The organism is Desertibaculum subflavum (assembly GCA_003576705.1).
GTDB classification, from domain to species: domain Bacteria; phylum Pseudomonadota; class Alphaproteobacteria; order Ferrovibrionales; family Ferrovibrionaceae; genus Desertibaculum; species Desertibaculum subflavum.
The window spans coordinates 1-113530 of the sequence record QOZS01000011.1; the positions used below are offsets into that span (position 1 = coordinate 1).

Below are 113530 nucleotides of genomic sequence, written 5' to 3' on the forward strand. Positions count from 1 at the left end.
CCCGCCCGCGCGGCGCCGTCAGCACCCGGGCACCGCGCGCCCGGGCAACCGCCGCCGTCGCGTCGCGCGAGCCGCCGTCGACCACCACGACGTCGCCGGCCCCGCCCTGGCGCAGCGCGTCCAGGGTCGCACCCAGCGTCCCGGCGGCATCGAGGGTCGGCACCACGGCCCCGATCGCGATCACCAGAGCTCCCGCCTTGCTTCCAACAGGGCGTGTAAGCTACGAACAAGGCGAGGAAACCCCAAGTAACATGCCCAGGAGGGAAGACGGCCGTGGCGCTGATCGATGTGAAGTCGGAAATCACCGGCAAGGTGTGGAAGCTGGACACCAGTCCGGGCGACAAGCTCGGCGAGGACGACACCATCCTCACCCTGGAATCGATGAAGATGGAGATCCCGGTGATGGCGCCGGCCGGCGGCACGTTGAAGGAGATCCTGGTCGCCGAAGGCGACAGCGTGAAGGAAGGCCAGGTCGTCGCCCGGCTGGAGAAATAGCCGCCTATCCTTTTGCCTGCTTGGCAACGCTCGGATGGGCCACCACGCGGCCCTCGCTATAGGCCTCGTGGTTGGCCTCCACCTCGTCCAGCTTGTAGCGGTAGTTCACCATCAGGCCGATCGCCTGGCGCATGCCCTTGCGTGACGTGTCGCCGAGGAAATTGATGCGCTCGATGCGGGCGCCGTTGGCGAGATGGAAGCGCGCCACCGGGTCGATCGCCCGCCCGCGCTCCTTCTCCTTCACCAGATAGCGGGCGCAGAGCCGGGTCAGCACCGTCTTCAGCGCCTCGCGCAGCGCCGGCACATCGCGCCAGTCCTTGCGCTCCAGCAGCCTGGCAAAGGCCTTCGGCGTCACCTCGCCTTCGATCAGCGACGACAGCGTCTCGCGGTCGGATGCCGTCAACAGGTCCGGCCTGTCGGCGGCGATCTCGCGGTCCAGCCAGGCGCGGAAGCCGGGGACCGGCGACAAGGTCGCGAAGGTCTTCAGGTTCGGCAGCTCGCGCGCCAGCTCGTCGGCGACGCGCTTGATCAGGAAGTTGCCGAAGCTGACGCCGGCCAGGCCCTTCTGGCAGTTGGAGATCGAGTAGAAGATCGCGGCATCCGCCGTGCGCGGATCGTGCGTCGGCTGCTTGTCGTCCAGCAGCGCCTGGATCGAGGCCGCCGTGCCGTCGACCAGCGCCACCTCGACGAAGATCAGCGGCTCGTCCGGCATGCGCGGATGGAAGAAGGCGAAGCAGCGCCGGTCGGAATCGAGCCGATTCTTGAGATCGCGCCAGGAGCGGATCTCGTGCACCGCCTCGTAGTCGACCAGCTTCTCCAGCAGCACCGCCGGCGAGCGCCAGGTGATGCGCTCCAGATTGAGGAAGCCGACATCGAACCAGCCGGCGAGCAGCCGGCGCAGATCCTCGGCCAACTCGCCGAAGCGCGCATCCTCCGCCACCAGGTCCAGCAGGTTGGCGCGCAGGTCGACCAGGAACTTGACGCCCTGCGGCAGCGCGGTGAACTGCGCGAGCAGGCGCATCGCCGGGCTTTCCAGCGCGTTGCGCATGGCGGCGAGCGCCCGTCCCTCGTCCTTCGCCTCGGCGGCGCCGCGCCAGGTCTCGATGGCGTTGGCAAGCCGCGCGCGGTCGATCCCGTAGCGCTCGATCAGAAGCCGCAGGAAGCGCTTGCGGCCCTGCGCGTTCAGCGCGAGGTAGACTTGGCCGAGCTCGGCGGCACGGGCGCGCGAGGTGACCTCGCCGCCACGAGCCTCGACGCAGCCGTCGATCTGCTGCTGCAGCCGCTCGATATCACCGTCCGGCAGGTCCTCGCGATAGGAAACGCCGCGCAAGGTGCGCGCGGTCTCCGCCACGTCGCGGAAGGCGCGGTTGATGCGGTCCAGCAGCGAGGCGGCGAGCGTCTGGTTCATGGGGCAAGTGTCGCGGATGGTTGTGACGCAAGCAAGGCGCGGAGCGCCGCGGGCACGAGGTCCGGCAGATCCTCGGCGATCAAGCCGTGACCAAAAGCAGCAGCAGCCGCGCCATGCAGCCATACGCCGGCCGACGCGGCCTCGAACGCGGCCATACCCTGCGCCAGGAGCCCGGCGATCAATCCGGCCAGCACATCGCCCGATCCGGCGGTGGCGAGGCTCGGCGGCGCATTGGCATTGATCGCATAGCGGCCGTCGGGCGCGGCGATCACCGTGTCGGGACCCTTCAGCACCACGACGGCGCCGCTCTTCGCCGCAGCCGCCAAGGTGCGCGTGAGGCGATCACCGGATGCGTCGAACAGGCGCGCAAACTCGCCATCGTGCGGCGTCAGCACGCAGGGGCCCTTGATCGCCGCGAACAATTCCGCCGTGTCGCCTGCGAAAGCGCTGATGGCGTCGGCATCCAGAACCACCCCGCGGCCCGTCGCCAGAGCCGCCAGCACGCGCTGGCGCGTCAGCGGAGACACACCGTTGCCGGGGCCGAGCAGGATCGCATTCAGTCGCCGGTCGGCCAGCATGGTGGCGAGACCCGGCGCGCCCTGCACCGGCCGCGTCATCACCGACTGCAGCGTGCCCGCGAGCGCCGGGATCGAATCCGGCGGCGCGGCGACGGTCACGAGGCCGGCGCCGATGCGCAGCGCCGCCCTGGCGGCGAGCTTGGCGGCACCGGTCGCTGCCGGCCCGCCGCTCACCACCACCGCGTGGCCGCGCGCGTATTTGTGCCCCTCCGTTGCCGGCCAGGGAAAGTCGCGCGCGAAGGCGGCCGGCTCGTTGGCGCGGCCCTGCGGCTTGATCTCCCGCAGCACATCTCCGGAGATGCCGATATCGACGATCTGCGTCTCGCCGCACAGCCGCCGTCCCGGCATCAGCAGATGCCCCGGCTTGCGGCGGAAGAAGGTGACCGTCAGCGTGGCCTGCACGGCCGGGCCTTCGGCGCGGCCGGTATCGCCGTTGACGCCGCTCGGCACGTCGACCGCCACGATCGGAAGACCGGTCAGATTGGCCGTCTCCGCCACGGCCGCCGCCTCCCCTTCGAGCGGCCGCGCCAATCCGGCGCCGAACAGCGCATCGACGATCAGGCCGGCGCCGTCGAGAGCCGCCGGCGTCAGCGCCTCGGCGGTGCCGGTCCATCGCTTCGCCGCCAGCGCCGCATCGCCCTTCAAGGCCTCGCGCGCGCCGAGCAGCGCGAGCCGCACCGGCCAGCCGCGTTCGGCCAGCAGGCGGGCGACGACGAAACCATCGCCACCATTGTTGCCGGGGCCGCACAGCACCGCGACCGGCCGCCGCGTCCAGCGCGCCAGGATCGCCTGCGCGATGCCGGCGCCGGCACGCTCCATCAGGTCGATGCCGGGGACGCCGGATGCGATCGCCGCCGCGTCGGCGCGGTACATCTCGGCGACGCGGAGCAGCTCGATCATGTGAGCGGCGGCTTTTCCTTGGCGATCGAGTAGACCGTCTCATAGGCGCGGCTCGCGCGCAGCACCAGATCCTCCCGGAAGGCCGGGCCGACGATATGGAGGCCGATCGGCAGGCCTTCCCGGGTGAAGCCGCAGGGGATCGAGGCGGCCGGCTGCTGCGTCAGGTTGAAGGGGTAGGAGAACGGCGTCCAGCTGGGCCAGGTGTCGCCGTGCTTCCACCCCGCCGGCACCATCTCGCCATGCTTCAACGCCGGCACCGACAGCGACGGCGTCAGCAGCAGGTCGTAGCGCTGATTGAACTCGCGCATCTTGACGCCGAGATCCTGACGCTCGCCGACCGCGTTCAGATAGGTCTTCAGCCCGACCTTGGATCCCGCCTCGACACTGTCGTTCAGGCCGGGGTCCAGCAGGTCGCGCTTCGCCTTCGGCAGGCCGCCCAGCGCATTGAAGGCGCCGGCGATCCAGAGCGTCCAGAAATACGCGTATGGATCGTCGAAGCCGGGATCGGCTTGCTCCACATGCGCGCCCAGCTCCTCGAAGGCCTTGGCCGCCTTGGCGACGCTCGCCGCGATCTCGGGATCGACCGGCGCGTAGCCGAGATTGGGACTGAAAGCGATCTTCAGGCCCTTCACCCCGGCCTCGAGATCGGCCGTGTAGTCGCGCCCGTCATAGGGCAGCGAATACCAGTCGCGCGGATCCGGCTTCGCCATGATGTTCAGCATCAGGGCGCTGTCGCGCACCGTGCGGGTCATCGGGCCGTTATGCGATACCGTGCCGAACGGGCTCGCCGGCCAGGCCGGCACGCGGCCGAAATGCGGCTTGATGCCGTAGCAGCCGGTGAAGCCGGCCGGGATGCGGATCGAGCCGCCGCCATCGCTGCCGCTGGCGAGCGGGCTCATGCCGGTCACCGCCGCCGCCGCCGCGCCGGCGCTGGAGCCGCCGGTGGTGCGGTCGAGCTTCCACGGATTGCGGGTGATGCCGGTCAGCGGGCTGTCGCCGAGGCCTTTCCAGCCGTAATCCGGCGTGGTGGTCTTGCCGAGCAGCACCGCGCCGGCCTCGCGGAGCCGCGCGGTCAGCGGCGCGTCGACATCCCAGGGCTGCGCCCTGTCAGTGATGCGCGAGCCGCGCATGGTCGGCCAGCCCTTGGTCAGCACCAGATCCTTGATCGAGGTCGGCACGCCGTCGATCGGGCTCAGGGGCGTGCCGGCCTTCCAGCGCGCCTCGGCGGCGCGGGCATCCCGCATGCCGCTCTCGCGGTCGATCACGATGAAGGCGTTGACGACCGGATTGACCTTGTCGATGCGGGCGTAGACGGCTTCCGTCGCCTCCACCGGCGAAAGCTGCTTTGCCCGGTAGAGATCGACCAGTTCGACGGCGGAAAGATCGGCCGGATCGGATGCCACTGCGCTACCCCCGTTGACCACAAGTTCAACCTGTCGGCATTGTCGCCCCGCGCGCCGCGGCGGGCAATGCCAAGCGGCCATGTTCGGAGTGCGAAATGAGCGGGACGGGGGCGGAGTTTATCGTGATCGGCGCCGGCATGGCCGGCGCCTCGGCGGCCTATGAGTTGGCCGCCAAAGGGCGCGTGATCGTGCTGGAGCGCGAGAGCCAGCCCGGCTACCACACGACCGGCCGCTCGGCCGCGCTCTATGCCGAGACCTACGGCAACCAGGTGATCCGCGCCATCACCACGGCGTCGCGGGCGATGTACATGCAACCGCCGCCGGGTTTCACCGACCATCCGATGCTGTCGCCGCGCGGCACCGTCATCATCGGCCGTGCCGACCAGCAGGCAGCGCTCGACCGCGCCTATGAGGAGGGCCGCCAGCTGGTCGGCAGCATCCGGCGCCTGACCGGCGAGGAGGTGCGGCGCATGGTGCCGATCCTCCGGCCCGAACATGCCGTCGCCGCAATCATGGTGCCGGACGACATGGATATCGACGTGCACGCGCTGCACCAGGGCTATCTGAAGGGCCTGCGCGCGCGCGGCGGCAGCGTGATCACCGACGCGGAGCTGCGCGGACTCTCGCGCATCAATGGCGAATGGAAGCTGGAGACTGCGGCGGGCGGTTTCACCGCCCCCGTGGTTGTCAACGCCGCCGGCGCCTGGGCCGACGTGGTGGGCGGGATGGTTGGCGCCGCGCCGATCGGCCTGGTGCCGAAGCGGCGCACGGCGCTCACCTTCGACCCGCCTTCCGGCGCCGATATTACGCATTGGCCGGCGGTGATCGACGCCGACGAGCAGTGGTACATCAAGCCGGAAGCCGGCCGCATCCTCGCCTCCCCCGCCGACGAGACGCCGTCCGACCCCTGCGACGCGCAGCCGGACGAGATGGATGTGGCGATCTGCGTCGACCGCGTGATGACCGCGACCACGCTGGACATCCGCCGCATCACCCATCGCTGGGCAGGCCTGCGCAGCTTCGTGAAGGACAAGACGCCGGTGGTCGGCTTCGACGACAAGGTCGAGGGCTTCTTTTGGCTCGCCGGCCAGGGCGGCTACGGCATCCAGACCGCCCCCGCCATGGGCCGCATCGCCGCCGCCCTGGCGCGCCGCGAGGCCCTGCCCGCGGATGTCGCCGCGCTCGGCATCACCCCCGCCGACCTCGCTCCGCAAAGATTGCGGTAATGCAGGGGGCGACAGCCCGTTCTGCCGTCACTATATTGCCAGCACCAGCAGGGGGAGCCGCCCACGCGGCTGAGAGGTTCCATCCCGGAACGACCCCTAGAACCTGATCCGGTTAGGACCGGCGTAGGGATGCGTGATTCATGCAGGATCGTGTCGCCGTTGCGACGCCACTAGGCGTCCGCCTTCGCGCGCTTACCTTGAGCTATGGCGGCGCGGCGCTGATCCGCGAGGTCGATCTCGACCTCGCGCCCGGCCGCATCACCTGCCTGCTCGGTCCGAGCGGCATCGGCAAGAGCACGCTGCTCAAGGCCATCGCCGGCCTGCTCACGCCCGATGCCGGCCGCATCGAAGGCGACGACGGCCGCCCCCTCGCGGGCCGGGTCGCCTGGATGGGGCAGGATGCCGGCCTGCTGCCGTGGAGCGATGCGCTTGGCAACGTGACCCTCGGCTCGAGGCTGCGCGGCGAGCCACCCGACCGCGAACGTGCCCAGGCGCTGCTCCGGCTGGTCGGCCTCGCCGAGGCCGCCGCCATGCTCCCGGCCAAGCTCTCCGGCGGCATGCGCCAACGCGTCGCGCTGGCGCGCACGCTCTATGAGGACAAGCCGGTCGTGCTGATGGACGAGCCCTTCGCCGCGCTCGACGCGCTAACCCGGCATCGCCTGCAGGCGGAGGCGGCGCGACTGCTCGCCGGCCGCGCCGTCCTGCTCGTCACCCACGATCCCGCGGAGGCGCTCCGGCTCGGCCACGCGGTCGTGGTGATGCGCGGCGCACCGGCTGAATTCAGTCAGCAATTGACGCCGCCCGGCGATCCGCCGCGCGATCCGACCGAGCCGGCGATGGCCGCGCTGCAACGGCGCCTGTTGGCCGAGCTCGGCGCCGAGGTGACGGCATGATCCGCCTCGCCCGCCCGCTCGCCATCGCGCTCGGCCTGCTGGCGATCTGGGAGCTGGTGGTGCGGGCGACCGGCGTGCCGCATTTCATCCTGCCCGCCCCGACACGCATCGCCGCCGCCTTCGCCGCGCGCGGCGATCTGCTGTTCGAGCATGCGGTGACGACCTTGGTCGAGATCCTGCTCGGCTTCGTGGTCGGCGGAGGCCTCGGCACCCTGCTGGCGCTGACGCTGGCCGCCAGCGCGACGGCGCGCCGCTGGTTGCTGCCGCTGGTGATCGCGAGCCAGGCGGTGCCGGTCTTCGCCATCGCCCCGCTGCTGGTGCTGTGGCTCGGCTATGGCCTGACGTCGAAGATCGCCATGGCGGCGCTAGTGATCTTCTTCCCGGTCGCCATCGCGCTGCATGACGGGCTGAAGCGGACCGAGCCCGGCTGGATCGATCTTGCGCAGACCATGACCGCCGGCCGGCGCGGCGGCGCGGCGCGCATCCTGTTCCGCATCCGCCTGCCGGCCGCGCTGCCGGCGCTGGGCAGCGGCCTTCGCGTCGCCGCCGGCGTGGCCCCGATCGGCGCCGTGATCGGCGAATGGGTCGGCTCCTCCGCCGGCCTCGGCTACCTGATGCTGCACGCCAATGCGCGGCTGCAGGTGGACCTGATGTTCGCCGCGCTGCTGGTTCTCGCGGTCATGGCGACCCTGCTCTACCTCGCGGTCGACCGCCTGGTCCGCCGGCTGGTGCCCTGGGCGCCGGATGCTTCCACCGATCTACTGTCAACGGAGACTGGATGATGCGTGCCTTGATCGTTGCTCTTGCGCTGCTGATGAGCGGCACCGCCGCGGCGCAGGAGAAGCTGACGGTGATGCTGGACTGGTTCGTCAACCCGGATCACGGACCGCTCTACGTCGCGCTGGAGCGCGGCGGCTTTTCCAGCCGCGGCCTGAATGTCGAGCTGATCGCGCCGGCCGATCCGAACGACCCGCCGAAGCTGGTCGCCGCAGGCAAGGCGGATATCGCGGTCAGCTATCAGCCGCAGCTGCATCTGCAGGTCGCCGAAAATCTGCCCTTGAAGCGCATCGGCACGCTGGTGGCGACGCCGCTCAACTCGCTGGTCGTGCTGGCCGACGGCCCGATCAAGCAGATCGCCGACCTGAAGGGCCGCAAGATCGGCTTCTCGGTCGGCGGCTTCGAGGAAGCGGTGCTCGGCACCATGCTGGCGAGGCATGGCCTCGCGCTGAAGGACGTGACCCTGATCAACGTCAATTTCAGCCTGTCGCCCTCGATCCTGTCCGGCAAGGTCGACGCGGTGATCGGCGCCTTCCGCAATTTCGAGCTGAACCAGATGGCGATCGAGAAGCGTCCCGGCCGCGCCTTCTATGTCGAGGAGGAAGGCGTGCCGCCCTATGACGAGCTGATCTTCGTCGCCAAGACCGACCGGATCACCGATCCGAAGCTGCGCCGCTTCGTCGACGCCATCGAGGACGCGGTGCAGTACATGTTGAACCATCCCAAGGAGGCCTGGGCGTTGTTCATCAAGGGTCGCGGCCAGCTCGACGACGAGCTGAACCGCCGCGCCTGGGCCGACACCTTGCCGCGCTTCGCGCTTCGCCCCGGCGCCGTCGACATGGCGCGCTACGAACGCTTCGCCCGCTTCCTGGAGGCGCAGAAGATCATACCGAAGGCACTGCCGGCCTCGGCCTATGCCGTGGAACTGCCGGCCGCGCCCTGAACCACGGGCGGCACGGCCGTCGGTTCGCCCCCTAGCTCGGGACCAGCTGGACCTCGGCGGCCTGCGGCCCTTTCGGGCCCTGGCCGACGCGGACCTGCACCGTCTGTCCGGGCAGAAGGTCGCTGAGCCCCTGGCGGCGCAGCACGGCGACATGGATGAAGATGTCCTGTTCGCCTTCGCCGCTGGTGAGGAAGCCGTAGCCCTTGGCCGGGCTGAACCACTTCACCGTCGCCGTCTGGAACTCGCCTTCGCCGACCACCGGCGGGAACCGTGGCTTGGGTCGGGGCCGCGGATAGCCGAAGCCCATCGGGGCCGCGTGGTCGTCCATGGGCAACCCGAATTCGGGCGGCCGCATCGGCGACGGTGCTGCACCAAGCTCGACAATCCGGACCACTTGCACGCCCTTGGCCCGCCGGGCCGCCTCACAGACGATACTGGCGCCATCGGGCGCGGCCTCGTAGCCCGATTGGCGCAGGCTGGAGAGGTGCATGAACACATCTCCCGACCCGTCCTCAGGCGTCACGAACCCGAACCCTTTTGCCGGGTTGAACCACTTTACGGTGCCTCGAATGGTGAAAAGCTCCTCCACCAGCGAGGCGTCACCCCCCAGTTCCTGTACCATAGCCTCCCTGCGTGTTCTTGTCGCACGCAGGGCGATAATGCCACATCAATGGGCAAGCTCAAAGCCGGCCGCGCAAGTAGTGGAGGCTGAAGCGCAATCGATCGTCGGTCCAGGCGCGCAGATGCTCGAAGCCCGCGCGCGTGACCAAGTCCCGGAATCCGTCGAGCGTGTATTTCCAGGAATCCTCGGTGTGTATCCGCTCTCCGGCATCGAGACGGAACGGTCGGCCGGCAATCGCGACCTGCTGGTCGCGCAGGCTTTCCAGATAGAGCGACATTCGGCCGAGCGCCGGCTCGTAGTGGACGACATGGCGAAAGCCGGCGAGATCGAAATCGGCGCCAGCCTCGCGGTTGGCGCGCGCCAGCAGGTTCAGGTTGAAGGCGGCGGTGACGCCGGCCGCGTCGTCGTAGGCCGGCAGCAGGACGGACGGATCCTTCTGCAGATCGACCCCGATGACCATGTCGCTGCCGGCCAGAAGCCGCCGCCAGCGGTCGAGCAGGCCCGCCGCCTGCTCCGGCGGGAAATTGCCGATAGTGGAGCCGGGAAAGAAAGCCAGCCGCCAGCCGTTCGGCGGCGGCAGGCGGTCGACATCGGTGAAATCGGCGACCAGCGCCCGCACCTTCATCGACTTGTAGTCACGCGCCAGCGCCGTGCAGGCCTCCGTCAGCGCGGTGCGGGCGACATCGATGCCGAGATAGCCGGCCGGCGCCTCGAGCGCGTCGAGCAGAAGCCGGACCTTGCGGCTCGCCCCGGCGCCGAGCTCCACCACCTCGACCTTCGGTCCGGCGAGCTTGGCGATCTCGCGCGCATGGGCCGAGAGAAGACCCATCTCCGTCCGCGTCGGGTAATATTCCGGCAGCTCGGTGATGCGCTCGAACAGGCGCGAGCCTTCGTCGTCGTAGAGGAAACGGCAGGGGATACGCCGTTGCGGGCCGGCGAAGCCTTCGAGCAGCGCCTGGGCGTAATCGTCCGGCGGCGGCGCCAGATCGATGACGGCGAGATCGCCTGCCATGCGCTCAGACATCCGCGGCCAGCCGGATGCCGCTGAACTGCCAGCGCGCATCGGGCGGGAAGAAGTTGCGATAGGTCGCACGGACATGGCCGTCCGGCGTCGCGCAGGAGCCGCCGCGCAGCACCATCTGGCCCGACATGAACTTGCCGTTGTATTCGCCGAGCGCGCCTTCCGCCGCGCGGTAGCCCGGATAAGGCTGATAGGCGCTGCGGGTCCAGACCCAGGCATCGCCGTAGAGATGCCCGCCCTCGCCGGTCGGATGGTAGTGGCCGGCATCGAGGAAGTTGCCGGCGACCTGGCGGCCGGCGGCAACGACTTCCCACTCCGCCTCCATCGGCAGCCGGAATCCGGTCCAGTTCGCGAAGGCTTCCGCCTCGTAAAAGCTGACATGCACGACCGGCTCGGAGGGATCGAGTGGGCGCCGGCCGTTCAAGGTCAGCAGGTCGTAGGCGCCGCCCTCGGTCTCGATCCAGTAGAGCGGCGCCGCCCAACCACGCTCCTTGATCGCCGCCCATCCGTCGGAAAGCCAGAGTTCCGGCCGGCGATAGCCGCCATCGCGGATGAAGTCGAGATACTGGCCCGCGGTGACGAGCCGGCGCGCGAGGCGGAAGGGCGGCAGATACTGGCGGTGGCGCGGGCTCTCGTTGTCGAAGGCGAAACCCGCGCCGGCATGGCCGATCTCGACCAGCCCGCCCTCGTGGTCCCACCAGCCGTCGAGGCCGAGTTGCGGCCGCTTCGCCGGCGCCGCGGCCCGGTAGGCCGGCATCACCGGGTTCTGCGCCAGCACGTGCTTGATATCGGTGAGCAGAAGCTCCTGATGCTGCTGCTCGTGATGGAGGCCGATTTCGAGAATCGGCGCCGCCGCCGCGAAGCGCGGCGCATCGACGCCCCCGAGCCAGGCCTGCATCGCCTCGTCGACCGCGGCGCGATAGCGACCGACCTCGCCCACGGTCGGCCGCGACAGGAGCCCGCGCGCCGGGCGCGGATGCCGCTCGCCGATCGCTTCGTAATACGAGTTGAAGAGATAACCGAAGCTCGGATCGAATACCTCGTAGCCGGGCGCGAACGGCGTCAGCAGGAAGGTCTCGAGGAACCAGGTGGTATGCGCGAGATGCCACTTGGTCGGACTGACATCCGGCATGGTCTGGATGACCTGGTCCTCCGGCGCGAGGCCGACGGTCAAGGCCATGGAGGTGTTGCGCACCGCTGCATAGCGCTCGGCCAGCAGCGCACGGTCGGACCGGGCGGACCCCTCGGCGGAATCCTGTGATGGACGGGGAACCGTCGATTGGAGCATGCGCACGCCTCCATAACGCCGATTTGCCGCGCGGGTTCCGCGCGGCGCCGAGGTCAGCGCCGGAAGCGGAAGCCCGCCGCGCCCGCCCCCGAAGGGGCCTCGATCGGCTGCGCCTCGACCGCACGCGACGTGGCGGACACGCGCGGGCGGCGGTTCGGGTTGCCGACGAAATCCTGCAACCGAACCTCGTCGTCAACGAACCAGGGTTTGCCGTCTTTGTCCAGGTAAAGCGCCTGCTGATCCTGCAAATTGAAGGGACGCGAGCCGACCCGTCCGAAAACCGCGATCTGATGGCCGGTTTCGTCGACGCCGCGGTCGCGGTCGATGCCTTTCGAAAGCGAAAGCGCCGGCCATTTGGTCGGCCACCACGCGATCAGTTCGGGCTTCGGATCCGGATTGAAGCCGTAGAAATTCGGCTGATTCTGCGGCGCGGTGAGCGAGATGACCTTGAGGCCGTTGCGGCCGTCGGCGATATAGGCATAGGCGGTCGCATTGGTGGAGCCGACGACGACGTCCTGCGCATCGGTGATCTGGCCGCCGGCGGTATACATTTCGTAGACTTTCGGCTGCTCCGCCCGCTCGATATCGATGATGGCGAGGCCCTCGCTGCCGGCCGCGACATAGGCATAGGCCCGCGCGACATAGATGCGGTGCGCCTGCTTCAGGGGCACGGTCGCGCCGGCGACCTTCTGCGGCTTGTCGACATTGGTGACGTCGACGACGTGGAAGCCGTCGGCATCGGTCACGAAAAGATAACGGAACTGCAACGCCGTCGAATGCGCGCGGTTGAACGGCAGCACGGCGCGCAGCCGCGGCTGCATCGGCTTGTCCAGGTCGAGCACCACGACGCCGGCATCGGCGGTGACATACATGTTGCTGCCGGCGATGGTGATGTGGCGCGCGCCGTTCAGCACGCCGCCCTCGTTCCAGGTCAGCGCCCGCTTCAGGAAGTTGTTGAGCGGATCGCCGTCCCGCATCGTGTTGATGTCGACCAGGATCAGGCCTTCCTCGGCGTCGGTGACGAAGGCGTAGTCGTAGATCGGGTGGAACGGCTGCTCCTGGTTCGCCTCGTACATCAGCTTTTTCGTCGCTTCGTCCTTCTTCTGGCGCATCGGCGCGACCGCCTGCGCGGCCGAAGGAAGCGCGACGCAGGTCGCATTCTTCGTGCCGATATGCGTGTCGTGGCCGAGCGGCCCGAACGGCGCGGTGATGATGCGCTGGCTGATGCCCTTGTTGGCGATCGAGGCAACGTCATAGGCCTGGAATCCGGACGCGCCCTCGGCGACGTAGAGGTATTCGCCCTGCAGCTGCACGCAGCCCGCGCGCCCGCCCGAATGGGTGAAGGCGCCAAAGGCGGCATCTTCGAAGTGCAGCTTGCGGCCACGGTCGAGATGCTGCTGGTAGAAATCCGGATAGGCGTGCTTGTGCAGCCAGCTGCCGATCACCGCCTGCGGTTCGTCCCACTCGGTGACCTGCACCGCTTCGACGCCGCCCTCGGCGCCGACCCAGGCGTTGAAGCCGACGAAATTGATGAAGTTGGTCCCGAGCGCGAGCGTCTGCGCCATGATGGCGTTGTTGTCGTTGTCCTTGGAGATATGGCAGTCGGAACAGGTCTTGGTCTCGGTCTTGCGCTCGGTATGCGGATAGTGCGGCGCGAAGGCCTGGCTCGAATAGCCCGACGCCGCCATCGGCTGCTGCTGGATGTAGATGCGCTCGCGATTGATGTTGGTCGACGATAGCACCAGCGCCGAGGTGGAGCGGACCGGCGTGATCGTGTTGTTCTTCACGTTCTGGTGCCGGCCCAGCATGAAGATCTCATCGCGCGCCACCTGCGGGTTGTAGGTGGCGAAGTTGCGCGTCTCGCCGCCCTCATATTTGTGGCGCACGGTCTTCCAGTTGGCCTGGATCGGCAGATGGCAGCCGCCGCAGCTGGTCGTCCACGAGAGATGGCAGGTGAAGCATTCCATCTGCTCATCCTTGTGGGCGCGGTCCTCCGCCTTGACGCCGTCGCCCCATTTCATCGCGCCGCCCTTCGACATCAGCTTGGCGCGGGCGGCCTTGGCGTTGTAGCGCGGGTCCAGCGGGTTGACGGTGTCGCGGACGAGGCTGACCTCCCATTCGAGTTCCGGCCACAGCGCGGAGCGCTGATAGAGCCGGCAGTCGCGGTCCTGGTCGCGCGGCAGATTGCAGCCGGTGCCGCGCCATTCGAAGCGGCGGCGGCCGTCCTGCACGCGCAGGATGCCGAGGTCGTGCCCCTGCGGCGGCGCGGCCGGTCCGGAGGTGCGCAAGGCCGGGTGCGCATCCGCCGTGCCGTGGCAATCCTTGCAGCGGATCTCGATCGCCGGCGCCACTTCGCCGTACATGTAGCCGTTGCCGTGACTGTCCTGCGCGAAGTGGCAGTCGACGCAGTGCATGCCGACATCGACATGCACCGACGACATATGCACCGCCTTCTTGAACTTCTCGGGGTCTTCGTTTGAGATCTTGTTGCCCTTGGCGTCCAGCAGGTTGCCCTTGCGGTCGCGCTTGAAGATGGCGCGGAAGTTCCAGCCATGGCCGTGATAATCGGCGAACTGGGTGTCCTTCAGGTCCGGATTGAGCGTCGCCACGTCCTTCAGGAAATTGACGTCCGACCACTTGCCGCGCAGCACCGCCTCCTCCGGATTGCGGTCGAGCCAGCGGAACGCCTCCTCGTGGGTCGGGTATTTCTGCTTCTCCGGAAACATCGGCGGCGCGTCGGATTCATAATCCCACATCGTGTAGCCGAGCATCGAGTTCAGGAAGATGTTCGGCTGGTGCATGTGGCAGTTCATGCACTGCGCGGTCGGGATCGAACGGGTGAATTCGTGCTTGAGCGGGTGCCCCGGCCGGTTCTTCGGGATGGTCGGGTCGAGCGTGCGCGAGGTGCCGGTCGAGCCGAACTTGAAATACGGCCCGGAATGCCGCGGATCGCGGTCATTGGCATAGACGACATGGCAGCCGGCGCAGCCGGAATTGCGGAAGTCGCCGGGCTGGTCGTTGGTGCCCTGGAACCACATGAACGGATCGTTCAGGCGGGTCTTGTGGATGTTGATCACCGGCACGGCGATGCGCAGCCCGGTGCCGGCGCCGCGCATCGACTGGCGGATATCGGGCCGGCCGGGTTCCTCCAGGCGCTGGATCAGGCCGGTCGGGCTCGGCAGGCCGATCTCGGGGAACTGGGTGACGATGTTGCGCCCGCCCCGCTCGAACACACGGAAGATGTCGCCCGGCGGAATCACCTCCCAGGCCGGCAGCGGGAAGAATTGGGGCAGGATGCCCTTCTTCGCCGTCATCCAGGGCTCGATATTGCCCGGGCTCTTCACCGAGGCGGGCTGGCCGTCGCGGGTATAGGCCTCGCCCAGGATGTAGTTCTTGTAGGGCAGGATGCCGTTGTTGTAGGCGGCGCCGCCCCACAGCATGGCACCGGTCGCCATGATGTGGCGCTCCGACGCCTGGATGATCGGCAGGTGGCAGGCGCCGCAGGCCTCGCGCGCCACGCGATAGTCCGACGGGTTGACGAAGCGGATGTATTCCGGCGCTTCCTTGTTGAACAGCGTGTAGGAGCGCTTGGGATTGGCGCTGGAGGGATAGCCCCAGGTCTCCGGATAGCGCGGCAGGACATGCGCCTTCTCCTGCGCCGCCGTGTAGCGCGCATCGCCCTGATGCGTGCCGGAGGGCGCGAAGACCGAGGCATCGCCGCCATGGCAATCGGTGCAGCCGATGATGATGGCCGGATTGGCGTGCATGGTCGGCTGATCGGTCGCTGTATGGCACGACATGCAGCCATGACTGTTGCGGGCCGCCGCTTCCGGGCTCTGCGGGAACTGTGCATCCGGCGCGGTGACATGCGGGATATCGCGCGGCTTCTCGCCGCTCGCCGCCAGTGCCGCGCCGGCCCCGGCCAGCAGGGCCAGGGCGGCGGCGATCGCGGTCAGGCGGGGGAGCAACGAAACCATCCGCTCAATACGTCAGGGTCAGGTTGGCGAGCACGGAATAGAGCGTGTTGTCCTTGGTCTGGAACAGCTCCTCGAAGGCCCGGCCGCCGAACAGGACGGCGCCGGAGAGGCGGAACACGACGTTCTGGATGAAGCCGGGCCGGTAGGTCAGCGCGACCGAGACGTCCCAGCCGATATCGTTGGACGACAGCGCCTGCACGCGGAGCGTCTCGATCGACGCGGTGTTGACGAAGGAGAGATGGTTGATGTTGGTGGTGAGGCGCAACTCCGGCGTCACGTCGACATCGACGCCGCCGCCGACCAGGATCAGGCCGGGATTGTTAAAGTTCGCCTGGCCCTGCTCCTTGGAGGTGCGCATCGAGTTGAGCAGGCCGTTGCGGCCGGAAAGCTGCAGACCGCCGCCGCCGATCAGCGGCACCGCCTGGCGGATCCAGTAGCTGGTATCGGCGCCGGCGAATTGCGGGTTCTCGAAGATCGCGTCGAAGCCGGTCTGCTTGCCGTCGAACGGGTCGTCGTCGCCGCTCGCAAACATGAACGAGCCGCGCACGCGGATCCACGAGAAGTCGATCGACGGCTCGGCCGCGAACATGAAGGCGCGGATATCGGCGCTCACCTTTTCGGTCTGCGACAGGAACTGGTCGGCATAGTCCTTGCCCCAGGCGAAATAGGCCGAGGTCGTCAGGTTGAGCCGGCCGTAATGCCCGTCGCCGTTCAGGCCGAAATAGACGACGTCGTAGCTGTGCGGGCGCTGCACGCCGATCGGGGCAGGCCGTTCCTGGAAGCCGTTGTTGTTGAAATACGGCCTCTCGTTGCCTTCGCGGTTCCGGTTGTACATCACCGTCGCCTGGCTGGTGAAGCCGATGAAGGGGAAGTCCTGGCGGAACACATTGGCCTGCAGCACCCAGTCGTTGCGCAGCTCCTGGGTCACGTCGTTGAGGCCGGAATTGGTATCCTTCTCGACCCGCCAGATGGCGGCGAGGTTGTACTGCCAGATGTTGTTGGCGCGGTTGCCGAACAGGCGGACGCCGAGCTGTTGGTCCTGGAACAGGAAGCCGCGGAAATCCGACTGGAACGGCTGGATGCCGACGCGCACGGAATCGAAGTCGTAGCGGTCGGAGACGTTGCGGATGTGGTAGTCGACGAAGCCTTCCTGGATGCCGATGAAGGTGTCCTCGCGCTCCTTGCTCTTGAAGGCGCGGATCTTCAGCAGCCGCTCCTCGTCGGCGGCGGCGCGGTTGTAGTTCAGCACCGGCGTGAAGCGGATCTCGTAATCCGGCGGCTTGTAGGCGGTGTTGCCCTTGATGAAGGAGATCGACGGGATCAGCGTCGTCGCGAAGAGCTGCGTGCCGACCTGCGCGAACTGTCCGGTCCGGGGGCTCGTTGCGGGCGAGGTCGGCGTCGGGAAGCTGCGCGGCTCGTAGATCGTGTCGGAGATAACCGCCAGGTTGACGAACCAGTCGTCGAAGATCGGCCGGTCGCCCTTCAGCGTGTTCTGGCTATAGGGGTCCCACCAGCGCTCGTTGACGCCGATATTCTCGATCAGGCGCCAGCGATCGGGGATCGGGATGGTTTCGCGCGGCAGGTTGGGCGCCGGCGCCGGCACCGCGCTCGGGTCGACCGGCGGCAGGTCCTGCAGGTCGTCGCGCTCGGGGACGCCGGGGCGGCGGCGCTCGCCTTGCGCCATGACGAAGCCGCCCTTGCCCGGGGCCGGGGTCAGAACCGGCTTCGATTTCGGTGCCGTCACGGGCTGGACCTGCGGCGGCGGCACCGGGCTCGGCATGCGCTCCTTGCCGGCGAAGGCCGGCGCCGCGGCAAGCAAGGCGGCGACGGCCGCGGCAAAGGCCCCCTGCCGCACCCTCACTTGTCCCCGCACGGGTCTTGATCGCGCGAACCGTTGAACGGCGCGAAGGGGCAGCTGACATAGCGGAGGTTGACGCCTTTCGGCGACAGGTTGTTGGCGCGCCGGTCACCCGGCGCGTTGCCGACGCCACTGCCGAGGATGACACCCGCATTGTGCACGCCGAGGAACGAGATCATGTCGTCCTGGTCGATGCCGTCGCCGGAGACGCCGATGGCGCCGACCAGGTCGCCGTTCTTGAAGATCGGCACGCCGCCGGCGAAGATCTGCAGGCCGTTGGCGAGCGCGGTCCCGCCCCAAACCTGCGCGTCGAGCGGCGTGCAGAACGGCGCCGCCGCCGCCGGATGCGCGGCATTGACGGCGTTCAGCACGATGTCCTCGATCACGAGGTCGAGCTGGAAGCCGACATTGAACGGGCTCCAGATCGAATAGGGCTTGCTGAGCGGCCCGTTGTCACCGTCCACGAAACCGTCCGGGAAGAACGGCCGGTGCAGGTTGCCGATCGAGCGCGCGCCGAAGGCGATGCCGTCCGCCAGCATGCCGGCATTGTTGAAGAAGTTCTGGGTCGCCGTGACATAGGAGTTGAGCGGCACGACGGGGATCAGGCCGCCGACCGTGCGGCTCGCCAGGCAGGCATTGTTCTCGCAGGTCGCGGAATTGAGCCGCGTCGCCGTGCGCGGATCGGAAATGAACGCGGCGCTGCGCGCCTTCTGCACCGAGACGTCGGCGCCGAAAATCGGCGCGTCCGGCGTGCGCGCGAAGGCCAGGATGTCGCCGGTCGTGTCGGTCACCGCGATCGACACCTGGATGAAGCTGCGTAGCGGACGGCGGATCTGGGCGCGGCCGGCATAGGCGATCTGCAGAGCGCTCGCCATGATCTGGGTTACTTCGGGCGCGGTCAGCGCCTGGGTCGAGGCGGCGCCGCCCGAGGTCACGCCGACGGCGCCGGCCTTCGGCGCATAGCGGTTGGCATCGCCGTTATCCACCACGATGAACGGCGTCGGCGACACGTTGTACAGGTTGGCGGCGTCGGCGCGGAAGCCGGAGGCGGCGTCGCCATAGGCGGTGCCGGCGACCGCCGCCGCTGCGGTCGTGTAGTTGGTGACTGTGATATAGGCGCCGCCCGTCGGCCCGGTCGCCGTCGCCGGGTTGGTCGCCAGATGACCGAAGCCGACATCGGAATAGCGCAATGTCTTGCCTTCCACCGTCAGGCGGAACGCCAGCACATCGGAAGGCGGCTCGAAGCCGAACTGACCGGCCAGCGCGATCAGCTCGTCGTTGGGGCGATCGAAATCGCGGATGCGCAGATCGAGGCCGTACTGGCCGTCGGAAATCACGCCGATACCGCCGACGACCAGCCCGTTCTTGTACAGCGGAAAGCCGCCGGGATCGGCGGAAAGACCGAGCGGCGTGCGTTTCGGCCCGATGGTCTGGGCCGCGGTCGAGATCACAAAATCCGAACACGGCAGCGAGGAGAACTGCACGCCGAAGAGCGGCCCGCCCGGCTGGCCGCGTTCCTCCACGTTGAAGAACTGCTGCACGATCTGGCTCGCCGTGCGGGTCGTGAAGGCATGGCCCGCCGAGGAGAGATAGGCGCCGGTCACCGCCTTGGCGATAGCGCCGAGCTCGGTATCGATCACGCCGGTCGGCACGTTCTCGAGGCCTTGCAGACCGGCGCCGGGGATGCGCTGCGAGCCGATGGCGATCGTCGAGGGCGCCCCGGTCATCTCGTAGACGCCGAGCACGTTGCCGACCCGGTCGGTCACCGCGATGATCGCCGGCGCGGCGCGCGCCGCCGCTTCCTGGGTCGCCTGGCCGATGATGCGATCCACCTCGCCCGCGGTCAGCGAGGCCTGCGCCCGCGCAACCGCGGCCGGCAGCAGCAGAGCCAGGCAGGCGAGGGCGAGGCGAACCAAACTCATGGCGTCACCTGGATCGGAAACACACCGTACTTCACGACACTGCCCACTTTGTAGGCGAGGGTGACGGAAAGCGGGAACTTCGCCGCGCTGATATCCTCGGCGAACACCTTGTAGGTCAACTTGCCGTTCTGCGGCTGGATCTGGTTGTCGATCAGCGAGGTGAGCTTGCTGTCCCAGGCGACCCAGTAGCCGTCATTCGTCCGTTGCAGCATGCGGTTGGTCATGTCGCGGGCAATCAGGTAGGTGGCGCTCGGCGCATCGCCCTGCAGATCGACGACACGCGTGACCGCCGCTTTGCGCGGATCAGCGACCACTTCCGGCGCCAGCCGCGCGCCGGTCTCGGTCAGGCGGTCCGCCGCATGCGCGGCCACAGCGACCGCCAGTCCGGCGGTCGCCAGAATGCCGATCGCGATGCTCTGCGCAATCCCCCGCCGACCCTTCACCCCCGAATCCCCTTTGCGACCATCAATGTGAATGTATGCGTTGATCCCTCATCGGCCAAGCACTGCCGCCTGCCGCGCCGGGCGCATTGGTGGCAGGCCCGGGCGGTGGAAATCATGACAATCGATGCAGGCCGACGGAATCCGGTCCGCCGCCTTCTCGCTGCCATGGCATGACTGGCAGTTCTCGACGCCCGGCAGCAACAGGTCGCTCGCCTGCTCCGACTGCGCCGCGCCGTGGCAATCGCCACACGGCATCGACGCGTGACGCCCATGCGGGAACTTGCCCTTGGGCATGAAGCGGTCGGTCAGGTGCACCTTGGCCACCTGCCATTCCTCGCCCTTCTTCTCCACCGTGTGGCAGGAGCCGCAGAGCGAACGGCCGAAGCTGCGCTCGGCCACTTCGCTCGCCTTGGCGCGCGCCCAGGCCAGCGCCTCGAGCTTCTCCGCCTCGGTCTTGAGCGGCGTGCCGGGCCGGCGGCGCACGATGGCCGGCGCATCCGCATCCTCGACGCCGCCGGCCAAGGCCATGGCGGCGTAGAAGTCGCCCAGGACCGCCAGCGCTTCGGCCGGCTTGCCGTGCGGCAGCTGGCGGTTCAGCGCCTTCGGCTCGAACCTGAGCTGGTGGCATTCGATGCACTGCGCTTCCATGCGGATCGGCAGGAACCCGATCTGGCCCGGATCGGCGGCGTGGCAGCCGCCGCAATCGAGCTTCACCATGCCCTTGTCGGGATGGCGCACGCCCTTCTCGCCGAGATGCTTGTTGTGCGGGAATTTCAGGTTCGACTGCTCGGCCGCCTTGCCGATCTGGTCAGCGGGCCCGCGGCGCCCGGTCAGCGCCACGCGCTCGAGCTTGCCAGCCGCATCCACCGGCACGGTGGCGCGGAGCGGCGGATGGTTGCGGGCGAAATCGGTGGCGTCGTCGAGGCCCGCCGCCGGTGCCGCCTGCTTGATGCCGGCATGGCAGTCGGTGCAGAACCGGTCGCTGCGCAGCACGATGGCCGCGTTGCCGGTATGCTCCTTGTGGCAACTCTGGCAGGCCCGATCCTCGAAGCTCGCGAACTGGAATTTCTTGGCGTCGGCGTGGTGCTGGATCGTCGCGTGGCAGGCGAGACACGCTTGGTCCTCGGTCTGCACGAAGGCCTTCTGGTGGCAGCTTTCGCAGGCGACGCCGAAGAACTTGTGGCTGCCCGACATCGGGCCGGAGAGCCAGAGCTCGTCGGCCTTGGCAAGCAGGCCGTGCGGTGCCGCGGCGGGATCGAAGCCGCGCGGGCTCGGCGTTTTCATGGTGAAGGCGAAGATCGGCGCGCCCAGGAATACCGCCGCGATCAGCAGGAACAGCAGCCATGACCATCCGCGCTTGCCGAGGCCGCCGCCGCCGAGGCTGATCCGGCTGCGCGTGCGCAGCATGGCGAGGTCGTCGCCGAGCGGGCGCACCAGCTCGATCGTCAGCGCAATATCGTGCTCGCCGGTCGACCCGACGACGCCGATCTCATAGGGGCCGAGCTGGATCTTCTCGCCCGCATTGAGCCGATGCGCCTGGGTGCGCTGGCCCCCCGCCTCGAAATCCGCCTGGCCGAAGGCCTCCAGGAAATAGCCGCCGGGACGGAACACGATCTGCGCATGGTGCAGCTGGACCCGAGGGTCGCTCAGGTGCACCTCGCAATCCGCACCGCGCCCGAAGCGCAGCATGTCGGTCTCGACGCTGTCGTCGCGCCGTGCGACGCCGCCCTTCGCCTTCTTGGTCAGTGTGGTGACGAGCGCGCGCATGGTCACCTACCAGTAAAAGAAGACAGCGATCACATGCGCGACCAGCGCCGCGATCAGCGCGAAGGTCAGCGGCACGTGCACGTAGAGCCAGATCTGCATCAGCGCCGAAAGCTGGATGTCGCGCCGCGCCTGGCGCAGCAGGTCGACCTTCTTGGTCATCAAGGTGACCAGGCGGCGCAGGGCGGATGCCTCGGCGCCGCTCGTCTTCTCGGCCAGCCGCTCGATCGAGCGCAGCGCGGCCAAAGTCGCGCAATTCGGGTCGCGGCCCGCGAGCTGGCGCCACATGCTGCCGCCGAGCCGCGTGTCCTGGCTCGCCTGCAGCACCGCGCGGTTGATCTCCTCGCCGAGCTGCATGCTGCTTTCGCGGCAATCGCGGTCGGCGTCGGCGATCTGCTGCATCATCATGGTGAGCGTCAGGCCGCGCCGGTTCTCGGTCATCAGCCGGGGATAGCGGAGATAGGCGTAGAGCCCGAAGGCGCCGCTGGCGATCACCAGCATCATCAGCACATAGGCGAGCGTGTGCACGTTCCAGCCGAACTGGAAGCCGGTGTGCAAGGTCGCCACCACGATCAGCGAAAGGCCGAGATAGATATGGGCCGAGAGCCAGGCCTCGAGCTTGACATGGCCTTCGCCGTAGGAGCGCTTGCGCACCCCGAACCACATCAGCCACAGGATCAGCAGCGCACCGATGGTCCCGAGGCCGTAGCCGAGCCAGGTGCCGCCGTTCGGCAGGCCGCCGGCCGGATCGTGCCAAGCATAGAGCACGATGGCGACGAGGCCGAGCAGCGTCGCCGCCTTCAGGAAGCGGAACCGGTTGTAGACGACCACCGATTCGTGCATGCCCTGCCCCCCGGCCCCCGCCCTATCGCAACGCTGCGAGCGTGAGGAACTGCTTCGGATCGACGCGAATGGCGGCGCCGGTCGGGCAGGCACGCACGCAGGCGGCGCCGCCTTCCACGTCCTTGCACATATCGCATTTCACCGCGTGCTTGGTGACGCCCTCCTTCTTCACGTGGCGCAGCGACTTGTCCTCGCCGGGCCCGTGGCCGAGGCCGAACAGCAGCCAGGAGAGAAGGCCCGGCTTGTGCGGCGGCGGCGCCGCCATCTGGATCACGCCATAGGGGCAGTTGCGCTGGCAATTGCCGCAGCCGATGCAGGAATCGTTGATGAACACCTCGCCGTTCGGTGCACGGTGGATCGCGTCCGGCGGGCAATCGGCCATGCAATGCGGATGCTCACAATGCCGGCACGAGGTCGGCACGTGGATCGCGGCGAAGGTCGGTCCCGCCTCGCGGTCGAGCCTCGACATGCCGTGATGCGAGGGGATCTCGGCACAGGCCTTCTCGCAATTGTCGCAGCGCACGCAGAGGCTCTCGTCGATCAGCAGCACGTCGGTCGCCTCGCCGACGCCCTGGTTGACCAGGAACTCGATGATCGAGCCCGCTTCCGGCAGCGCCTCCATGCGGGCGTTATTCTCCAGCCGCTCGCGGAAGCGCGTCTCGACTTCGCGGCTGAGGCGCTGGTCGTGCGCCAGCAGGCGCTTGAAGGCCTCGCCGTCGAGCTTGACCGTCTCGGTCGCGACCGCGGCGCGCACCGTGGCCGAGCGCGGCGCGTCGGTGAGCAGCGCCATCTCGCCGACATAGTTTCCCGAGGCGACGTAGTTCAGCACCATGTCGCGGCCGCCGATGCGGCGCGACACCGTGACGGAGCCGGAGCGGATCAGGTGCACGCCGTCGCCCGGATCGCCCTGGTTGAACAGCACCTCGCCCTTGCCGAACCGCTGCAAGGTCGCCGTCTCGGCGAGCTCCATCAGGCTCTCGACCGGGGTGTTCGGGGCCATATAGGTCTGGATCTGCCGGATGATGGCGACGCGGTCCATCTCGCGCTTCACCGGCGCGTTGGACGCGATCAGCTTCAGCATCGTGCGCCGCGCCGTCTCGATCAGCACGGCATTGGTGCGCGCGGCCACCGTCGCGGTGCGCCGGCGGCCGGCGATCAGGCCCATCTCGCCGAAGAAGGCGCCGCGGCCCAGCACCACGACCTGCTTCGGATCGTCCGGGCTGACCTGGATCTCCACCTCGCCGTCGACGATGGTGTAGAAGGTATTCGAATAATCGTTGTGCTTGAAGATCACATCGCCCGGCTTCGGCGTATGTACCGTCGAATCCAGCATCAGCTCGCGCAGCACCAGCGGGTTCAGCTCGGCGAAGATCGGCACATTGGCGCGGATGCGGGCCAGCACGTCGTTGACCGCGACGGGGCCCAGGCCCTTGAACTTCTCCTTGAGCAGCGGCTCGTCGGCCGGCTCGATCTGGCGGCCGAGGATGAACTCGATCACCTCGAAGCCCTGGTTCATCGCCTGCTTGATCAGCGGATAGCCGCCGAGCGCGCCGATGACGTAGAGGCCGGGGACGTTGCTCTCGTAGGTCGCGCTGACTTCGGGGAGCGCCGACGGCGCCGCCGAGGGGAACTGGATGCCGCAGCCCTCGACGAACTTGCGCGGCGCCGTGGCGCCGAGCCGGGCGATGATGCGGTTGCACGGCGCCTCGACCTCGCCATCGGCGGTCTTCAGCACGATCGAGTTGGCGGTGACGCGGACCGGCGTGGCGTTGTGATAGGCCTCGACCAGGCCCTTATCGACGGCGGCGCGGATCAGGTCCAGGTTGCCCTGCTTGGCGCGGGCGAATTCGGCCGAGCGGTTGACGATGGCGACCTTGTTCTGCTTGGCCAGCGCCACGGCATTCTCGATGGCGGCGTCGCCGGCGCCGATCACGAAGATGCTTTCGCCGTCATACTCGTCGGGGTCGTCGAGCTGATACTGCACATGCGGCAGCTCGGCGCCCGGCGCTGTCATCTTGTTGAGATTGCCCTGCAACCCGATGCCGAGGACGACGTGGTCGGCCTCGATTACCGACTTGTCGGCCAGGGTGAGCTGGAAATTGCCCTTGGCGCCTTTGATCCCCGTCACTTCGGCGTTGTAGCGGATATTGACGCCCTGTTCCTTCAGCTGGCGGTCCCAGGTGCCGAGGATGTCCTCGCGGATGCCGAGCTTGAAATCGAAATCGGAGCGAAGCGGCAGGATGTCAGGCGTCGCCATGACAAGCTTGCCCTTCTGGTACTTGTAGATGGTGTCGGACGCATGAGAGGTGCGTTCCAGCAGGATATGGGAAACGTTCAGCTTCGCCGCGTGACCCGCAGCGCTGAGGCCCCCCGGCCCTGATCCGACAATGGCGACCGTGAACCGTTCGGCCATTCGACCCCCGCCCCCCAAGCGCGAGCCGCCTTCGATCCCGGTGCCGTGCATAGCGTCCGTGATCAGGCCCTCACGCCGCACCGCAGCTCACACGGGCGTCCCCGAACACCAGCGCAACACGCGGCAACCGCCTCGATTCGCGAGGCTAGTTTGAGCCGTCGGCGACTGTCAACCTAAGTCCACTAAACGACACGGAAATTACCAATTCGTTGTGCGGATGCTGCGGAGCAGCAAGAAAACCGCGGAGGACACAGAGAAGTGCGGAGGGAATGCGGCATCTGGCGCCGATCTCTTCCGCGCCTTCGGCGCCTCCGCGGTGATCCTTGATCCGGCTCAGACGACGCGGAAGTTGCGGAACTGCCAGGGATCGGAATCGACATCCTCCGGGAACGGGAAGTGGCGGCCCTGGAGCGGCGTCCAGTCGCCATAGGCGCCGACCACCTCGCCGAGATAAGGCGCGCAGATCTCCAGGATGCGTGCGTGGTCGAGCTCGTCCGCCTCCACCACGCCGGCCTTGGGGTTCTCGATCGCCCAGACCATCGCGGCGAGCACGCCGACCGTCACCTGCAGGCTGGTCGCGTTGTTGTGCGGCACGAGCCGCCGCGCCTCCTCGATCGATAGACGCGAGCCGTACCAGTAAGCATTCTTGGCGTGGCCCATCAGCAGCACGCCGAGCTCGTCGATGCCGCTGACGATCTCGTCCATCATCAGCCGCTTGCTGTCCTGCAACTGCCAGCGCTTGCCGGCCAGCTCGTGCAGCGAGATCACGGCATCGTCGCAGGGGTGATAGGCGTAGTGCACGGTCGGCCGGTAGGCCACCTTGCCGCCCTCGCGGTGCGTGAAGTAATCGGCGATCGAGATCGCCTCGTTGTGGGTGATCAGGAAGCCGACGAACGGGCCCTCCAGCGGCGTCCAGGTACGCACGCGCGTGGAGGCGCCATGGCGCTTGAGGTAGATCGCGGCGTCGCAGCCGAATTCGTGGCGCAGGCCATCGGGCGGCAGCGCCTTCTCGTGGCTGCCCCAGCCGAGCTCGGCCGGCTGCATGCCCTCGCTGTAGAAGCCGTCGATCGACCAGGTGTTGACGAACTCGCCGCGCTGCTTCGGATGCTCGGCCAGCTGGGTGTCTCGTTCGGCGATGTGGATCACCTTGACGCCGAGATCGGCGGCCAGCCTGGCCCAGCCGGCCCGGTCGGCCGGCACGGCGGCGCGGCTGCCGGTATCGCGCGCGATGTCCAGCAGCGCCTGCTTCACGAAGTGCGAGACCAGGCCGGGATTGGCGCCATGCGCGATCACCTGGGTCGCACCGCCGGCGAGCTTCGGCTTCAGCGCCAGGGCGGATTCGCGGAGCGCGTAGTTGGAGCGCTGCGACGGCGTCAACGACGGATCGGTATAGCCGCCGGGCCAGGGCTCGACGCAGGTATCGAGGTAGAAGGCGCCCTTCTCGTGGGCGAGCTGCATCAGCGCGGTGCTCGACACCTCCACCGACAGGTTGAGCAGGAAGTCGCCCTGGCCCAGCAGCGGCGACAGCACCGCGCGGTAGTTTTCCCGCGTCAGCGGCAGCACGCGGAACTCGACGCCGTATTCCTTGGCGATCTCCGCCCCCGCGTCTTCGGCGGTGATGATCACCGCGCGCGCGAGATCCACGTCGAGATGACGCTCGATCAGCGGCAGCACGCCCTTGCCGATGCTGCCGAAGCCGATCATGACGAGGCGGCCCTTCAGGCCGGCGAGCTTGGTGGTCTGGCTCATATCAATCTCCTGACGCCGGGCACTTGCCCGGCGTCCTAACACAGTTCAGCGAATGGTGAAGCGGTCGACCTAGATGCAGATGGTCTTCAGCGGCTCGAAGCCGTTGAAGCCGACCGAGGAATAGGTGCAGGTATAGGCACCGGTGGTCAGAATCTCGACCTTGTCGCCGATGGCGAGGTCGAGCGGCAGCTCGTAGCGCGTCTTCTCGTACAGGATATCGGCGCTGTCGCAGGTCGGGCCGGCCAGCACGACCGGACCGGTGCGGCCGCCGTCATGCGGCGTGCGCAAGCGGTACTTGATGCTCTCGTCCATGGTCTCGGCGAGGCCGGAAAACTTGCCGATGTCGAGATAGACCCAGCGGCGGCCGTCGCCGTCGCCCTTGTCGGAGATCAGCACGACCTCGGTCTGGATCACGCCGGCATCGCCGACGAGAGAGCGGCCGGGCTCGACGATCAGCTCGGGGATGCGGTTGCCGAAATGTCGTCGCACCGCCGCCATCACCGTGCGGGCATAAGCCTCGAGCGGCGGCACGTCGCTGCGATACTGGGCCGGAAAGCCGCCGCCCAGATTGACCATGCGCAGGTCGACGTCGCGCTCGCGCAGGATCGAGAACAACGACGACACGCGGCCGAGCGCGGTGTCCCACTGCGACAGGTCGGTCTGCTGCGAGCCGACATGGAAGGAAAGGCCATAGGCGTCGAGGCCGAGCTCGCGCGCCTGCACCATCAGGTCGGCCGCCATCTTGGGCGAGCAGCCGAACTTCCGGGAAAGCGGCCATTCGGCGCCCTCGCACTCCATCAGCACGCGGCAGAACACTTTCGCGCCCGGCGCCGCCTGGGCGAGCTTGCGCAACTCCGCCTCGCTGTCGAAGGCGAAGAGCCGCACGCCCTTCTCATAGGCATAGGCGATGTCGGCCGCCTTCTTGATCGTGTTGCCGAAGGAGATGCGGTCGGCCTTGGCGCCCTGCTTCAGGCAGAGGTCGATCTCCTGCCGGCTCGCGGTATCGAAGCTGGAGCCGAGCTTGTTCAGCCGCTTGACGACCGGCGCCAGCGGGTTCGCCTTCACGGCGTAGAAGATCCGCGCCTCCGGCAGCAGATCGCGGAGCTGGATGTAGCCCTCCTCCACCGCGTCGACATCGACGATCAGGCAGGGGGTCGGGGGGCGGGCGTCCTGGAGGTAGCGGGAGATCTTGGCGTTCATCGGTCTGAACCCTCGGCCGCCCCGGCGCGCGGGACGGCTGCATGGAGTGATGTGCAGGGAGAGCGACGCGCGAGCGACCCGGCTCACGACGCCACGCGGCAGCGACGGGTCACTGCCGCGAGCACATACTTGAAAGTGGGTTCTTCCGACCGATGAGATGCAGATAAGCCAGTCGCGCGGCGCGGCGCGAGGCGGCGCAGGTCACATCGAGCGACGGGATGACGGCAAGCGCGGCCTTGCGGCCCAGCTGGTCCAACATCGTAAGTTCCCTCTCAGAACCGGCGCCGAGGTCATCGTGCCGGACGTTCCAAAAAGGACGCCTAACGTCGTTGCATAACCACTGTGGGCCATAGGCACGTGCGGGTGCGTCTGAAATCGGCTTATAAGGCAGAGAGCGCGGGGTGCAATAAGAAATTTGCCCCGGCGTGATTTTTTTCTTCACCATTCGCTTACCACGACGCCGCCACCTGGCCCGCATGCTTCCATCCAACCGCGAAGCGCAGAACGAAAGCACGGCGCGGCTGCGCGCCATCGGGCTCGCGCTGGCCGGCATCGCCCTGTTCGGCCTGCTCGACATGCAGGCGAAGGTGCTGGGCGCGCTCTATCCGGTGCCGGAAGTGGTGTGGGCGCGCTATGCCGGCCACTGCCTGCTGATGCTGATCGTGCTGGGGCCGCGGCATGGGCGCGGCCTCGTGCGCACCAGGCGCCTCGGCGTGCAGCTGGTGCGCGGCGTGCTGCTGCTGCTCTCGACCGGGTTCTTCTTCACCGCCCTTTCCTACCTGCCGCTGGCCGAAGCGGCGGCGATCGGCTTCGTCGCGCCGCTGCTTGTGACCTTGCTGTCGATCCCGATGCTGGGCGAGCGGGTCGGCTGGCGCCGGCTTACCGCCGTCGCGGTCGGCTTCGGCGGCGTGCTGGTGATCCTCAGGCCCGGCGGGTCGCTGTTCACCCCGGCGGCGCTGCTGCCGCTCTGCACCGCCGTCACCTACGGCCTGTACCAGATCCTGACCCGCCGGATCGGCACCAGCGAGAACCCGGTGGCGAGCCTGTTCTACACCTCGCTGGTCGGCGCACTGGCGGTAACCATGGTGGTGCCCTTCGTCTGGGTCACCCCGGACTGGCGCCACGCCCCGATGTTTCTGGCACTCGGGGTGTGCGGCGGGCTCGGGCATTTCCTGATGATCCGGGCGCTGCAGCTGGCTCCGGTCTCGCTGATCGCCCCGTTCGGCTATTCGGCCATCATCTGGTCGCTGCTGTTCGGCTGGCTGATCTTCGGCCAATTTCCCGACCGGTATTCCCTGGTCGGCATCGCCATCGTGATCGGCAGCGGGCTTTATGTCGCCTACCGGGAAAGCGTCCGGCTGAGGGCGCTCAGGGCCGAGTCGCGGGCGGATTGACGGGCTTCTCCGGGCGCCCCGGGGGAGGCTATAGTGCGCTGCATCAAAGCGAAGGTCCGGCCCCCTGCAGGCGCCGGAAAGCCGGAAGGAAACCGCATGAGCAACACCGCAAATGTCGTCGTGGGCAACAAGAAGACCGATCTCCCGGTGCTGAGCGGGACGGCGGGCCCGCAGGTCGTCGACATCCGAAAGCTCTACAACGATACCGGCTACTTCACGTTCGATCCCGGCTTCATCGCCACCGCTTCCTGCGAGAGCAAGATCACCTATATCGACGGCGACGAGGGCGTGCTGCTCTATCGCGGCTACCCGATCGAGCAGCTGGCCGAGCACTCCGATTTCACCGAGGTCCAGTACCTCCTCCTGCATGGCGAGTTGCCGACCGCCAAGCAGAAGCAGGAATTCGAGCGCACCATCACGCTCCACACCATGGTGCATGACCAGCTGACCCGCTTCTTCAACGGGTTTCGGCGCGACGCCCATCCGATGGGGGTGATGGTGGGCACGGTCGGCGCGCTGTCGGCCTTTTATCACGACAGCCTCGACATCAACGACCCGCAGCATCGGCTGATCTCGTCGCACCGCCTGATCGCCAAGATCCCGACGATCGCGGCCATGGCCTACAAATACTCTGTCGGCCAGCCCTTCGTTTATCCGAAGAACAACCTGAAGTACGCCGAGAACTTCCTGAACATGATGTTCTCGGTGCCGTGCGAGGAATACAAGATCAGCCCGACGCTGGCCAAGGCGATGGACCTGATCTTCATCCTGCACGCCGATCACGAGCAGAACGCCTCGACATCGACGGTTCGCCTCGCCGGCTCCTCCGGCGCCAATCCGTTCGCCTGCATCGCCGCCGGCATCGCCTGCCTGTGGGGCCCCAGCCATGGCGGCGCCAACGAGGCGGTGCTGAAGATGCTTCACGAGATCGGCTCGGCCGACAAGGTGAAGGACTTCCTCGGCAAGGTGAAGGACAAGGGCGACAACACCAAGCTGATGGGCTTCGGCCACCGGGTCTACAAGAACTTCGACCCGCGCGCGACGGTGATGCGCGAGACCTGCCACAAGGTGCTGGCCGAGCTCGGCGTGAAGAACGACCCGCTGCTCAAGCTCGCCATGGAGCTGGAGAAGATCGCGCTCGAGGACAAGTACTTCGTCGACCGCAAGCTCTATCCGAACGTCGACTTCTATTCCGGCATCATCTTGCGCGCGATGGGCTTCCCGACGGCGATGTTCACCGTGCTGTTCGCGGTGGCGCGCACCACCGGCTGGATCGCGCAGTGGAACGAGATGATCGAGGACCCGGCGCAGAAGATCGGCCGGCCGCGCCAGCTCTACACCGGCGCGGCGCAGCGCGACTACGTGCCGATCGCCAAGCGTGGCTGAGGCAATGATGATGGCGCCGACCCGCGCCCGCAGCACCCCGCCCCCGCCGCTGCCGCCGGCACCGGCGGGCGAGGTGCGCCGGCCAGCGCTGCAGTTTCCGGCGAACGACAATCGCCCGAAGCTGCGCGGCATCCTGCTCGCGATCGCCGCCGGCCTTGCCTTCGCCATAGCGTATATGGTTTTCGCGGCGCTTTGATCGCGCGGCCGAGTGGCGTGCCAAGGTGCGGAACGGGTGGCAGGCATCGGAGGTTTGGTGATGGTGACCCGGCGTAGTTTTCTCGGTGTCGCGGCAGGCGGCGCAGCGCTGACCGGCCTCGCTGGCCCGGCCGCCGCCTTCCGCATCCAGGAGGCGAGCGAAGAGATCAAGGCGGTTCGCTTCGGCGCCTGCGGCGCCGCGCCCGAAGGCGCCGAGCATGACAGGATCCGCGCCGAGATCGCCCGCCTGCTCGGCGAGCCCGCCACACCAGCGACGGAGCGCGAGCGGCTCAGCCGCGGCATGGTCTGCCCGCTCTGCGGCGGGCTGGTCGGCCCCGGCTGCTAGCGCCCGCTTGCGCCGCCTCACCGCTGCGGCGCTGATCCTGGCCCTTGCCGGGCCGGCCTGGGCACATCCGCATTCCTATCTCGACGCAAGCCTCGGCCTCGTTCTCGCCGACGGGCGCGTTGCCGCGGTTGAGGTGACTTGGCTGTTCGACGAGCTCGACACCGAGATCGCCCTCGACGGCAACGACAAGAACGGCGACGGCAAGCTGGACGCGGCCGAGCTCGACGACCTCGCCACGCGCATGCAGAAGCACATCGCCACCCAACAGTTCCATACCCATCTCCGGGTCGACGGCAAGGTGGTGCCGATCACCGGGATCGACCGCCTGCGCCTCACGATGCAGGACAAGCGCATGCGGGCGCGCTTCCGCGCCACCCTGGCGGAGCCGGTCGATCCGCGCGCGCGCAAGGTGACGATCGGCCTCTACGACGACAGCTACTACATCCAGTTCGGTTTCGACCCGGCGCGCGACCTCAAGCTCGACGGCGCCCTGCCGCAGGGCTGCCGCGTCGTCACCTATGCCGACCGGACGGTGACCATTTTCGAGGTCGTCGGCAGCAAGGTGCATCCGACGGTGACCGGGATCGAATGTGACAAGTAGGCAGGTTGTCGCCGGGCTGGGCCTCGCCGCCGTGCTGCTGCTCGGCGCGGCCGTCCTGATGCCCGACCTTGTCCCGCTGCGCTGGCTCGACGATCTCGGTGCCCGTGCGCTTGCCGCCCAGCGTGAGCATCTGGTCGAAATGCGCCGTGCCGTGCGCGCGCTCCGTAGCGCCGACAGCTGGGCACCGCTGACCGCCCTGCTCGGCGGCGCCTTCCTCTACGGCGTGCTGCATGCGATCGGTCCCGGCCATGGCAAGGCGGTGATCGCCGCCTACGCGGTGGCCGACCGCGCGACCTTGCGCCGCGGCCTGCTGGCGACCGCGATCGCCTCGCTGGCGCAGGGCATGAGCGCCATCCTGCTGGTCGGTCTGCTCGCGCTGATCCTCGGCCTCGGCCGCGGCGAGGTCGAGCGCTGGGCGCTGCAGGTCGAGCTTGGCGCCACCGCGCTGATCGCGCTGTTCGGCCTCGCCAAGGCAGGCCTCGCCGCCGCCGGTCACCAGCACGAACACTGCCATGGGCACGGTCACGGCTGCAGTCACGGGCACCACCGCGACGACGGCCACGATCGTGCGCAAAGCCGCGCGCCCGGCTCGCTCTGGGCGGTCGCGCTGGCGGTCGGCATCCGGCCCTGTACCGGCGCCATCGTGCTGCTGCTGTTCTGTCTGACCCAGGGCCTGTTCGTCGCCGGCATGCTCGGCACGCTCGCCATGTCGGCCGGCACCGCCATCACCGTCGGGCTGCTCGCCGTCGCGGCGGTCTATGCGCGCGGCGCGGCCAGCGCGATAGCGGGCGACGGCAAGGCAGCGGCGCTGCTGCATCGCGGCCTCGCCGTCGGCGGCTGGCTCACGGTCGCGCTGTTCGGCGCGGCGCTGTTCCTCGCCGCCTGGCGGGCGCCCGCCACCAGCATGTTCTAGAGCGAGCGCCGGCCTTAGAAGTGCAGCTCGTAGGTGAGGCGCGCGCCGAGTGCGTGGATCACCGGCTCGCCCTGCGCCTTCTCGCGCTTCCAGGCGACCTGCGCCTTCAGGCCGAAATCGAAGGTGTAGCCGAGCAGCAGCGAGTAGAGCGTGTCGGTGTAATCGCGGCCGAAGGTGCCGGAACCGTCGTTCGGCTCGTCGACATGGCGGCCGGTGCGCGCGGCGACCAGGCTCCATTCGCGCCAATCCAGCTGCAGCGCCGTGGTGAGATGGGTCGCATGATCGGTGCCGCCGCCGAAATGGCGGAAATAGGCGAGTTCCGCCAGCGGCGTCAGCGTCATCTCGTGGCCGAGATCGAAGGCCCATTGCAGGCCGCCGACATAGCCCTTCTCGGCGCGGGCCTCGGTGACACCCTTGGCGAGCCGGCTGTAGCCGAGGTGGTAGCTCAAGCCCTCCAGCATCGGGAACTGGTCGCCGTCGAGGGTGAAGGTGTAGCTGGAGAAATCGTGCGTGTTTCCCGGCCCGCCCTGGGAGCGGCGCGTGCGCTTTACACGGTCGGTATCCTCGTTGCCGAAGCGTGGTCTGGCGAAGGCCGAGTTGGAGAGGAAACTGTTGTCGGCATGGAACAGCGTCGCACCGAAGGTATGCGTGCCGAGGGAGAGCGTCTCCAATGTCGCCGCGCCGCCGATGCCGAGCGCCTCGGTGCGCTCGTAATCCTCGGCGAAGCCGCGCTGGAACAGCTCCGACAGACGGTCCCAGGCGGTGCCGAAGGGCGGGTTGAACTTGCCGCCATAGAGCCGGAACCAGTCGTGCTCGATATTGATGTAGAGCTCCTCGATGAAGGCGCCCTCGTCCTCGAAGGCGCGGCTCTCCGTCGCCACACGGACCGGCTCGAGCTTCAGCACCGATTGCAGCGACAGCCATTCGGTGACGAACAGGCCGGCGCCCACCTCCACCTCGGCGAAGGTGTCGTGAATCTTCTTCGCGGCGCGGCTGCCGACCGTCTTCTCGCTCTGCAGGCTGAGCTCGGCTTCCACTGTCAGGCGCGGATAGCTCAGTGCCCCGTCGTCATCCGCCGTCGCATCGCCCGCCGCCGCGCCCGCGGCCACCAGTGCGGCCGCGCCCACCACTCCTCTGCGAAACATGCTTTCCCCGCGATCAGTTCGCCGCCATGCCGGCGACCAGGACCTTCACGTTGTGCTCGAACATGCCGAGATAGGTCGGCGCCGGGCCATCCTTCGGCGACAGCGCATCGGCATAGAGCGTGCCGCCGGCGGCGCCGCCGGCCTCCTTGGCGATCTGCTCGATCAGGCGCGCATCGGTCATGTTCTCGACGAACACAGCCCGTACCCCCTCGCGGCGCATCTGCCGCACGATGCGCGCCACATCCGCCGCCGAGGCCTCGGCCTCGGTTGAAATGCCGACCGCGGCGACGAAGGTGATGCCATACGCCGCGCCGAAATAGCCGAAGGCATCATGCGAGGTAATAACCTTGCGTTTGTCGGGCGCAATGGTGCCGATCCGGACGCGCACATCGCGGTCCATGGCGTCGATCCTTGCCAGATAGGCGGCGAGATTCCGCTCGTAGGTCGCCGCGCCGGCCGGATCGGCCGCGGCAAGCCCCTTGGCGATGTTGACCGCATAGAGCCTGCCGTTGGCCAGATCCTGCCAAGCATGCGGGTCCGCCACGGTGGGCGGCCGGGTGATGCCCTTCTGCATGCGGCCACCCCGGGACTGTCCCTGGCCGTGCTCATGCTCCTCGGCCATCTCGCGCCGCTTCACGCCCTCGCTCGCGGTGATGGTGACGCCCTGGAAGCCCGAAGCGCGGACCAGCCGCCCCATCCAGCCTTCAAAGCCGAGGCCGTTCACCACCAGCATCTTTGCGGCGGTGAGGGTGCGCGCATCTGCGGGCGAAGGCTGGAACACATGCGCGTCGCCGTCCGGCCCGACCAGCGCGGTCACCGCGACGCGGTCGCCACCGATCTGCCGCACCATATCGGCCAGGATGCTGAAGCTCGCCACCACGGGCAGCTTCTCCTGTGCGGCGGCGGCGGGCGCCAGCGCAAGGCCGAACATTGCCGCGAGCAGGCTGCGCCTGTTCATCGTCCCATCCCCTTACCCTCTTCCCAAGCCGTCAGGCCACCCGGTGGCGCAAGGCCGGACGGCGCGACAGCACGCCGCCATTCGGCCCGAACACGAGCGAGATCACGTAGAAAGCGCCGGCCGTCAGGATGATCGAGGGTCCGGAGGGCAGATCGGCGTGGTACGAGACGAGCAGGCCCGCCGCGCCGCTGACGCAGCCGATCGCGCTGGCGATCGCGGCCATGCTCCAGACCTGCCGGCCCCAGAGCCGCGCGGCCGCCGCCGGCAGCATCATCAGCCCGACCGCCATCAAGGTGCCGAGCGCGAGGAATCCGGCGACCAGGTTCAGCACCACGAGGCCGACCAGGGCGAGGTGATAGACCGCGCCGCGCTCCCCCATCGCCGCCAGGAAATCCGGATCGAAGCTCTCGACCACCAGCGGCCGGTAGATCGCGGCCACGGCAAGCAGGGTCACGGTGGCGATCGCCGCCACCAGCAGCAGCGCAGCGTCGTCCACCGCCAGCACGCTGCCGAACAGCACATGCATCAGGTCGACATTGCTGCCGCGGGTCGAGACCAGCAGCACGCCGAGCGCCAGCGAGATCAGGTAGAAGGCGGCGAAGCTCGCATCCTCCCGCAGCACCGAATGCCGGGTGACGATGCCGGCCAGCGCCGCGGTGAGCAGACCGGCGACCAGGCCGCCAGCGCTCATCGCCGGCAGCGACAGGCCGGCGATCAGGAAGCCGATCGCGGCGCCCGGCAGCACGGCATGGCTCAACGCATCGCCGATCAGGCTCATCCGCCGCAGCAGCAGGAACACGCCGACCGGGCCGCCGCCCAGCGCCAGCGCCATGCAACCGATCAGCGCACGGCGCATGAAGCCGAACTCGATGAACGGCGCCACCACGAAGGTGGCAGGCCAGGCCAGTACCTCGCTCATGCCGCGTCGCGTTCGCAGAACGGCGCATGGTCGTCCCAGCCGGCGGCCATGCTGCGCGCCTTCAGCTGGTTCGCCGCGGTCAGCACGCCGTCGGTCGCACCCCAACCGACCAGCTCGCGCGCCATCAGCAAAGTCTCCGGGAAGTGCTGCCGCACCTGCTCCAGATCGTGCAGCACGGCGATCACCGTCCGCTGCTCGGCATGCCAGCGCCGCACGAGGTCCAGGAGATCGGCCGTGGTCTTCGCGTCGATCGCGTTGAACGGCTCGTCCAGCAGGACGACGCGGCAATCCTGCAGCAGCACGCGGGCGAACAGCACGCGCTGGAACTGGCCGGCGGAGAGCGAGCCGATCTGCCGCTCCTCGTACCCGGCCATGCCGACGGCGGCCAACGCCTCGCCGGCCTTCGCCCGCATCGCACGGGTCACCCCGAAGAAACCGCGCACCTTGCCCCAATGGCCGAGCAGCACGGTGTCCAGCACCGAGATGGGAAAGCCGCGGTCGAGGGCGGCCTGCTGCGGCAGGTAGCCGATTTCCCGCCGCTTCAGGCCACCGAGATCGATCTCGCCACCGCTGACCGGCAGGGTGCCTGCGATGGCGCGCAGCAGCGTCGTCTTGCCGGCGCCGTTCGGCCCGACCACGGCGGTCAGCGAGCCCGGCCTGAACTCGCCGGAAAGGTGATGCACGGCCGGATGGCGGTCATAGGTGACCGTCAGGTCGCGCACCCGCACCGCCCGGACATCCGCCGCGATCATGGGCTGAGCGCCCACCAGACCGCGAGCCAGAGCAGCGCGATCAGGCCGGCGACAACGGCGAGCCGAGCGCCCGCGCCTGCCGAGAGTACGCTCGCCACGACCGGCGGCGCCGCAACCGCGCGGTGGCGATGCCCGGCCTCAGTTCCGTCCATGCTGTCCGGTTCCGCTAACATAACGTGATACTATAGCGTTGAGCCGAGGCCAAGCAACGGCGAAATGTTACTTTATTGCATTTTGTCGGCCGGTGCCTGGCCGGGTCAGGCCCGTTGGATCAGCTCGATCTTGTAGCCGTCCGGATCTTCGACAAACGCGATGTGGGTGGTGCCGTGCTTCATCGGCCCGGGCGGCCGCGGCACGCTCACGCCGGCCTTCTGCAGCGCTTCGCAGGCGGCATAGATATCTGGCATGCCGAGCGCGATATGGCCGTAGCCGCTGCCGATCGTATAGGGCTCGGCCTGGTCCCAGTTGTGCGTCAGCTCGATCACGGCGGTGTCCTTCTCGTCGCCGTAGCCGACGAAGGCGAGAGTGAAGCGCCCGCCTGGATAGTCGTTCTTGCGCAGCAGCTTCATGCCGAGCAGATCGGTGTAGAAATGCAGCGACTTATCAAGGTCGCGTACCCTCAGCATGGTGTGCAGCAGGCGACCGGAAATGGCGTTGCTCATTCTCGACCCCGTCATTCGTTGCGTTATTCGTCGATGATCATGGCGGTGATGCCGGCTTCCGCCGCCAGCTGCTCGTCGACCAGCACCCGGGCGCTGAAGCGCCAGACATTGCGCCGCGCCTGCTCCTTGGCGACATGCACATGCATGGTGTCGCCGGGCACCACCGGGCGGCGGAACTTGGCCTGCTCGATGCTCATGAAATAGACCAGCTTGCCTTCCGCCGAAGGCCCGAGCGTATGAACCACCAGAACGCCCGCCGTCTGCGCCATGCTCTCGACGATCAGCACGCCCGGCATCACCGGTCGGGTCGGGAAATGGCCCTGGAAGTGCGGCTCGTTGATGGTGACGTTCTTGATGCCGACCGCGCTCTCGCCGGGCACGATCTTGGTCACACGGTCCACCATCAGCATGGGATAGCGGTGGGGGATCATGCGCATGATGCTGAGGATGTCGGCGACGCCCAGGTCCGTCTTCTGCGCCGCTTCGTTCATCGGTCCCGTCCCTTAGCTCACGTCACACCCCGACCGCCGGGCCCTTTCCGCCCGACGGCAGCCACGTCACGGCGCTGCCCGCGCGGGCTGCCGCTGCAGCGCAGCATTGGCCGCTCCGCATCGGCGGCATGCCGCAAGGCATGCCCGCACCGCCGAAACCGCCGTCAAAGATAACGGATTGGACGCCCCGCTTCACCCTCGACGAAGGGAGAAATATCCCGTGCGACGCCGGAGCAGCCTATCGCTTCGGCTGGGCCGGCGCCGGATTGGCCGCGGCCGCCTCGACCTTGATCGAGGGCAACCGCTTGTTCACCCGGGCCAGCACCTCGTCGGTGACTTCCAGCGCGGGATCGGTCGCCACGATCTGCTTGCGGTCCAGCACGACGTTGAAGCCGCGTTCCTTGATCAGCTCCTGCAGCGCCGCCAGCGCCGCCTTGCCGATCTGCTCCCGGGCATTGCGCATCATGCCGTCGATCGTACTGGAGCGCTGCTGCACCATGCGCTGGGTGTCCTGAACCTTGCGCTCGAAGGCACGCCGCTTCTCGTCGAACGCCTCGGCCGCAAGCGTGGCGCGGCTCTGCACCAGGTCACGCTCCTCGGTGCGCAGCTGGTCCTCGGCCTTGCTGATCTCGTCCTGGTAGCGCTTGCGCTGGTCGGTGATCTGCTTCAGCGCGTTCTTGCCGGCTTCCGACTGCGTCAGCACGCGCTCCACGTCCAGGATCGCGATCTTCGCCAGCAAGCGCTGGTTGTCCTGCGCGGCGGCCGGAAGGGACAGCGCGCCAGACAGGGCGAGCGACGCACCGACGGCGAGAGCGGCCAGAATCCGCCGTCCAGGAATGAGCAACGAAACCATTTAGAACCTTGTGCCGAAGTTGAAGCGGAACAGCTCCGTCTCGTCCTCTTTCTCTTTCATGAGAGGGAAGCCGAGATCCACGCGGATCGGGCCGAACGGAGACGTCCAGGATATACCGAACCCGGCGGTGAGCCGCAACGCGCTGGAATCCACGATCGGATTGGAGGCGATCTCCTTCTCGTGAATGTCAAAAAGGCTGCCGGCCTGGGTGAAGAGCCGGCCCTTGATGCCGAATTCATTCGGCAACCCTAGCGGGAAGATCACCTCGGCCGTGCCCACGTAATACATTTCGCCGCCGAGGGCGTCGTCCGACGTCTGGTCACGGGGGCCAATGCCGCCCACTTCGAAGCCGCGGAAGGAATCGCCGCCGATGAAGAAGCGGGAGTTGATGTCGAGCCGCTTGCCGAGATCCTTGACGATGCCGGCGTCCAGCCCGGCGGAGAACACGACCTCGTCCGCCACCGGGAAGTAATGGACGATGGAGCCGGTCGTGCGGATGTAGCGGTTGTCGCCCCCAAGCCCGGCAAAGTCTTGCCCGGCGCGGATCACGTAGCCCGAGGTCGGCTCGATCTTGTCGTCGCGCTTGTCGTAGGTGATGCCGTAGCCGACCGAGGAGGTGAGCACCGAGCCGCGCCGCAGATAGGGGGTCGCATCGGATTGCACGTCGGTGATGTTGTCGTTGCGGATCCGGTAGTTCAGGTTGACGAACATCGCCTCGCTGACCGGATAGCCCATACGCAAGGCGCCGCCGGTGCTGTTGACGTTGTAGGACGAGCGGTCCTCGAGATCCTGCCGCCGATGGAAGATGTCGAAGCCCGCGGCCAGCTCGCGGTCGAGGAAATAGGGCTCGGTGAAGCTGAGATCGATCTGCTGGCGGCGCGGCGAGACGCTGAAGCCGAGTCGGATGTCTTGGCCGCGGCCGAGCAGGTTGCGCTCGCGGATCTGGATGTCCGCCAGCACCGAGTCCGAGGTCGAGTAGCCGGCGCCGAGCGACAGCTCGCCGGTCGACTTTTCGGTCACGTCGACCGTGATGACGGTCTTGTCCGGGGCGCTGCCCTGGCGCTGGTTGATGTCGACCTTCTCGAAGAAGCCGAGACCGCGGATGCGGGTGCGCGACCGGCGCAGCTTGGCGGCGTTGAACGCGTCGCCTTCCGCGATGCGGAACTCGCGCCGGATCACCTTGTCGAGGGTGCGGACGTTGCCGCTGATGTCGATCCGCTCGACATAGACCCGCGGGCCTTCCTTGATCTCGTACACGATGCCGACGGTCCGCTTGTCGGGGTCGCGGTCGACCCTGGGCCGCACCTCGACGAAGGCATAGCCGAGCCGGCCGAGCTCGAAAGTGATGTCCTCGATCGTCTTGTCGACCAGCTCGGCGTTGTAGACGTCGCCCTGCTTGGTGCGCAGCACGGCCCGGAGCTGATCGGCATTCAGGTCCTTGAGCTGGGCGTCGACTTCGACCTTGCCGAATTTGTACTCCTGCCCCTCTTCCACCGTGAATGTGATGTAGAAGCTGTCATGCTCCGGCGTCAGTTCGGCGACGGCGGAAACGACGCGGAAGTCGGCGAAGCCACGCGACAGGTAGAAGCGGCGCAGCTGCTCGCGGTCGAACGTGATGCGGTCAGGGTCATAGGAGTCGTTGCTGGAGAAGATGCGGTACCAGCGGCTCTCCTTGGTCGCGATCGCCTCGCGCAGCTTGCCGTCGCTGAACTCGCGGTTGCCGACGATGTTGATCCGGCTGACCGTGGTGGCATCGCCCTCGTAGATCTCGAACACGAGGTCGACGCGGTTCTGCGGCAGCTGGATCACCTTCGGCTCCACCGTCGCGGCGAAGCGGCCGCTGCGGCGGTAGAGCTGGACGATACGCTGCACGTCCGACTGCACCTTGGTGCGGGTATAGACGATGCGCGGCTTGAGCTGCACCTCGGCGGTGAGCGCCTCGTCGGAGAGCTTCTTGTTACCCTCGAAGGCGATGCGGTTGATGATCGGGTTCTCGACCACGCGCACCAGCAGCACGTTGCCGGTCCGCTGCATGGTCACGTCGGCGAACAGGCCGGTCGCGAACAGCGTCTTCAGCGAACGATTGACCCGGTCGGCGTCGTAGCGGTCACCCGGCGCGATCTGCATGTAGGAGCGAACGGTGTCCGCCTCGATGCGCTGGTTGCCTTCGACGCGGATCTCGCCAATCGCGTCCGGGCCCACAGGGCCCGTGGCGCGCGGCGCCACCGGCGCCGGGATCGGAATCTGCACCGCTGGCGCTTGCCTGCCCTGCGGCGCCGACGGCTGGTCGGAATCCGGAGCGCCGAGTCCACCGGGCCGAGGCACCGTCTGCGCGATCGCGCTAAGCGTCACCGCGCTGCACAGGCAGCCTGCGGCCAGCAGTGCGATCAGGCGCACGGTGAGACGGGCTCCCCCGATCCGTCCTCTTTTCATCTCCCCGGACCGCCCGCTCTCTAACTGAACAGCTTCGACAAGAAAGGCACCACGCGGAGATAGACCAGATCGTTCCAGGTGGCGAACAGAAACAGCGCCAGCACCACCGCGAGCCCGAACCGGAAGCCGTATTCCTGCGCCCGCTCGCCGAGCGGACGCCCGCGCACGGCTTCGACACCGTAATAGAGCAGGTGTCCGCCGTCGAGCAGCGGGATCGGGAACAGGTTGATCAGGCCGATGCTGACCGAAAGCTGCGCCGCGAGCAGGATCAGCGCGAACCAGGAGACCTTCGCGACTTCGCCCGACATGAAGAAGATCCGCGCCGGCCCGCCCAGTTCCTCGCCCGATTCGCGCCCCGTCGCAAAGCGGCCGAGATAGGTCATCGTCGTGCTGATGACGTTCCAGGTGTCGCGCACGCCGACGCCGATCGCCTCGATCGGCCCGTATTGCCGCAACTCGCGCTCCGCGGTGGAACGGATGCCGAGCTGGCCGCGCCGCTGCTTGCCGCCGAAACCGTCATCGGCAACCACGCGGCGCGGCGTGACGGCAAGAATCCGGGTCGCCCCGTCGCGCTCGATGCCGACCTCCAGCTCGGTCTCGGCGCTCAGCGCCACTGCCTGGAAGATCTGGTCGAAGCGCTCGACCGAGCTGCCGTTGATGCTGACGATGCGATCGCCGGCGCGGATACCGGCCTCCTCGGCGACCGAGCCGGGCAGCACCTCGCCCACCACCGGCGGGGTGTACTGGTGGCCGAAGGTCGCCGCCGTCACCGCCAGGATCAGGATGGCGAAGATGAAATTGGCGACCGGGCCGGCCGCCACCACGGCGGCGCGCTGGCCGACCCGCTTGTGATGGAAGCTGACGGCGCGCTCGGCCGCAGTCATATGGTCGACCGCGTCGCTGTCCGGCGTCGAGGCGGCGGAGGCGTCGCCATAGAACTTGACGTAGCCGCCGAGCGGAATGGCGGAGAGCCGCCAGCGCGTGCCGTGCCGGTCGTAGAAGCCGGTCAGCTCCGGCCCGAAGCCGATCGAGAACACCTCGACGCGGACGCCGTTCAGGCGGGCGACGATGAAGTGCCCCCATTCGTGGACGAAGACCACGAGCGTCAGCACGAGCAGGAAGGCGACGATGTAGGTCGGGGCGCCGGACAGGAAATCCATGGGCGTCGCAGAAGTCCTTTCAGAGCCGAGCGGTGGTCACGCGCTGCCGAGCCGGTCGATCAGCCGGCCCGCGACCTCGCGTGCCTGGCGGTCCGCCGCAAGCACGCCGTCGAGATCGCGCGGCGCCTCCGGAGCGATCGCATCCAGGGCGCCTTCGACCACGGCGGCGATGTCAAGGAAGCCGATGCGACGGTTAAGAAACCCCTGCACGGCCACCTCGTTCGCGGCGTTCAGGATGGTAGGCGCCGCCCCGCCGCTTTGCAATGCACGCCGGGCCAGTCTAAGTGCCGGGAATCGTTCATCATCCGGTGATTCGAACGTGAGCTGGCCGAGTGCCGCCAGATCGAGCCTGCGGGCCGGACTCGCCATCCGCTCGGGCCAGGCCAGCGCGTAGGCAATCGGGGTGCGCATGTCCGGCGTGCCGAGCTGGGCGAGCAGCGACCCGTCCACGTACTCGACCAGCGAATGCACCACCGATTGCGGGTGGATCACCACCTCGATCTTCTCCTTGGCCACCGGGAACAGGTGCCAGGCCTCGATCAGCTCCAGTCCCTTGTTCATCATGGTGGCGGAATCGATCGAGATCTTGGCCCCCATCTCCCAGGTCGGGTGGCGAAGCGCCTGCTCCGGCGTCACGCCGCGCATATCGTCCCGGCTGGCGCGCCGGAACGGCCCGCCGGAGGCGGTCAGCACGATGCGCGCCACCGTCTCCGGCCGGGCGAAGTCGAATACCTGGAAGATCGCGTTGTGTTCGGAATCGACCGGCAGCAGGGTCGCGCCGGCCTGGCGGCTCTCGCGCAGCACGATCTCGCCGGCACAGACCAGGCATTCCTTGTTGGCGATGGCGACCGTCGCGCCGCGGCGCACCGCGCGCAGGGTCGGCTCGAGCCCGGCCGCGCCGACGATGGCGGCGACGACGAGGTCGGCGCCGTCCGCCGCGGCATCGATCACCGCCTGACGCCCGCCCGCCGCCTCGATGCCGGTGCCGGCGAGCCGCTCCTTCAGCTCCGGCAGCCGGGTCTCATCGGCGATCACGGCGAAGCGGGCCCGCAGAGCCTGTGCCTGCTCGGCCAGCGCCGCGACGTTGCTCTGCGCCACCAGCGCCACGGTCTCGAACCGGTCGGGCGAGCGCAGCAGCAGGTCGACGGTCGAGCAACCGACCGAGCCGGTGGAGCCGAGCACCGTGACCCGCCGGCGCGAGCGCGCGGCGGGGCGGAGCGGCGTGACGGTCGAGGTCTGCGGCGACATCAGGCGACCTGCCAGAGCACGAAAGCGGCCGCGGGCGCGACGAAGAGCAGGCTGTCGAGCCGGTCCAGCGCGCCGCCATGGCCCGGAATCAGCGTGCCGGAATCCTTGGCCCCGGCGCGCCGCTTCACATGGCTTTCGAACAGGTCGCCGGCCTGGCCGAGCAGGCCGATGCCGACGCCGGCGGCGATCAGCCGCAGATCCGCCCCCGGCACGACGAAGCTGCCGATCAGCCCGACCAGCGCCGCGCCGAAGGCGGCGCCGCCGAGGCCCGCCCAGGTCTTGTTCGGGCTGACCGCGGGCCAGAGCTTCGGCCCGCCGATCATCCGACCGAACAGATAGGCGCCGGTATCCGAGGCCCAGACGGCGACGAACAGCCAGAGCGCGGCGATCCAGCCCGTCGCCTCGCGGAACCAGGCCAGCGCGAAGCAAGGCACCAGCACGTAGACGAGGCCGGCGACAATCCACACGGCGCCCTGGTCGCGGGTCAGCCGCCACCATTCGTGCAACATCAGGCAGGCGAAGGCCGCGACAAGGAGCTGGAAGACGAGCCCGCCCCACCACACCGCCGCGACGGCGAGCGGGATCAGGACGGCCGCGCTCGCGACCCTGAGGCCGATCCCGGCGAACACGGCGCTACTCGCCGGCCGCGCCGAAACGGCGTTCGCGCCGATGGAACTCATCGATCGCCTCTTCCAGCGCCTCGCGGCCGAAATCCGGCCACAAGGTGGGCGTGAACAGAAACTCGGTATAGGCGGATTGCCAGAGCAGGAAGTTGGATAGCCGCTGCTCGCCCGAGGTGCGGATCAGCAGGTCCGGATTCGGAATCTCGTGCGTGTCGAGGAACCGCTCGAACATCGCCTCGTCGATCGCCGCCGGATCGAGCCGGCCGGACTTCGCCTCCTCGGCGAGGCGGCGCGCCGCGGCGACAATCTCCGCCTGACCGCCATAGTTGATCGCGATGATGAGCGTGAAGCGGGTATTGCCCGCCGTCATCTTCTCCGCATCGGTGATCAGCGCCACCACGTCGGGCGCGAGCCTGGAGCGCTCGCCGATCACGCGCAGCCGGACGCCATTCGCATGCAGCTCGGCCAGCTCGCGGCGGAGATAGAGGCGGAGCAGGCCGAACAGGTCCTCGACCTCGGTCGGCGGCCGCTTCCAGTTCTCCGACGAGAAGGCATAGAGCGTGAGGTAGCGCACGCCGAGATCGCGGCAGGCATAGAGCGTGCGGCGCACCGCATCCGCCCCGGCGCGGTGGCCGGCCACGCGCGGCAGCCCGCGCGCCTTCGCCCACCTGCCGTTGCCGTCCATGATGATGGCGACATGCACCGGCGGCGGCGGCTTCGCGGCGGCAAGCGGCTGCTGCAGCATGGCGCGCGCCTTAAGCCCCCTCACACATGCATGATCTCCTTCTGCTTCTGGGCGAGCAGTTCGTCGATCTTCTTGATGGCGTCGTCGGTCTGGGTCTGGGTCTCTTCCGACCACAGCTTGTGATCGTCCTCGGAGAGCTCGTGGTCGCGCTCCATCTTCTTCAGCCTGTCCATTCCGTCGCGCCGCACGTTGCGCACCGCGACACGGGCATGCTCGGCATATTGCGCGGCGACCTTGGTGAGCTCCTGCCGGCGCTGCTGGTTCAGCTCCGGGATCGGGATGCGGAGCAGCGCGCCCTCGGTGATCGGGTTGAGGCCGAGATTGGAGCCGCGGATCGCCTTCTCCACCGCCTGCACGTTGCCGCGGTCCCAGACCTGGACCGACAGCATGCGCGGCTCCGGCACGTTGATCGAGGCGAGCTGGTTGAGCGGCATGTCGGAATCGTAGACATGCACGGTGACGTGTTCGAGCAGGCTCGGGCTGGCACGGCCGGTGCGAAGCCCGCCCAGCTCGTGGCGGAACGCCTCCACCGCCTTCTGCATGCGCCGTTCGATGTCGTCGATATCGAAGTCGGACACGGGTCCTGGGCCTCCCTGCCCCGATACTGCCTGGCTGCCTAGTCGCCTTCGATGATGGTCGCCTTCCCGGTCCCCGCCAGCACGGCGGCGAAGGCGCCGGGCTCGTGCAGCGAGAATACCAGGATCGGGATCTTGTTCTCCCGCGCGAGCGAGATCGCGGAAGCGTCCATCACCTTCAGGTCGTTGGAGAGTACGTCCATGTAGGTGAGTTTCTCGTAGCGTTTCGCCTTGGGGTCCTTCTTCGGGTCGGCGGTATAGACGCCGTCGACCTGGGTGCCCTTCAGCATGGCGTCGCAACCCATCTCCGCCGCGCGCAGCGCCGCCGCCGTGTCTGTGGTGAAGAACGGGTTGCCGGTGCCGGCGGCGAAGATCACCACCCGGCCCTTCTCCAGGTGCCGCTGGGCCCGCCGGCGGATGTAAGGCTCGCAGACCGTCGACATCGGGATCGCCGACTGGACGCGGGTATGCACGCTCCGGGTCTCCAGGGCGTGCTGCATGGCGAGCGCGTTGATGACGGTGGCCAGCATGCCCATGTAATCGGCCGAGGCGCGGGCCATCCCCTCGGTCGCGCCGGCGACGCCGCGGAAGATGTTGCCGCCGCCCAGCACCAAGCAGACCTCGACGCCCATCTTCTGGACCTGCGCCACCTCGGCGGCGATGCGGTCCACGGTCTGGAAGTCGATGCCGTACTCGCCCTCGCCCATCAGCGCTTCGCCGGAGCATTTGAGCAGGACGCGGCGGTAGCGGGAGGCGGGCATGGCGCGACGATGGTTATGGGCCGGATGTGGCGATTCGATGGCTTATAGCACTTAAGCCCCGGCGGGGGCAGCGCGGGCGGCCTTTAGCCTCCTCCCCCGGCGGCCGAGGGGGAGGACTGAGGAGGGGGTTTCGGGGCAGCACGGTGGCTGCCGAAAAACACAAAGACCCCCACCCGACCTCCCCCGCCCTGCGGTCGGGGGAGGAGAGACAGAGCTCACCCCGTGATCTTGGCGACCTCGGCGGCGAAATCCTCGGCCTGCTTCTCGATGCCCTCGCCGAGCTGGAAGCGGACGAAGCCGGCGATCTCCACCGGCGCGCCGACATCCGAGGCGGCGTTCTGCACCACCTTCGCCACCTTGGTCTCGTTGTCGATGATGAAGGTCTGCTCCAGCAGCACCACGTCCTCGTAGTACTTGCGGAGGCGGCCCTCGACCATCTTCTTCGCGATGTCCTCCGGCTTGCCGGTGGCCTTGGCCTGGTCGAGCAGCACAGCGCGCTCGCGCTCCACCGCCGCCGGATCGAGATCCGCGGTCGAGAGCGAGAGCGGCGCCGCGGCCGCGATATGCATGGCGATCTGCTTGCCCAGCGCCTCGAGCTTGCCCTTGTCGCCGGCCGATTTCAGCGCCACCAGCACGCCGATCTTGCCGAGGCCCGGCGCCTGCGCCGAGTGGACATAGGCGGCGACCACGCCGGGATCGGCGCTCAGGGTCGCGACGCGGCGCAGGTTCATGTTCTCGCCGATCGTGGCGATGGCGTTGGTGATCTCCTCGCTCACGCTGCGGCCGGTGCCGGGATAGGCGGCCTTGCCGAGGGTGTCGACATCCTTGCCCGCCTGCACGGCGAGCTGGGCGGTGTTCTTCACCAGCTCCTGGAAGCCCGAATTGCGGGCGACGAAATCGGTCTCGGAATTGATCTCGACCACGGCGCCCTTGGCCCCAGAAACGGCGACGCCGACCAGGCCCTCGGAGGCGACGCGGCCCGCCTTCTTCGCCGCGCTGGCGAGGCCCTTCTTGCGCAGCCAGTCGACCGCCGCCTCCAGGTCGCCCGCCGTCTCGGCGAGCGCCTTCTTGCAATCCATCATGCCGGCGCCGGTCTTGGCGCGCAGGTCCTTCACCAGGGTGGCGGAAATCTCGCTCATCTCAGTCGCTCCAATGAGGGGGCTCCACAAAGAAGCCCCCTCCCCCGTGCCGCGCAGCGGTGCGGGGGAGGGTTGGGGTGGGGGCGCCGCATCCGTTCAGGATGCGGCGAAGCGCGTCGCCGCGATTACTCTGCCGGCGCCGCAGCCGGCTGTTCCTCGGCGGCCGGCGCCGCTTGCGGCACCTCGTCCTCGGTCACTTCCTCGATGGCGCCGATATCAGCGCCGGAGGCATGCATCTCCGCCTTGATGCCGTCCAGCACGGCGCGGGCGAACAGGTCGCAATACATGTGGATGGCGCGCAGCGCGTCGTCGTTGCCCGGCACCGGGAAGGTGATGCCTTCCGGGTTCGAGTTCGAATCCAGGATCGCCACCACCGGGATGCCGAGCTTGCGCGCCTCGGCGACGGCGATGTCCTCCTTGTTGGTGTCGATCACCACCAGGATGTCGGGCAGGCCGCCCATGTCCTTGATGCCGCCGAGCGCCCGGTCGAGCTTGTCGCGCTCGCGGGTCAGCGACAGCTGCTCGCGCTTGGTCAGGCCGCGGATCTCGCCCTTCAGCATCTCGTCCAGCTCGCGCAGGCGCTTGATCGAATGCGAGACGGTCTTCCAGTTGGTCAGCATGCCGCCGAGCCAGCGGTGATTGACGAAATACTGGCCGCAGCGCGACGCCGCATCCGCCACCGCGTCCGAAGCCTGGCGCTTGGTGCCGACGAACAGCACGCGACCGCCGCCGGCCACCGTGTCGCGCACGGCTTCCAGCGCGCGGTGCAGCATCGGCACGGTCTGCTGCAGGTCGATGATGTGGATGCGGTTCCGCTCGCCGTAGAGATACGGCGACATGCGCGGGTTCCAGCGGTGGGTCTGGTGGCCGAAATGCACGCCAGCCTCGATCAGCTGACGCATGGTGAACGACGGCATCGCCATCGGTGTGCTCCTTCTCCGGTTGGTCCGCCGCGGGCGCCGCCTTCCTGAGAAGGCACCGGAGCGACCGGAGGGGCTTTCAATCCACCGGCCGCAAGCCCGCGTGTGGGGTTTGGGTGGCGGGGGTTTAGCGGAGGGCGGCGCGGAAGGCAAGGCGCGATCCCGGCGGGGATCGGCACCTACAAATTTTCGTTGCACAAATTCTGTTGAGCAACCACTATGCAGTTGATGTGAAATCTCACATATGGCGGCATGGTGTCTGAACACGAGCCCAGGCCACTCTACTGGCGTGGAAATGCGCAGGCCGCGTTCAAGGCGTTCCCTCCGGCCGTCCAGCGCGAGATGGGCTATGGCCTGTTCCTCGCACAGATGGGCGAACGGCATCCTGGTCTGGCCAAGACGCTTGCAGGCTTCGGCGGTGGGGCGGTGATCGAGCTGCGGCAGAGCCGCGACGGAAATGCCTTTCGAGCTGTCTATTCGGTCCGATTTGCCGACGCTGTCTACGTCCTGCATGCCTTCCAGAAGAAGTCGAAATCGGGGATCGCAACGCCCCGTACCGAGATCGAAACCGTCCGCCGCCGATTGGCTGAGCTGATTTCAGAAAGGGAGCGCCACCGATGACCCGGCGAACTAGTGCAAGGGATCACGCCAAAGACCCTGATCGCAACGTGTGGCTGGCTCTCGGCATGCCCGACGCGGAGGAGCATTACCTCAAGGCCGAGCTGGTTCTCCGGCTCGCTCGTGCGATCCGAGCCGCTGGTCTGACGCAACGCACGGCGGCGAAGCGCGTGGGTACGACGCAGCCGGAGCTGTCGAAGATTTTGAACGGCCGTTTCTCAGAAGTGTCGCTCGAACGGCTGATGCGTTTCCTCACTGCGCTCGGCCATCGCATCGAAATTCGTATCGCCGCAGCGAAGGAGAACGAAGCAGGCGACGTTGTCGTCAGCGACGTGCCGCGACGCGCAGCGTAGTGCCTGAATACCGGGCAAACACAGGGCGCATGATTCGATTTGCATTCATAGGGCCGAGGCCGGAGCCGTACCCCGACGCGCTCGCCCGTATCGACAAATGGCCTGCGCCAGGGCCAATGGCACGGCCGCGAGTGCTGGTGCTTGAACCCGAGGAATCCAGTGGCGGCGTATTGGTCTATCGCTATGCGGCGGACGGCGAGTTCGCTGGCGACGACTGGTATTTGTCAATCGAGGACGCCCAGGCAGCAACCAGACAGGAGTTCGGTGGCAATCTGGGAGAGTGGCAGGATTACGCTGGAAGCGATTTAAACGGAGCTATCGCCCACGCGCTCGCCGCGGCACGCACCGCCTGATGCCGACGACATCGAAACGTTAAGAAGAAGCCAGCGCACGGAAATTTGGTCGCTGAAGCGCGCCGCTATCGCGCCGGCACCCTATACGGCCGGAACGCCCAGCTGGTCGGCTCGGTGATCGCGAGGTGCACGTGTTCCAGCGCGCGGTACCGGCCCGCCATCTGGGTCACCGCGTCGAGATCGGACCAGAGCTTCTGCGCCTCGTCGTAGAAGGGCTGCGCCTCCGCGGTCTTCTTGTGCGAGAGCAGGACCGACCATTTCATGTAGAGCGCCAGCGCCAAGGTGCGCCGGGTCGGCGCCGCGTCGTCGATGGTCAGCGCCTCGCGCGCCACCTCGATGGCGCGGTCGTAGTCGGCGAAGGTGAGCAGCAGCTCGCTCGCCCACTTGGCGCGCGCCGTGGCGTTGCTCGGGTCCAGCGCGATCTGGCGATCGAAGTGGTTCTCGGCAGGGCCGCGCTCGAACCGGCTCACGTGATAGAGGCGGAGCGCGTCGCTCGCGCGTGCGGCGGCGCCGGCATCGTTGGGAAATTCGTCGAGGATGCGGCGATGGATCGCCGCGGCGGCATCCGGGTCGCCGGCCTTGAGCTCGGCCTGGGCCTGTTCGGCGAGCTGCTTCGCCGTCTCCGGGCCCGGTCGGGTCAACGCGGCCATGTCGGCCGCCGAAAGAACCTGTGGCGCAAACACCAGCCCCGCCGCACCAGCCGTCAGACACAGGGCCGATACCATCACCGCGACGCGCATTCTGCGAACCCCTACCGCTCGGCGCCGGTCCTTTTCTCCGGCCGCCCGTGCCCAGATTGCGGCAAAAAGTCTCAACCTTTCGTGTATTTGCGGGCGTTTTGCCCACCAGCCCCGCGCAATTTTTTGTAATGCGCGGGGCTTACGAATCTTGCCGCTAGCGGCCGATCGGAATCACCACGCTGATCACCGGCGGGCCGACATAGACCGGCCGCGGCGGAGGCGGCGGCGGATAATAGGCGACGACCGGCGCCGGGTAGTAATAGGCATGCGCCAGCGGGCGGCACTTCACCTCTTCCTTGTAGCCGCCATGGCCATTCCACTTGCGCTCCACCTTGCAGGCGCCGTCGTAGAACACCTGCTTGCCGCCGTGATCGTGGTGATGCCGGTGATGACGTCCGCGATCACCGTCGGCCAGTGCCGGTGCGGCGGCGAGCATCAGGCCGCCGGCGAGGGCGGCCAGAAGAGCGGTGCTGCGGGTCGGCTTCGACAGACGGAACATGGATCGCACTCCCCGGCGGGAATCGCCGTTGAGCTGAATCCCACCCGCCGAGCAGGGCGGCATTGTGGCGCGATTGCGCCCGGATTTCGGGCTGAAAGCCTACGTCGCCCCTGCGGGGGAGCCTTTACCGCCTGCCGCCGGCGCGGACCCAGAGGGAATCGCCCTGCGGCGCCGTCTGGTTCTGCGGCCGCGCGCCGGAAGCGAGTGCCACGGCGATCGGGGCCAGCATGCGGTTCTCGCGGCCGATCTGCGCCGCCACGCGCGTATCGGGCATCAGCCGGCGCGCCTCTTCCAGGTTGAATTGCGGCTCGGCCTGGCGCCGCTCCTCCGGCGGCAGCTCGGCCCATTTCAGATACAGCGCCAGCGCGAGCGTGCGGCGCGCCTGCGGATAGTCCATGCGCACCAGCGCCTGGCGGGCGCGGCCGATCGCGGCTTCCGCGTCGCCGAACTGGTACAACAGCTCGTGCGCCCAATTGCCGTGCGGCCAGGGATTGCCGGGCTCGAGCTCGGCCTGCTGGCGGTAATAGCCTTCGGCCTTGTCCTTCTCGCCGCGGCGCGCGTGATAGGCACGCAGGTTCGAGGAGGCGGCGGCGACGGCGGAGGGATCGTCGCCGAACTGATCGATCACCCGGCGATAGAGCGCCGCCGCCTGATCGTGCTGGCCTTCCCGCTCGTGGATGGCGGCGCGGTTGGTCAAGAGCCAGGGACGGTCGTAGCCCAGCGCCTCGGCGCTGGCGAGATCCGCCTTGGCCAGCGCGATGCGGTCGGTCGCCGTGTAGAGATGGGCGCGCAGCACATAGGCGCGGGCCAGCTTGGGATCGAGGGCGAGCGCGCGGGTGATGGTGTGCTCGGCCCGGATCGCCGCATCGCGGCTGTAGCCGCCCGCCCCCTGCCCCATCATCAGCTGCCAGCGGGCCTGCACGACCAGGGTCAGCGGCTCGTCCGGATCGGCGGTGCTGGCGGCGCGCAGCTTGATGCGGGCCTGGTCCAGCAAGGGCTTGCGGCCATGCGCGTCGTCCAGGATGTCATTGGCCTCCATGGCGAGCGCGGCGGCGCGCTCGGCCGGCGTGCGCGGCCCGGCCGGGACGTGCGACCCGGCCGGCGTCTCCGGCGCCTGCGCCTCGAACCCCGGATAGACCGGATTGCCGGGGAAGCCGACGGGGGCGACGGCTTCGGTCGGCTTCGCGGTCAGCATGGCGGCCGCGAGCCCGAAGGCCGCGCCACCCAGGCAGGCCACCAACGCGATCAGCCCCTGCATCCACACCCTCCTCGGCCGGAAACGCCGCCGATACGAGCTAAGCTTGCGAGGGGCTCGGTTCAGCCTTCGTTTACATTCGATAAAGCTTTAGCCAATTCGGATGTATCGGCCGTTCGAACAGAATTGCTCCGTATGGAAAATTTGACGCCCTACCCTTCGTCGAAACTGGCTTCGGCGATGTAGATTCGGGGGCCAATCAGGAATCGCCGACGAAACGGGTCAGAGATTGGCCGTTTTCAATGGGTTATATTTTGTACATAAAGTGCGTAATCAGTACCAAATCGAACCTCAATTCGCTGTTTTTGATCCGATTGATTCCCATTGGTCCGATTTGGTTCCTTTCGGCACCTCGGCGGATAATCCCGGCCGGGGGCAGCGGCCATCTTGTATGTGGATTGAATGACAGCCGGTGTGACGGGCCGCCGGCCCATCCCCGATCCGTAACAAATTTAGGCCACGGGTTGCAGCCGCGATCAATCCCGGAAGGGATCGCGCATCAGGATGGTGTCCTCGCGCTCCGGGCTGGTGGAGAGGAGCGCCACCGGCGCGCCGATCAGCTCCTCGACCCGGCGGACATATTTGATCGCCTCCGCCGGCAGCTCGGCGAAGGAGCGGGCGCCGCGGGTGGACTGGGTCCAGCCGGGCAGGGTCTCGTAGACCGGCTCCACCCGGCCCTGCTCCGCCATGCCGGCCGGGAAGCGGTCGAGCGAGGTGGTGCCGAGGCGATAGCCGGTGCAGATCCTGACCTCCTTCATGCCGTCCAGCACGTCGAGCTTGGTCAGCGCGATGCCGTCGATGCCGCCGATGGTGATCGCCTGGCGCACCAGCACCGCGTCGAACCAGCCGCAGCGCCGTGGCCGGCCCGTATTGGTGCCGTATTCGTTGCCGCGGGCGAGCAGGCCGCGGCCGACCTCGTCCTCCAGCTCGGTCGGGAACGGGCCACCGCCGACCCGCGTCGTATAGGCCTTGGCGATGCCGAGCACATAGCCGACCCCGCGCATGCCGGTGCCGGAGCCGGTCGCCGCCTGCGCCGCCACCGTGTTGGACGAGGTGACGTAAGGGTAGGTGCCGTGGTCGATGTCGAGCAGGAAGGCCTGGGCGCCCTCGAACAGGATGCGCTGGCCCGACTTCCGCGCCTCGTCGATCAGTTTCCAGGACTGGTCCATGAAGGGCAGGATCCTGGGTGCGATTGCCTTCAGCTCGGCGAGCAGCTGGCCGCCGTCGATCTCGTCGCGGCCTAGTCCGCGGCGGAGCGCGTTGTGATGCGCGAGCAGCCCTTCGACCTTCTGTTCCAGCACCCCGGCATCGGCCAGGTCGCAGACCCGGATGGCGCGGCGGCCGACCTTGTCCTCATAGGCCGGGCCGATGCCGCGCCGCGTCGTGCCGATCTTGATGCCTTTGTTGGTGTCCTCGCGATAGGCGTCGAGATCACGGTGCAGCGGCAGGATCAGGCTGGCATTGTCGGCGACGCGCAGGTTTTCGGGCGTGATCTTCAGGCCCTGCTGCGCCACGCGCTCGATCTCGCCGACCAGCGCCCAGGGATCGACCACCACGCCGTTGCCGATGATCGCCATTTTGCCCGGCCGCACCACGCCCGAGGGCAACAAGGCGAGCTTGTAGATCTTGCCGTCGATTACGAGGGTATGGCCGGCATTGTGGCCGCCCTGGAAGCGCACCACCATGTCGGCGCGCTCGCACAGCCAGTCGACGATCTTGCCCTTGCCCTCGTCGCCCCACTGGGCGCCGACCACTGCCACATTGGCCATCGGACTTCCTCAGACTTCTTCGATACGGCCGTCGATCAGGACATGCGAACAGCCGAGCCGTTTCGCCTCGGCACGGCCGTCGGCCACCGGCTCCAGCCCCTGCACGGTGCGCCAGCCTTCGCCGCGCTGGGCCTTGGCCGCTGCACGCGGCGTGCCATGCGAGATGTAGAGATGTCGTGCCGCCGCCGGCGCCGGCAGGGCGCGGATGACGCTGTCGAGATAGAGCGTGAATCCCGAGGAGGGCTCGACACCGCCCGAATCGTAGCGCCCGCCGCGGCCGAGTTCGCCGCGCACGCCACGGGCGAACAAGGTGAAGCTGACGCCGGTCTGGTACTCGAAACCGCGCGCCTCGGCCGCGTCGATGGTGACCAGGATGCCGGGCACGGCCTTGCGCACTGCGTCGGCCACCGCGACCAGGTCGGCCAGCATGGTGCGGCCCTCGGCCGGCAGGTCGAGCTGCAGCAGTTTCGGCCCCACTTCAGCGGCCGGGCCGGCGAGGCGCAGCAGCGGCTCGAGCAGCTTGGCATCCTTGCCCGCGGCCGCCTTCAGCGCGGCGGCGTCCTTCTGGTCGAGCGCGGCACGCACCGCCTCCGCCGTCGCGTCGTCGAGCTTGAGGCCACGACAGACCGCCGGCACCAGGGTCGGCTCGCAGAGGTCAATCGAGGCGTTCGGCACGCCGATCTCCGCCAGGGCCTCGGCGGCCAGGGTCGCGACCTCGATATCGGCGGCGCGGGTGGCGGCCCCGATCAGCTCGAGGCCGACCTGGGCGAACTGGCGCTCGGGGCGGAGCTGGGTGCCCTTCACCCGCAGCACCTGGCCCATATAGGAGAGCCGGAGTGGCCGCGGCGCATCGGCCAGCCGGGTCTCGGCGATGCGGGCGACCTGGAGCGTGATATCGGGCCGCACCCCCATCATGCGCTGGCTGACCGGGTCCATCAGGCGGAAGGTCTGCGGCGCGAGCTTGGCACCGGCGCCGGCGAGCAGGGTCGCCTCGAACTCGACCAGCGGCGGCTTGACCCGCTGGTAGCCGTGGCCGGCCAGGCAGGCGAGCAGGCGCTCGCCCACGGCCGCCTCCCATTCCGCGGCGGGCGGCAGGGCGTCGCGCAGGCCGGCCGGCAGCAGGCCGCGTTGTGCGTAGCTCTCCATGATGCGCCTTAAAGCACAGCCCAGGCCGGCGGAACAGCGCCCCGGCTGCGGCCGGTCAGCGCGCCTTGAGCAGGTCGCGGATCTCGGTCAGCAGCACCACGTCGGCCGGCAGGGGCGGCGGCGGACCGGGGTCGGACTGCTGCTGCTTGATCGCCATGTCGCGCATGCGGTTGATTCCCTTCACCAGCAGGAACACCGCGAAGGCGATGATCAGGAACTGGATGACCGCGTTGAGAAAGGCGCCGTAGGCGATGACGACGGAGCCGGCCTTCTTGGTCTCCTCCAGCGTCGGCAGGGCCTCACCTTTGATGGTCAGGAAGAAGTTGGTGAAGTCGACGCCGCCGAGAATGAACCCGATCGGCGGCATGATGATGTCGTTGACCAGCGAATTGACGATCGCGGTGAAGGCCGCGCCGATGATGATGCCGACCGCGAGATCGACAACATTGCCGCGCATGATGAACGTCTTGAATTCGTTCAGCATCGCTCCCCACCCCTTTTCGATACCTGGTCTCGATACCCGGCTCGAATCGCCGGCCGCTTACGAATGTATCCTAAGCGCGGATCATGCCCCTTGGCCAGATTCGAGCCGGCGGATCAGCCCGTCCACGCCGTCCTTGCGCATCACCGAGGCGAATTCCTGCCGCCGGGTGATCAGGAGGCTGACGCCGTTGATCACCACATCGACCACCTTCAGGCCGCCCGTGGTCTCGCGCACCCGCCAGTCATAGGGCGTCGGCGGCGCCCCGCCACGGGTGATCTCGGAATTGACCAGCACGTCGCCGTCGGGCTGCTTGGAATCGCCGGTGATCTTCACGTCCGCCACGCTCTGCCGCGCCAGCAGGTCGGAATAGGTCTCCACCACATGCTTCTCGAAGGCTTCGCCGAAGCTCTTCTGCTGCGTCGGCGTCAGCTCGCGGCCCTGCCGCCCGAGCACGAACTTGCCCATGGCGCCGAGGTCAAGGCCATCGCGCAAGAGCGGCGCGAGCTTGGAGGCGCGCGCATCCACGTTGCTCTCGGCGCGGAGCACCGCCAGCGTCTTGCCGGCCAGCCTGGTCACGAAATCGCGTGCCGCCGCCTGCTCCAGCGCAAAGGCCGGCATGCCCGCCGCAACCGCCAGGATCAGTCCGCCGGCGGCCAGCATCACGTCGCGTCGATGCATGTCGATCTCTCCCATCCATTGCACTGCCGGCATTGCGCTCGCGCATTGAGGCGGAAGCGCGGCGTGATCGCGACGAGATTTGTGACAATGTGTCGAATTGCGTCAGATCCGGTCGATCGGCCGCACCGGGATGCCGCGCGCGGACAGGACCTGTTTCGCCTGCGCCACCGTCGCCTCGCCGAAATGGAAGATCGAGGCGGCGAGCACGGCGCTCGCATGCCCTTCGGCGATGCCGTCGGCGAGATGGTCGAGCGTGCCGACCCCACCCGAGGCGATCACCGGCACCGGCACGGCGTCGGAAACCGCGCGGGTCAGCGCCAGATCGAAGCCCTCGCGCGTGCCGTCGCGGTCCATCGAGGTGAGCAGGATCTCGCCCGCCCCGGTCGCCGCCATGCGCTTCGCCCACGCGACCGCGTCGAGCCCGGTCGCCTTGCGACCGCCATGGGTGAAGACCTCGAAGCGGCCGGGCGCGACCTGTTTGGCATCGATCGCCACCACGATGCATTGCGCACCGAAGCGCTCCGCAGCCTGTCGGACCACGTCCGGAGTCTGCACCGCCGCGGTGTTGATCGAGACCTTGTCGGCGCCGGCCAGCAGCAGGCGGCGCACATCCTCCACCGCACGGACGCCGCCGCCGACGGTGAAGGGCATGAAGCAGGCTTCCGCCGTCTTCGCCACCACGTCGAGGATGATGTCGCGCTTCTCGTGGCTCGCCGTGATGTCGAGGAAGCAGAGCTCGTCAGCCCCCTGCTTGTCGTAGACCTTGGCTTGCTCGACCGGATCGCCGGCATCGACCAGGTCGAGGAAGCGCACGCCCTTGACCACGCGGCCGGCATTGACGTCGAGGCAGGGGATGACGCGGACCTTCAGCATGTCACGCCGCCAGCAGTTTCAGGGCGGCGGCGGGATCGACGCGGCCGTCATAGATGGCGCGGCCGACGATGACGCCTTCGATGCCGGCGCTCGCCACCGCCTTGAGCTGCACCAGGTCGTCCAGCGAGGCGACACCGCCGGAGGCGATCACCGGCAGCCTGACCGCGCGCGCCAGCGCCGCCGTCGCCTCGACATTCACGCCCTGCAGCAGGCCGTCGCGATCCACGTCGGTGTGGATCAGCGCGGCGACGCCGGCATCCTCGAAGCGCTTGCCGAGCTCCGCCGTGGTGAGCTCCGTCGTCTCCGCCCAGCCTTGCACCGCAACCTTGCCGCCCTTGGCGTCGATGCCGACGGCGACGCGGCCCGGATGCGCCCTGGCCGCTTCTTTCACCAGCGCCGGATCGCGCACCGCGGCGGTGCCCAGCACCACGCGGGTGACGCCGGCCTCGAGCCAGCCGTCGATCGTCGCGCGGTCGCGGATACCGCCGCCGAGCTGCACCTTGAGGCCCACGGCAGCGCGGATCGCCCGCACCGCGGCGGCATTCATCGGCTTGCCGGCGAAGGCGCCGTCCAGATCGACCACATGGATCCAGGCGCAGCCCGCACCGGCGAAATCCCGCGCCTGCGCCGCCGGGTCGTCGTTGAATACGGTTGCCCGCGCCATCTCGCCGCGCTCGAGCCTGACGCAGCGGCCCTCCTTCAAGTCGATGGCGGGATACAGGATCAGGGCCTTGCCGGGGATCTGGGCCATCTCAAGGCGTCCAGCGCAGGAAGTTGGCGATCATGCGAAGGCCGGTCGACTGGCTCTTCTCCGGATGGAACTGGGTGCCGACCACGTTGCCTTCCGCCACCACCGCGACGATCGGTCCGCCGTGATCGGCTTCGGCCAGCACGGCGTCATGCGCTTTCGGCACCAGGTGGTAGGAGTGGATAAAATAGGCATGCGCGCCGGCGGCCAGCCCGTCGGTCACCGGGTGCGGATGGGTGAGCATGAGCTCGTTCCAGCCCATATGCGGCACCTTGAGGCGCGGGTCCGAAGGCACGATGCGCTCGACATCGCCCGCCACCCAGCCGAGGCCGGCATGCTCGCCGTATTCGAGCCCGCGCGTCGCCAGCAGCTGCATGCCGACGCAGATGCCGAAGAACGGCCGGGCGCGCCGGCGTACCGCCTCCTCCAGCGCCGCCTCCATCGCGGTGCGCGAGCGCAACGCGCCGATGCAATCGGCGAAGGCGCCGTCGCCCGGCAGCACGATGCGGTCGGCGGCGAGGATCGCCTCCGGCGTCGTCACCACCTCGACCTCGGCGGCGATGCCGATTTGGCCGGCGACGTGCTCGAAGGCGCGCACGGCAGAGCGGATGTTGCCGGCGCCGTAATCGACCACGGCGATCCTCACGGCACGCCTTCGACCAGCAGGCGCGGCGGCCAGCGATCCAGCGCGCGGCGTTCCGCCTCGGCGAGCCGCGGCGCCCGCGCCAGGCCGGCAAAGCGATAGCCGCGCCGCGCCAACGCCGCACGGCGGGCGTCGTTCGCCTGCGCCGCGAACAGCACGGCGACGGCCACGCCGACAACGCTGCCGAGCGATTCCGCGGCCTCCAGCAGCCCGAGGCCGAGGCTCGCCGCCGCCAGCACCGCGAGATAGGCGATCAGCCAGCGCCAAACCCGCATCCAGGCGAACCAGATCGGCCCGAGTATCAAGGCCGGCCAGGAGAAGCCTTCCTTGACCAGCACCAAATCGGGGTCGTCCGGCGGCCCGCCGGGCCGCACCTGCACGGTGTAGGTGCGCATCGCCTAGAGCGAGCCGCCCAGCACGCCCTTGGTCGAGGGCACCTGGTTCGACTGCCGGGGATCGATCTCGAAGGCCTGGCGCAGCGAGCGCGCGAGCCCCTTGAAGCAGCTCTCGACGATGTGGTGGTTGTTTTCGCCGTAGAGGTTCTCGACATGCAGCGTGAGCCCGGCGGCCTGGGCGAAGGCCTGGAACCACTCCTTGAACAGCTCGGTATCCATGTCGCCGAGCTTCGGCTTGGAAAACGCCACCTTCCAGATCAGATACGGCCGGTTGGAGGCGTCGAGCGAGACGCGGGTGCAGGTCTCGTCCATCGGGATGATTGCAGAGCCATAGCGCACGATGCCCTTGCGGTCGCCCAGCGCCTTGCTCACCGCCTCGCCGAGGGCGATGCCAGTATCCTCGGTCGTGTGGTGGAAATCGATGTGCAGGTCGCCCTTCGCCTGGACCTCGATGTCCATCAGCGAATGGCGCGAGAGCTGTTCCAGCATGTGGTCGAGGAAGCCGATCCCGGTCGCGACCTTGTAGGTCCCGGTGCCGTCCAGATCGACCACGACGCGCACCTCGGTCTCCTTGGTGCGCCGCTCCACACTGCCGCGCCGCATGGCGCCCTCCGATCATCAAAGAACGGCCGGCCTATAGCAGGAAGACCAGGGCCTTACCAGCAACGGGGCCTTAACGGACCGTCAAGCCTGGGCTGCTACCGTCGCGTGCAACAGTGCTTAATGCTTTCCTTCTTTGGCCATGGCTCTTCCAAAGCGCGCTGCCCACAAGATCCATCGCGAGGCCGAGGGCTTCCTGGTTTCGCTGCAGCAGCAGATCGAGACCGCCAAGGCCTTGACCGCCAGCGCCGCCGCCGATCTGGCCGCAGGCGCCTTCCAATCGTATCAGCGCTATCGCGAGGCCCTGAATTCGATCGCCGGCGTCACTGCCCTGATCACCGACCGGCTGGACGAGATCGGGCCCAAGGCCGACACCGACGTGCACCAGCGGTTCCACCGCGCCATCGGCGACCTGCTGCTGGCCGAGATCGACGCCTCGCTCAAGATCTTCCTGTCGCTCGCCGAATCCGAAACCCTGCCGCTCGGCAGCCGCGAGCTGTTCGAGGAGGAGCTCGGCCACCTGCTCGAGCGGCGCGAGATGGCCGACCGACCGGAATATGCCGATATCATCCGCCCCGATACGCGGGCCCATCTCGACCAGGCCCGCACCATCGTCGAGGAGATCACCAAGCGCGCCCCCGGACTGATCGAGCTGTCCCGCGCCCGCTACCAGAGCCGGCGGAACAAGCACTAGCCAGGGCAGGCCCCGCCTTGAACCGGCGAGGGCGAGGGCCTACATCCGTTCTTCCGCCGCGAAGGACGAGCCCTACCCCCTCATGACAGATCACGATCCCGGCCGCTGGTACGGCACGACCATTCTTTCGGTGCGCAAAGGACCGCATGTCGTGGTGGCCGGCGATGGGCAGGTGACGCTCGGCAACACGGTGGTGAAGTCCTCGGCCAAGAAGGTGCGCCGGCTCGGCAATGGCAGCGTGGTGGCGGGCTTCGCCGGCGCCACGGCCGATGCCTTGACCCTGTTCGAGCGCCTGGAGGCGAAGCTCGAGCGGCATCCGAACCAGCTCGCCCGCGCCTGCGTCGAGCTGGCCAAGGACTGGCGGACCGACCGCTACCTGCGCCGGCTCGAAGCCATGATGGCAGTGGCGGACGCGCAGACCAGCCTGATCCTGACCGGCACCGGCGACGTGCTGGAGCCGGAGGACGGGCTGATCGGCATCGGCTCCGGCGGCTCCTTCGCGCTGTCAGCCGCACGTGCGCTGGTCGACCGCGACGACATGGATGCCGAGGCGATCGCCCGGCGCGCCATGAAGATCGCCGCCGACATCTGCATCTACACCAACGAGAACCTGGTCCTGGAGAAGCTGGCCACGTCATGAGCACAGCGATGAGCTTCAGCCCGCGCGAGATCGTTTCCGAGCTCGATCGCTTCATTGTCGGCCAGCACGACGCCAAGCGCGCCGTCGCGGTGGCGTTGCGCAACCGCTGGCGCCGCCAGCAGCTGCCCGACAGCCTGCGCGACGAGGTGCTGCCGAAGAACATCCTGATGATCGGCCCGACCGGTGTCGGCAAGACCGAGATCTCGCGCCGCCTGGCCAAGCTGGCGGACGCGCCTTTCCTCAAGGTCGAGGCGACCAAGTTCACCGAGGTCGGCTATGTCGGCCGCGATGTCGAGCAGATCGTGCGCGACCTGCTGGAAGTCGCCATCGCCATGGTGCGCGAGCGGAAGCGCAAGGAGGTCAATGCCCGCGCCGAGCTCGCCGCCGAGGAGCGCATCCTGGACGCACTGGTCGGCGAGAATGCCTCGCCCGACACGCGCCAGAAGTTCCGCAAGATGCTGCGCGAGGGCAATCTCGACCAGAAGGAGGTCGAGGTGCAGGTGCAGGAATCGGGCGGCGGAATGCCCACTTTCGAGATCCCCGGCATGCCGGGCGCCCAGATGGGCATGATCAATCTCAACGAGATGCTGGGCAAGGCGCTGGGCGGCGGCCGCACCAAGCCGCGCAAGATGCATGTCCAGGACGCCGCCCGCCTGCTGCTGCAGGAGGAGAGCGACAAGCTGCTCGATTCCGAGGCGGTGCTGAAGGAAGCCAAGCAGGTCACCGAGGAGAACGGCATCGTCTTCCTGGACGAGATCGACAAGATCTGCGGCCGGTCCGAAATGCGGGGCAGCGCCGATGTCAGCCGCGAAGGTGTTCAGCGCGATCTGCTGCCGCTGATCGAAGGCACCTCGGTCGCCACCAAGCACGGGGCGATCAAGACCGACCACATTCTGTTCATCGCCTCGGGCGCGTTCCATATCGCCAAGCCGTCCGACCTGCTGCCGGAGCTGCAAGGCCGGCTGCCAATCCGGGTCGAGCTGAAGCCGCTCGGCAAGGAGGATTTCAAGCGCATCCTGACCGAGCCGGAAGCGAGCCTGGTCAAGCAGTACGTCGCCCTGCTGGCGACCGAGAAGGTCGAGCTCACCTTCACCGACGACGCGGTCGACGCCATCGCCGGTCTGGCGAGCGACGTCAATTCAGGGGTGGAGAATATCGGCGCCCGGCGGCTGCACACGATCATGGAGCGCGTGCTGGAGGACATCTCCTTCGACGCCGCGGACCGTTCGGGAAGTTCGGTGACAGTGGATGCCGCCTACGTGGTCGCCCATGTCGGCGACCTGGCCAAAAACGCGGACTTGAGCCGGTTCATCCTCTAGGGCCGCGGCGAGCCGCGACCCCGGGAGCCGACCTACATCATTGCAGTGGCGGCAAGCGCGCTGACGGCGGTGGTCAGGATCAGACCGACGATGATCAGGGCGTCGTTCAGCTTGCGGCGGGTGTGTGAGCGAAACATGACACTAACCTTGTCGAACTAACTGGCAGCATCGATGTGGACACCATATGCGGCGAAGCATTGACAAAACGATGGCGGCCGTCACACAGAGGCTGAGTTGTTGATCACAATTGGTGTCGAAGTGTGAGTGTCGCCGACATCGCACCCCAGATCTGCCGCGGAATCGGCCGGCATTTCCGAGCCCTAGGCCATGCGACATTGGCCGAATTCTCGTTGCCGGACGGCCGTCGGGCCGATGTCTTCGCCGTCGACGACAAGGGCGGCATCTCCATCATCGAGATCAAGAGCTGCCTGATCGACTTCCGCACCGATCAGAAATGGCAGGACTATCTCGATTGGTGCGACCGGTTCTATTTCGCCGTCACCGTCGACTTCCCGCGCGAGGCGCTGCCAGCGGAGCCGGGGTTGATCGTGGCCGACGCCTATGGCGCCGAAGTGTTGCGCCCGGCGCCGGGCAGTGCCCTGCTCGCGGCGGCGCGGCGCCGCTCGCTCCTCCTCCGCTTCGCCGCCAAGGCCGCCAACCGCCTGGCCCGATTGGAAGATCCTGAGGGCTTCGAGCCGTGAGCCGAACCCTCGCCACCGCCATCGGCATGGCCGCGATCCTGCTGTGGTCGAGCCTCGCGCTGCTCACGACGGGCGCACGGGCGGTGCCGCCCTTCCTGCTGACCGGCGTCACCTTCGGGGTCGCCTTCCTGATCGCGCTCGGGCTCTGGGCCGCGCGGGGACAGAACCCGCTCAACCGCCTGCGCCTGCCGCTCCAGGTCTGGCTGGTCGGCATCGGCGGGCTGTTCGGTTACCACTTCCTCTATTTCCTGGCGCTCCGCCTCGCCCCGCCGGTCGAGGCCAACCTGATCAACTATCTCTGGCCGCTGCTGATCGTGCTGTTCTCGGCGCTGCTGCCGGGCGAGCGGCTGCGCTGGTTCCACCTGGCCGGTGCCGGCCTCGGGCTCGCCGGCACCGTGCTGATCGTGACCGGCGGGGAGATCCGGCTGCGCGCCGAACACGCGGCCGGCTATGTGGCGGCGCTCGGCTGCGCCGCCACCTGGGCCGCCTATTCGGTCAGGAGCCGCGTCTATGCCGAAATCCCCTCCGATGCCATCGGCGGCTTCTGCGGCGCGACCGCCATCCTCGCCTTCACCTGCCACCTGGTCCTGGAGCCCGCCGGCTGGCCGGCCGATGCAGCAACATGGGCAACCGTCGTCGCGCTCGGCCTCGGCCCGGTCGGCGCCGCCTTCTTCCTGTGGGACCACGGGGTCAAGCGGGGCGACATCAAGGCGCTCGGGGCGCTTGCCTACCTGACCCCGCTGCTATCGACCGGCCTGCTGGTCGCCTTCGGCCGCGCCGAGACGAGCCCGACCTTGGCCGCGGCGACCGCCCTGATCGTCGGCGGCGGCGCACTGGGCGCCGGCGGCTTGTACCGCCGCCGGGTGGCGGCGCCGGAGCCGGCGTGACAGCGCGACGCCTTGGTCGCGTCCGCCCGTCGCGCTATATGATCGGCTACCGCCCATGAGCACGATCACGCTGTCTCCCGACGCCGCCGAGCATCAGCCCGCCAACGCCTTTTCCGTCGCCACCGCGCGGGCGCTGGTGAACGACCTGTTCACGCCCAATCCCTGGATCTACTGGCCGGATTTCCTGCTCACCACGGCGCTCGGCTATGCCGCGGCGGCGATCTACTTGAGCGCCGAGAACTTCTCGGCTCTGCAGCTGGCCGCGCTGGTGGTGGCCGCCTTCGCCCTGTTCCGCACCGGCACCTACATCCATGAGATCGTGCACCTGCGGAAAGGCACGCTGCCCGGCTTCGTGCTGGCCTGGAACGTGCTGATCGGCGTGCCGATGGGGACGCCTTCCTCGTTCTACGCCAACCATGCCGACCACCATTCGAAGACCGATTATGGCACGCCGCAGGACGGCGAATACCTGCCCTTCACCCATTCCTCGCGCCGGCACCTGCTGGCCTATGCGATCCAGCCGCTGATCATCCCGATCCTGGCGATCGTGCGTTTCGTCGTGCTGGCGCCGCTCTCGCTCTTCATCCCGCCGCTGCGCCGCTTCGTCGCCGAGCGGGCGTCGAGCTATGTGAGCAATCCGTACTACCGGAAGGAGCCCGGGCGCCTGGTGCCGCCGCGCGTCTTCCTGCTGGCGGAGGCTGCGACCTCGGCGCTCTACATCGCGCTGGCGATCGGCTTCGCCACCGGCTACCTGCCGCTCGAGGCGCTGGCCAAGGTCTACGTGCTCGCCGTGCTCGGCATCGGGCTCAACTGGCTGCGCAATCTGGGCGGCCACCGCTTCGACAGCCTGGGCCTGCCGATCAGCCATGCGGCGCAGTTCAAGGACTCGGTCACCATCGAGGGCAATGCCTTGACCGAGCTGCTGTTCCCGCTCGGGCTGCGCTACCACGCGATCCATCACCTGTTCCCGACCATGCCCTATCACGCGCTGCCTGTGGCGCATTGCCGTTTCCTGGCCGATCTGCCGGCCGAGTTCGGCTATCGCGACACCATCTATCCCTCGCTCTGGTGGCTGCTGCGGCGGCTCTGGCGCGAGGCTGGCCGCGGCCACGACCGGACCGCGATCGCCCGCTGGCAGGCCCGCGCCAAGGCCGCTTGACCGTCCCAAAGCGGCAGATCGCCGCGCCGGCTCATGTTGCAATTGCAACTCTATTGCATTTGAGGTAGGTCCCTCCCCACCCAGTGACGGCCCTCGGGCGAGCGCGCGGCGGCCGATCGACGACGGACGGGGGAACCGCGCGCCATGAGGAAACTGATTCTTGCACTGAGCATTGCCGGCGCCGTGGTGGCAGGCAGCGCCGCTGCGCAGACTGCCCCAGACCGGCGCGCCATTCTGGTCACCTATGCCGATATCGCCGCGGCGATGTATGGCGATGCGCTGATCGAGGCGCGCAAGCTGCAGCGCGCCGTCGAAGCGCTGGTCGCCACGCCGTCCGAGGCCGCGATGAAGGCAGCACGCACGGCCTGGCTCGCCGCCCGCATCCCCTATCAGCAGACCGAGGTCTATCGCTTCGCCAATCCCGTGGTCGACGCATGGGAGGGCCGGGTCAATGCCTGGCCGCTCGACGAGGGCCTGATCGACTATGTCGATCCGGGCTACGGCGCCGCCTCGGAGGAGAACCCGCTGCGCACCGCCAACGTGATCGCCAACACCGCCATCAAGCTCGGCGGCAAGACGCTCGACACCCGCACGATCAGCTGGCGCCTGCTGCGTTCCCTGCAGGAGGCCGGCGGCATCGAGGCGAATGTCGCCACCGGCTACCACGCGATCGAGTTCCTGCTCTGGGGCCAGGATCTGAACGGCACCGGGCCCGGCGCCGGCAACCGGCCGTGGACCGACTACGCCAAAGGGGCCGCCTGCACCGGCGGCAATTGCGACCGGCGGGCGCAGTATCTGAAGGTCGCGACCCAGCTTCTGGTCGACGATCTCGCCTGGATGGCCAAGGCCTGGGCCGCCGGCGGCGAGGCGCGCCAGCCGTTGGTGGACGGCGAACCGGATGCCGGCATCAGCGCCATGGTCACCGGGCTCGGCAGCCTTGCCTATGGCGAGCTGGCCGGCGAGCGCATGAAGCTCGGCCTGATGCTGCACGATCCCGAGGAGGAGCATGACTGCTTCTCCGACAACACGCACAACTCGCACTACTACGACGTGGCCGGCATGCGCGCGGTCTATGCCGGCAGCTATACGCGACTGGACGGCCGCAAGGTCGCCGGCCCCGGCCTCGGCGCGCTGATCGCGGCGACCGACGCCGCGCTCGGCGCCGACCTGCAGGCGAAGCTCGACAAGACCGAGGCGGCGATGCGCACGGTCAAGACGCGGGCGGAGACCAAGGAGGCCTATGACCAGATGATCGGGCCGGAGAATCCGGAGGGCAATGTCGTGGTGCAGGCGGCCATCGACACCCTGACCGAGCAGACCCGCAGCCTGGAACGCGCGGTGGCGGCGCTGAAGCTGAAGGCGATCAAGTTCGAAGGCTCCGACAGCCTCGACGATCCCGCCAAGGTGTTCAAATAGTCGCGACCACCTCCCGACGCCTCTGCGCGGCCGCGGCGGCACTGCTGCTCGCGGCGGGTGCCGCAGCAGCCGAGCCGCCCGATTTCTCGAAACCCGAACCCGGCGAGGCGGAGCCGGGCGGCGCGGCGACCTCGCACGCTCCGCGCAATACCAGCGCGTTCTCCCAATTCTCCGCCAACATGCATTTCAGCCGCCAGATCAACTTCAAGGTCGGCGACGGCATCTTCCGCAAGCTCTGGGTCTCGGCGCCCGCCTCGACAAAATCCTCCGACGGGCTGGGCCCGCTCTACAACTCGCGCTCCTGCCAGAGCTGCCATCTGAAGGATGGCCGCGGACGCCCGCCGGCGCCGGGCGAAGCGGCAGTGTCGATGTTCCTGCGCCTCTCGGTGCCGGCGCGCAACGACGAGGAGCGTGCCCTGCTCGCGAGCCTCCGCGCGGCGGTGATCCCCGAGCCGACTTACGGCACCCAGCTGCAGAACTTCTCGGTGCAGGGCGTGCTGGCCGAAGGGCGGATGGAGATCGCCTACGAGGAACTGCCGGTGACCCTGGCCGACGGCGGGATCGTGCGCCTGCGCAAGCCCCGCTACCGCGCGGCCGAGCTGAATTACGGGCCGATGGCCCCTGGTGCCATGCTGTCGCCGCGCGTCGCGCCGCCGATGATCGGCATGGGCCTGCTGGAGGCGATCCCGGACGCCGACATCCTGGCCCGCGCCGATCCGGAGGATCGCAACGGCGACGGCATCTCCGGCCGACCCAACCGCGTCTGGAGCGAGATCGACGGCAAGGTGATGCTGGGAAGGTTCGGCTGGAAGGCCGGCGAGGCCAGTGTCGCGGCGCAATCGGCGCATGCCTTCGCCGGCGATATGGGCCTCTCCTCCGCCCTCGCCCCGGATGCCTGGGGCGATTGCAGCGCCGCCCAGGCCGATTGCCGTAGGGCACCGGACGGGCGCGATGCCAAGGAAGGCGTCGAGGTGACCAGGCAGATGCTGGACCTCGTCGTGTTCTATGCCCGCAACCTGGCGGTGCCGGCCCGGCCCAACGCGGCGGCGCCCGAGGTGCTGGCCGGGAAGCGGATCTTCCATGCCGCCGGCTGTGCCGCCTGCCACAATCCGAGCTTCACCACGCGCGCCGATTCCGCCGAGCTCGAGCAATCGGCGCAGAAGATCTGGCCCTATACCGATCTCCTGCTGCACGACATGGGTGAGGGTCTCGCCGACAACCGCCCGGAGAGCGCCGCCGACGGGCGCGAATGGCGCACGGCGCCGCTCTGGGGCCTCGGCCTGACCGAGATCGTGAGTGGCCATACCCAGCTGCTGCATGACGGCCGCGCCCGCAACCCGCTGGAGGCGATCCTTTGGCATGGCGGCGAGGCGGAGGCGGCGAAGCAGCGGGTGATCGCGATGCCGAAGAAGGAGCGCGAGGCGCTGCTCGCCTTCCTGCGCTCGTTGTAAGGAGTCCCCCGATGCCAAGCGCCTTGCTGCGCCTCGTGCTGGTGCTGGTCGCCATGGGATGCGCCCGCGCCGTGGCCGCGGCGCCGACCGATGCCGATTACCGGCGTCTGAACGAAGCGCTGGTCACCGGCCATATCCTGCCCCGCCAGGACAAGCTGGCCGAGGCGACGAAGGCGCTGGCGGCGGAAGCCGGGCGCTTCTGCGCGGCGCCGACCGCCGCCTCGCTCGGCACCATGCGCGACGCCTTCGACCGTGCGGTCGATGCCTGGCAGGGCGTCCAGCACGTCCGGTTCGGCCCGATCGAGCTGTTCATGCGCAACATGCGTCTCGCCTTCTGGCCGGACCCGCGCAACACCGTGTCGCGCCAGGTCGACGAGTTGCTGGCGGGCAAGGATGCCGGTGCGCTCACCGCCCAGGCCTTCGCGCGCGGCAATGTCGCCGGCCAGGGCTTTCCGGCGCTGGAGCGCCTGCTCTATGGAGAGGATGCCGCCGCGAAGCTGACCGGCGGCGGCGCGGAGGCGGCCTTCCGCTGCGATGCGATCCGCGCCATCGCCGGCAATCTCGCCGGCATGGCCGCCGACATCCGCCGCGAATGGATTGAGGGCGCCGAAGCGCAGGCCAAAGTGATGGCGGAGGCCGGCCAGTCCGGCGACCGCTATGCCGGCCCGAAGGAGGTCACCCTCGACCTTTTCAAGAGCCTGCATGCCGCGGTGGAGCTGGTGGCCGACCACAAGCTCGCCCGCCCGCTCGGCGCCTCGCTGCAGGCGGCGCGGCCGCAGCTCGCCGAGGCCTGGCGCAGCCGGCGCTCGCTCGCCGCATTGCGGCTCAACCTCGAGGCGGCGGAAGCGATGTATCTCGGCGAGGACGGCGGTGCCGGCTTCTCCGCCTTCGTGCGCGACGTCGCCGGCAACGCGGCGCTGGACGATTTGCTGCGCCGCGCCTTCGCGCAGACCCGCGGCACCGCCGCCTCGATCGGCAAGCCGCTGGAGGTGGCGGTGCTCGATCCGGCCGAGCGGCCGAAGCTGGTCCAGCTCGCCCGCGAAGCCTCGGCGCTGAAGACTCTGCTCGCGCAGCGGCTGACGGTGGCGCTCGACATCCCGCTCGGCTTCAACGCGCTCGACGGAGACTGACGATGACCTTCCGGATCGACCGCCGCGAGGCGCTGCTGGGCCTTCTCGGCGTCGCCATGGCGCCGCATGTGGCGCGCGCCGCCGCGGCGGCACCGCAGCGCGTCATCGGCGCGCGCGCCGATACCGGCAGCCGCTACTTCGTGACCGGCTTCGATACGGCGGGCGACGTCGCCTTCGATCTGCCGCTGCCGGGCCGCGGACACGGTTTCGCGGTCCGCCGCGACGGCGGCGAGGCGGTCGCCTTCTCGCGGCGGCCGGGCGACCGGATCACCGTTCTCGATCCGCGAGCTGGGCGGATGGTGCGCGAAGTGGCGGCGGCGACCGATCGCTGGTTCAACGGGCACGGCACCTATGGCCCCTCGGGCCGCGTGCTCTACGCGAGCGAAACGATCGCCTCTTCCGGCGACGGCGTGATCGGCGTGTACGACGCCGGCGCCGGCTTCCGGCGGGTCGGCGAGTTCCCGTCCGGCGGCCTCGATCCGCACGACATGCGGCTGCTGCCCGGCGGCGAGACGATCGTGGTCGCCAATGGCGGCATCCTGACCCATCCCGACGCGCCGGGATTCCAGCTGAACCTGCACGACATGCAGCCGTCGCTCGCCTATCTCGACGCGGGCAGCGGCGCGCTCCGGCAGAAGGCGACATTGCCGCCGGCCCTGCACCAGCTCGGCACCCGCCATCTCGCCGTCGCCCCCGACGGCACGGTCGCCGTCGCCATGCAGTTCGCCGGTCCGTCGATGCGCACCGTGCCGCTGGTCGCCACTCACCGCCTCGGCGCGCCGGAGATGACGTTTCTGCCGCTGACGGAGGACCTGCTGGCGGGCCTGCGCGGCTATTGCGGCAGCGCGGCGATGGACGCAACCGGCACCGTGCTCGGCATCGCCTCGCCGCGCGGCAACCTGGCGGTGTTCTGGGACCTGGCGACTGGTCACGTGCTGGGAAAGGTCGGCGTTGCCGATGGCTGCGGTATCGCTGCCGACGGGGAAGACGGCTTCCTGCTCGGCAGCGGCTTGGGCGGCATGTTCCGCTACCAGCCGGGCGCGGCCGACGCCACCCGCTTGCCGCTTGCGCTTGCAACGACGGCCCGCTGGGACAACCACCTGATGACCCTGCCCGCCACCGGCTGAGCTTCGCCGGCGCGCAATAAGCCGTGAGGTCGGTTGCGCGAATCCCGCGCGGCATGCAACGTGGGCGGGATGACGGACCATCGACGGCCTCGGCCGCACACCCTCGCATAGCCCGTGCTGGCCTACATCATCCGCCGCCTGCTGCTCGTGATCCCGACCTTGCTCGGGGTGATGCTGATCAACTTCGTGGTCGTGCAGTTCGCGCCGGGCGGCCCGATCGAGCAGATCATCGCCGAAGTGCAGGGCACCGCCGTGGGCGCGACCGCCCGGTTCGGCGGCGGTACCGGCGGCGAGGTCGGCGGCGGCGCACCTGCGCCCGTGGATGGCAGTGGCAGCCGCTACCGCGGTGCCCAGGGCCTGGACCCCGAATTCATCAAGCAGCTGGAGCGCCAGTTCGGCTTCGACCGGCCTGCGCATGAGCGCTTCCTCAAGATGCTGGGCGACTATCTGGTGTTCGATTTCGGCGACAGCTATTTCCGCGACCGTTCGGTGATCGGGCTGATCATCGAGAAATTGCCGGTCTCGATCTCGCTCGGTCTGTGGACGACGCTGCTCATCTACGTCATCTCGATTCCGCTCGGCATCGCCAAGGCGGTGCGCGACGGATCGCGGTTCGACATCTGGACCTCCGGCGTGATCATCGCCGGCGCCGCCATACCCGGCTTCCTGTTCGCCGTGCTGCTGATCGTGCTGTTCGCCGGCGGCAGCTATTTCTCCTGGTTCCCGCTGCGCGACATCATCTCGCCGAACTGGCGCGAGATGGGTCCGATCGAGCTCGTGCTCGACTATTTCTGGCACATGGCGCTGCCGATCGCCGCGCTCGTCATCGGCGGCTTCGCCACCCTCACATTGCTGACCAAGAATTCCTTCCTCGACGAGATCGGCAAGCAATACGTGGTGACGGCGCGCGCCAAGGGACTGTCGGAGGGCCGCGTGCTCTACGGCCACGTGTTCCGCAATGCGATGCTGATCATCATCGCGGGCTTCCCCGGCGCCTTCGTCAGCATCTTCTTCACCGGCGCGCTGCTGATCGAGGTGATCTTCTCGCTCGACGGGCTCGGCCTGCTCGGCTTCGAGGCCGCGATCAAGCGCGACTACAACGTGATCTTCGCCACGCTGTACATGTTCACCCTGCTCGGCCTGCTGATGCAGCTGGTCAGCGACCTGACCTATGTGCTGGTCGATCCGCGGATCGACTTCGAGAGCCGGGCGACCTGAGCGGCATGCGGCTCTCCCCGATCAACCAGCGGCGCTGGGAGAACTTCAAGCGGAACCGCCGCGGCTTCTGGTCGCTGTGGATCTTCCTGTTTTTCTTCGTCCTCGCCCTGTTCGCCGAGTTCATCGCCAACGAAAAGCCGCTCCTCGTCTCCTACAAGGGCGAGCTCTATTTCCCGGTGGTGGTGCCCTATCCGGAGACTACGTTCGACGGCGTGTTCGAGACCGAGGCGGTCTACCGCGACCCCTTCGTCAAGGACGAGATCGAGAAGCACGGCTGGATGCTCTGGCCGCTGGTCCGCTACAGCTACCAGACGATCAATTTCGACCTGCCGGTGCCGGCGCCGGCGCCGCCCTCGGCGGAGAACTGGCTCGGCACCGACGACCAGGGCCGCGACGTGGTGGCGCGGCTGATCTACGGCTTCCGCATCTCGGTGCTGTTCGGCCTCACGCTCACCATCCTCAGCTCGATCATCGGCATCATGGCGGGCGCCGTGCAGGGCTATTTCGGCGGCGCCGTCGACCTAATCTTCCAGCGCCTGATCGAGATCTGGGGCGGCCTGCCGCAGCTCTACCTGCTGATCATCCTGGCGGCGATCATCACGCCGAATTTCTGGTGGCTGCTGATGCTGATGCTGCTGTTCAGCTGGACGGCGCTGGTCGGCGTGGTCAGGGCCGAGTTCCTGCGCGCCCGCAACCTGGACTACGTACGCGCGGCACGCGCGCTCGGCGTGTCAGACCGCGCCATCATGTGGCGCCACATGCTGCCGAACGCGATGGTGGCGACCCTGACCTTCCTGCCCTTCATCCTGTCGGGCTCGCTCACCACCCTCGCCAGCCTCGACTTCCTCGGCTTCGGCCTGCCGCCGGGCTCCCCTTCGCTCGGCGAACTGCTGCAGCAGGGCAAGACCAACCTGCAGGCGCCCTGGCTCGGCATCACCGCCTTCACCGTGATCGCCGTCATGCTCTCGCTTCTGGTCTTCGTCGGCGAAGCCGTCCGCGACGCCTTCGACCCCCGCAAAACCTTCCGGTGACCACCGTGGACACCACCGAGCCTCTCCTCTCCGTCAAGGATCTATCGGTGTCGTTCCGGACGCGGGGTGGGGATGTGGCGGCGGTGAAGGGTGCGTCGTTCGAGCTGGGGCGGCGCGAAACGCTGGCGCTGGTCGGCGAGAGCGGATCCGGCAAGTCGGTCACCGCGCTCTCCATCATGCAGCTCTTGCCCTATCCGACGGCATATCACCCTTCGGGCTCGATCCGCTTTGCCGGACAGGAGCTGATGGGAGCGCCACCGACGGTGCTGGAGCATATCCGCGGCGACCGCATCGCCATGGTGTTCCAGGAGCCGATGACTTCGCTGAACCCGCTGCACACGATCGAGAAGCAGGTCAACGAGGTGCTGCTGCTGCACAAGCGGATGGACCGTGGCTCGGCGCGGGCGCGCACGCTCGAGCTGTTGCACATGGTCGGCCTGCAGGACGCCGAGAACCGGCTGGATGCCTATCCGCACCAGCTGTCGGGCGGGCAGCGCCAGCGCGTGATGATCGCCATGGCGCTGGCCAACGATCCGGACCTGCTGATCGCCGACGAGCCGACCACCGCACTCGACGTCACCGTGCAGGCGCAGATACTGAAGCTGCTGCGCGAGCTGCGAGACAAGCTCGAGATGGCGCTGCTGCTGATCACCCACGATCTCAACATCGTGCGCCGCATGGCCGACAAGGTCTGCGTGATGCAAGGCGGCGATATCGTCGAGGCGGCGCCGGTCGAGCAGCTCTTTACCGCGCCGGCGCATCCCTATACCCGGCGGCTGCTGGAGGCGGAGCCGACGGGCAAGGCGCCGCCCGCGGCGGGCGGCCCGGTCGTGATGGCCGGGCGCGACGTGAAGGTCTGGTTTCCGATCAAGCGCGGCGTGCTGAAGCGCACGGTCGGCCATGTGAAAGCAGTCGACGGCATCGACGTCGCGGTGCGCGAGGGCGAGACCGTCGGCGTGGTCGGCGAGAGCGGCTCCGGCAAGTCGACGCTCGGCTACGCGCTGCTCCGCCTGGTGAAGAGCGATGGCGGCATCGAGTTCGCCGGCGGCTCGATCCAGGGGCGCTCCTGGCGCGAGCTCCGGCCGCGCCGACGCGAGATGCAGATCGTCTTCCAGGACCCCTATTCGAGCCTGAGTCCGCGCCTGCCGGTCGCCGAGATCGTGGGCGAAGGGCTGAAAGTGCACGACATGGGCGGCAATCGCGCCGAGCGGCGCCGGCTGATCGAGCAGACCCTGGCCGAAGTCGGCCTCGATCCGGCCACCGCCGACCGCTACCCACATGAATTCTCCGGCGGCCAGCGCCAGCGCATCGCCATCGCCCGCGCCATGGTGCTGAAGCCGCGCTTCGTGGTGCTGGACGAGCCGACCAGCGCGCTCGACATGTCGGTGCAGGCGCAGATCGTCGACCTGCTGCGCGACCTTCAGCAGCGCCACCGCCTGGCTTATCTCTTCATCAGCCACGATCTGAGAGTCGTGCGGGCGCTCGCCACCGACGTCATCGTGATGAAGGACGGGAAGGTGGTCGAGCAGGGCCCCGCCGAGCAGATCTTCGACCGGCCCGCCACCGACTACACCCGGGCGCTGATGCGCGCCGCCTTCGAGCTCGAGGCCACCGAGACCGGGGTGGTGCGGAGCTAGGCCGGCGGTTAAGACAGGTGCATGCCGGATCGCGATGCCCTCCTCGCCGCGCTCCGCTTCCAGTTGGAGGCGGGGGCCGATGCCTGCATCGCCGACCAGCCAATCGACCGCTTTGCCGCGCCGCCTCTGGCGCAGATCGCCGGGCCTCCCGCGGCTCCCCCGCCGGAGCCTGCGCGCAGCCGGCCGGCCGCCATCGCCTCGGCACTTGCATTGGCGCCGACCGGCAGCGCCGCCGAGGGCGCCATGGCCAGCGCCGCGGCATGCCGGACGATCGAGGAATTGCGGGCGGCAGTCGAAGCCTTCGACGGTTGCCCGCTCAAGGACACCGCCAGCCGCACGGTATTCGCCGACGGGCGCCCGGGTTCGGCGCTGCTGATCATGGGCGAGGCACCGGGCCGCGAGGAGGACCGGCTGGGCCTGCCCTTCGTCGGGGAAAGCGGCAAGCTGCTCGACCGGATGCTGGCCGCAATCGGGCTGGACCGGCGCAACGTCTTCATCAGCAACGTCATTTACTGGCGCCCGCCAGGCAATCGCACTCCGTCGCAGGAAGAGATCATGGCCTGCCTGCCCTTCGCGCGGCGCCTGATCGAGCTGTCGCGGCCCAAAGTGGTGCTGGCGCTCGGCAATGCGGCGGTGCAGACTCTGCTCCGCCGGCCGGAGGGCATCACGCGACTGCGTGGCCGCTGGGTCGATTACCCGCTGGACGGCGGCACCGTTCCCCTCATGCCGTCCTTTCACCCAGCCTTCCTGCTGCGCCAGCCCGGCCTCAAGCGCGAGTCGTGGCGAGACGTGCTGGCGGTGCGTGCGCGCCTTGCCGAGGCGGGTGCCTGGCCGCCGGAAGGCAGTTGATCTTGACTTCTGCCTTAACGATATCTCTTCTTGATTCCACAATCTTCGATGTCACTTTTTCTGAATTCGATGTCACACATGGCAAACTTTGTGTTAAGTCACAAAGAAATCACCGAAGAGGTTGCTGGCGCGAGACGGGAAGAATTCCCTGATACTGTTTACCATAGGCTCTAAGTCGTTGTTTTCCGGGGATTTCACTGGGATCTCCACAGGAAATTCGCCGCCGACCTGATTTTTTGCTTGCCAGGGCCTAGCTGACTGAGCCACGCTTCCCACCATGCAAAGGGGAGAGACGAGACCGGCACGGCCGGCCCGCCTGGCAGTTGCTTTTGTCCTTGGGGGGGCCTTGATACTCGGAGGGTTGCTGACCCTCGGCTCCGCCACGCCCGCCGCGGCCCGTACCGGCGAGCGCCCGGGGACGATTGGCGCGCCCTGGATTGCAGCTTCTCCCGCCCTGACCTCTGCCGATATCGACCGCTATCGCGCCGTCTTCGCCCTGCAGGAAGCCGGGAAGTTCGCCGAAGCCGACCACGAGATCGAGCAGCTGAACGACCGGCTGCTGCTGGGCCATGTCCTGGCGCAGCGCTATCTGCATCCGAAATACCTGACGCCGTACAGCGAACTGGCCCAGTGGGTTGAGGATTACGGCGACCATGTCGGGGCCGACAAGATCCACCGGCTGGCATTGCTCCGGCTGCCGCAGGGGCGTACCGCGCCGCCGACGCCCCCCGGCCCGACCCTGCCCGCCTATCTGCGCGGCGGCCGCACCGTCTATGCCGAGGCGGCCGTGAAGGTCGCATCCAATGATTTCGACGAGGGCATCGCCGCTTGGCGAGCCGGCCGCTTCGCAGTCGCCGCCAGGCACTTCGAGCGTGTCGCCGGCCTGGCCGGCGCCCCCGCGGAAGATGTTGCCAGCGCAGCCCTCTGGGCCTCGCGGACCAACCTGCGGCTTGGCAAACCGGCCAAGGTCAACCAGTGGCTCGCCCGGGCCGCCGAGTTCCCCCACACCTTCTATGGCCTGATCGCACGTCGCCAGCTGGGCCAGGATGTCGACCTGCGCGACGAGGCCGATGGCGACCGTTACACGGTGTTCGACCGCGTGCTCGGCGTGCCGGGCGTCCGCCGGGCCATTGCCTTGGCGGAGGTCGGCGAGCGGGAGCGTGCGCTTGCCGAGATCCGTGCGCTCTACCACCAGGCGGACGAGACCACCGGCACCGTGCTGCTCGAGCTGGCGGCCCAGGTCGATGCGCCAGCCGAGGTCATGCGGTTCGGCTACGAGGCCACCGCCCGTATCGCCGCGACCAAGGCAACCCCGGCACTGTTCCCGGTGCCGCGCTGGGAGCCGCTCGGCGGCTTCGTGGTGGACCGGGCCCTCGTCTTCGCCCTGATGCGCCGCGAGAGCGGCTTCGAGACCACGGCGAAGTCGCAGGCCAGCGCCCGCGGCCTGATGCAGCTGATGCCGAACACTGCCGCCTTCGTCGCCCGCGACCCGGCCTTCGGCCAGCCGATCAAGGGCTCGCTCGACGATCCGCGGGTGAACATGGAGCTCGGCCAGCGCTACGTCACGCATCTCGCGCGGACCGACCTTATCCGCGGCAGCTTGGTCCATCTGCTGGCCGCCTACAATGCCGGCCCCGGCACGCTGAAGACCTGGCGCGACAGCCTGAAGATTGAGGACGATCCGCTGCTCTTCATCGCCAGCGTCCCCTTCCCGGAGACCCGAGGCTTCATCGAGCACGTGCTGGCGAATTACTGGATCTATGCCAGCCGGATGGGCCGCGACCTGCGCAGCCTGGACGAGCTTGCCGGGGGCAAGTGGCCTCTCTACGTTGATGAGGGAACCGCTCGCGCGAGGTCCCTCGACTATGCCTCGGATTGACGACAGCCGGCCCTTCATCCCGGTCAACATCGCCGTCCTGACGGTCTCCGACACCCGCACCGAGGCGGACGACAAGTCGGGCGCCACCCTCATCGAATTGCTTACCGCCTCGGGCCACAAGCTGGCGGTGCGCGCCATCGTGACCGACGATGTGGAGCGCATCCGGGCCAAGGTTTCGTCCTGGATCGACGATCCGGGCATCGACGTGGTGATCGCCACCGGCGGCACCGGGGTGACCGGGCGCGATGTCACGCCGGAGGCGTTCGAGTCGCTCTACGAGAAGGCGATACCCGGCTTCGGCGAGCTGTTTCGCATGCTGAGCTACGAAAAGATCGGCACCTCGACCGTGCAGTCGCGTTGCACCGCCGGTGTCGCCCGCGGCACCTATCTCTTTGCCCTGCCGGGCTCCCCTTCCGCGTGCCGGGACGGCTGGGAAGGCATCCTCAAGACCCAGCTCGACTACCGCTACCTGCCGTGCAACTTCGTCGAGCTGTTCCCCCGGCTGCGCGAGCATGAGCGGCGCAAGGCGAGCTGATACCGGTCAGACATGTTCTTGATTTGTTCCGAATATTGAACTAGCTTCGGGTCCCATGTCGGGACCCTTCAAGATCGCCTCTTCCGCTCGACCGGCTAGCGCCGATGTTGACGGCTTCGACTTCGCGGCCGAAGCCCATGTCTCGGACGGATGGGACGCGTTCGCGGAGGAAGCCCCTGTCTTCGGGACGGCAGCCGGGATCAGGACGCCCGTCGCACAGGTTTCGAAAGGCGCGGCCAAGGCTTTCGTGCATCCGGACGGCCGCCGCGGCCGCGGCGCCGTCACCAACACGTCGGGACGGTATGAGAAGGAGGCGCGCGTCGCCGTCGACGACGGCTGGGGCGGGCCGGACGACGAGCCGGCACCGCTCCGCACCTCGGTCGGCATCGACACTTCACGCAGCATCATCACCCGCAACCAGTCGCCCGACATCCCCTTCGACCGCTCGATCAACCCCTATCGCGGCTGCGAGCACGGCTGCATCTACTGTTTCGCCCGGCCGACCCATGCCTATCTCGGCCTGTCGCCCGGCATCGATTTCGAGGCGAAGCTGTTCATGAAGCCGGATGCGGCGGCGCTGCTGGAGAAGGAGCTGCGCGCGCCGAAATACAAGCCGCGCGTGATCGCCATCGGCACCAATACCGATCCCTACCAGCCGATCGAGCGCGAGCACCGCATCATGCGCCAGGTCCTGGAAGTGCTCGCCGCCTTCAACCATCCGGTCGGCATCACCACCAAGAGCGCGCTGATAACCCGCGACATCGACATCCTGGCGCCGATGGCGGCGCAGGGGCTCGCCAAGGTCTATCTCTCCGTCACCACGCTCGACCGCGAGCTGGCCCGCAGCATGGAGCCGCGCGCGGCGACGCCGGCGAAGCGGCTGCAGGCGATCCGCGAGCTGACCCAGGCCGGCATTCCCGTCGGCTGCCTGTTCGCGCCGGTGATCCCGGGCCTGAACGATCACGAGATGGAAGCCGTGCTGGAAGCGGTGAAGGAGGCCGGTGCCGGCGAGGCCGGCTATCTGCTGCTCCGCCTGCCGCTCGAGATCAAGGATCTGTTCCGCGAATGGCTGAGCGAGAACTATCCGAACCGGGCCGATAAGGTGATCTCGCTGATCCGCCAGGCCCGCGGCGGCGTCGATTACGTTGCCGGCTTCGGCACGCGGATGGTCGGCACCGGCCCGATCGCCGCCCTGATCGCCCAGCGCTTCGAGGCCGCCTGCAAGCGGCTCGGCCTGAACGAGCGGCGCTACAGCCTCGACGCCTCCAAGTTCCGCCCGCCGCCGCCGGTGCGCGGCCAGCTCAGCCTGTTCTAAGCCGGCGCTTTTCCCAAACGTTAATGACCGTGCCGGCTATGCTCGGCCAGCCACGGGGGGCCGGCTGCCGACATGACCATCCGCCTGAAGATCCTCGCGCTGTCGATCGCGCTGCTCGCCATCCTGTGCGTGGCGCTGTTCGTCTCGCTCCGCCTGCAGGAGAACGTGCACGAGGAGATCGGAGGGATCACCGACTACCACCTGCCGATAGCGGCGCTGATCGGCGATCTCGATGTCGCGACCTACGAATACGAGCTCAACCTGCACCGCCTGCTGCGGCACGACAAACCGGCACCCACGGTGCTCGAGCAGGCGGAGAAACGCGAACGGGAGATCGTGGCAGGCATCAACCGGTCCTTCGAGCAGGCGGAAGCACTTATCGAACGGGCGATCAGCGACCCGCGCAACGACCTCGCCGACCGGCTGGCCTTCGCCCGCATGCTCGGCGCCTTCTCCGTTCTGCGACGGGAGGCCGCGCCATTCGAGGAGGTCGGCCTCAAGGTCATGGAGGCGCGCCAGCGTGGCGATGTTGCCGCTGCCAGGCAGCTGATGGGCGAGTTCGCCCGTTTCGAGCGCACCTTCGGGCCCGATCTCGACGACGTGCGCCGCCAGATCGGCAAGCTCAGCGAGGCCTCCACGCTCGAGACGCTCGGCCAGCAGACCGGCGTGGAGCGGCTGAGCCTCGCCGTCTTCATCGCCGCCGCGGTGTTCGGTCTCGGCATCGCCGGCGTGATGGCGACGCGGCTGGTCGGCGGCCTGCGCCGACTGGTGGTCGGCGCGCAGGCGGTCGAGCAGGGCACATTCGGCGAGCTGCTGCCGATCACCTCGCGCGACGAGATCGGCCAGCTGACGCGCGCCTTCAATCACATGGTGGCCGAGCTCAAGGCCAAGGAGCGCATCAAGGACACCTTCGGCAAATATATCGACCCGCGCATCGTCGCCGGCCTGATCGGCACCACGGGCGAAGCGCTCGATACCGCGGAGCGCCGGGTCGTCACGGTGTTCTTCTCCGACATCAAGGGCTTCAGCGGCCTGTCCGAGCAGCTGACCGCCGGCGCCATCGCCAAGCTGCTGAACCGCTACTTCACCCTCGCGACCGACACCATCCGCGACCATAACGGCGTGATCGACAAGTATATCGGTGATTCGGTGATGGCGTTCTGGGCGCCGCCCTTCTCGCCCGGTGACGACCACGCCGCCGATGGCTGCCGCGCCGCGCTCGCCCAGCAGGCGGCGCTGACGGCATTGCGCCGGGAGCTGCCCGACATACTGGGCCTGCGCCGGCAGGTCCCCGAATTCACCGTTCGCATGGGGCTTGCCACCGGCGAGGTGGTGGTCGGCACCATCGGCGCACCGACCGCCAAGAGCTTCACCGTGATCGGCGACACGGTGAACCTCGCCTCGCGCCTGGAAGGCATCAACAAGGTCTACGGCACCCGCATCGTGGTCGCCGAGGACACCTATCGCCTGGCCCAGAATGCGATCGAAGCGCGCGAGCTCGACCTTATCACCGTCGCCGGCAAGACCGAGCCGGTGCGCATCTTCGAGGTGATGGCGGAGGCGGGCGCGCTCGGCCCGGACGCCGCCGCGCTGCGCGACCGCTACGCCGAGGCGCTGGCGCTCTACCGCCGCCGCGACCTCGACGCGGCGGAGGCGGCGTTCCGGAAGTGCCTGGAGACGGCCCCGGAAGACGGTCCCTCGACGTTGTTCGTCAAGCGCATCGCCGCGCTTCGCGCAAGCCCGCCACCGGCCGACTGGGACGGCGTCTGGCGCATGACCGAGAAGTAGGCTTCGCCAAAACCCTGCCGCAATCGGCCCGCTAGGATAAAGCCGCGTCCTGAGGAGGGACCCGAGGATGAAGGCTATGTTTTCGCCGCTGGCGCGGCCGGTCGTCTGCGCCGCATTGCTGAGCCTAGCGGCCCTGCCTGCGATGGCGGCGGATCTGGCGCTGAAGCGCGTCATGCTGTCGGCCGGCGGCGTCGGCTATTTCGAGTACGAGGCCGAGGTCGAAGGCAACGCCAATCTCGAACTGACCGTTCGGCGCGACCAGGTCGACGACGTTCTCAAGAGCATCGTCATCTACGACGACAAGGGCGGCGTCGGCGATATCTCGCTGCCCGGCGAGGATCCGCTGCGCGATGTGTTCCGCGAGCTGCCCTTCGACCAGACGGCGCTGCAGGACCCGGTCCGCCTGCTCGAAGCCTTCCGCGGCGCCGAGGTGGAGATCGGCGGCGCGGCCCCGATGCGCGGGCGCATCGTCGGGATCACCAACGAGGCCGAGCTCGGCCCGCAGAACCGGACGCTGGTGCGGCCGCGTCTCAGCCTGATGACGGCCGACGGCCTGCGCTCCGTGCTGCTCGCGGAAGCCGGCCCGATCAGCTTCGTCGACCCCAAGGCGCGTGCCCAGGTCGAGGCCGGCCTCGACGGCATCGCCCGGAACCGCGCCCGCGATCGCCGCACATTGCAGGTCCGCACCACCGGCCAGGGCAGCCGCAAGCTTCGCGTCGCCTATGTCGTCGAGGCGCCGCTGTGGAAGGCGGCCTACCGGCTGACCATCGGCGGACCGGAGGCCAAGACCGCGGAGATGCAGGGCTGGGCGGTGCTGGAGAACCGTTCTGGCGAGGACTGGAAGGGCGTCGAGCTGACCCTGGTCGGCGGCAATCCTGTCACCTTCCGCCAGGCCCTCTACACGGCCTATTACGTGAACCGGCCCGAAGTGCCGGTCGAAGTGCTGGGTCGCGTCCTGCCCCGCCCGGATGGCGGCGCGCGACCGGTGCCGATGGCATCGGCCCCGATGCAGGACCGCATGCGGGCGCAAGCGCCGGCCGCGATGGCGGAGAAGTCCTTCGGCGCCCCCGTCGGCGCGGCGCCGCCCAGCCAGCCGGCCGAGCTGATCGCCGCCGAGAGCCAGGAGGCGATGACCCAGGCGAGCTACCGCATCCCGCATCCGGTCTCGATCGTAAGCGGCCACAGCCTGATGGTGCCGCTGGTCGCGCGCAAAGTGCCGGCCGAGCGGCTCTCCCTGTTCCAGCCGGCGACGCAGCCGAAGCATCCGCTGGCTTCCGTCCGGCTGACCAACGACAGCGGCACGGCGCTGCCGCCCGGCGTGCTGACGCTGTACGAGCGCGATGCGGGCGGCGCGGTCGCCTTCGTCGGCGATGCCAGGCTCGCCCCCTTCCCCGCCGACGACAAGCGGCTTGTCTCCTTCGCTGTCGACCAGAAAGTCACCGTCGATCAGAAGCATGAATCGAGCACCGCGCTCTCCGCGGCACGCCTGGCCGACGGCCTGCTGAAGGCCACCGTCATCGATCAGCAGCGCGCGACCTATACGTTGACCGGCGCGCCCAACGAGCCGCGCCGCGTGGTGGTCGATCATCCGATCTCACCGGCTTACGACCTCGTGCAGCCGAAACAGGGTGTGGAGCGGATCGACGGCGGCTATCGCGCCGGCATGGACGTGGCCGCCGGCAAGAGCGCCAGCATCACCTTCGTCGCCGAGCGCACTCTGGCGCAGGAGACCTCGCTCGCCTCGTTGACAACGCAGGACCTCGCCCGCTTCGCCGTAAATGGTCGGCTGACCGAGGCGCAGCGCAAGGCCTTCGCCCGTCTCGCCGAGCTTGCCGCCGCCCGCGGCAAGGCCGAAGCGGAGGTGAAGCAGCTCGCCGACCGCCGCAAGGAGCTGGAAGCCGAACAGGCTCGCACCCGCGCCAACCTCGGATCGGTGCCGGCACAGAGCGATCTGCAGCGCCGCTACCTCGCGATGCTGGGCGAGCAGGAGGACCGGCTGGGCAAGAACGCGGCCGACCTGGCCCGCGCGCGCGAGGCGGAAGCGGCGGCGCGGCAAGCCGTGGCAGATTACATCCGCAGCCTCGACCTTTAGCCGCCCGCCTCGCGAGAGCGTGAGGGCGAAGCCCGGGGTCGATGGTGCTAAACTGGGCCAGTCCAAGTTGTCTCGGAGGTTGACCATGGACCGCCGCACCGCCCTTGCCATCGGCCTGACGGCCGCAGGCGCCCTCGCTTTGGGAACCAGCGCCTGGATGACAGGTGCCGATGCCGCCTCGCCCGACCCGCAGATCGGCGCCCCGGCGCCGGCCTTCACGGCCGTCGACTCGAAGGGTCAGAAGGTTTCGCTTTCCGATTTCCGCGGCAAGACCGTGGTGCTGGAATGGACCAACCACGATTGCCCGTTCGTGCGGAAGCACTACGAGACCGGCAACATGCAGGCCCTGCAGAAGGAAGCCACCGGCCAGGGCATCGTTTGGCTCACCATCGCCTCCTCGGCAACCGGCGAGCAGGGCTACGTTACCGGTGCCGAGGCCGACGCGCTGACCCGGAAGCGGAGCGCCGCGCCCAGCGCCTTTCTGCTCGACCCGCAGGGTGGTATCGGCAAGGCCTACAACGCCAAAGTCACGCCGCATATGTACGTGATCGATCCGAAGGGCACGCTGGTCTATATGGGCGGCATCGACGACAAGCCCACCACCCGGCACGGCGATGTGCAGGGCGCCCGCAACTATGTCCGCGAGGCACTGGCGGCGATGAGCGCCGGCAAGCCGATCGCGGCGACGTCGACCCGCGCCTATGGCTGCACCATCAAGTATTCGAGCTGACCGGGCGCCGCCGGCGCCGCGGCTGACCGCTCGAATGTCGAGCTAGACATGTGGGCGGGCTCAAGGCCCGCCCACCGGCTATAGTCGGGCACGTCACTTGCCCGATTCCGATGTCCTTCCTTCGCCTCTATGCCCGCGTGCTCGGCCTTCTCGCCGCCGAGCGACGCCTTGCCATCGTGCTGGCACTCGCCAATGTCGCGGTGGCCGGCCTGCAATTCCTCGAGCCGGTAATGTTCGGCCGCGTCATCGACGTGCTGACGACGCGCGAGGGCGCGGCCATCTGGGCCGAAACCCTGCCGCTGCTGGCGCTCTGGGGCGCCATCGGGCTGGGCGGCATCGCGGCCAACATCCTGGTGGCGCTGCATGCCGACCGCCTGGCGCATCGCCGCCGCCTCGCCGCCATGGCACGCTATTTCGAGCATGTTCTGGCGCTGCCCGCCTCGTTCCACATCGAGACCCATTCCGGCACGCTGATCAAGGTCATGCTGACCGGCGCCGACAGCTTGTTCGGCCTCTGGCTCGGCTTCCTGCGCGAGCACCTCGCCACCTTCGTCGCCCTGGTGATCCTGATTCCGCTGGCGCTGTGGCTGAACTGGCGTCTGGCGCTGCTGCTCATCGTGCTCGCCTGCATCTTCGCGGTGCTGGCGGTGGTGGTGATTGGTCGCACTCACCGCTCGCAGGAAGCGGTCAATGCCTATCATTCCGAGCTCGCGGCGCGCGCCGGCGACGCGCTCTCCAATGTCATGTTGATCCAGTCCTATGTCCGCCTGGCGCTGGAGGCGAAGCAGCTCGCCGACCTCATGCAGCGCCTGCTGCAGGCGCAGTTCCCGGTGCTGAACTGGTGGGCGACGGTGGTCGTTCTCACCCGCGCCGCTTCCACCATCACCGTGCTGCTCATCTTCGTACTCGGCGCCTGGCTCAAGACCCAGGGTCTCGCCAGCGTCGGCGAGATCGTCAGCTTCATGGGCTTCGCCACCATGCTGATCGCCCGGCTGGAACAGGCGATGAATTTCGTCTCCAGCCTGTTCTTCGAAGCGCCGGTGCTGACCGAATACTTCAAGACTCTCGACGAGCGTTCGCTGGTCAACGAGAAGCCGGGCGCAGCGACGCTCGTAAAGGTGAAGGGCGATGTCGCCTTCGAGCACGTCACCTTCGCCTACGAGACCTCGCGTGCCGCCGTGGAGGATCTCAGCTTCGCGGCACCGGCCGGCGCCACGGTGGCGCTGGTCGGCTCGACCGGCGCCGGCAAGACGACGGCCATGGGCCTGCTGCATCGGCTGTGGGATCCGACTTCCGGCCGCATCACCGTCGACGGCGCCGATATCCGCGACTACACGCTGGACTCGCTGCGCCGGAATATCGGCGTGGTGTTCCAGGAGAGCGCTCTGTTCCACCGCTCGATCGCCGACAATCTGCGCGTCGGCAAGCCGGATGCGACGATGGAGGAACTGACCCAGGCGGCCAGGCTGGCCGAGGCGCACGACTTCATCCTGCGCCAGCCGCAAGGCTATGACACCTTGGTCGGCGAGCGCGGTGCCACGCTGTCGGGCGGCGAGCGCCAGCGGCTCGCCATCGCCCGCGCGCTGCTCAAGAACCCGCCGATCCTGATCCTCGACGAAGCGACCTCGGCGCTCGACACCCTGACCGAGGCCCGCGTGCAGCAGGCGCTGAAGGCGCTGATGAAGGGCCGCACCACCTTCGTGATCGCGCACCGGCTCTCCACCATCCGCGAGGCCGACCTGATCCTGGTGCTGGACCACGGGCGCATCGTCGAGCGCGGCCGTTTCAGCGAGCTGGTGCAGTCCGACGGGCCGTTCGCGCGGCTCGTCTCCGTTCAGGGCGGCCTGGGCGGGCCCCCGCCCGTCACACAGCCGGGTTGAGCAGAGACACGGTGGATTCTTCCATCGTTGATTGTATAAACTGGCCAGATGGCGTTGTTGCGTTGGGGGGCTCTCGGCGTCGGCCTGCTGTTGCTGCTCGCCGCCGGGAGCATGACGTATTTCGCATTCACCACTGGCGAGCGGATCCGATGGGTCGATCCGAACGACGTTCTGTTTCTCGACATCCAGAGGATCGAAGAAGCACCGCGGGGCAGCGCTCTCAGTACCCTGGTGCACGGCCGGGTCGACGGCGAACAGACGCCCGTCACCCTGAAGCTGACCGGCTTCGGCCGAAGCGGGCGCTTCGTCGGCGAGCGGTTGCCCGTCTACGCGACGGGGATGCCGGAGGAGCGGTTCGTTGCCGCCTTCGACTATCACAGCAACCTCCCGCTCTGGCATATCGGCGGCGCCGTCGTTGCGGCGCAGATTCTGGGACCGGCGGCAATCGCTGCCGTGCTCGGCGGCATCCTGCTCTGGCTCAGCCGGCTGGCGCGGCGTGCCGCCGCCCATCGGGCCGCGCGCCGGCCGGCGCGCGCCGTGGCCGCACCTGCCCATCAGGCGATGCGGATCGATATTCGGGCGGTTCCACCGGTCTGCCGCATGATCGCCGATCGGCTTGTCGCGACCGATCGGCGCGACGCGGCGGGGCCCTATCTCGATCGCGCCGCGGCGGCGGAGGAGATCATCGCCGCCGCCGAGGACGAGCGACGCCTCACCGTCGCCGACAGCTTCGCGCCGCATGGGATGCCGCCGGAAGCGGTCAGGGCGGTGGCTTCCACGCTGGCCGGCCGCCCCGAGCTGCGCTCCGCCTGGCTGGTGCGCAAGCGCCTGACGCATTTCGCCGAGATCGACCCGTTCTTCGTGCTCGCCGTCGAAATCAGGGGCTGGCGCGCGAAGCGACGGCAAGCTTCGCTCGCCTGGCTCGGCGACAACATCGTGCTGCCGGGCCGCGGCGTGATCACGATGAGGGCACGGGATTCCAGGTGGCTTTTCCGCCGTCTCCAGCGCGACGGCATGGTTCCGATCTATCAGAATCTCTGACAGCCGCGGTCGCGGCCGGCCGCTCAGCCGACCGATACTGCCATCGGGCCGGGCGCCTCGCCGACCAATGCCGTCACTTCGGCGCGGGCGCGAAAGCCGGCAAGAGCACGATCGAGCGCCGCAACGTGATCCTGGCCGGCCGCCGCATCGCCGGTCCGCCAGCGCGCTTCCAGCTCGCGGGCGTATTCGGCGAGCTGCCGGGCACCGACGCTGGCAGCCGAGCTTTTCAGGCTGTGAACGTGGCGAAGGGCCGCGTCGCCCGATGCCGCCGGCAGATTGGCAATGCGGTCCGCGGCGTCGCGCAGGAACGTCTGGACGATGGCGGCGGCGGCCTCGCGACCGAGGTCCTCGACAAGCTCCTGAATGACAGCGGGCTCGAAGACAGGAGGGGCGCGCTCCGGCGGCCATGCCGACGGCGGTGCCGCGTCGTCCCGGCGGTCGGCGTGCCGCAGGATCGCCGCGATCAGAGCCTCCTTGCCGACCGGCTTGGCCACATGGTCGTCCATGCCCGCATCGCGGCAGAGCGCAATGTCCTCGGCGAAGGCGTTGGCAGTGAAGGCAATGATCGGCGCGGTGGCCGAGGGTCCGCCGCCGAGGCGAAGCGCGCGCGTGGCGCCAAAGCCATCGAGCTCCGGCATGTGGACATCCATGAAAATGGCGTCGTAGCCCTGTCGGCGGCCGAGCTCCACGGCCTGCAGGCCGTTCTCGGCGAGGTCGATGGTCAGCGGAAGTCGGCGCAGCAATGCGGTGACGACCGCCTGGTTGGTCGGATTGTCCTCTGCGACCAGGATGCGGAGCGGGCGCCCGAGCGCCTCCGTCAGGGCGATCAGCCGTGCTTCGCCGGCATCGCCATCTCCGGCCTTCGGCAGCGCCGCCGCCGGCGCAAGATCCAGCGACAGGCGCAGGCGGAAGGTCGAGCCGCGGCCGGGCTCGCTTGCCACGTAGATCGCCCCGCCCATCTGGTCGGCAAGGCGGCGGCTGATGGCGAGACCGAGGCCCGTGCCGCCGAATCGGCGCCAGATCGTGCTGTCGCCCTGGGTGAACTCGCGGAACAACCTGGCCTGGCTGGCCTCGTCCATGCCGATGCCGGTATCGGCCACCGACCATTCGATCGCTGCGCGCCGCCCATCGGCCTCGATCAGGCGGACCGCCACCGTCACGCTGCCCCGCTCGGTGAACTTCACCGCATTGCCGAGCAGGTTGAGCAGAATCTGCCGGATGCGGCCGGGATCGCCGGCGACCGCGGCCGGCAGTGCTGGATCCGGCACTACCTCCAGGGCAAGCCGCTTGGCCGCCGCACGCGGCGCCACGATCTCGCCGGCATAGGCGGTGAGCTGGGCCGGATCGAAGGCGATGTGCTCGAGGGTGACCTGGCCCGCCTCGAGCTTGGAGAAATCCAGCACGTCGTTGAGGATGCGCAACAGGTTGTCGCCCGATTCACGGATCATCTGCACCGCGTGGCGCTGGTCGGCGCTGAGCGGTGAATCCAGCAGCACACCGGCGAAGCCGAGTACGCCGTTCATCGGCGTGCGGATCTCATGGCTCATCATCGCGAGGAAGCGCGACTTGGCGCGGCTCCCCTCCTCCGCCCGGTCCAGCGCCTCCTTCAACTCGATCTCCGCCCGTTTGCGCCGGTCGATATCGGTGATCGTGCCGGCGCAGCGCACCACCCGCCCGGCGGCATCCTGAAACGGGCGTCCCACGAGGCGGAGCCATCGATAGCTGCCGTCGGCGCAGCGCATCCTGAGCTCGAGCGCAGAGCCGATTCCGACGCGCATGCGCGAGATCGACATCAGGTAGTCGTCGAGCTCGTCAGGATGGACCACCGATTTGAACCTGGCCGCGACCTCGGCCTCGAAACGGTCGGCAGACCAGCGATCATAGCCGAGCAGCGCCTGGAATTGCGGCGAGAAGAAGGTCCGGCGGGCGCCGAGATCCCAGTCCCAGATGCCGGTCCCGGCGCCCGCGACGGCGAGGTCGTAGCGTTCGGCGGTTCGCGCGAGCTCGTGCTCCAGGCGCTTCTGCTCGTCGATATCGGAGAGCGTGCCGATCAGCTGATCGAACCGCCCCTCGGCGCTCTCGAAGGCACGGCCGGCGATGCGGAACCAGCGGTACTGGCCGTCGCCCCATCGCATGCGGCAGTCAATGTCGCGGGCATTGCGGTCCTTCATCGCCTGCGCATGTTCGAGCAATAGAGCGAGATCGTCCGGATGTACGATGACATCGAGCAGCGCGCGATGCTCGTCCCGCGACACTTCCGGGGGCGTCTCGGGAGTGAGGCCGAGCAGGCGAATGAACTTGGGCGAACGATAGATGCGGTCGCGGCTCAGATCCCAGCGCCACTCGCCGGCACCGGTTGCCTCCAGCGCCTGGTCGAGACGCAGTCGCGCCATCTCCAGCGCCGCCGCGGTTTCCTTGCGGTGCGAAACGTCGACGATGAAGCCGTCGAGCATGGTCGCCGCGCCCGCATCATCGAACACCGATGCCCGGCCGCGCTCGAACACCCAGTGCGCGGTGCCCTTTGCATCCAGCAACCGATACTCGATCTCGAAGCTCTGGCCCGTCTCGACCGCAGCACGTACCGTCCGATCGACGAGGCCCACATCGTCGGGATGGATGGTCGAGGCATAGCTGCGCCGGCGATTGCCCACGAAGTCGTCGGCCGAATAGCCGGTGATGTCCTCGATGCCGCGGCTGATGTACTCGATGGTCCAGTCGGTATCGAGGCGGCAGCGATAGACGGCGCCTACCAGGTTCTCGGTCAGGCTGCGAAGGCGCGCCTCGCTCTGCTTCAGCGCCTTTTCGGTCTCGACCAGCAGCGTCACGTCGCGAGCGACGCCGCGATATCCGCGATAGGTGCCGTCGCGGTCGACGATCGGGATGCCGCTCGACGACAGCCAGCGCGTCGCACCGTCCGCCGCGGCCAGCGGGAAGACGAAATCGCGGAACGCCTGCCGGTCGCGGATGCGGGCGAAGTGTCCGGTCAGCAGTTCGGGCCCCACCACGGCCGGCACCGCGTCGAACCAGGTCTTGCCGAGCCAGCGACCGGGATCGACGCCGAACCGCCGCACACCGTCGGACACATAGGTCAGCCGGCTTTCCGGGTCGGTTTCCCAGAAGAAGTCCGAGGAGGCGGCGGCAAAGTCGCGCGTTCGCTCCTGTGCCTCGTGCAGGCGCGTCTCCGCCTGCCGCTGCTCATGGATGTCGATCACGCTCGCCACCGTGTCGAGGAGGCGGTCCCCGTCCCAGTTGTAGCGGAACAGCGCGCGCACCCAGCGCACCGATCCGTCCTTCAGGCGGCAGCGGAACTCGAAGGCGTGGTGCGGCTCGCGCGCGGCGACGCAGGCACGGGCCTCGGCGCGGAGGCGGTCGCGGTCGGCGTCGTCGGCGAAGGTGTGGCTCCGTTTGCCGATCGTCTCGGCGGCGGAAAATCCGCTGAACCGTGTCCAGGCCGCGTTGACATAGACAACGCAGTCGGTGCCGTCGGTCGCCAATACCACTTCGCCCAGACGATCGAGCGTACCCACCCGCCGCTGGTGTTCCTCCATGGCGGCGTTCTCGCCGATATAGGCGCGGTAGAGCAGGAGCGGCACGGCGGCGGTGGCGAGCAGAAGCAGCAGAACGCCGCTCGCTGTCAGAATCGCCGCGATGTTTTTCGCGTGATCCCCCAGCAAATGGGGCAGCCAGACCAAGGCGATTGCAAGCACGAGTCCGGGCAGCCAGGCGACGCTGGCAAGCCCGCGGACCTGGCGCGCACTCAGCGGCGGCCGGCGAGAGGGCGTGCCGTGGCCGAGAGGCAAGACGGTCAGGCGGCGGGCGGAAGCGGCGGGCTGCCGAGCAACGCTTCGACCGCGCTGCTCAGCTGGCGCGGCGAGAACGGCTTGCGCAGGCTCGCCTGCGCGCCCAGCGACATCGCAAGCTTCAGATAATCGACCCCGCCGCGCTGCTCGCCCGCCATGCTGCCCGAGATCGCCAGGATCGGCAGGTCGCGCGCCCGCTCGCGTATGCTGCGGATGGTGGAGATGCCCTCTTGTTCCGGCATCACGAGGTCGGTGACCACGAGGTCGAAACTGCGCTGGCCGACCAGCGCCACGCCGTCGCGGCCGTCCGGCGCCGTGGTCACCTCATGCCCCCGATTGCTCAAGGCGAGCGTGCACAACGACCGAATGGTCGGATCGTCGTCGATCACCAGAATGCGCGCCATCGCAGCCTCGAGGCCTGAGGTCCAGGCCCATTCGTAGCGAGAGGCGGTTAACGGGCGTTTACCGGCGCCGGCGGCTCCTATGGCTCCAGCTCGGTATCCCAGTAGAGGTAGTCACGCCACGTCTCGTGCAGATGACGCGGCGGGAAGGCGCGGCCGTTCTCCTGCAGCTCGCGCACCGTCGGCGAATGCGGCCAGCGGCGCGGATACATGCCGGCCTGCTTGGGCAGACGACCGCCTTTGCGCAAATTGCAAGGGGCGCAGGCGGCGACCACGTTCTCCCACGTGGTGCGCCCGCCGCGGGAGCGCGGCACCACATGGTCGAACGTCAGGTCCTCGCGCTCGTGGCAGTACTGGCAAGTGAAGCGGTCGCGCAGGAACACGTTGAACCGCGTGAAGGCCGGCGTACGGGCCGGCGCGATGTATCGCTTGAGCGACACCACGCTGGGCAGCCGCATCTCGAAGGACGGCGACTGGATGGTGCGGTCGTATTCGGAGAGGATGTTGACGCGGTCGAGGAAGACCGCCTTCACCGCCTCCTGCCAGGGCCACAGGGACAGCGGGAAATAGCTGAGCGGGCGGAAATCCGCGTTCAGCACCAGGGCGGGGAAACTCTCCAACGATACCGACATCGCGAGCCTCCGCGCACCTCGCTCCGCTAGCTTCGGCGCCGGCGGCCCATCCGCCGGCTCAGCCCGTTATCCACAGCTTTGTCCTCGCTGCTCAAGTTATCCACATTACTAGCAGATTTTCCGTTTCCGCTCTATGACGATCGCGCGACGATACCGCATCTCGGGTGACCCTCGTCAACCGCCCCCCAGGGATTGAGCGAGGAACTGACCGGCCATCTCGAGCCCCTCCGGATCGATGCCATGCCCCAGGCCCTGGGCGATGTGCCAGCGCACCGTGATGCCGGCCTGGGCGAGACCCTCGGTCGCGCCGAACAAAGCGGTCACAGGCACCACCTCGTCGGCGTCGCCGTGGATCAGCAGCACCGGCGGGCGGCAGGCGATCTCGTCCTTCAGGCGGTCGCCGCCGACCAGGGCACCGGAAAAGCCGACGATGGCGGCCGGCCCGGCCGGCCGACGCAACCCGACATGCAGGGCCATCATGGTGCCCTGGCTGAAGCCGACCAGCGCCAGCCGACCGGGCGGAAGGCCGTGGCGGGCCAGTTCATCATCCAGGAACCGGTCGAGCAGGCCGGCGGCGGCGATCGCCCCGGTCTCCATGCGGCGGTAAATCTCGGCCGTGTGCCGGGGATCGCGCCGCATCTGGTCCGGGTCGTAGCCGGCCAGGCTGAACCACTGGAAGCCATAGGGCATGCCGGGAATACGCTCCGGCGCATGCGGCGCGACGAAGGCGGTGCGCGGCAGCCGGCGCCGCCAATGCGGGGCGAGCTCGATCAGGTCGCTGCCATCGGCACCGTAGCCGTGCAGCAGGACCACCAGACTATCCGGCTGGGTACCGGCGGGCGGCAGATTGCGGGGGCCGTCGAGCTGGCTGGTCATGCGATTCCACTGAATTTACCGAGGCACCGCCTACCCATACTTTCCGGTCGGCGGCGCCGCTAGTCTCGCTTCATGACCGTCACCCGCTTCGCGCCGAGCCCGACCGGCCATCTGCATCTCGGCCACGCCTATTCGGCGCTGTTCGCGGCCGCGCGCGGCGATCGCTTCCTGCTGCGCATCGAGGATATCGACATCACCCGCTGCCGGCCGGAATTCGAGGCGGCGATCTACCAGGACCTGGCCTGGCTCGGGCTCGAATGGGAGATGCCGGTCCGCCGCCAGTCGGAGCATCTCGACGACTACCGCCATGCGCTCGGCGGGCTGGAATCCCGCGGCGTGCTGTATCCCTGCTTCTGCACCCGCAGGCAGATCAAGGACGAGATCGCCCGCAGCCCCTCGGCGCCGCACGGTCCGGATGGCCCGCTCTACCCCGGCACCTGCCGCCGCCTCGACGACGCAACCCGCGCGCGGCGGATGGCCGACAGCGAGGATTACGCGCTGCGTCTCGACGCCGCGCGGGCAGCCGCGCTGACCGGCCCGCTGACATTCGTCGAGCGGGGCGACACGGTTGCCGTCGATCCCGGCCTGCTCGGCGACGTCGTGCTGGCGCGCAAGGAGATCCCGACCAGCTATCACCTCGCCGTCGTGGTCGACGACGCGCTGCAGGGCGTGACCCTGGTGACCCGCGGGCAGGACCTGCTGCCGGCGACGCATGTGCACCGGCTGCTGCAGGCGCTGCTCGGCCTGCCCGCGCCCGCCTATCACCACCACGGCTTCGTGCTCGGGCCGGATGGCAAGCGGCTGGCCAAGCGCGACGGCGCGCAATCCTTGCGCGCGCTGCGCGATGCCGGCCGCACGCCGGCAGAGGTGCGCGCGATGGCGGTCGTCGCTTGAGGCGTTCAGCCGAGGCGGGCCAGCGCCCGGTCGATCACCGCGAGATTGGCCGCCCAGCCATAGGCCTGGCGCACATAGTCGCCGGCGCTCTGGCCGAGCGCGACGCGGGTCGCCGGATCGGTCTCCAGGAGGTGGCGCGCGAACGTCGCCGCGTCGTCGGCGACGCGGAGATGCGTGCGCGCCGCCGGCTCCACGCCCTGCATGGCCGGCCCGGCGGCGACGATGAAGCGCCGCATCGCCATCGCCTCCAGCACCTTGTTCTGAATGCCGCGGGCGATGCGGAGCGGCACCACCACCGCCTCGGCATGCGCGATATAGGGGCGGATGTCGGGCACGCGGCCGGTGACCAGAATGCCGTCGCGGGTGCCGAGCGCCTTCACCGCCTCCGTCGGATTGGTCCCGACGATGGCGAAGCGCGCCGCAGGCCGCGCCTCCCTGACCTTGGGGAAGATCTCGTCCGCGAACCACTGCACCGCATCGACATTCGGCCAGTAATCCATGGCGCCGGTAAAGGCATAGACCGGGCCGGCGCCATAGGGGTTGTCGTAAGCCCCCTCGGGATCGAAGAAGTCGGTGTCGACGCCGTTATTGGCATGCACCACCTTGGCCGCGCTTTCCGGCGCCAGCTTGCGGAACAGATCTGCCTCGTTGCGCGAGCACAGGATGACGGCGCCGAACCCGGCGGCCGCCTCGCGCTCGAGCTTGAGCAAGGTGCGGCCCTCGCGGCGGTAGATCCAGCGCATCGGCAGCCGCGCCGTCTCGGCATATTGCAGCCACTTGTCGGAATCGACGTCGACGAAGTCGATCATGCAGCGCGACGGCGCGATGCGGCGCTGGTTCAGCACATAGGGCGCGACCGCCGAGGAGTAGCAGAAGACATGCGCCGGCTGGTGCCGCAGCACGATCTGATCGACCCAGGCCGCAAGGCCGGCATCGTGAAAATAGCGCCGCGTCAGGCTGTCGCCGGTCGCCAGCGAGATCAGGCTGCGCAGCTTCGCGAGCCTCGGATCGAGCGTGACGAAATGGCATTCGCCACCGCAGATCTCGGTCAGCTTGGCCGTATATTGCCGGTCATGCGGGTCGTCGATGAAGCAGCCGAGATGGATGCGGAACGAGCGGCGCAGATGCGCCAGGATGTTCCAGGAGCGAATCTTGTCGCCCTTGTTCGGCGGATAGGGGATCCGCTGCGACAGGAAGAGGAGATCTTGCATCACCACACGAATCGGCCGGCCGCGCCAGTCTACCCCGCGGCGGGGCGCAGAATGGCCGGCAAAGCTTGAGCATTCGTGATCTGGCCCCGCCCCGCCGCATTGCCTGGCGGGCACCGCCGCCGCCGGTGGACACGGGCCTGCCGAAGATCACCCTGGTGACCCCCTGCCTGAACCGCGCCGATCTCGTCGGCATGGCGATCGAGAGCGCCTGGACCCAAGGCTATCCCGCGTTGCGCCAGATCGTCGTGGATGGCGGTTCGACCGACGGCACGCTGGCGGCGCTTGCCCGCCATCCCGAGATCGAGGTGGTGGCGCAGCGCTCGCAAGGCTCGCACCCGGCCATGAACGAGGGACTCGCCCGCGCCGACGGCGAGGTGGTCGGCTTCCTCAACACCGACGACCTGCTGCTGCCCGGCGCCCTGCATGCCGCCGGCCGCGCCTTCGCCGACGATCCCGCGCTCGACGCGCTCCGCTTCCGCGCCGCGCTGTTCGAGAGCGCGAGCGGCGACACAATCGCGGCGCATGCGGAGATCGTCGAGCCGCCGCCCGAACTGCAGCTCGACGCGGTGCTGTTCGGCACGCCGGGCTTCAATGCCTGGTTTTTCCGCCGCCGCGTCTTTGCCGTGCATGGCGATTTCGATCCCGCCTTCGACATTGCCGCCGACCGCGACTTCCTGCTGCGGCTCACGCTCGGCGGCGCGCGGATCCGCCATCTGCCTGTGCTCGGTTACGCCTACCGGCAACATGCGGGGTCGCGCACGCTCGACCGCGATGCGCGGCTCCGCCTCGGCATCATGGCCGAGCACGTGGCGATCGTGCGCAAGCATCTCTCGCGACCGGATCTGGCGCCTGCGGACCGCGCCGCGCTCAGCGCCTGGCATGCTCGCGAAACCGCGCGGCTGCTCGGCCAGCAGATCAAGCAGGGCAGGTTCGGCGCGGCGCTGGACCTGGCGTTCGGTGGATTTCGGGCCGACCCGGCCTGGCCGCTGGCAATCACTGCCGGACGGCGGCGGGCGGCGCATCTCGCAGCCGCCGTCAGCGCCGCCGGCCGCTCAGAGCTGCCCATGCCCGCCTGAGCAGGGCCCGCGCCAGCGCGCCCGCCGGGACATAGCCGTCGATCCGCTCGCGCACCTGCGCCAGCGCCGCTGCCACATCCTCGCTCGGCACCGCGCTGCCGCTCGCCGCCAGCTTCGCCAGCACCTTGTCGCGCCACGGCGTATGCCGCGCGGCGCGCTGCTGCCGGCCCCGGCGGGAACCCGGCACGCGGAAGCGCGAGGTCACCGCGTCGACCGTGCCGAACGGCATCAGTGCGGTGCAACGCAGCCAGAGGTCCCAGTCCTCCAGATAGACCAGCTCCGGGTCGAAGCCGCCGGCCTGCCGCAGCAGATCGGCGCGCGCCAGCACCGCCTGGATCGGCATCTGGTTATCGGCATGCAAGAGCGTGCGCCACACCGCCGCCGGCCCGACCGCGCGGCCGGCGGCCGGCCAGCCGGCATCTTCCGCCGCCGAGCGCACCGGCACTTCCAAGGCGCGGGCCACCACGGCGCCCCATTCGGGATGCGCGTCGAGCGCCGCCGCGAGCAGCGCGGCATGGCCGGGATCGAGCTCGTCGTCGTCGTCGAGGAAGCCGATATAGCGCCCCGTCGCGATCGACAGGCCTAGATTGCCGGCGCGCGACACGCCGAGATCCGGCGCGAAGCGATAGCGCAGCGCCCGGCCCGGGCCGAGCGGGAGGGATTGCGCCAGCTCCGCCAGTGCGCCCGGCCCATCCTCGATCAGCACCGTCTCGACCGCCGGATAGGTCTGCCGATCGATCGAGCGCAAAGCCGCCTGCAGCCAGGCACGGCGGCGGCCACGGCTGCGCACGATGATGCTGACCGGCACCCAGCTGCCCTCGGGCAGCGTGCCACGGTCGATGCCTTCCTGCTGGGTCATGGCCCGGCTCAGCCCGCCTTCCCCCAGAGGCCAAGCGCCCGCAGCAGGCGGAACAGCCCGAGGCCGCGCAGGAAGCGGGCGATGCGGTTGTTGGCGATGCCGGCCATCTGCACTTCCAGATGCACCAGGCGCTGGTGCACCAGGCCGACCTGATGCTGCGACCGCTCGGCGATCTCGTTGACGCGGTCGACCCGCCGGCGCAACTCTTTCAGCTCGGCGGCGATGCGGTCGAGCCGCACCGTGACCTCGACATCCTCGCCGGCCGGCGGATTCGCGGGCGGGGCGGCATCGCCCTGGCGCGTCGCGGCCCTGGCCGCGAGCCCCTCCTTCGTCTCGGCCCACAGCACCTCGGGCCGGGTCAGCCAGCCAGGATCGGACGGATCGATCGGCGGATGCGCGCGCGGCATTGCCACCCAACGGCCGTCCCACTCGACCACCTCCATCGCGGCGGCAGCCCCGAACAGATCGCGCGCGAACCGCTCCTCCGCCGTCACCGCGGCGATGGCGTCGTTCACGCTGGCGAAGCGACGGATGCGCGGATCGAGCAATGACGGCGCCGCGAACAGATTGTCGACCGCGAGATAGCGTGGCACCGCGTAGATCGCGGTGCCGACCGCCATCAGGTCGCATTCGCCGGCCTCGCCCACCAGCTTGGGCGGGCCGTGGTCGCGCTTGAACAGGGAAAAGTTCGGCGAGCGCGCCACCGCCGCTTGGGTCAGGCTCCCGGCATAGGCCGGATCGATCAGATGTTCGAGCCGCCGCGCCGCGTCCGGCTCCGCGCCGGTGCGTTCCAGCCGGATCGCCTCGTTCTCCTTCAGTGGCATGATCCGGCGCGAGCGCTTCACCGCCAGCGCCGTGCTCGACATGTTGCGGCCGTCATTCGGCCCGATGTAGTTGAAGTCGCCATCGGTGCCCGGATGCCAGGCGTGATAGATGAAATGGCTGTCGTGCCAGGTCTCGCGCCGGCCGAAATTGGCCAGCCGGAACGTCAGTTCGTATGGGCCGCAGACATGGCCGACATAGTCGAGGCTCTCGTCGGCGCCGCCGACGGCGATCAGGTCCGCCCGCCAGGCGCACATGCAGGCGCCGTAATTGCGCGTGTGCAGCGGGTCGATGCTGTCGGCGACACCGGTGGTCCGGTCGCCCAGCCAGTTGGCCGCGCCGTCGCCGCGCATCTCCGCGAAGGACGGATAGTTGAACGGGTAGAAGTCGCGCCGGATGTTCCGCACCTGGTCGATATGCAGCACGATGCCGGGATCAGCGGCGAAGCTCGCGCGCACGGTACGGATGAAGGACGGCTCGAACATCGCGTCGGAATCGCAGATCACCACGATCTCGCCGCGCGCCCGCGCGATGCCGACGTTGTACATCAGGTGCTTGTGATAGTAGAGGTCCGCGCCCATCCCCAGCACGATCCAGAGGTCGAGCGGCGGCGGCTTGCCGGCCTTGGCGGCGGCGTCGAGGCGGCGGTCGATCTCGGCCACGCGGCGGTCGTAATACTCGATCCAGATGATCTCGTAATCGGTGCGCGGCACATCCTGCGCCGCGAGGTAGTCGAGCGCGTGGAAGCTCTCGCGGCAATTCCAGTCGAGCAGGATCAGGCTGACCTTCGGCGTCGCGGACGTCGGATTCTGGAACAGCGTCCGCATGGGCGCCGCGGCGTCGATCGGCATCGCGGCGGTCATGCCTGCGAGCCTCGCCGTGCCAAGGCGCGCGCCGCATTTCGCCAGGGATGCCGTACCCAGCCGAGCGCCCGCTCCACCCGCGCAATGCGGGCCAGCGCCGGCGCCAGCATGATGGATTGCTGCAGCACGTCCATGCGGTGCGCATTCGGCAGCGCCGCGAGCTCGGCCGCGCTCATCGCGGTGAGATCGACTTCGCCGAGCACTGCCGGCACGCCGTAATAGCGGCGGCGATAGCGGACCAGACTGTGATCGAGGAAGTTCGGCTGCACCAGGATCGGCGTGTCGTCGAAATCGATCTCCGCCAGCCGCAGCGGGCGCCGCCGCCACACCTCGGCGTCGCGCGGGCGCAAGTCCCCGGGGACATAGCCGAAGGCCTCCATCGCCGCCTTCACCTCGGCCGCCACGCGTGCCCAGCGCTCGCCCACGAACTTCTGCCGATGCGCGCCGATCTGCCCTTCGCGAAACGTCGGGCTCGACCGGTCGAACAACGAGGCCGCGATCGCCGCCGGCGCGCCCAGCACGCCAAGCCTGATCTGGATCGACCAGATCAGCGCCTGCTGCGCGGCATCATCGCCGCCGCCGGCCGCGCCGACGACATCCTCGAAGGGAACCGGGATCACATTGGGCAGAGCGAGCCACGGCGAGAAGGCGCGGGTGCGCTCGGCGAAGCGTCCAAGCAGCACGTCGTCGTCCAGCAGCTTCTCGATCCGCTCGTCGAATTCCAACCCGGCGAACCAGCCCGCCATGGAGCCGTTCTCCGGCGCGCTGCAATAGGCGGCCTCGGCGATCAGGATATCGAGCGGGTGGCGGAAGATGAACAGCGCCGGCGTGCGCATGAAAGGATGCGCGCGGTTCCCGAACGGCGCGCGCCGTACCGTGTCGACGAAGAAGTCGCGCGGCACGGTGTGCGAGTTCGAGTACTCGACGCAGTACCAATGCCCCGGCGTCGGATCGTCGGGACAGACGATGCCGGGCTTGAAGCCGAGCGCCGGGGCGAGGCGGTAGAGCAGATGCGTGCCCGATTTCGGGATCGAGATCAGGAAGACCGGACGGTCGAGCCCGTGTCCGCTGAGCTTCGGGATGACCACGAGGCCCGCATCCCTATCCAGCTCGCCGAGCAGCGCCGCCTCCAGAGCCGCAATCGAGCCGTGGGTGAGGCAGAGAATATCGGCCTCGCGCGGCGTCGCGGCCGAGACGCCCGGCAGCAGATCGCGGATCGCCGCGGCGAACGCGTCGTCCGGCAGCACAGCGAGGCGGCACGGCGCATCGCGCGTCGCGACGCGGATGGCGGCGGCGAAGGCCGCTGGCGCCCGCTCCACCGCGTCAAGTCGCAACGGCACCATCATCGCTAGATCGTCTCCACCCCGTCCCCCAGCAGCGTTTCGAGGGCCCGCGGGCCGTCGAGGACAACGACGCCCGGCCGACTGGTCGGGTCCTCGCGCTCCAGATCGATCGGACCCAGGGCCTGCGGCAGGCGGAACACCTTGCCGCGATAGGCGACGAAGTTGTAGCCGTCCCGGCTGCCGACGAGCAATGGCGGCCGCTGATCCGGCGCCCGCACCCCATCGGCCGTTTCGGCACTTTCGGCAATCAGCGCCTGTGCCGCCGCGAAGGCCGCGTCATAGCGCTTCGGCAGATGAGGGCGCAGCGACGCCGCGTGGCGTCGCCGCAGCCCTTGCAGCGATGCCTCTGCCTCGGCGCGCGACCCAAGGGCACGCCCGATCAGGTCGTCCAGCAGCCGGTTGAGCCGGGCGGCCGCGGCCTCGGCCGCATCCGCGATGGCGGCCTCGAGCCGCGCATCGTTCAAGGTGGAACGCTCGATGCGCGTCTCGGCCCGCCACACCTGGCTGCGGAAGTCAAAAGATCTCGGATCCAGGTTCGATTTGTTGAAGGCGAAGCCCAGCACTTCGTCGCTTGCCGCGGGGCGATGGACTTGGCCGCGACGGATCAACTCATCCAGTTGCCGTTGGAACGGGGAATAAGCGGCTGGCTCGCCCGGTTCGAACCGCGGATAGCCAAAAGCTTCCGCCATCGCCTCCAGACCCATCGCGCGCATCCATTCGATGTGGTGATGGGTGAGAAGGTTGGCCTCCGTCCTGCCGATTCTCTCCCGGTCGCGCCGCCCGGCGCCGAGCCCCCCGCCCGGGGCGCGGTGCTCCAGATTTCTCCCCGCATGCGCCGCGATCTTGTCGGCGGCCGGCAAACCCGCCGCCCTCGCCAGTCCCTCGATCGTGTCGGTCGGCGCCCGGAGCAGATCCTCCCAGCGCATGACCGCATACCGATGGCGCACCGGTAGAAACGCGCGAAGGTAGTCGACATAGAACCGGGCGATGCCCTCAAAGAATCGTCGATCGGAAAGCTTGTAGAGCGCGATGTCATCGCGCAGCGCGTTCTGATCGGTGGCGGGCGGCATGAAGCGGTCGATGTACTCCAGCACCATCTCATTGAGCGAGAAGCAAGAGTTCACGATCTCGGCGGGACTGCGCAGCGACGCATAGAGCACGTGGTCGCCGAACGAGGGACAATCGGCCCACCAATCCGGATTGCCGTGGGCATGCGCGATCGGCTCGCATCGCAGCAGCGCCAGCGGGTGGGACACGACGAGCAGGATCTCGCCGCGGCCGCGGATGCCGATGTATTTGCGATAGCAGATCCGGCCGGGCCGGCCCCAGTCGACATAGCGCGGCCCGCCGGTGAGACGGCGAAAGCCCGCGCCGTAGATCAGGTCTTGTTCCAGGCCATGATCGGCGACCGTGCCCGCAACGGATTCGCCCACATGGTCGCCCAGCTGCGCCACGAATAGCGCCAACAGGGCCTCGCGCAGGTCGTCTCTCGCCGCGCCGAACGGGCTGATATGCATCAGCACGTCGCAGAGCACGTCAAACCCGCTGCGCGGCGGCCCGATCGCCAGGGGTCGGAAGGGGATTCCCCCGCTGCGCTTCATGGCACGCCGGCGACCTTCAACCCGCCGCCAGGCGTGTGCGATCGACGATATAGCGCACGAGTTCGTCGACCGATGCCTCGACCGGTTGCGTCCCCGTGTCGATTGTCAGCTCCGGCGCCGCCGGCGCCTCGTAGGGCGCCGAGATGCCGGTGAAATCGGCAAGCTCGCCGGCGCGGGCGCGGCGATAGAGGCCTTTCGGATCGCGCCGCTCGCAGGTCTCGATATTGGCCGCCACATGCACCTCGTGGAACAGGCCCGGACAGACGCGGCGCGCGCGGTCGCGGTCCGCCCGATAGGGCGAGATGAAGGCGGTGATCACCACGGTTCCCGCATCGGCGAACAGGCCGGCGACCTCGCCGACCCGGCGGATATTCTCCGCCCGGTCGCTCGCACCGAAGCCGAGATCGGCATTCAGGCCGCGGCGCACGTTGTCGCCGTCGAGCACATAGACGCTGTAGCCCCGCGCGAACAGCTCGCGCTCGGCCTGCATGGCGAGGGTCGACTTGCCGGCGCCGGAGAGGCCAGTCAGCCAGATCACTGCGCCACGATGGCCGTTGCGCGCCGCCCGCGCCTCGACGGTCAGCAGATGCTCGACCGTGAACAGGCTCGTCGCGCCGCCGTGTCGTCCCGCATCACTCACGATGACGCCGCCACCGACTGTGTCATAGCCATCGATCAGGGCGCAGCGCGCCATCGCCGGGTCGCGTTCGACCGGATCGAACGCCAGCAGGCCGCGGGCACGCAGCCGCACCACCGCCGTCTCATCGCGGCCCACCATCTCGGCGGGCGCTGCAGCCAGCGTCTCGTTGTCGATCACGCTCTCGATCGCCTCGACGGTGACGACCAGCTCGCTGGTCGCGCGGCGCAGCTTGAGCAACTGGCCGAGGCGAAGCGGCGCCTCCGCCAGCCAGAACAGGCGCAGGCGGAACTGGCTCGCCAGGTCGGGCGGATGCGCCGTGTCGCTGGCGATGTCGCCGCGCTCGACGAAGATCGGCCGGTCGAGGGTGATGCCGACCGATTGGCCCGCGACCGCCTCGGCGGGCGGCGGATCGGCACCCCAGGACTCGATGCTCGCCACCTGCGCCCGGCGCCCCGAGGGCGAGAACAGCAATTCGTCACCGATGCGCAGCAGGCCGGATTCGATGCGGCCGACGAGGACGCGTTTGTCGCCCAGTTTGTAGACGTCCTGCACCGGCAATCGGAGCGGACGCGTCGTCGCCGGCACCGGCGGCGCCAGCCGGTCCAGCGCTTCGACCAGCAGCTCGCCGCCGTACCAAGGCATCGATTGCGAAGGCGTCGCCAGGTTCTCCCCCTCACGCGCCACCACCGGAACGATCGCGACGGGCCGGATGCCGAGGCGCTCGAGATGGCGGCCGGCCTGTTCCGCGACGGCGCGGAAGCGGTCCGGATCGCGGCCGACCAGATCCATCTTGTTCACCGCCACGACCACCTGGGCGATGCCAAGCAGATGCAGCAGATAGGCGTGCCGCCGGGTCTGCTCGCGCAGGCCCTCGGCGGCGTCGACCATCAGCACCGCCGCATCGGCCGCGGCGGCGCCGCTGATCGTGTTGCGCAGGAACTCGCGATGCCCCGGCGCATCGACGATGACATAGTCGCGCCGCGCAGTGTGGAAGCGGATCTCGGTGACGTCGATGGTCACCGCCTGGTCCCGCTCGGCCTGGAAGGCGTCGAGCACGAAGGACCATTCGAGCGGCATGCCGCGGCGGGCGCTGACCGCGCGGATCTCGTCGAGCTTGCCCTCCGGCAGGCTGCCGGTGTCGTGCAGCAGGCGGCCTATCAGGGTCGACTTGCCGTGATCGACGTGGCCGACGAAGACGAGGCGCAGTGGCGGGCGCGCGACGGGGTCGGACATGTCACATGTAACCGTCGGCGCGCAGCCGCTCGAAAGCGTCCTCGGCCTCGTGATCCATGGCGCGACCGGCCCGCTCCGGCACGCGCGTCGCCTCCAGCTCGGCGATGATCTCGTCGATGGTCGCGGCGGTGCTGGCGATCGGATGGGTGATGTTGCGCTCGCCGAGGGAGCGATAGCGCCGGCCGTCGCGTGCCAGGTAAGGCGGCACGACGGGGATGCCCTCGCGCCTGGTGTAGCGCCAGATGTCGAGCTCGGACCAGTCGAGCAGCGGATGGATACGCAGATGCGCAGCCTCCGGCACCTCGGTCTTGTACTGGTCCCAGAATTCGGGCGGCTGGTCGCGGAAGGCCCAGCCGCCCTCCGGGCCGCGCGGCGAGAAGACACGCTCCTTCGCGCGTACCGCCTGTTCGTCGCGGCGGATGCCAAGCAGGACGCCGCGATAACCCTCGCGGCCGATCAGGCTCCTGAGGCCCGCGGTCTTGCGGGCGGCGGCGCGTGCAGCGGGCGGCAGGGCCGGGTCGACTGCCCCCTCTGGCGGGCAGGCCTCGATGCGGAGGTCGAGCGACCACGCATCGGCCGCCGAGTCGCGGAAGCGGTAGACCTCGTCCAGCTCCATCCCGGTATCCAGCTGCACCACCGGAAACGGCACACGGCCGAAGAACGCCTTGCGGCACATCCAGAGCAGCGCGTTCGAATCCTTGCCGACCGACCACAGCAGGGCGAGCGGCGCGACTCGGCAGAACGCCTCGCGCAGGATGTAGATCGTGCGGCCTTCCAGCGCATCGAGATGGTCAAGCATGGTCGCCCACCATGGCTGGCTGGCGGCCGCTTGGGCAAATGTTCCCGATCACCGGCCCCGCCCTTCTCCGCTCACCGGCATCGATGTCGCACTCTCTGTCAGCGCCGGCGCACTATGCTCCCCAGCTGTCTCGCCCCAGTAGCGGGCAACATCAATCCCGTATTTCCGCTGCAAGACCCGGTTGGATGCGGTGAATCGGCGGCGCAGGGCGACCTGCAATTCGGGCGCGAGCGGGTCGAAGCGCCAGTGCAGCCATTGGTCCAGGCGGTCGATCCGGTTGGCCAGCGCGCGGCGCCCCTGGCCTCCTGCGAGGGCATTCACGGCCGTCAGCAGGAGGACTCCGACCCGCCCGAGTGCGGGATTTTCGCGCACGCTCGGCAGCCTCTGTTTCAGCCTGCCGCCAAGCTGATCGGCAAGCCGGCGCGCGAAGCCGTCAGGATCGGCAGCGAATTCCTCGAACAGCCAAACCCACACTCTCCGAAATCTCGTTTCGTAGAGAGCGAGCAAGTTCGTGTACTCGAAATGGCCGATATCCAGTCCCGGCAGCGGATCCGCTTCGATCGCCTCTGGCGTCCTTCGCCTCTCCTTCCGGTCCGCGACGGACTTCATGGCACGGTTCCATCCGCCGCGGAAACTCTGGAGGTAGAGCGACCGGAGGATCGCGACCTGCTCGCGCAAGGTCACGACGATCTCGGCCGTAGGAAAGACCTTCTGCAGGAACGACGCGGTCATTTCGAGAGAGTTCTCGCGAATCCAGAAGGTCGTCAGCGCCTCGTCGCTGACCAGCACCACGGGCTCGTCGAAGGTGGAAAGGTAGAATTGGAACTCGGCGCGGATCTCGTCGACATGTTGCATCGGATCGACGCGAATCGCATCGCGCAACGCGGTTCCCAGGAAGTAGCTTTCCATGGGGACGAAATGGATGCCCTCGATCGCGGGAAACACATGCCGCTGAAGATAGGTCGTGCCGGTCTTGGCCAAACCCACATGCACGACGATGCGCAGACGCCGATCGCGCTCGGTTTGCAGCATTTCGAGAAGGCGGGCGAGGCTGGAAGCCCGAATCGGCTCCCCGCCTGCGGCCTCCGGCAGCGCGACGAACGCATCACCGCGGAAACAGATCGCGTGGTCGAATGCCTTGAATAGCGGCAGGTCCGGAAACGTTGCTTGCTTCCTGACCAACGCCTCCACTGCCGCCGCCACCGTCGCCTCGCCGGCTCCGGACGCTCTGGGATCGAATGCGCCCGTGCCCTGTCGATGCAGATGGACGCGGCCGTCCAGTTGGATGAGATCCCAATCCCGGATGTGGCCGATCGATCTCGGACCATGGTCGCGCCGCGCCAGCCAGTAGCGGTGCGACCGCATCGCCGGACCGACCGTGGCAAGCAGTGCGATGGGTTCCGTGGACATGCCTGCCTATCCGCGCCGCCGGCAGGACGTCGCCCGGACATTGGGCAAGCGATATCCACCCGCTCGCACGCACATTCGGTCGACGCCCTTCCCTACTCTGGTAGGATATCGCCATCGGCGGCCGAGCGGGAGCAAACGATGCACCGTGTTCTGGCAGTTACTCTGGCCTTGCTGGCGGCCGCGATTCTCGTGGGCCGTTCCCCGGCCAGTGCAGCCGACCTGCCGGTCGACCTGGAGCTGGTGCTGGCGATCGACATTTCCGGCTCGATCGATGCGGACGAGGCCAAGCTGCAGCGCCAGGGCTATGTCGATGCGCTGCGCGATCCCGAGATCCACAAGGCGATCAAGGCCGGCGTGATCGGCCGCATCGCCGTTACCTATTTCGAGTGGTCGAGCTTCGACCACAAGTCGATCGTCGCCGGCTGGACCTTGCTCGACGGACCGAAATCGGCGCTGGAGCTTGCCGCCTATCTCGCCGAGGTGCCGGTGCGCACCGGCATGCGCACCTCGATCACCGGCGCCATCCTGTTCGCCATGCCGATGTTCGAGGGCAACGGCTTCGAGGGCACGCGCCGGGTGATCGACATCTCCGGCGACGGGCCGAACAACGATGGCGGCGACATCGCCGAGGCGCGGGACGACGCCGTCGCTCGCGGCATTGTGATCAACGGCCTGCCGATCATCAACGACCGGCCGAACCGGTTCGGCTTCCCGGTGCTGCAGGATCTCGACAAGTACTACGAGGCCTGCGTGATCGGCGGGCCCGGCGCCTTCGTGGTGGTGGCGCGCGACTTCGACAGTTTCGCCGCCGCGGTCAGGCGCAAGATGCTGCTGGAGATCGCCGGCATGCTGCCGCCGGTGCGGCACGCCCAAGCGTTGCCCGGGGCGATCACACCGGCGGCGGCGCGGAAGCCGCTGCGCCAGCTTGCTCAGACGGCGCCACTGCAGGACCGGCCCGGCTATCCCGGCGGCTGCGATGTCGGCGAGCGGCAATCGCGCGACTTCTGGCGCCAACGCTACGGCCCGTAGGCGCCGATGCAGGCAGGCATCGCCGGAGCGTTCCGGCGGATCTTTCGACCGGCGACCGGGTCGCAGCTCGTCGAGCTGGAATGTGAGCCGCACGGGCTGATCGAGGCCGGCCGCCGCGCCATGGAGGGCGATATCGTCATCCTGCGCAATGTCGAGGCGGTCCGCGCGGTGCGGGCGGCTCTCGACCGCCGCGCCGTCGCGGCCGGCGCCGACCCTGCGGCGCTGGCGGAATTCCATGCCGGCGGCGGGACCCCGGACCTTCCCACGCTGCGCGGCCTCGCCGCCGCCATCAAGGGGCTGCGGACGGAGCGGGAGATCAGCGCCCTGCTGGCGCCGATGATCCGAGGCCTGGCTTTGCCGCCGCCGATCCGCCTGGAAGGCGGCATACCGCGCCTGGTCCTGCCGGCCGAGACCGTAGCGTCGGCGCGCGCCTCCGGCCTGTTCGAGGCCGCGGACTTCGTGAAGGCTCGCGCCGACGGCCCGACCGAAATCTTCATGCCGCGCCCCGCCAATATCCATCGCGACTACAACCGGCCGCACAGCCTGCTCCAGTGCAATCTCTGGTTCCCGCTGCACGATGCCGACGCGGCGACCGTACTGCGGCTCTATCCGCAGGCCTATCGCGAGGCGATCCACGACATGGATGCCACGGCGGCGAACCTGGCCCGCCTCGGTCCGCCGCTCCGCTACGCGCTCGGCTTCGGCGACCTCGTGCTGTTCCATGGCGAGCACCTGCACACCTCACCCGAACCCGGCCCGACGCGGCGGCTCTCCTACGACTTCCGCATCGCCGCCGATTGCGAGGACGACACCGCGCACTACCGCGACTGCTTCCTCGACCTCCGCAACTTCGAGGCCGGCGGCGGCGCGCTCGCGGCGCTGAACGAGCTCGAACAGGCGGAGCGGCCGGGCGCCGAGCGGATTGCCGCGCTGCTCGATGCCTTCGACGCCGCGCCTTTCGCCGAGGACCGCAACCTGATGGCGGCGCGGCGCGCGATCGACATCGCTCCCGACCTCGCGCACCGCGCGCTCCGCCGCATCGTCGAGCGCTCGCCGCACTGGTTCTGGGTGGCCGAGGCGGGCGAGATGCTGGCGACGCATGGCTTCCGCAAAGCCGCCATCGCCGCGCTGGAGAAGGCACGTCGGCTGGCCCGCAACGCGCCGCGCCGCCGCGGCTACGCCCCGATCAGCTACGCCAACCCGCGCACGCAACCGGACCCTCTCGCTGTCGCCCGCCGCTGCGAGGCGCAGCTCGCCGCGCTTCGCTGAGGCCCCGGCGTCACAGCGCCCCTAGAGAGCCCGGGCCTTGTCGCGCAGCACGAACTTCTGGATCTTGCCGGTCGAGGTCTTCGGCAGGTCGGTGAACACCACCGTCTTCGGGCACTTGAAATGCGCGAGGTTGTCGCGGCAGAAGGCGATGATCTCCTTGTCGGTCGCGGAGGCGCCGTTCTTCAAGGTGATGAAGGCGCAGGGCGTCTCGCCCCATTTCGCATCCGGCCGCGCCACCACGGCCGCTTCCAGCACCGCGGGGTGGCGATAGAGCACGCTCTCCACCTCCAGGGTCGAGATGTTCTCGCCGCCGGAGATGATGATGTCCTTGGAGCGGTCGCGGATCTCGATATAGCCGTCCGGGTGCATCACGGCGAGGTCGCCGGAATGGAACCAGCCGCCGCCCAGGGCCTCCTCGGTCGCCTTCCGGTTCTTCAGATAGCCCTTCATGACGAGATTGCCGCGGAACATGATCTCGCCCATCGTCTGGGCATCCGCCGGCACGTCTTGCATCGTCTCCGGGTCCTTTACCGTCAGCCCTTCCAGCATGCCGTAGCGCACGCCCTGGCGCGCCCGGAGCCGCGCCCGCTCGCCGAGCGACAGCGGGTCCCAGGCCGAGTGCCAGGCCGAGACCACAGCCGGGCCATAGGTCTCGGTCAGGCCGTAGACGTGGTTGATCTCGAAGCCCATCTCCTCCATCGACTGAATGACGGCGGCGGGCGGCGCGGCGCCGGCGGTGGTGACCTTGACGCCGCGCTTCAGGCCGTCCTTCAGCTTCGGATCGGCGTTGATCAGCATGGTCAGCACGGTCGGCGCGCCACAGAAATGCGTGACCCCCTCGGTCCGGATCAGCTCGTAGATCATCGCCGGATCGACCCGGCGCAGGCAGACGTTGACGCCGGCCATCGCCGCCACGGTCCAGGGGAAACACCAGCCGTTGCAGTGGAACATCGGCAGGGTCCAGAGATAGACCGGGAAGCGGCCCATCCCCCACTCCACCGCGTTGCCGACCGCGTTCAGATAGGCGCCGCGGTGGTGATAGACGACGCCCTTGGGATTGCCGGTTGTGCCCGAGGTGTAGTTGAGCGAGATGGCGTTCCACTCGTCCGCCGGCAGCTCCCAGGCGAAATCCGGATCGCCGGCGGCGATGAAGGCCTCGTACTCGATGCCGCCGATGCGCTCGCCCGGGCCCGTATAGGTCTCGTCGTCGATATCGACGACGAAGGGCTTCGTCTGGCACTGCGTCAGCGCCGCCTTGACCACACCGGAGAGCTCGCGGTCGACCAGCACCACCTTGGCCTCGCCGTGGTCGAAGATGAAGGCGATGGCCGCTGCGTCGAGCCGGGTGTTGATGGCGTTCAGCACGCCGCCCGCCATGGCGACGCCGAAATGCGCCTCGTAATGCGCCGGAATGTTGGTGGCGACCACCGCGACGGTGTCGCCGGACCGGATGCCCTGCTTCGCCAGCGCCGAGCCCAGCCGGCGGCAGCGGGCATAGGTCTCGGCCCAGGTGAAGCGGCGGCTGCCGTGCACGACCGAGGGATAGTCCGGATAGACCGCCGCGGTGCGCGCGATCAGCGACAGCGGCGACATCGCCGTGAAGTTCGCTTGCGTCTTCGGCAGATCGGTTTCGTAGGGATTGGCCATGCCACGCCTCGTCACGAACGGATTTGCCGGCACGGTAGGACGTGCGGCGCGCCGCGGCAATTCACCGCGCGGTCTCGTAGTGGAAGCTCATCTGCAGCTGGGCCGCGGTGTTGTCGAGGGCGGCGAGGCAGGCCGGCGCGCGGGCGAGCGGAATGGCGACGTCGAAGCGGACGATGTAGCTCGCCCCGGCGCCCTCGATCAGCCGCTCGGCGGTGAGGCGCACGATATTGGCACCGTATTCGGCCAGCGCCTCGGCGATGCGGGCGATCAGGCCGGGCTGGTCGAGGCCCGAGAGCTGCAGCCGGTGGGTGACGCGGCCGCTCTCGCCGTGCCGGGCGCCGACCTTGAAGGGATGCACCGCCACCGTGGCGCCGGCCAGCGCCGGCAGGGAGGCGAGGTCGCGCTGCAGGCCGGAGGCCTCGGTGCCGTCCGGCATCTCGACCGCGGCCGAGAGCTCGAAGCTTGCGCCCAGCACGGTGAAGGCGACATCGCCGAGATTGCCGCCCTGCTCGTAGAGCCGGCCGGCGAGCTGGGCCACCACGCCGACCCGGTCGGTCCCGAGCACGGTGACGAGCAGGTCGACCGGCATTCTGGCCTCCTCTCGGTCCTACTCCGTCAGCGCGATGACGGAGAGTTGGCGGCCGTAATCCGGCTCGCCGGCGAGCGTGGTGCGGCGATAGGAGAAGAACCGCTCCGGGTCGTCGCGGGTATCGGCGCCGGTATCCTCGACCCGCTCCACGCCGGCGAGCGCCAGCCGGGCCGCGACATAGCCGGTGAGGTCGAACTGGAAATGCCGCGCCCGCATCGACGGCGCGAAGAAGCGGATATTGGTAGGATCGGCCTCGTTGTAGGCGCGCATCAGGTCGAGCCCGACCTCGTAGGAATCCTGGCGGATCGCCGGGCCGATGGCGGCGGCGATGCGGTCGCGCCGGGCGCCGAGCCGCTGCATCGCCTCGACCGTCGCGGCGACGATGCCGGCGAGCGCCCCCTTCCAGCCGGCATGCAGCGCGCCGATGACGCGCGCCTCGCGGTCGGCCAGCAGCACCGGCACGCAATCGGCGGTCAGGATGCCGAGCGCAAGGCCGGGCCGATCGGTCACGAGGCCGTCGACCTTGGGCCGGCGATCCATCGGCACCGGCTCGGTCACCACCGCGACCCCGGCCCCGTGCACCTGCCAGCCGGTGGTGAGCCGGTCCGGCCCGAGGCCGAGTGCCGCGGTCACCCGGGCGCGGTTCTCCGCCACCGCGGCCGGATCGTCCTTCGAGCCGGGGCCGCAATTGAGCGAGGCATAGACGCCGGCGGACACCCCGCCGCCGCGGCCGAAGAAGCCGTGCGCGATGCCCGGCACCGCCAGCACGCTGGTGCACAGCGCCGGCGGCGCGGCGTCGTTCGAGTTGGCGGGCGAGGCAAGTTCCATCCGCGCAAGCTGCGACGCCACGTCGCGCCGGTCAACCATGACCGGCACGATTGTTCCGCGGCGCATCCGTTCCGCCACCCTTTTCCCCGCCCGCGCCGGGGCAGGGAGCCGGCGGGCGGCGCATCTGTTCCGCGGCGTACCTGTTCCCTTTCTCCCTCTCCCGCACCGCGCGTGAGGGTTCCGGGCGGCGCATCTGTTCCGCGGCGCATCTGTTCCCTCTGGGGCCGTCGTCCCCGGGCTTGTCCCGGGGACCCACGGCCATCCGCCCGTGCCGGCGGCGAGGCGTGGATGCGCGGGACAAGCCCGCGCATGACGTCGAGAGCAAGCGGCGCATCTGTTCCGCGGCGTATCTGTTCCGGCAGGACCTCCTTGCAGTTCCGACCGGAAGCTTACCATTTTTTTTGCTCAAGGAGCAATATCAGAGCCACCTGCCGTCAATCACTTGGCCTTGCCGCAATAGGCCTCGACCCGGTAACCGTCCGGGTCGATGGCGAAGCCGGCGTAGTAATCGGCGCCGTAATCCGGGCGCAGGCCGGGCTTGCCGTTGTCCTTGCCGCCGGCGGCCAGCGCCGCGGCATGGAAGCCGTCCACGCCCTTGCGGCTCGGCGCGTCGAAGCAGAAATGCAGGCCGGAGGTCAGTTCCGGCGCCACCGGGCTCTTGGTCTGGCTGATCCAGAAGGCCACCGCCTCCTTGCCATAGCCGAGGAAGCCCTCGCCCTCGCTCACCACCTTGTAGCCGAGCGGCTTGAGCGCCGCGTCGTAGAACTTGCGGGTACGCGCGATGTCGCGCACGCCGATCGAGACATGATTGAGCATGAGCCTTCTCCTGGGTTCGCGGCCGGCCGGGCATTTCTAACCATCAAGCCGGTTGACAGAGAGTGTCGCGGCGCCCATCTGTTGTCAACCGGCTTAATGGTTATATTTGATGGTCATGGTAGGCTCTCTGCGATGACGCGATTCCCCCGATGACGCGAAGCCCAGGGGCGGCGCGGCCGCCGACCGCATGCTGATCGCCGCCCCGCCGGACGGCCTCTGCCTCGACTTCGCCAACACGCGCGGCTGGCGCGGCCGGGCGAACCCGACCGAGGACCTGAAGGCGCCGGCCGACCTGATCGCCTGGATCGGCAAGCGAGGCGGCCTCGCCGAGACGGCGCTCGACGGCCTGGCGGAGGCGATCAAGGCGGCGCCGCAACGCGGCGAGGCGCTGCTCGCCGAGGCGACGCGCCTGCGCGAGGCGATCTATCGGATCTTCAGCGCGGTCGCCGAAGGGCGTGCGGTGGCGGATGCGGATTTCGCCGTGCTCGCGCAGGCGCTGGCCGCGGCGCCGGCGCGCTCGCGCCTCGCCCGCGCCGATGGCGGCTATGCCTGGGAGGTCGATATCGGCCGCCTGGAAGGCGAGGCGGCGGCGCCGGCGCTGCTCGCACCGGTGCTGTGGTCGGCCGGCGACCTGATGCTGCAGGCCGAGGGCCGCCGCATCCGCCGCTGCGCCAACGACCAGTGCCTGTGGCTGTTCGTCGACGACAGCAAGAGCGGCACGCGCCGCTGGTGCGACATGTCGAGTTGCGGCAACCGCGCCAAGGCGAAACGGCACTACGCGCGGGTGAAGGGGAAGTGAGGTTGGGCTAATGCAGGCGCGAGGCGTCAGTTGGCGCTGCGTTGTCGGTTCCGCAACATCCCGACCATGCCGAGCCCCGCAACGAGCACCACCAGACCTGCCGGCTCGGCCACGGCCACGCTGCCGCCGGTGCCGATAGCGCGGATGTTGTCGACGCCGAGCTGTCCCGCGATGGCCTCGCCGGGGAAGGCCGCACCGGTGCCGTGGAAGAGGCGGAGAACGGTCACGTCGGTGAGCAGCGCCGTCACGTCGCCGAGCAGGGCGGTGAGATCGGCCGCTGCGACGGGGAACACCACGCTGGTCCAGCCGCCGCCGGCCGGAAGCAGGGCGGCGAAGCTGGTGACCGCCTGGTTCGCCGGCGGCCCCGGAATGGGGTCCTCCAGCAGCAGGCGAATGCTGAGGTCCACGGCGCCGAAATTGCGCAGGTCCATGGCAATGCCGGTAATGCCGGCGGCCGTGTAGTTCCCGGACCATTGCGTCGCGTTCATCGCGACCAGCCGAGAGCCCGCGCCGCCGCCGCCAATGCCAATGCCGGTCATCAACAGGAAATTGTCGCCGGCGCCGCCCGGGCCGCCGGCACTGACGCCCGGCGGGACCGGCGGCACGGAGCCGAGCGCCCCGCCGGCGAACCAATTTTCGGTGGTCCCGGAAGTGAAAGTATCGACCTCGCCCGCCACGATCGCCTGCGCCGAGAAAACCGGCGCCATCGACAGCGCGATGGTCAAGGCCAGAAGGGCTGGATGTTTCGCCATACGCATCCAATCCTCCCTCGCGCAGATCACGAATTCAATTCAGTCCCTTGAGCAGGCGATACTTGCGGCAGAAGCTTTCGGCGGCCTGGTAGGCGGTGGCGCGCGTCGCGAAGCGCTCGCCCAGCATGATGGTCATGGGGCCGGCGGTGATGACGACGATACCGCTCTGGTCGAGGAACTCGGCACAGAGATCCGGCGCGACCAGAAGCCGCTCCGGATACCACGCGGCGGGTGAGTAGATTTCGGGTGCGGCCTGCGCGGGGAACATCGCCGCGCGCGCGGCGCCAGCTTCCTGCTTGCCCATCTTGCACGCCCCTTGAACCCTAGCCCCCAAATTTTGCCCACCCGTCGTTACGCGGGCAAGACATTTCAGGGACCGCCAGGAGACGACGCGCCTGGGGCGTTCGATCAGCGCGTCTTCTTGCCGATCTCCGATTTCATCGCGGCGTGCTGGTTCGCCGCCTCGCTCTGGCTCTGCTCCAGCGCGGCTTGCGAAGCATCGCGGACCCGCAGGTTGTTCTGTACGTGGGTGACGCCGGTGACGCCCTCCACCACCCGCTCGGCGCGGCGCTTGGCGTAGCGGGTGTCGACGGTGCCGTCGAGCGTGACCTCGCAATCCTGCACCTGCACCCGGATATGGGTGGCGTCGAGATAGGGGTCTTCGGTCAGGCCGTCGTTCACATCCTCGCGGATGCGCTCGTCGGAGCGGCGATAGCCGGCGGGCCCGCGGCCGCGATGGTCGGGCCGGCCGTACTCCTCTCGCCCGGGCCCGAGCGTGCCGGCGGCGCCGGACCAGGCCGGATCGCGGAAGCCGGGATCCCGGTACAGGCCGCGCTCGCCTTGCTGCGGCGGCTCGTAGCCGCGCGCCGCATAGCCCGGACTGATCGCGCCGGCATAGTCGCGGCCGGTGGTCTCCTCGCCCCCGTGCGGCCGATAGCGGCGCGGGCCGTAGTCGCGCCGCTGTCCGGAGCGCGCGGCGTAGCGCTCTTCCGGATAGTCGCGGCGCGCATAGCGATAGCCGCCGAGCTGCTCGTCCCACGCGCCCGGCTCGCCCTCGCCGCCGTAGTCGAAATCCGCCTGGGCGCGGCGCATGCGTTCCTCGTCGCGCGCATCCCAGTCGCGTTCGGCCGCGCGGCGCGGCGCGCTGCCGTGGCGCCCGCGTTCGTCCAGGCCCTGCCGGCGATCGCGCTCGTCCGGATAGAAATCGTCGTGCGGCATGCGGTCTTCGCGGTTGCCGGGCGCCGGGGCCATCGCTTCCTCCATCACGCGGGAGATCCCGCACCGCAAGCCGGTGCGGTTGCGGGCATAACGTGCCGGCGCCGGATGATGTTCCGGGCCGATCCGCGCTGCCGTCCTATTCGCCGATCAGATGGGCGACGATCTCGCGGTGGCGGCCGCCGGTGCGATGCTCGAACAGGTAGATCGCCTGCCAGGTGCCGAGCGGCAGGCGGCCGGCATCGACCGGGATGCCCAGTTGGGTCTGGGTCAGCGCGGCGCGGATATGGCTCGGCATGTCGTCCGGGCCTTCCTCGACATGGGTGTAGCGCGGGTCGCCCTCGGGCGCGAGGCGCGTGAAGAAGCCCTGCAGATCGTCGAGCACCTTGGGATCGGCATTCTCCTGCACCAGCAGCGAGGCCGAGGTGTGGCGGACGAACAGGGTGAGCAGGCCGCGGCCGATGCCGCTGGCGGCGACGAAGCGCGCGAGCTCGGGCGTGATGTCGGTGAA

The 113530-nt window shown here is 68.6% G+C and carries 107 protein-coding genes and 1 riboswitch (1 of these 108 cut by a window edge); of the genes, 41 read left to right on the forward strand and 66 right to left on the reverse strand.

Annotation, left to right across the window (positions count from 1 at the left end):
• Window positions 1-184 (reverse strand): glycosyltransferase (locus DT074_RS07415; RefSeq protein WP_162914701.1); only part of this gene is annotated, 184 nt, incomplete at its 3' end.
• A gap of 89 nt (window positions 185-273) precedes the next feature.
• Here DT074_RS07415 and DT074_RS07420 point away from each other — a divergent pair.
• On the forward strand, window positions 274-495 hold the full coding sequence (locus DT074_RS07420; protein WP_119419199.1) for a biotin/lipoyl-binding carrier protein: 222 nt from the start codon (window positions 274-276) through the stop codon (window positions 493-495).
• A gap of 4 nt (window positions 496-499) precedes the next feature.
• On the opposite strand, the gene DT074_RS07425 is transcribed toward DT074_RS07420, so the two are convergent.
• From DT074_RS07425 to DT074_RS07435, 3 genes are read right to left on the reverse strand one after another with little or no spacing between them, the layout of a single operon-like run.
• On the reverse strand, window positions 500-1903 hold the full coding sequence (locus DT074_RS07425; protein WP_119419200.1) for a malonyl-CoA decarboxylase: 1404 nt from the start codon (window positions 1901-1903) through the stop codon (window positions 500-502).
• Entirely contained in the window at window positions 1900-3381 is a 1482-nt protein-coding gene (locus DT074_RS07430; RefSeq protein WP_119419201.1) for an NAD(P)H-hydrate dehydratase, read from the reverse strand. Before DT074_RS07430 ends, DT074_RS07425 begins: the two co-directional genes overlap by 4 nt.
• Window positions 3378-4784, reverse strand: a complete 1407-nt coding sequence (locus DT074_RS07435; protein WP_368744518.1) for an amidase — start codon at window positions 4782-4784, stop codon at window positions 3378-3380. Before DT074_RS07435 ends, DT074_RS07430 begins: the two co-directional genes overlap by 4 nt.
• A 95-nt stretch (window positions 4785-4879) precedes the next feature.
• Here DT074_RS07435 and DT074_RS07440 point away from each other — a divergent pair, with 95 nt between their 5' ends.
• From DT074_RS07440 to DT074_RS07455, 4 genes are all read left to right on the forward strand, one after another.
• Window positions 4880-6010, forward strand: a complete 1131-nt coding sequence (locus tag DT074_RS07440; protein ID WP_119419203.1) for an NAD(P)/FAD-dependent oxidoreductase — start codon at window positions 4880-4882, stop codon at window positions 6008-6010.
• Between the two features lie 40 nt (window positions 6011-6050).
• Window positions 6051-6157: riboswitch (TPP riboswitch) on the forward strand.
• A complete protein-coding gene (locus tag DT074_RS07445; protein WP_119419204.1) occupies window positions 6151-6903 on the forward strand; it encodes an ABC transporter ATP-binding protein in 753 nt (250 codons plus the stop codon). (Overlaps the previous riboswitch by 7 nt.)
• Window positions 6900-7685, forward strand: a complete 786-nt coding sequence (locus DT074_RS07450) for an ABC transporter permease (RefSeq protein ID WP_119419205.1) — start codon at window positions 6900-6902, stop codon at window positions 7683-7685. The genes DT074_RS07445 and DT074_RS07450 overlap by 4 nt, the downstream gene beginning before the upstream one ends.
• Window positions 7682-8623 carry an ABC transporter substrate-binding protein gene (locus tag DT074_RS07455; RefSeq protein ID WP_438503670.1) on the forward strand — a complete coding sequence of 314 codons (942 nt, stop codon included), beginning with the start codon at window positions 7682-7684 and terminating at the stop codon, window positions 8621-8623. Before DT074_RS07450 ends, DT074_RS07455 begins: the two co-directional genes overlap by 4 nt.
• Before the next feature lie 31 nt (window positions 8624-8654).
• Here DT074_RS07455 and DT074_RS07460 read toward each other — a convergent pair whose 3' ends face one another.
• From DT074_RS07460 to DT074_RS27935, 13 genes are all read right to left on the reverse strand, one after another.
• Complete coding sequence (locus tag DT074_RS07460; protein WP_119419206.1) at window positions 8655-9245, reverse strand: cold-shock protein; 591 nt, start codon at window positions 9243-9245, stop codon at window positions 8655-8657.
• A gap of 58 nt (window positions 9246-9303) precedes the next feature.
• Window positions 9304-10257, reverse strand: coding sequence for an L-histidine N(alpha)-methyltransferase (gene egtD / locus DT074_RS07465; protein ID WP_119419207.1), 954 nt, complete (start codon window positions 10255-10257; stop codon window positions 9304-9306).
• Between the two features lie 4 nt (window positions 10258-10261).
• Window positions 10262-11554 carry an ergothioneine biosynthesis protein EgtB gene (gene egtB, locus DT074_RS07470; protein WP_119419208.1) on the reverse strand — a complete coding sequence of 431 codons (1293 nt, stop codon included), beginning with the start codon at window positions 11552-11554 and terminating at the stop codon, window positions 10262-10264.
• A 53-nt stretch (window positions 11555-11607) separates the two neighbouring features.
• Window positions 11608-15531, reverse strand: a complete 3924-nt coding sequence (locus DT074_RS07475) for a multiheme c-type cytochrome (protein WP_119419209.1) — start codon at window positions 15529-15531, stop codon at window positions 11608-11610.
• Window positions 15532-15535: 4 nt separating this feature from the next.
• On the reverse strand, window positions 15536-17386 hold the full coding sequence (locus DT074_RS07480; RefSeq protein WP_119419210.1) for a hypothetical protein: 1851 nt from the start codon (window positions 17384-17386) through the stop codon (window positions 15536-15538).
• Window positions 17387-17388: 2 nt separating this feature from the next.
• The gene (locus DT074_RS07485) at window positions 17389-19311 is read right to left on the reverse strand and encodes a heme-binding protein (RefSeq protein WP_119419211.1); all 1923 of its coding nucleotides are present in this window, start codon (window positions 19309-19311) and stop codon (window positions 17389-17391) included.
• Entirely contained in the window at window positions 19308-19754 is a 447-nt protein-coding gene (locus tag DT074_RS07490) for a hypothetical protein (protein ID WP_119419212.1), read from the reverse strand. The genes DT074_RS07485 and DT074_RS07490 overlap by 4 nt, the downstream gene beginning before the upstream one ends.
• A 48-nt stretch (window positions 19755-19802) precedes the next feature.
• Complete coding sequence (locus tag DT074_RS07495) at window positions 19803-21521, reverse strand: cytochrome c3 family protein (protein WP_162914702.1); 1719 nt, start codon at window positions 21519-21521, stop codon at window positions 19803-19805.
• A gap of 6 nt (window positions 21522-21527) precedes the next feature.
• The gene (locus DT074_RS07500; RefSeq protein ID WP_119419214.1) at window positions 21528-22361 is read right to left on the reverse strand and encodes a hypothetical protein; all 834 of its coding nucleotides are present in this window, start codon (window positions 22359-22361) and stop codon (window positions 21528-21530) included.
• Window positions 22362-22383: 22 nt separating this feature from the next.
• The gene (locus tag DT074_RS07505; RefSeq protein ID WP_119419215.1) at window positions 22384-24774 is read right to left on the reverse strand and encodes a cyclic nucleotide-binding domain-containing protein; all 2391 of its coding nucleotides are present in this window, start codon (window positions 24772-24774) and stop codon (window positions 22384-22386) included.
• 333 nt (window positions 24775-25107) lie between these two features.
• Window positions 25108-26523: a homospermidine synthase gene (locus tag DT074_RS07510; protein ID WP_119419216.1), complete on the reverse strand. Its 1416-nt coding sequence runs from the start codon at window positions 26521-26523 to the stop codon at window positions 25108-25110.
• 69 nt (window positions 26524-26592) lie between these two features.
• On the reverse strand, window positions 26593-27723 hold the full coding sequence (locus DT074_RS07515) for a type III PLP-dependent enzyme (protein WP_119419217.1): 1131 nt from the start codon (window positions 27721-27723) through the stop codon (window positions 26593-26595).
• Between the two features lie 109 nt (window positions 27724-27832).
• A complete protein-coding gene (locus DT074_RS27935) occupies window positions 27833-27982 on the reverse strand; it encodes a hypothetical protein (protein WP_162914703.1) in 150 nt (49 codons plus the stop codon).
• Window positions 27983-28199: 217 nt separating this feature from the next.
• On the opposite strand from DT074_RS27935, the gene DT074_RS07520 reads away from it, so the two are divergent.
• The 6 genes from DT074_RS07520 to DT074_RS07540 all read left to right on the forward strand — a co-directional run bounded on the left by DT074_RS07520 (window position 28200) and on the right by DT074_RS07540 (window position 32558).
• Window positions 28200-29117 (forward strand): DMT family transporter, encoded by a 918-nt coding sequence (locus DT074_RS07520; protein ID WP_119419218.1) that lies wholly within the window; start codon window positions 28200-28202, stop codon window positions 29115-29117.
• Between the two features lie 96 nt (window positions 29118-29213).
• Window positions 29214-30503, forward strand: coding sequence for a citrate synthase (gene gltA, locus DT074_RS07525; RefSeq protein ID WP_119419219.1), 1290 nt, complete (start codon window positions 29214-29216; stop codon window positions 30501-30503).
• A gap of 7 nt (window positions 30504-30510) precedes the next feature.
• Window positions 30511-30699: a hypothetical protein gene (locus DT074_RS07530; RefSeq protein ID WP_162914704.1), complete on the forward strand. Its 189-nt coding sequence runs from the start codon at window positions 30511-30513 to the stop codon at window positions 30697-30699.
• Window positions 30700-30759: 60 nt separating this feature from the next.
• Window positions 30760-31044 carry a hypothetical protein gene (locus DT074_RS27940; RefSeq protein ID WP_162914705.1) on the forward strand — a complete coding sequence of 95 codons (285 nt, stop codon included), beginning with the start codon at window positions 30760-30762 and terminating at the stop codon, window positions 31042-31044.
• Window positions 31045-31051: 7 nt separating this feature from the next.
• Window positions 31052-31645: a DUF1007 family protein gene (locus DT074_RS07535; RefSeq protein WP_162914706.1), complete on the forward strand. Its 594-nt coding sequence runs from the start codon at window positions 31052-31054 to the stop codon at window positions 31643-31645.
• Window positions 31635-32558 (forward strand): nickel/cobalt transporter, encoded by a 924-nt coding sequence (locus DT074_RS07540; protein ID WP_162914707.1) that lies wholly within the window; start codon window positions 31635-31637, stop codon window positions 32556-32558. The genes DT074_RS07535 and DT074_RS07540 overlap by 11 nt, the downstream gene beginning before the upstream one ends.
• Before the next feature lie 14 nt (window positions 32559-32572).
• Here the strand turns inward: DT074_RS07540 and DT074_RS07545 are convergent, their stop codons facing one another.
• The 17 genes from DT074_RS07545 to rpsB form a co-directional block, all read right to left on the reverse strand.
• Window positions 32573-33703, reverse strand: coding sequence for a hypothetical protein (locus DT074_RS07545; RefSeq protein ID WP_162914708.1), 1131 nt, complete (start codon window positions 33701-33703; stop codon window positions 32573-32575).
• 13 nt (window positions 33704-33716) lie between these two features.
• Window positions 33717-34661, reverse strand: a complete 945-nt coding sequence (locus tag DT074_RS07550) for a metal ABC transporter substrate-binding protein (protein ID WP_119419224.1) — start codon at window positions 34659-34661, stop codon at window positions 33717-33719.
• A 31-nt stretch (window positions 34662-34692) separates the two neighbouring features.
• Window positions 34693-35580, reverse strand: a complete 888-nt coding sequence (locus tag DT074_RS07555; RefSeq protein ID WP_119419225.1) for a metal ABC transporter permease — start codon at window positions 35578-35580, stop codon at window positions 34693-34695.
• On the reverse strand, window positions 35577-36332 hold the full coding sequence (locus DT074_RS07560; protein WP_119419299.1) for a metal ABC transporter ATP-binding protein: 756 nt from the start codon (window positions 36330-36332) through the stop codon (window positions 35577-35579). The genes DT074_RS07555 and DT074_RS07560 overlap by 4 nt, the downstream gene beginning before the upstream one ends.
• Window positions 36329-36484, reverse strand: coding sequence for a hypothetical protein (locus tag DT074_RS27945; protein WP_162914700.1), 156 nt, complete (start codon window positions 36482-36484; stop codon window positions 36329-36331). The genes DT074_RS07560 and DT074_RS27945 overlap by 4 nt, the downstream gene beginning before the upstream one ends.
• 105 nt (window positions 36485-36589) lie before the next feature.
• Window positions 36590-36994 (reverse strand): lactoylglutathione lyase, encoded by a 405-nt coding sequence (gloA, locus tag DT074_RS07565; RefSeq protein ID WP_119419226.1) that lies wholly within the window; start codon window positions 36992-36994, stop codon window positions 36590-36592.
• A 23-nt stretch (window positions 36995-37017) separates the two neighbouring features.
• Window positions 37018-37485 carry a 3-hydroxyacyl-ACP dehydratase FabZ gene (gene fabZ, locus DT074_RS07570; RefSeq protein ID WP_119419227.1) on the reverse strand — a complete coding sequence of 156 codons (468 nt, stop codon included), beginning with the start codon at window positions 37483-37485 and terminating at the stop codon, window positions 37018-37020.
• 238 nt (window positions 37486-37723) lie between these two features.
• The gene (locus tag DT074_RS07575) at window positions 37724-38338 is read right to left on the reverse strand and encodes an OmpH/Skp family outer membrane protein (protein WP_119419228.1); all 615 of its coding nucleotides are present in this window, start codon (window positions 38336-38338) and stop codon (window positions 37724-37726) included.
• Window positions 38339-40588: an outer membrane protein assembly factor BamA gene (gene bamA, locus DT074_RS07580; protein WP_368744520.1), complete on the reverse strand. Its 2250-nt coding sequence runs from the start codon at window positions 40586-40588 to the stop codon at window positions 38339-38341.
• Window positions 40589-40791: 203 nt separating this feature from the next.
• On the reverse strand, window positions 40792-41931 hold the full coding sequence (gene rseP / locus DT074_RS07585) for an RIP metalloprotease RseP (protein WP_119419230.1): 1140 nt from the start codon (window positions 41929-41931) through the stop codon (window positions 40792-40794).
• Between the two features lie 36 nt (window positions 41932-41967).
• Window positions 41968-43179 carry a 1-deoxy-D-xylulose-5-phosphate reductoisomerase gene (locus DT074_RS07590; protein WP_119419231.1) on the reverse strand — a complete coding sequence of 404 codons (1212 nt, stop codon included), beginning with the start codon at window positions 43177-43179 and terminating at the stop codon, window positions 41968-41970.
• The gene (locus DT074_RS07595; protein WP_119419232.1) at window positions 43179-43859 is read right to left on the reverse strand and encodes a phosphatidate cytidylyltransferase; all 681 of its coding nucleotides are present in this window, start codon (window positions 43857-43859) and stop codon (window positions 43179-43181) included. The genes DT074_RS07590 and DT074_RS07595 overlap by 1 nt, the downstream gene beginning before the upstream one ends.
• On the reverse strand, window positions 43813-44547 hold the full coding sequence (locus tag DT074_RS07600) for an isoprenyl transferase (RefSeq protein ID WP_119419233.1): 735 nt from the start codon (window positions 44545-44547) through the stop codon (window positions 43813-43815). The genes DT074_RS07595 and DT074_RS07600 overlap by 47 nt, the downstream gene beginning before the upstream one ends.
• 20 nt (window positions 44548-44567) lie before the next feature.
• On the reverse strand, window positions 44568-45089 hold the full coding sequence (frr, locus tag DT074_RS07605) for a ribosome recycling factor (protein ID WP_438503671.1): 522 nt from the start codon (window positions 45087-45089) through the stop codon (window positions 44568-44570).
• 74 nt (window positions 45090-45163) lie between these two features.
• On the reverse strand, window positions 45164-45883 hold the full coding sequence (gene pyrH, locus DT074_RS07610) for a UMP kinase (protein WP_119419235.1): 720 nt from the start codon (window positions 45881-45883) through the stop codon (window positions 45164-45166).
• Between the two features lie 215 nt (window positions 45884-46098).
• Window positions 46099-47022 carry a translation elongation factor Ts gene (gene tsf, locus DT074_RS07615; protein ID WP_119419236.1) on the reverse strand — a complete coding sequence of 308 codons (924 nt, stop codon included), beginning with the start codon at window positions 47020-47022 and terminating at the stop codon, window positions 46099-46101.
• A 125-nt stretch (window positions 47023-47147) separates the two neighbouring features.
• A complete protein-coding gene (gene rpsB / locus DT074_RS07620; protein ID WP_119419237.1) occupies window positions 47148-47945 on the reverse strand; it encodes a 30S ribosomal protein S2 in 798 nt (265 codons plus the stop codon).
• Between the two features lie 249 nt (window positions 47946-48194).
• Between rpsB and DT074_RS07625 the strand changes: the two genes are divergently transcribed.
• The 3 genes from DT074_RS07625 (at window position 48195) to DT074_RS07635 (ending at window position 49266) form a co-directional block, all read left to right on the forward strand.
• On the forward strand, window positions 48195-48563 hold the full coding sequence (locus tag DT074_RS07625; RefSeq protein ID WP_119419238.1) for a type II toxin-antitoxin system RelE/ParE family toxin: 369 nt from the start codon (window positions 48195-48197) through the stop codon (window positions 48561-48563).
• A complete protein-coding gene (locus DT074_RS07630) occupies window positions 48560-48913 on the forward strand; it encodes a helix-turn-helix domain-containing protein (RefSeq protein WP_119419239.1) in 354 nt (117 codons plus the stop codon). The genes DT074_RS07625 and DT074_RS07630 overlap by 4 nt, the downstream gene beginning before the upstream one ends.
• A gap of 137 nt (window positions 48914-49050) precedes the next feature.
• Window positions 49051-49266: a hypothetical protein gene (locus DT074_RS07635; protein ID WP_162914709.1), complete on the forward strand. Its 216-nt coding sequence runs from the start codon at window positions 49051-49053 to the stop codon at window positions 49264-49266.
• Window positions 49267-49331: 65 nt separating this feature from the next.
• On the opposite strand, the gene DT074_RS07640 is transcribed toward DT074_RS07635, so the two are convergent.
• The 12 genes from DT074_RS07640 to hisB all read right to left on the reverse strand — a co-directional run bounded on the left by DT074_RS07640 (window position 49332) and on the right by hisB (window position 59099).
• Window positions 49332-49916, reverse strand: a complete 585-nt coding sequence (locus DT074_RS07640; RefSeq protein WP_162914710.1) for a tetratricopeptide repeat protein — start codon at window positions 49914-49916, stop codon at window positions 49332-49334.
• Window positions 49917-50160: 244 nt separating this feature from the next.
• Window positions 50161-50505 (reverse strand): hypothetical protein, encoded by a 345-nt coding sequence (locus tag DT074_RS07645; protein ID WP_119419242.1) that lies wholly within the window; start codon window positions 50503-50505, stop codon window positions 50161-50163.
• A gap of 124 nt (window positions 50506-50629) precedes the next feature.
• Window positions 50630-51763: a tetratricopeptide repeat protein gene (locus tag DT074_RS07650; protein ID WP_119419243.1), complete on the reverse strand. Its 1134-nt coding sequence runs from the start codon at window positions 51761-51763 to the stop codon at window positions 50630-50632.
• Window positions 51764-52236: 473 nt separating this feature from the next.
• Window positions 52237-53529, reverse strand: a complete 1293-nt coding sequence (locus tag DT074_RS07655) for an adenylosuccinate synthase (RefSeq protein ID WP_119419244.1) — start codon at window positions 53527-53529, stop codon at window positions 52237-52239.
• A 9-nt stretch (window positions 53530-53538) separates the two neighbouring features.
• The gene (locus tag DT074_RS07660) at window positions 53539-54675 is read right to left on the reverse strand and encodes an ATP phosphoribosyltransferase regulatory subunit (protein WP_119419245.1); all 1137 of its coding nucleotides are present in this window, start codon (window positions 54673-54675) and stop codon (window positions 53539-53541) included.
• Between the two features lie 55 nt (window positions 54676-54730).
• On the reverse strand, window positions 54731-55159 hold the full coding sequence (mscL, locus tag DT074_RS07665) for a large conductance mechanosensitive channel protein MscL (RefSeq protein WP_119419246.1): 429 nt from the start codon (window positions 55157-55159) through the stop codon (window positions 54731-54733).
• Window positions 55160-55240: 81 nt separating this feature from the next.
• A complete protein-coding gene (locus tag DT074_RS07670; RefSeq protein WP_162914711.1) occupies window positions 55241-55837 on the reverse strand; it encodes an MlaC/ttg2D family ABC transporter substrate-binding protein in 597 nt (198 codons plus the stop codon).
• Between the two features lie 102 nt (window positions 55838-55939).
• Window positions 55940-56710, reverse strand: a complete 771-nt coding sequence (hisF, locus tag DT074_RS07675; protein ID WP_119419248.1) for an imidazole glycerol phosphate synthase subunit HisF — start codon at window positions 56708-56710, stop codon at window positions 55940-55942.
• Between the two features lies 1 nt (window position 56711).
• Window positions 56712-57437, reverse strand: a complete 726-nt coding sequence (gene hisA, locus DT074_RS07680; protein WP_119419300.1) for a 1-(5-phosphoribosyl)-5-[(5-phosphoribosylamino)methylideneamino]imidazole-4-carboxamide isomerase — start codon at window positions 57435-57437, stop codon at window positions 56712-56714.
• 25 nt (window positions 57438-57462) lie between these two features.
• A complete protein-coding gene (gene hisH / locus DT074_RS07685) occupies window positions 57463-58104 on the reverse strand; it encodes an imidazole glycerol phosphate synthase subunit HisH (protein ID WP_119419249.1) in 642 nt (213 codons plus the stop codon).
• The gene (locus DT074_RS07690) at window positions 58101-58496 is read right to left on the reverse strand and encodes a DUF2628 domain-containing protein (RefSeq protein ID WP_119419250.1); all 396 of its coding nucleotides are present in this window, start codon (window positions 58494-58496) and stop codon (window positions 58101-58103) included. Before DT074_RS07690 ends, hisH begins: the two co-directional genes overlap by 4 nt.
• Window positions 58497-58499: 3 nt before the next feature.
• On the reverse strand, window positions 58500-59099 hold the full coding sequence (gene hisB / locus DT074_RS07695) for an imidazoleglycerol-phosphate dehydratase HisB (protein ID WP_119419251.1): 600 nt from the start codon (window positions 59097-59099) through the stop codon (window positions 58500-58502).
• Window positions 59100-59238: 139 nt separating this feature from the next.
• On the opposite strand from hisB, the gene DT074_RS07700 reads away from it, so the two are divergent.
• The 22 genes from DT074_RS07700 (at window position 59239) to DT074_RS07800 (ending at window position 85615) form a co-directional block, all read left to right on the forward strand.
• Entirely contained in the window at window positions 59239-59790 is a 552-nt protein-coding gene (locus DT074_RS07700) for a hypothetical protein (protein ID WP_119419252.1), read from the forward strand.
• An 82-nt stretch (window positions 59791-59872) separates the two neighbouring features.
• Complete coding sequence (gene hslV, locus DT074_RS07705; RefSeq protein ID WP_119419253.1) at window positions 59873-60430, forward strand: ATP-dependent protease subunit HslV; 558 nt, start codon at window positions 59873-59875, stop codon at window positions 60428-60430.
• Entirely contained in the window at window positions 60427-61749 is a 1323-nt protein-coding gene (gene hslU, locus DT074_RS07710) for an ATP-dependent protease ATPase subunit HslU (RefSeq protein ID WP_119419254.1), read from the forward strand. The genes hslV and hslU overlap by 4 nt, the downstream gene beginning before the upstream one ends.
• Before the next feature lie 260 nt (window positions 61750-62009).
• Window positions 62010-62450, forward strand: coding sequence for an MmcB family DNA repair protein (locus DT074_RS07715; RefSeq protein WP_119419255.1), 441 nt, complete (start codon window positions 62010-62012; stop codon window positions 62448-62450).
• Window positions 62447-63337 (forward strand): aromatic amino acid exporter YddG, encoded by an 891-nt coding sequence (yddG, locus tag DT074_RS07720; protein ID WP_162914712.1) that lies wholly within the window; start codon window positions 62447-62449, stop codon window positions 63335-63337. The genes DT074_RS07715 and yddG overlap by 4 nt, the downstream gene beginning before the upstream one ends.
• A gap of 55 nt (window positions 63338-63392) precedes the next feature.
• Complete coding sequence (locus DT074_RS07725; RefSeq protein WP_119419256.1) at window positions 63393-64496, forward strand: fatty acid desaturase family protein; 1104 nt, start codon at window positions 63393-63395, stop codon at window positions 64494-64496.
• A gap of 144 nt (window positions 64497-64640) precedes the next feature.
• Window positions 64641-65912, forward strand: a complete 1272-nt coding sequence (locus DT074_RS07730; protein WP_119419257.1) for an imelysin family protein — start codon at window positions 64641-64643, stop codon at window positions 65910-65912.
• A gap of 41 nt (window positions 65913-65953) precedes the next feature.
• Window positions 65954-67363, forward strand: coding sequence for a di-heme oxidoreductase family protein (locus DT074_RS07735; RefSeq protein WP_438503672.1), 1410 nt, complete (start codon window positions 65954-65956; stop codon window positions 67361-67363).
• Between the two features lie 11 nt (window positions 67364-67374).
• Complete coding sequence (locus DT074_RS07740; RefSeq protein WP_119419259.1) at window positions 67375-68493, forward strand: imelysin family protein; 1119 nt, start codon at window positions 67375-67377, stop codon at window positions 68491-68493.
• A 2-nt stretch (window positions 68494-68495) separates the two neighbouring features.
• The gene (locus DT074_RS07745) at window positions 68496-69620 is read left to right on the forward strand and encodes a DUF1513 domain-containing protein (protein WP_119419260.1); all 1125 of its coding nucleotides are present in this window, start codon (window positions 68496-68498) and stop codon (window positions 69618-69620) included.
• Between the two features lie 114 nt (window positions 69621-69734).
• Window positions 69735-70838, forward strand: coding sequence for a microcin C ABC transporter permease YejB (locus tag DT074_RS07750; protein ID WP_119419261.1), 1104 nt, complete (start codon window positions 69735-69737; stop codon window positions 70836-70838).
• A gap of 5 nt (window positions 70839-70843) precedes the next feature.
• Window positions 70844-71869, forward strand: a complete 1026-nt coding sequence (locus tag DT074_RS28445) for an ABC transporter permease (protein WP_368744521.1) — start codon at window positions 70844-70846, stop codon at window positions 71867-71869.
• Window positions 71866-73506 carry an ABC transporter ATP-binding protein gene (locus tag DT074_RS28450; protein ID WP_368744522.1) on the forward strand — a complete coding sequence of 547 codons (1641 nt, stop codon included), beginning with the start codon at window positions 71866-71868 and terminating at the stop codon, window positions 73504-73506. Before DT074_RS28445 ends, DT074_RS28450 begins: the two co-directional genes overlap by 4 nt.
• A 21-nt stretch (window positions 73507-73527) precedes the next feature.
• Complete coding sequence (locus DT074_RS07760) at window positions 73528-74355, forward strand: uracil-DNA glycosylase (RefSeq protein ID WP_119419262.1); 828 nt, start codon at window positions 73528-73530, stop codon at window positions 74353-74355.
• Between the two features lie 361 nt (window positions 74356-74716).
• Window positions 74717-76234, forward strand: coding sequence for a lytic transglycosylase domain-containing protein (locus DT074_RS07765; protein ID WP_162914713.1), 1518 nt, complete (start codon window positions 74717-74719; stop codon window positions 76232-76234).
• Complete coding sequence (gene moaB / locus DT074_RS07770) at window positions 76221-76769, forward strand: molybdenum cofactor biosynthesis protein B (protein ID WP_119419264.1); 549 nt, start codon at window positions 76221-76223, stop codon at window positions 76767-76769. The genes DT074_RS07765 and moaB overlap by 14 nt, the downstream gene beginning before the upstream one ends.
• Window positions 76770-77016: 247 nt before the next feature.
• Entirely contained in the window at window positions 77017-78084 is a 1068-nt protein-coding gene (locus DT074_RS07775) for a PA0069 family radical SAM protein (RefSeq protein WP_368744523.1), read from the forward strand.
• 72 nt (window positions 78085-78156) lie between these two features.
• On the forward strand, window positions 78157-79872 hold the full coding sequence (locus DT074_RS07780) for an adenylate/guanylate cyclase domain-containing protein (protein ID WP_119419266.1): 1716 nt from the start codon (window positions 78157-78159) through the stop codon (window positions 79870-79872).
• Window positions 79873-79939: 67 nt separating this feature from the next.
• On the forward strand, window positions 79940-81964 hold the full coding sequence (locus DT074_RS07785; RefSeq protein WP_368744524.1) for a DUF4139 domain-containing protein: 2025 nt from the start codon (window positions 79940-79942) through the stop codon (window positions 81962-81964).
• Between the two features lie 85 nt (window positions 81965-82049).
• Window positions 82050-82694, forward strand: coding sequence for a thioredoxin family protein (locus DT074_RS07790; RefSeq protein WP_119419268.1), 645 nt, complete (start codon window positions 82050-82052; stop codon window positions 82692-82694).
• 110 nt (window positions 82695-82804) lie between these two features.
• Window positions 82805-84574, forward strand: a complete 1770-nt coding sequence (locus tag DT074_RS07795; RefSeq protein ID WP_119419269.1) for a glucan ABC transporter ATP-binding protein/ permease — start codon at window positions 82805-82807, stop codon at window positions 84572-84574.
• Window positions 84575-84631: 57 nt separating this feature from the next.
• Window positions 84632-85615, forward strand: coding sequence for a hypothetical protein (locus DT074_RS07800; protein ID WP_162914714.1), 984 nt, complete (start codon window positions 84632-84634; stop codon window positions 85613-85615).
• Between the two features lie 23 nt (window positions 85616-85638).
• Here the strand turns inward: DT074_RS07800 and DT074_RS07805 are convergent, their stop codons facing one another.
• The 4 genes from DT074_RS07805 to DT074_RS07820 all read right to left on the reverse strand — a co-directional run bounded on the left by DT074_RS07805 (window position 85639) and on the right by DT074_RS07820 (window position 91324).
• Entirely contained in the window at window positions 85639-89289 is a 3651-nt protein-coding gene (locus DT074_RS07805) for a PAS domain-containing protein (RefSeq protein WP_162914715.1), read from the reverse strand.
• A gap of 131 nt (window positions 89290-89420) precedes the next feature.
• Window positions 89421-89819, reverse strand: coding sequence for a response regulator transcription factor (locus DT074_RS07810; protein WP_119419272.1), 399 nt, complete (start codon window positions 89817-89819; stop codon window positions 89421-89423).
• A gap of 77 nt (window positions 89820-89896) precedes the next feature.
• On the reverse strand, window positions 89897-90448 hold the full coding sequence (locus DT074_RS07815) for an HNH endonuclease (RefSeq protein WP_119419273.1): 552 nt from the start codon (window positions 90446-90448) through the stop codon (window positions 89897-89899).
• 174 nt (window positions 90449-90622) lie between these two features.
• Window positions 90623-91324, reverse strand: a complete 702-nt coding sequence (locus DT074_RS07820; protein WP_119419274.1) for an alpha/beta hydrolase — start codon at window positions 91322-91324, stop codon at window positions 90623-90625.
• Window positions 91325-91396: 72 nt separating this feature from the next.
• Here DT074_RS07820 and gluQRS point away from each other — a divergent pair, with 72 nt between their 5' ends.
• Window positions 91397-92218 (forward strand): tRNA glutamyl-Q(34) synthetase GluQRS, encoded by an 822-nt coding sequence (gene gluQRS, locus DT074_RS07825; protein WP_119419275.1) that lies wholly within the window; start codon window positions 91397-91399, stop codon window positions 92216-92218.
• 5 nt (window positions 92219-92223) lie between these two features.
• Here the strand turns inward: gluQRS and DT074_RS07830 are convergent, their stop codons facing one another.
• Window positions 92224-93429, reverse strand: a complete 1206-nt coding sequence (locus DT074_RS07830; protein WP_119419303.1) for a TIGR03087 family PEP-CTERM/XrtA system glycosyltransferase — start codon at window positions 93427-93429, stop codon at window positions 92224-92226.
• A 65-nt stretch (window positions 93430-93494) separates the two neighbouring features.
• Between DT074_RS07830 and DT074_RS07835 the strand changes: the two genes are divergently transcribed.
• The gene (locus DT074_RS07835; protein ID WP_119419276.1) at window positions 93495-94505 is read left to right on the forward strand and encodes a glycosyltransferase; all 1011 of its coding nucleotides are present in this window, start codon (window positions 93495-93497) and stop codon (window positions 94503-94505) included.
• Here DT074_RS07835 and DT074_RS27950 read toward each other — a convergent pair.
• From DT074_RS27950 to DT074_RS07865, 7 genes are read right to left on the reverse strand one after another with little or no spacing between them, the layout of a single operon-like run.
• Complete coding sequence (locus DT074_RS27950; protein ID WP_162914716.1) at window positions 94465-95364, reverse strand: glycosyltransferase; 900 nt, start codon at window positions 95362-95364, stop codon at window positions 94465-94467. The genes DT074_RS07835 and DT074_RS27950 overlap by 41 nt on opposite strands.
• Window positions 95365-95372: 8 nt before the next feature.
• The gene (locus DT074_RS27955) at window positions 95373-97049 is read right to left on the reverse strand and encodes a glycosyltransferase family 2 protein (RefSeq protein WP_162914717.1); all 1677 of its coding nucleotides are present in this window, start codon (window positions 97047-97049) and stop codon (window positions 95373-95375) included.
• The gene (locus DT074_RS07845) at window positions 97046-98395 is read right to left on the reverse strand and encodes a hypothetical protein (RefSeq protein ID WP_119419277.1); all 1350 of its coding nucleotides are present in this window, start codon (window positions 98393-98395) and stop codon (window positions 97046-97048) included. Before DT074_RS07845 ends, DT074_RS27955 begins: the two co-directional genes overlap by 4 nt.
• 2 nt (window positions 98396-98397) lie before the next feature.
• Window positions 98398-99993, reverse strand: a complete 1596-nt coding sequence (locus DT074_RS07850) for a hypothetical protein (protein ID WP_162914718.1) — start codon at window positions 99991-99993, stop codon at window positions 98398-98400.
• Window positions 99994-100009: 16 nt separating this feature from the next.
• A complete protein-coding gene (cysC, locus tag DT074_RS07855) occupies window positions 100010-101866 on the reverse strand; it encodes an adenylyl-sulfate kinase (RefSeq protein WP_119419279.1) in 1857 nt (618 codons plus the stop codon).
• A gap of 1 nt (window position 101867) precedes the next feature.
• On the reverse strand, window positions 101868-102665 hold the full coding sequence (gene cysD / locus DT074_RS07860; RefSeq protein ID WP_119419280.1) for a sulfate adenylyltransferase subunit CysD: 798 nt from the start codon (window positions 102663-102665) through the stop codon (window positions 101868-101870).
• Between the two features lie 48 nt (window positions 102666-102713).
• Complete coding sequence (locus tag DT074_RS07865) at window positions 102714-104075, reverse strand: sulfotransferase family protein (protein WP_162914719.1); 1362 nt, start codon at window positions 104073-104075, stop codon at window positions 102714-102716.
• Window positions 104076-104213: 138 nt separating this feature from the next.
• Between DT074_RS07865 and DT074_RS07870 the strand changes: the two genes are divergently transcribed.
• Window positions 104214-105104: a DUF1194 domain-containing protein gene (locus DT074_RS07870; protein WP_119419282.1), complete on the forward strand. Its 891-nt coding sequence runs from the start codon at window positions 104214-104216 to the stop codon at window positions 105102-105104.
• Window positions 105105-105110: 6 nt separating this feature from the next.
• Complete coding sequence (locus tag DT074_RS07875; RefSeq protein ID WP_119419283.1) at window positions 105111-106373, forward strand: hypothetical protein; 1263 nt, start codon at window positions 105111-105113, stop codon at window positions 106371-106373.
• Between the two features lie 21 nt (window positions 106374-106394).
• Here DT074_RS07875 and DT074_RS07880 read toward each other — a convergent pair whose 3' ends face one another.
• The 4 genes from DT074_RS07880 to DT074_RS07895 form a co-directional block, all read right to left on the reverse strand.
• The gene (locus tag DT074_RS07880; protein WP_119419284.1) at window positions 106395-108020 is read right to left on the reverse strand and encodes an acyl-CoA synthetase; all 1626 of its coding nucleotides are present in this window, start codon (window positions 108018-108020) and stop codon (window positions 106395-106397) included.
• A gap of 61 nt (window positions 108021-108081) precedes the next feature.
• Window positions 108082-108609 (reverse strand): glycine cleavage system transcriptional repressor, encoded by a 528-nt coding sequence (locus tag DT074_RS07885; protein ID WP_119419285.1) that lies wholly within the window; start codon window positions 108607-108609, stop codon window positions 108082-108084.
• A gap of 18 nt (window positions 108610-108627) precedes the next feature.
• Window positions 108628-109503 (reverse strand): peptidoglycan editing factor PgeF, encoded by an 876-nt coding sequence (gene pgeF, locus DT074_RS07890; protein ID WP_368744525.1) that lies wholly within the window; start codon window positions 109501-109503, stop codon window positions 108628-108630.
• Window positions 109504-109875: 372 nt separating this feature from the next.
• Window positions 109876-110253, reverse strand: coding sequence for a VOC family protein (locus DT074_RS07895; RefSeq protein ID WP_119419286.1), 378 nt, complete (start codon window positions 110251-110253; stop codon window positions 109876-109878).
• Window positions 110254-110440: 187 nt separating this feature from the next.
• Between DT074_RS07895 and DT074_RS07900 the strand changes: the two genes are divergently transcribed.
• Complete coding sequence (locus DT074_RS07900) at window positions 110441-111052, forward strand: CGNR zinc finger domain-containing protein (protein ID WP_119419287.1); 612 nt, start codon at window positions 110441-110443, stop codon at window positions 111050-111052.
• Window positions 111053-111078: 26 nt separating this feature from the next.
• Here DT074_RS07900 and DT074_RS07905 read toward each other — a convergent pair whose 3' ends face one another.
• The 4 genes from DT074_RS07905 to DT074_RS07920 all read right to left on the reverse strand — a co-directional run.
• Window positions 111079-111810, reverse strand: coding sequence for a hypothetical protein (locus DT074_RS07905; RefSeq protein ID WP_162914720.1), 732 nt, complete (start codon window positions 111808-111810; stop codon window positions 111079-111081).
• A gap of 28 nt (window positions 111811-111838) precedes the next feature.
• Window positions 111839-112108 carry a hypothetical protein gene (locus DT074_RS07910; RefSeq protein WP_119419289.1) on the reverse strand — a complete coding sequence of 90 codons (270 nt, stop codon included), beginning with the start codon at window positions 112106-112108 and terminating at the stop codon, window positions 111839-111841.
• 104 nt (window positions 112109-112212) lie between these two features.
• Complete coding sequence (locus DT074_RS07915; RefSeq protein ID WP_368744526.1) at window positions 112213-113055, reverse strand: BON domain-containing protein; 843 nt, start codon at window positions 113053-113055, stop codon at window positions 112213-112215.
• Between the two features lie 103 nt (window positions 113056-113158).
• Window positions 113159-113530, reverse strand: partial view of a secondary thiamine-phosphate synthase enzyme YjbQ gene (locus tag DT074_RS07920; RefSeq protein ID WP_119419291.1) — the 3' portion only. The gene runs 48 nt beyond the window's last position; only the last 372 of its 420 coding nucleotides appear in the window; its start codon lies off the right edge, out of view; the stop codon is at window positions 113159-113161.

Coding starts and splice junctions, on each gene's coding strand:
- DT074_RS07425 (WP_119419200.1), bottom strand. CDS start 1,903: ATGAACCAGACGCTCGCCGCCTCGCTGCTGGACCGCATCAACCGCGCC.
- DT074_RS07430 (WP_119419201.1), bottom strand. CDS start 3,381: ATGATCGAGCTGCTCCGCGTCGCCGAGATGTACCGCGCCGACGCGGCG.
- DT074_RS07440 (WP_119419203.1), top strand. CDS start 4,880: ATGAGCGGGACGGGGGCGGAGTTTATCGTGATCGGCGCCGGCATGGCC.
- DT074_RS07445 (WP_119419204.1), top strand. CDS start 6,151: ATGCAGGATCGTGTCGCCGTTGCGACGCCACTAGGCGTCCGCCTTCGC.
- DT074_RS07450 (WP_119419205.1), top strand. CDS start 6,900: ATGATCCGCCTCGCCCGCCCGCTCGCCATCGCGCTCGGCCTGCTGGCG.
- DT074_RS07455 (WP_438503670.1), top strand. CDS start 7,682: ATGATGCGTGCCTTGATCGTTGCTCTTGCGCTGCTGATGAGCGGCACC.
- DT074_RS07460 (WP_119419206.1), bottom strand. CDS start 9,245: ATGGTACAGGAACTGGGGGGTGACGCCTCGCTGGTGGAGGAGCTTTTC.
- egtD (WP_119419207.1), bottom strand. CDS start 10,257: ATGGCAGGCGATCTCGCCGTCATCGATCTGGCGCCGCCGCCGGACGAT.
- egtB (WP_119419208.1), bottom strand. CDS start 11,554: ATGCTCCAATCGACGGTTCCCCGTCCATCACAGGATTCCGCCGAGGGG.
- DT074_RS07475 (WP_119419209.1), bottom strand. CDS start 15,531: ATGGTTTCGTTGCTCCCCCGCCTGACCGCGATCGCCGCCGCCCTGGCC.
- DT074_RS07485 (WP_119419211.1), bottom strand. CDS start 19,311: ATGAGTTTGGTTCGCCTCGCCCTCGCCTGCCTGGCTCTGCTGCTGCCG.
- DT074_RS07495 (WP_162914702.1), bottom strand. CDS start 21,521: ATGCGCGCGCTCGTCACCACACTGACCAAGAAGGCGAAGGGCGGCGTC.
- DT074_RS07500 (WP_119419214.1), bottom strand. CDS start 22,361: ATGCACGAATCGGTGGTCGTCTACAACCGGTTCCGCTTCCTGAAGGCG.
- DT074_RS07505 (WP_119419215.1), bottom strand. CDS start 24,774: ATGGCCGAACGGTTCACGGTCGCCATTGTCGGATCAGGGCCGGGGGGC.
- DT074_RS07510 (WP_119419216.1), bottom strand. CDS start 26,523: ATGAGCCAGACCACCAAGCTCGCCGGCCTGAAGGGCCGCCTCGTCATG.
- DT074_RS07515 (WP_119419217.1), bottom strand. CDS start 27,723: ATGAACGCCAAGATCTCCCGCTACCTCCAGGACGCCCGCCCCCCGACC.
- DT074_RS27935 (WP_162914703.1), bottom strand. CDS start 27,982: ATGTTGGACCAGCTGGGCCGCAAGGCCGCGCTTGCCGTCATCCCGTCG.
- DT074_RS07520 (WP_119419218.1), top strand. CDS start 28,200: ATGCTTCCATCCAACCGCGAAGCGCAGAACGAAAGCACGGCGCGGCTG.
- gltA (WP_119419219.1), top strand. CDS start 29,214: ATGAGCAACACCGCAAATGTCGTCGTGGGCAACAAGAAGACCGATCTC.
- DT074_RS07530 (WP_162914704.1), top strand. CDS start 30,511: ATGATGGCGCCGACCCGCGCCCGCAGCACCCCGCCCCCGCCGCTGCCG.
- DT074_RS27940 (WP_162914705.1), top strand. CDS start 30,760: ATGGTGACCCGGCGTAGTTTTCTCGGTGTCGCGGCAGGCGGCGCAGCG.
- DT074_RS07545 (WP_162914708.1), bottom strand. CDS start 33,703: ATGTTTCGCAGAGGAGTGGTGGGCGCGGCCGCACTGGTGGCCGCGGGC.
- DT074_RS07550 (WP_119419224.1), bottom strand. CDS start 34,661: ATGAACAGGCGCAGCCTGCTCGCGGCAATGTTCGGCCTTGCGCTGGCG.
- DT074_RS07555 (WP_119419225.1), bottom strand. CDS start 35,580: ATGAGCGAGGTACTGGCCTGGCCTGCCACCTTCGTGGTGGCGCCGTTC.
- DT074_RS07560 (WP_119419299.1), bottom strand. CDS start 36,332: ATGATCGCGGCGGATGTCCGGGCGGTGCGGGTGCGCGACCTGACGGTC.
- DT074_RS27945 (WP_162914700.1), bottom strand. CDS start 36,484: ATGGACGGAACTGAGGCCGGGCATCGCCACCGCGCGGTTGCGGCGCCG.
- gloA (WP_119419226.1), bottom strand. CDS start 36,994: ATGAGCAACGCCATTTCCGGTCGCCTGCTGCACACCATGCTGAGGGTA.
- fabZ (WP_119419227.1), bottom strand. CDS start 37,485: ATGAACGAAGCGGCGCAGAAGACGGACCTGGGCGTCGCCGACATCCTC.
- DT074_RS07575 (WP_119419228.1), bottom strand. CDS start 38,338: ATGGTTTCGTTGCTCATTCCTGGACGGCGGATTCTGGCCGCTCTCGCC.
- rseP (WP_119419230.1), bottom strand. CDS start 41,931: ATGGATTTCCTGTCCGGCGCCCCGACCTACATCGTCGCCTTCCTGCTC.
- DT074_RS07590 (WP_119419231.1), bottom strand. CDS start 43,179: ATGTCGCCGCAGACCTCGACCGTCACGCCGCTCCGCCCCGCCGCGCGC.
- DT074_RS07595 (WP_119419232.1), bottom strand. CDS start 43,859: ATGAGTTCCATCGGCGCGAACGCCGTTTCGGCGCGGCCGGCGAGTAGC.
- DT074_RS07600 (WP_119419233.1), bottom strand. CDS start 44,547: ATGCTGCAGCAGCCGCTTGCCGCCGCGAAGCCGCCGCCGCCGGTGCAT.
- frr (WP_438503671.1), bottom strand. CDS start 45,089: ATGCAGAAGGCGGTGGAGGCGTTCCGCCACGAGCTGGGCGGGCTTCGC.
- pyrH (WP_119419235.1), bottom strand. CDS start 45,883: ATGCCCGCCTCCCGCTACCGCCGCGTCCTGCTCAAATGCTCCGGCGAA.
- tsf (WP_119419236.1), bottom strand. CDS start 47,022: ATGAGCGAGATTTCCGCCACCCTGGTGAAGGACCTGCGCGCCAAGACC.
- rpsB (WP_119419237.1), bottom strand. CDS start 47,945: ATGGCGATGCCGTCGTTCACCATGCGTCAGCTGATCGAGGCTGGCGTG.
- DT074_RS07625 (WP_119419238.1), top strand. CDS start 48,195: ATGGTGTCTGAACACGAGCCCAGGCCACTCTACTGGCGTGGAAATGCG.
- DT074_RS07630 (WP_119419239.1), top strand. CDS start 48,560: ATGACCCGGCGAACTAGTGCAAGGGATCACGCCAAAGACCCTGATCGC.
- DT074_RS07640 (WP_162914710.1), bottom strand. CDS start 49,916: ATGGCCGCGTTGACCCGACCGGGCCCGGAGACGGCGAAGCAGCTCGCC.
- DT074_RS07645 (WP_119419242.1), bottom strand. CDS start 50,505: ATGTTCCGTCTGTCGAAGCCGACCCGCAGCACCGCTCTTCTGGCCGCC.
- DT074_RS07650 (WP_119419243.1), bottom strand. CDS start 51,763: ATGCAGGGGCTGATCGCGTTGGTGGCCTGCCTGGGTGGCGCGGCCTTC.
- DT074_RS07655 (WP_119419244.1), bottom strand. CDS start 53,529: ATGGCCAATGTGGCAGTGGTCGGCGCCCAGTGGGGCGACGAGGGCAAG.
- DT074_RS07660 (WP_119419245.1), bottom strand. CDS start 54,675: ATGGAGAGCTACGCACAACGCGGCCTGCTGCCGGCCGGCCTGCGCGAC.
- mscL (WP_119419246.1), bottom strand. CDS start 55,159: ATGCTGAACGAATTCAAGACGTTCATCATGCGCGGCAATGTTGTCGAT.
- DT074_RS07670 (WP_162914711.1), bottom strand. CDS start 55,837: ATGCATCGACGCGACGTGATGCTGGCCGCCGGCGGACTGATCCTGGCG.
- hisF (WP_119419248.1), bottom strand. CDS start 56,710: ATGCTGAAGGTCCGCGTCATCCCCTGCCTCGACGTCAATGCCGGCCGC.
- DT074_RS07690 (WP_119419250.1), bottom strand. CDS start 58,496: ATGCGCACCTACACCGTGCAGGTGCGGCCCGGCGGGCCGCCGGACGAC.
- hisB (WP_119419251.1), bottom strand. CDS start 59,099: ATGCGGCGCGGCAGTGTGGAGCGGCGCACCAAGGAGACCGAGGTGCGC.
- DT074_RS07700 (WP_119419252.1), top strand. CDS start 59,239: ATGGCTCTTCCAAAGCGCGCTGCCCACAAGATCCATCGCGAGGCCGAG.
- hslV (WP_119419253.1), top strand. CDS start 59,873: ATGACAGATCACGATCCCGGCCGCTGGTACGGCACGACCATTCTTTCG.
- hslU (WP_119419254.1), top strand. CDS start 60,427: ATGAGCACAGCGATGAGCTTCAGCCCGCGCGAGATCGTTTCCGAGCTC.
- DT074_RS07725 (WP_119419256.1), top strand. CDS start 63,393: ATGAGCACGATCACGCTGTCTCCCGACGCCGCCGAGCATCAGCCCGCC.
- DT074_RS07730 (WP_119419257.1), top strand. CDS start 64,641: ATGAGGAAACTGATTCTTGCACTGAGCATTGCCGGCGCCGTGGTGGCA.
- DT074_RS07740 (WP_119419259.1), top strand. CDS start 67,375: ATGCCAAGCGCCTTGCTGCGCCTCGTGCTGGTGCTGGTCGCCATGGGA.
- DT074_RS07745 (WP_119419260.1), top strand. CDS start 68,496: ATGACCTTCCGGATCGACCGCCGCGAGGCGCTGCTGGGCCTTCTCGGC.
- DT074_RS28445 (WP_368744521.1), top strand. CDS start 70,844: ATGCGGCTCTCCCCGATCAACCAGCGGCGCTGGGAGAACTTCAAGCGG.
- DT074_RS07760 (WP_119419262.1), top strand. CDS start 73,528: ATGCCGGATCGCGATGCCCTCCTCGCCGCGCTCCGCTTCCAGTTGGAG.
- moaB (WP_119419264.1), top strand. CDS start 76,221: ATGCCTCGGATTGACGACAGCCGGCCCTTCATCCCGGTCAACATCGCC.
- DT074_RS07780 (WP_119419266.1), top strand. CDS start 78,157: ATGACCATCCGCCTGAAGATCCTCGCGCTGTCGATCGCGCTGCTCGCC.
- DT074_RS07785 (WP_368744524.1), top strand. CDS start 79,940: ATGAAGGCTATGTTTTCGCCGCTGGCGCGGCCGGTCGTCTGCGCCGCA.
- DT074_RS07790 (WP_119419268.1), top strand. CDS start 82,050: ATGGACCGCCGCACCGCCCTTGCCATCGGCCTGACGGCCGCAGGCGCC.
- DT074_RS07795 (WP_119419269.1), top strand. CDS start 82,805: ATGTCCTTCCTTCGCCTCTATGCCCGCGTGCTCGGCCTTCTCGCCGCC.
- DT074_RS07810 (WP_119419272.1), bottom strand. CDS start 89,819: ATGGCGCGCATTCTGGTGATCGACGACGATCCGACCATTCGGTCGTTG.
- DT074_RS07815 (WP_119419273.1), bottom strand. CDS start 90,448: ATGTCGGTATCGTTGGAGAGTTTCCCCGCCCTGGTGCTGAACGCGGAT.
- DT074_RS07820 (WP_119419274.1), bottom strand. CDS start 91,324: ATGACCAGCCAGCTCGACGGCCCCCGCAATCTGCCGCCCGCCGGTACC.
- gluQRS (WP_119419275.1), top strand. CDS start 91,397: ATGACCGTCACCCGCTTCGCGCCGAGCCCGACCGGCCATCTGCATCTC.
- DT074_RS07830 (WP_119419303.1), bottom strand. CDS start 93,429: ATGCAAGATCTCCTCTTCCTGTCGCAGCGGATCCCCTATCCGCCGAAC.
- DT074_RS27950 (WP_162914716.1), bottom strand. CDS start 95,364: ATGACCCAGCAGGAAGGCATCGACCGTGGCACGCTGCCCGAGGGCAGC.
- DT074_RS27955 (WP_162914717.1), bottom strand. CDS start 97,049: ATGACCGCCGCGATGCCGATCGACGCCGCGGCGCCCATGCGGACGCTG.
- DT074_RS07845 (WP_119419277.1), bottom strand. CDS start 98,395: ATGATGGTGCCGTTGCGACTTGACGCGGTGGAGCGGGCGCCAGCGGCC.
- DT074_RS07850 (WP_162914718.1), bottom strand. CDS start 99,993: ATGAAGCGCAGCGGGGGAATCCCCTTCCGACCCCTGGCGATCGGGCCG.
- cysC (WP_119419279.1), bottom strand. CDS start 101,866: ATGTCCGACCCCGTCGCGCGCCCGCCACTGCGCCTCGTCTTCGTCGGC.
- cysD (WP_119419280.1), bottom strand. CDS start 102,665: ATGCTTGACCATCTCGATGCGCTGGAAGGCCGCACGATCTACATCCTG.
- DT074_RS07865 (WP_162914719.1), bottom strand. CDS start 104,075: ATGTCCACGGAACCCATCGCACTGCTTGCCACGGTCGGTCCGGCGATG.
- DT074_RS07870 (WP_119419282.1), top strand. CDS start 104,214: ATGCACCGTGTTCTGGCAGTTACTCTGGCCTTGCTGGCGGCCGCGATT.
- DT074_RS07875 (WP_119419283.1), top strand. CDS start 105,111: ATGCAGGCAGGCATCGCCGGAGCGTTCCGGCGGATCTTTCGACCGGCG.
- DT074_RS07880 (WP_119419284.1), bottom strand. CDS start 108,020: ATGGCCAATCCCTACGAAACCGATCTGCCGAAGACGCAAGCGAACTTC.
- DT074_RS07885 (WP_119419285.1), bottom strand. CDS start 108,609: ATGCCGGTCGACCTGCTCGTCACCGTGCTCGGGACCGACCGGGTCGGC.
- pgeF (WP_368744525.1), bottom strand. CDS start 109,503: ATGCGCCGCGGAACAATCGTGCCGGTCATGGTTGACCGGCGCGACGTG.
- DT074_RS07895 (WP_119419286.1), bottom strand. CDS start 110,253: ATGCTCAATCATGTCTCGATCGGCGTGCGCGACATCGCGCGTACCCGC.
- DT074_RS07900 (WP_119419287.1), top strand. CDS start 110,441: ATGCTGATCGCCGCCCCGCCGGACGGCCTCTGCCTCGACTTCGCCAAC.
- DT074_RS07905 (WP_162914720.1), bottom strand. CDS start 111,810: ATGCGTATGGCGAAACATCCAGCCCTTCTGGCCTTGACCATCGCGCTG.
- DT074_RS07910 (WP_119419289.1), bottom strand. CDS start 112,108: ATGGGCAAGCAGGAAGCTGGCGCCGCGCGCGCGGCGATGTTCCCCGCG.
- DT074_RS07915 (WP_368744526.1), bottom strand. CDS start 113,055: ATGGCCCCGGCGCCCGGCAACCGCGAAGACCGCATGCCGCACGACGAT.